Origin of the sequence: Streptomyces sp. x-19, from assembly GCF_046549115.1 — a bacterium.
In the GTDB taxonomy this organism is placed as follows: domain Bacteria; phylum Actinomycetota; class Actinomycetes; order Streptomycetales; family Streptomycetaceae; genus Streptomyces; species Streptomyces albulus_C.
On record NZ_JAJPWK010000009.1, the window covers coordinates 171,444 to 255,354 of the forward strand.

Annotated in this window: 67 protein-coding genes and 2 pseudogenes (1 of these 69 running past the window's edge); 35 read left to right on the forward strand and 34 right to left on the reverse strand. The window is 70.9% G+C overall.

What is annotated here, in order from left to right:
• On the reverse strand, positions 1–220 hold the start of the coding sequence (gene hemE / locus ACLJT4_RS22535) for a uroporphyrinogen decarboxylase (RefSeq protein ID WP_411124526.1). Its footprint begins 848 nt before the window's first position; only the first 220 of its 1,068 coding nucleotides appear in the window; its start codon is at positions 218–220; the stop codon falls past the left edge of the window.
• A gap of 102 nt (positions 221–322) precedes the next feature.
• On the opposite strand from hemE, the gene ACLJT4_RS22540 reads away from it, so the two are divergent.
• The 6 genes from ACLJT4_RS22540 (at position 323) to ACLJT4_RS22565 (ending at position 7,413) form a co-directional block, all read left to right on the forward strand.
• Positions 323–979, forward strand: coding sequence for a DUF3000 domain-containing protein (locus tag ACLJT4_RS22540; RefSeq protein WP_016576823.1), 657 nt, complete (start codon positions 323–325; stop codon positions 977–979).
• A 274-nt stretch (positions 980–1,253) separates the two neighbouring features.
• Positions 1,254–1,916: a response regulator transcription factor gene (locus ACLJT4_RS22545; RefSeq protein ID WP_016573641.1), complete on the forward strand. Its 663-nt coding sequence runs from the start codon at positions 1,254–1,256 to the stop codon at positions 1,914–1,916.
• An 80-nt stretch (positions 1,917–1,996) separates the two neighbouring features.
• On the forward strand, positions 1,997–3,271 hold the full coding sequence (locus ACLJT4_RS22550; protein WP_411124529.1) for an HRDC domain-containing protein: 1,275 nt from the start codon (positions 1,997–1,999) through the stop codon (positions 3,269–3,271).
• A 269-nt stretch (positions 3,272–3,540) separates the two neighbouring features.
• A complete protein-coding gene (locus ACLJT4_RS22555) occupies positions 3,541–4,761 on the forward strand; it encodes a thiolase family protein (RefSeq protein ID WP_411124531.1) in 1,221 nt (406 codons plus the stop codon).
• Positions 4,758–6,887: a 3-hydroxyacyl-CoA dehydrogenase NAD-binding domain-containing protein gene (locus ACLJT4_RS22560; RefSeq protein WP_411124533.1), complete on the forward strand. Its 2,130-nt coding sequence runs from the start codon at positions 4,758–4,760 to the stop codon at positions 6,885–6,887. Before ACLJT4_RS22555 ends, ACLJT4_RS22560 begins: the two co-directional genes overlap by 4 nt.
• 127 nt (positions 6,888–7,014) lie before the next feature.
• A complete protein-coding gene (locus ACLJT4_RS22565) occupies positions 7,015–7,413 on the forward strand; it encodes an NTP pyrophosphohydrolase (protein WP_411124535.1) in 399 nt (132 codons plus the stop codon).
• A gap of 87 nt (positions 7,414–7,500) precedes the next feature.
• Here ACLJT4_RS22565 and ACLJT4_RS22570 read toward each other — a convergent pair whose 3' ends face one another.
• From ACLJT4_RS22570 to ngcE, 9 genes are all read right to left on the reverse strand, one after another.
• Positions 7,501–9,090, reverse strand: coding sequence for an amino acid permease (locus ACLJT4_RS22570; protein WP_411124537.1), 1,590 nt, complete (start codon positions 9,088–9,090; stop codon positions 7,501–7,503).
• Between the two features lie 204 nt (positions 9,091–9,294).
• Entirely contained in the window at positions 9,295–11,262 is a 1,968-nt protein-coding gene (dxs, locus tag ACLJT4_RS22575; RefSeq protein ID WP_411124539.1) for a 1-deoxy-D-xylulose-5-phosphate synthase, read from the reverse strand.
• Between the two features lie 276 nt (positions 11,263–11,538).
• Positions 11,539–12,813, reverse strand: coding sequence for a sugar ABC transporter permease (locus tag ACLJT4_RS22580; RefSeq protein WP_411124541.1), 1,275 nt, complete (start codon positions 12,811–12,813; stop codon positions 11,539–11,541).
• On the reverse strand, positions 12,810–13,610 hold the full coding sequence (locus tag ACLJT4_RS22585; RefSeq protein ID WP_411124544.1) for an ATP-binding cassette domain-containing protein: 801 nt from the start codon (positions 13,608–13,610) through the stop codon (positions 12,810–12,812). Before ACLJT4_RS22585 ends, ACLJT4_RS22580 begins: the two co-directional genes overlap by 4 nt.
• A gap of 129 nt (positions 13,611–13,739) precedes the next feature.
• A complete protein-coding gene (locus ACLJT4_RS22590) occupies positions 13,740–14,783 on the reverse strand; it encodes a substrate-binding domain-containing protein (protein WP_411124663.1) in 1,044 nt (347 codons plus the stop codon).
• Positions 14,784–14,980: 197 nt separating this feature from the next.
• Positions 14,981–16,180 carry an ROK family protein gene (locus ACLJT4_RS22595; RefSeq protein ID WP_411124546.1) on the reverse strand — a complete coding sequence of 400 codons (1,200 nt, stop codon included), beginning with the start codon at positions 16,178–16,180 and terminating at the stop codon, positions 14,981–14,983.
• Between the two features lie 237 nt (positions 16,181–16,417).
• On the reverse strand, positions 16,418–17,293 hold the full coding sequence (locus tag ACLJT4_RS22600; protein ID WP_411124548.1) for a carbohydrate ABC transporter permease: 876 nt from the start codon (positions 17,291–17,293) through the stop codon (positions 16,418–16,420).
• A gap of 11 nt (positions 17,294–17,304) precedes the next feature.
• Positions 17,305–18,228 (reverse strand): carbohydrate ABC transporter permease, encoded by a 924-nt coding sequence (locus ACLJT4_RS22605; RefSeq protein ID WP_016575515.1) that lies wholly within the window; start codon positions 18,226–18,228, stop codon positions 17,305–17,307.
• A 63-nt stretch (positions 18,229–18,291) separates the two neighbouring features.
• A complete protein-coding gene (gene ngcE / locus ACLJT4_RS22610) occupies positions 18,292–19,725 on the reverse strand; it encodes an N-acetylglucosamine/diacetylchitobiose ABC transporter substrate-binding protein (RefSeq protein WP_411124550.1) in 1,434 nt (477 codons plus the stop codon).
• Positions 19,726–20,190: 465 nt separating this feature from the next.
• On the opposite strand from ngcE, the gene ACLJT4_RS22615 reads away from it, so the two are divergent.
• The 3 genes from ACLJT4_RS22615 to ACLJT4_RS22625 all read left to right on the forward strand — a co-directional run bounded on the left by ACLJT4_RS22615 (position 20,191) and on the right by ACLJT4_RS22625 (position 26,005).
• Positions 20,191–23,631 (forward strand): GH92 family glycosyl hydrolase, encoded by a 3,441-nt coding sequence (locus ACLJT4_RS22615; RefSeq protein ID WP_411124552.1) that lies wholly within the window; start codon positions 20,191–20,193, stop codon positions 23,629–23,631.
• 117 nt (positions 23,632–23,748) lie between these two features.
• On the forward strand, positions 23,749–24,708 hold the full coding sequence (locus tag ACLJT4_RS22620; protein WP_411124554.1) for an FG-GAP repeat domain-containing protein: 960 nt from the start codon (positions 23,749–23,751) through the stop codon (positions 24,706–24,708).
• A gap of 343 nt (positions 24,709–25,051) precedes the next feature.
• Entirely contained in the window at positions 25,052–26,005 is a 954-nt protein-coding gene (locus ACLJT4_RS22625; protein ID WP_411124556.1) for an FG-GAP repeat domain-containing protein, read from the forward strand.
• Positions 26,006–26,131: 126 nt separating this feature from the next.
• On the opposite strand, the gene acnA is transcribed toward ACLJT4_RS22625, so the two are convergent.
• Positions 26,132–28,846, reverse strand: coding sequence for an aconitate hydratase AcnA (gene acnA / locus ACLJT4_RS22630; protein ID WP_411124558.1), 2,715 nt, complete (start codon positions 28,844–28,846; stop codon positions 26,132–26,134).
• Between the two features lie 307 nt (positions 28,847–29,153).
• Between acnA and argG the strand changes: the two genes are divergently transcribed.
• Entirely contained in the window at positions 29,154–30,599 is a 1,446-nt protein-coding gene (gene argG, locus ACLJT4_RS22635; RefSeq protein WP_411124560.1) for an argininosuccinate synthase, read from the forward strand.
• A gap of 210 nt (positions 30,600–30,809) precedes the next feature.
• Here argG and ACLJT4_RS22640 read toward each other — a convergent pair whose 3' ends face one another.
• The 3 genes from ACLJT4_RS22640 to ACLJT4_RS22650 all read right to left on the reverse strand — a co-directional run bounded on the left by ACLJT4_RS22640 (position 30,810) and on the right by ACLJT4_RS22650 (position 33,172).
• Positions 30,810–31,634, reverse strand: a complete 825-nt coding sequence (locus ACLJT4_RS22640; protein ID WP_411124562.1) for a nucleotidyltransferase domain-containing protein — start codon at positions 31,632–31,634, stop codon at positions 30,810–30,812.
• Between the two features lie 190 nt (positions 31,635–31,824).
• Complete coding sequence (locus ACLJT4_RS22645) at positions 31,825–32,184, reverse strand: GntR family transcriptional regulator (protein WP_275462519.1); 360 nt, start codon at positions 32,182–32,184, stop codon at positions 31,825–31,827.
• 1 nt (position 32,185) lies between these two features.
• Positions 32,186–33,172 (reverse strand): DUF1648 domain-containing protein, encoded by a 987-nt coding sequence (locus ACLJT4_RS22650; protein WP_411124564.1) that lies wholly within the window; start codon positions 33,170–33,172, stop codon positions 32,186–32,188.
• 91 nt (positions 33,173–33,263) lie between these two features.
• On the opposite strand from ACLJT4_RS22650, the gene ACLJT4_RS22655 reads away from it, so the two are divergent.
• Positions 33,264–34,793, forward strand: coding sequence for a helix-turn-helix domain-containing protein (locus tag ACLJT4_RS22655; protein WP_411124566.1), 1,530 nt, complete (start codon positions 33,264–33,266; stop codon positions 34,791–34,793).
• A 794-nt stretch (positions 34,794–35,587) separates the two neighbouring features.
• On the opposite strand, the pseudogene ACLJT4_RS22660 reads toward ACLJT4_RS22655, so the two are convergent.
• Together ACLJT4_RS22660 and ACLJT4_RS22665 are read right to left on the reverse strand one after the other, a co-directional pair.
• Positions 35,588–36,065, reverse strand: a pseudogene (locus ACLJT4_RS22660) (site-specific integrase); the annotation flags it as partial.
• The gene (locus tag ACLJT4_RS22665) at positions 36,065–36,280 is read right to left on the reverse strand and encodes a DNA-binding protein (RefSeq protein WP_411124568.1); all 216 of its coding nucleotides are present in this window, start codon (positions 36,278–36,280) and stop codon (positions 36,065–36,067) included. The gene ACLJT4_RS22665 and the pseudogene ACLJT4_RS22660, both read right to left, overlap by 1 nt.
• Before the next feature lie 280 nt (positions 36,281–36,560).
• On the opposite strand from ACLJT4_RS22665, the gene ACLJT4_RS22670 reads away from it, so the two are divergent.
• From ACLJT4_RS22670 to ACLJT4_RS22685, 4 genes are all read left to right on the forward strand, one after another.
• A complete protein-coding gene (locus tag ACLJT4_RS22670) occupies positions 36,561–36,764 on the forward strand; it encodes a cold-shock protein (RefSeq protein ID WP_411124570.1) in 204 nt (67 codons plus the stop codon).
• A gap of 312 nt (positions 36,765–37,076) precedes the next feature.
• Complete coding sequence (locus tag ACLJT4_RS22675) at positions 37,077–38,594, forward strand: DEAD/DEAH box helicase (protein ID WP_411124572.1); 1,518 nt, start codon at positions 37,077–37,079, stop codon at positions 38,592–38,594.
• Positions 38,595–38,640: 46 nt separating this feature from the next.
• Complete coding sequence (locus tag ACLJT4_RS22680) at positions 38,641–39,048, forward strand: CBS domain-containing protein (RefSeq protein ID WP_411124574.1); 408 nt, start codon at positions 38,641–38,643, stop codon at positions 39,046–39,048.
• Between the two features lie 55 nt (positions 39,049–39,103).
• Entirely contained in the window at positions 39,104–39,415 is a 312-nt protein-coding gene (locus ACLJT4_RS22685) for an SCO5918 family protein (RefSeq protein WP_411124576.1), read from the forward strand.
• A gap of 115 nt (positions 39,416–39,530) precedes the next feature.
• Here the strand turns inward: ACLJT4_RS22685 and ACLJT4_RS22690 are convergent, their stop codons facing one another.
• Positions 39,531–39,890 (reverse strand): hypothetical protein, encoded by a 360-nt coding sequence (locus ACLJT4_RS22690; RefSeq protein ID WP_411124578.1) that lies wholly within the window; start codon positions 39,888–39,890, stop codon positions 39,531–39,533.
• Positions 39,891–40,916: 1,026 nt separating this feature from the next.
• Here ACLJT4_RS22690 and ACLJT4_RS22695 point away from each other — a divergent pair.
• Positions 40,917–41,255 (forward strand): MerR family transcriptional regulator, encoded by a 339-nt coding sequence (locus ACLJT4_RS22695; protein WP_411124580.1) that lies wholly within the window; start codon positions 40,917–40,919, stop codon positions 41,253–41,255.
• A gap of 186 nt (positions 41,256–41,441) precedes the next feature.
• On the opposite strand, the pseudogene ACLJT4_RS22700 reads toward ACLJT4_RS22695, so the two are convergent.
• Positions 41,442–41,695 (reverse strand): annotated as a pseudogene (locus ACLJT4_RS22700) (DUF5994 family protein); the annotation flags it as partial.
• Between the two features lie 133 nt (positions 41,696–41,828).
• Between ACLJT4_RS22700 and ACLJT4_RS22705 the strand changes: the two are divergent.
• Positions 41,829–42,101, forward strand: coding sequence for a hypothetical protein (locus tag ACLJT4_RS22705; RefSeq protein ID WP_411124582.1), 273 nt, complete (start codon positions 41,829–41,831; stop codon positions 42,099–42,101).
• A 316-nt stretch (positions 42,102–42,417) separates the two neighbouring features.
• Here ACLJT4_RS22705 and ACLJT4_RS22710 read toward each other — a convergent pair whose 3' ends face one another.
• On the reverse strand, positions 42,418–44,931 hold the full coding sequence (locus ACLJT4_RS22710) for an ATP-dependent Clp protease ATP-binding subunit (RefSeq protein WP_411124584.1): 2,514 nt from the start codon (positions 44,929–44,931) through the stop codon (positions 42,418–42,420).
• Between the two features lie 144 nt (positions 44,932–45,075).
• Between ACLJT4_RS22710 and ACLJT4_RS22715 the strand changes: the two genes are divergently transcribed.
• Positions 45,076–45,564: a phosphate-starvation-inducible PsiE family protein gene (locus ACLJT4_RS22715; protein ID WP_411124586.1), complete on the forward strand. Its 489-nt coding sequence runs from the start codon at positions 45,076–45,078 to the stop codon at positions 45,562–45,564.
• A 649-nt stretch (positions 45,565–46,213) separates the two neighbouring features.
• Here ACLJT4_RS22715 and ACLJT4_RS22720 read toward each other — a convergent pair.
• Positions 46,214–46,846, reverse strand: a complete 633-nt coding sequence (locus ACLJT4_RS22720; protein ID WP_411124588.1) for a type III effector protein — start codon at positions 46,844–46,846, stop codon at positions 46,214–46,216.
• Positions 46,847–46,972: 126 nt separating this feature from the next.
• Here ACLJT4_RS22720 and ACLJT4_RS22725 point away from each other — a divergent pair, with 126 nt between their 5' ends.
• The 4 genes from ACLJT4_RS22725 to ACLJT4_RS22740 all read left to right on the forward strand — a co-directional run bounded on the left by ACLJT4_RS22725 (position 46,973) and on the right by ACLJT4_RS22740 (position 48,765).
• Positions 46,973–47,404 carry an Hsp20/alpha crystallin family protein gene (locus tag ACLJT4_RS22725; protein ID WP_411124590.1) on the forward strand — a complete coding sequence of 144 codons (432 nt, stop codon included), beginning with the start codon at positions 46,973–46,975 and terminating at the stop codon, positions 47,402–47,404.
• 100 nt (positions 47,405–47,504) lie between these two features.
• Complete coding sequence (locus ACLJT4_RS22730; RefSeq protein ID WP_411124592.1) at positions 47,505–47,900, forward strand: DUF2267 domain-containing protein; 396 nt, start codon at positions 47,505–47,507, stop codon at positions 47,898–47,900.
• A gap of 69 nt (positions 47,901–47,969) precedes the next feature.
• Positions 47,970–48,404, forward strand: a complete 435-nt coding sequence (locus ACLJT4_RS22735) for a DUF2267 domain-containing protein (protein ID WP_411124593.1) — start codon at positions 47,970–47,972, stop codon at positions 48,402–48,404.
• A gap of 64 nt (positions 48,405–48,468) precedes the next feature.
• On the forward strand, positions 48,469–48,765 hold the full coding sequence (locus ACLJT4_RS22740) for a glycosyltransferase (RefSeq protein ID WP_411124665.1): 297 nt from the start codon (positions 48,469–48,471) through the stop codon (positions 48,763–48,765).
• Between the two features lie 157 nt (positions 48,766–48,922).
• Here the strand turns inward: ACLJT4_RS22740 and ACLJT4_RS22745 are convergent, their stop codons facing one another.
• Positions 48,923–50,116 (reverse strand): PP2C family protein-serine/threonine phosphatase, encoded by a 1,194-nt coding sequence (locus ACLJT4_RS22745; protein WP_411124595.1) that lies wholly within the window; start codon positions 50,114–50,116, stop codon positions 48,923–48,925.
• Between the two features lie 639 nt (positions 50,117–50,755).
• A complete protein-coding gene (locus ACLJT4_RS22750) occupies positions 50,756–51,694 on the reverse strand; it encodes a LysR family transcriptional regulator (RefSeq protein ID WP_411124597.1) in 939 nt (312 codons plus the stop codon).
• Between the two features lie 70 nt (positions 51,695–51,764).
• On the opposite strand from ACLJT4_RS22750, the gene ACLJT4_RS22755 reads away from it, so the two are divergent.
• The 4 genes from ACLJT4_RS22755 to ACLJT4_RS22770 all read left to right on the forward strand — a co-directional run bounded on the left by ACLJT4_RS22755 (position 51,765) and on the right by ACLJT4_RS22770 (position 57,829).
• Positions 51,765–52,652 carry an SDR family NAD(P)-dependent oxidoreductase gene (locus ACLJT4_RS22755; RefSeq protein ID WP_411124599.1) on the forward strand — a complete coding sequence of 296 codons (888 nt, stop codon included), beginning with the start codon at positions 51,765–51,767 and terminating at the stop codon, positions 52,650–52,652.
• A 43-nt stretch (positions 52,653–52,695) separates the two neighbouring features.
• Complete coding sequence (locus tag ACLJT4_RS22760) at positions 52,696–53,625, forward strand: SDR family NAD(P)-dependent oxidoreductase (RefSeq protein ID WP_411124601.1); 930 nt, start codon at positions 52,696–52,698, stop codon at positions 53,623–53,625.
• An 81-nt stretch (positions 53,626–53,706) separates the two neighbouring features.
• Positions 53,707–54,915 carry a DNA-binding protein gene (locus tag ACLJT4_RS22765; protein WP_411124603.1) on the forward strand — a complete coding sequence of 403 codons (1,209 nt, stop codon included), beginning with the start codon at positions 53,707–53,709 and terminating at the stop codon, positions 54,913–54,915.
• Between the two features lie 1,546 nt (positions 54,916–56,461).
• Positions 56,462–57,829: a helix-turn-helix domain-containing protein gene (locus ACLJT4_RS22770; RefSeq protein WP_411124605.1), complete on the forward strand. Its 1,368-nt coding sequence runs from the start codon at positions 56,462–56,464 to the stop codon at positions 57,827–57,829.
• A gap of 102 nt (positions 57,830–57,931) precedes the next feature.
• On the opposite strand, the gene ACLJT4_RS22775 is transcribed toward ACLJT4_RS22770, so the two are convergent.
• Positions 57,932–59,680 carry an acyl-CoA dehydrogenase family protein gene (locus ACLJT4_RS22775; RefSeq protein ID WP_411124607.1) on the reverse strand — a complete coding sequence of 583 codons (1,749 nt, stop codon included), beginning with the start codon at positions 59,678–59,680 and terminating at the stop codon, positions 57,932–57,934.
• Entirely contained in the window at positions 59,677–60,021 is a 345-nt protein-coding gene (locus ACLJT4_RS22780) for an acyl carrier protein (RefSeq protein WP_275462523.1), read from the reverse strand. The genes ACLJT4_RS22775 and ACLJT4_RS22780 overlap by 4 nt, the downstream gene beginning before the upstream one ends.
• A gap of 382 nt (positions 60,022–60,403) precedes the next feature.
• Between ACLJT4_RS22780 and ACLJT4_RS22785 the strand changes: the two genes are divergently transcribed.
• The 6 genes from ACLJT4_RS22785 to ACLJT4_RS22810 all read left to right on the forward strand — a co-directional run bounded on the left by ACLJT4_RS22785 (position 60,404) and on the right by ACLJT4_RS22810 (position 66,982).
• The gene (locus ACLJT4_RS22785) at positions 60,404–60,700 is read left to right on the forward strand and encodes an acyl carrier protein (RefSeq protein ID WP_275462524.1); all 297 of its coding nucleotides are present in this window, start codon (positions 60,404–60,406) and stop codon (positions 60,698–60,700) included.
• Between the two features lie 97 nt (positions 60,701–60,797).
• On the forward strand, positions 60,798–62,333 hold the full coding sequence (locus ACLJT4_RS22790; RefSeq protein WP_411124610.1) for a class I adenylate-forming enzyme family protein: 1,536 nt from the start codon (positions 60,798–60,800) through the stop codon (positions 62,331–62,333).
• Complete coding sequence (locus ACLJT4_RS22795) at positions 62,330–63,595, forward strand: beta-ketoacyl-[acyl-carrier-protein] synthase family protein (protein ID WP_411124612.1); 1,266 nt, start codon at positions 62,330–62,332, stop codon at positions 63,593–63,595. The genes ACLJT4_RS22790 and ACLJT4_RS22795 overlap by 4 nt, the downstream gene beginning before the upstream one ends.
• Positions 63,596–63,649: 54 nt before the next feature.
• Positions 63,650–64,135, forward strand: coding sequence for an SET domain-containing protein-lysine N-methyltransferase (locus tag ACLJT4_RS22800; protein ID WP_411124614.1), 486 nt, complete (start codon positions 63,650–63,652; stop codon positions 64,133–64,135).
• Positions 64,132–65,817, forward strand: coding sequence for a thiamine pyrophosphate-binding protein (locus tag ACLJT4_RS22805; protein ID WP_411124617.1), 1,686 nt, complete (start codon positions 64,132–64,134; stop codon positions 65,815–65,817). Before ACLJT4_RS22800 ends, ACLJT4_RS22805 begins: the two co-directional genes overlap by 4 nt.
• A complete protein-coding gene (locus ACLJT4_RS22810) occupies positions 65,810–66,982 on the forward strand; it encodes a Glu/Leu/Phe/Val dehydrogenase dimerization domain-containing protein (protein ID WP_411124619.1) in 1,173 nt (390 codons plus the stop codon). Before ACLJT4_RS22805 ends, ACLJT4_RS22810 begins: the two co-directional genes overlap by 8 nt.
• A 99-nt stretch (positions 66,983–67,081) precedes the next feature.
• Here the strand turns inward: ACLJT4_RS22810 and ACLJT4_RS22815 are convergent, their stop codons facing one another.
• Together ACLJT4_RS22815 and ACLJT4_RS22820 are read right to left on the reverse strand one after the other, a co-directional pair.
• Positions 67,082–68,110, reverse strand: a complete 1,029-nt coding sequence (locus tag ACLJT4_RS22815; protein WP_411124621.1) for a 3-oxoacyl-ACP synthase III family protein — start codon at positions 68,108–68,110, stop codon at positions 67,082–67,084.
• Positions 68,111–68,207: 97 nt separating this feature from the next.
• Positions 68,208–69,527 (reverse strand): MFS transporter, encoded by a 1,320-nt coding sequence (locus tag ACLJT4_RS22820; RefSeq protein ID WP_411124623.1) that lies wholly within the window; start codon positions 69,525–69,527, stop codon positions 68,208–68,210.
• Between the two features lie 144 nt (positions 69,528–69,671).
• Here ACLJT4_RS22820 and ACLJT4_RS22825 point away from each other — a divergent pair, with 144 nt between their 5' ends.
• The gene (locus tag ACLJT4_RS22825) at positions 69,672–70,382 is read left to right on the forward strand and encodes a 4'-phosphopantetheinyl transferase family protein (RefSeq protein ID WP_411124625.1); all 711 of its coding nucleotides are present in this window, start codon (positions 69,672–69,674) and stop codon (positions 70,380–70,382) included.
• Between the two features lie 69 nt (positions 70,383–70,451).
• Here ACLJT4_RS22825 and ACLJT4_RS22830 read toward each other — a convergent pair whose 3' ends face one another.
• The gene (locus tag ACLJT4_RS22830) at positions 70,452–71,237 is read right to left on the reverse strand and encodes a thioesterase II family protein (protein ID WP_411124627.1); all 786 of its coding nucleotides are present in this window, start codon (positions 71,235–71,237) and stop codon (positions 70,452–70,454) included.
• Between the two features lie 207 nt (positions 71,238–71,444).
• Between ACLJT4_RS22830 and ACLJT4_RS22835 the strand changes: the two genes are divergently transcribed.
• On the forward strand, positions 71,445–72,461 hold the full coding sequence (locus tag ACLJT4_RS22835; protein ID WP_411124629.1) for a diiron oxygenase: 1,017 nt from the start codon (positions 71,445–71,447) through the stop codon (positions 72,459–72,461).
• A 205-nt stretch (positions 72,462–72,666) separates the two neighbouring features.
• On the opposite strand, the gene ACLJT4_RS22840 is transcribed toward ACLJT4_RS22835, so the two are convergent.
• The 3 genes from ACLJT4_RS22840 to ACLJT4_RS22850 all read right to left on the reverse strand — a co-directional run bounded on the left by ACLJT4_RS22840 (position 72,667) and on the right by ACLJT4_RS22850 (position 75,692).
• Positions 72,667–73,617, reverse strand: a complete 951-nt coding sequence (locus tag ACLJT4_RS22840; RefSeq protein ID WP_411124631.1) for an HAAS signaling domain-containing protein — start codon at positions 73,615–73,617, stop codon at positions 72,667–72,669.
• On the reverse strand, positions 73,614–73,952 hold the full coding sequence (locus ACLJT4_RS22845) for a PadR family transcriptional regulator (RefSeq protein WP_232817160.1): 339 nt from the start codon (positions 73,950–73,952) through the stop codon (positions 73,614–73,616). The genes ACLJT4_RS22840 and ACLJT4_RS22845 overlap by 4 nt, the downstream gene beginning before the upstream one ends.
• A 105-nt stretch (positions 73,953–74,057) precedes the next feature.
• Entirely contained in the window at positions 74,058–75,692 is a 1,635-nt protein-coding gene (locus ACLJT4_RS22850) for an AMP-binding protein (protein WP_411124633.1), read from the reverse strand.
• A 394-nt stretch (positions 75,693–76,086) separates the two neighbouring features.
• On the opposite strand from ACLJT4_RS22850, the gene ACLJT4_RS22855 reads away from it, so the two are divergent.
• Complete coding sequence (locus tag ACLJT4_RS22855; protein ID WP_411124635.1) at positions 76,087–76,875, forward strand: thioesterase II family protein; 789 nt, start codon at positions 76,087–76,089, stop codon at positions 76,873–76,875.
• An 83-nt stretch (positions 76,876–76,958) separates the two neighbouring features.
• Here the strand turns inward: ACLJT4_RS22855 and ACLJT4_RS22860 are convergent, their stop codons facing one another.
• The 4 genes from ACLJT4_RS22860 to ACLJT4_RS22875 all read right to left on the reverse strand — a co-directional run.
• On the reverse strand, positions 76,959–78,209 hold the full coding sequence (locus tag ACLJT4_RS22860; RefSeq protein WP_411124667.1) for a cytochrome P450: 1,251 nt from the start codon (positions 78,207–78,209) through the stop codon (positions 76,959–76,961).
• A gap of 55 nt (positions 78,210–78,264) precedes the next feature.
• Positions 78,265–79,035, reverse strand: coding sequence for an SDR family NAD(P)-dependent oxidoreductase (locus ACLJT4_RS22865; protein ID WP_411124637.1), 771 nt, complete (start codon positions 79,033–79,035; stop codon positions 78,265–78,267).
• Positions 79,036–79,084: 49 nt separating this feature from the next.
• On the reverse strand, positions 79,085–80,155 hold the full coding sequence (gene gntD / locus ACLJT4_RS22870; protein ID WP_411124639.1) for a guanitoxin biosynthesis L-enduracididine beta-hydroxylase GntD: 1,071 nt from the start codon (positions 80,153–80,155) through the stop codon (positions 79,085–79,087).
• A gap of 178 nt (positions 80,156–80,333) precedes the next feature.
• Positions 80,334–83,911, reverse strand: a 3,578-nt coding sequence (locus ACLJT4_RS22875; protein ID WP_411124641.1) for an amino acid adenylation domain-containing protein, incomplete at its 5' end; no start/stop codon positions are given.

Genomic DNA, 83,911 nt, shown 5'->3' on the forward strand with positions numbered 1-83,911 from the left:
CCGGCTGCAGCGTGATCTCGGTGACCAGCTCGGGCCGCATGCAGGAGTCGAGCATCGCGATGCCCTCGCGGACCTTGCGGTACTCCGGGAGCGAACGCCCGGCCTGGCGCATGAACCACACCGGCGTGTGCGGCACCGGCTCGCGCCGGCACGCCTTGAGGAAGGCCGAGTCGTACGTCGCGGACTGCTGCTGGCCCGTAAGGGCATCGTTGGCGCTCACGCGGCAAATCTTCGCACGCGGCCTGCGGCACCTCCGAATGGGCGACGCGCTCATTGGGTGTCCTCCACATATGAGCGCCGTCTTCCGCCTACTCTTCCGGGCATGGCTGCGGCTCAAGAACACCTCGCGGACAGCGCGGACGAGACCCCGATCCCCTTCCGTCAGGCGGTCGAGGCGCTCCGCGCGGCACGGCTGCGGCCGGAGATCGAGACCGACCCGACACCCGCTCCGAAACGCCTCGCCCCGTACGCCTACGCGCTGGAGGCCGCGGTGGTCGAGCGCGGGGCGGGGCCGGACGGCGAGGACCGGGACCTGGCGGACGGCCGGTTGGTGGTGCTGCACCAGCCGGCCGGCGACGAGACCTGGCAGGGCACGTTCCGGGTGGTGACGCTGGCCCGCGCGGAGCTGGAGCCGGAGATGGGCGCCGACCCGCTGCTGCCCGAGGTGTCGTGGTCGTGGCTGACGGGCGCTCTGGAGGCGCGCGGGGTCCGTTACGGCGCGCCCAGCGGGACGGTCACCCGGGCCGGGTCCCACTACTTCGGCGGGCTCGCGGCGCGGGAGCCGGCGACCCAGATCGAGATCCGGGCGTCGTGGACGCCGGCAGAGGGGCCCGGCGGGGTGCCGGACCTGGCGGCGCACCTCTCGGCGTGGTGCGACCTGCTGTGCCAGGTGGCGGGGCTGCCGCCGGCCCCGCTCGACCCGGCGCCGCGCGGCGGGGTGGTGGCGCTGCCGCAGCGCCGCGGTCCGCAGGCCCGCTGAGGGGCAGACACCAGACGGCGAGGTGCCGCGTGTCCGGAACGTCCGGGCACGCGGCACCTCGCCGTTTCCGTACGCCTGTGATCACCTCGATGTGCACTCCGTGCTCACCTTGATCGCTCACGCATCCGATTTGCCCGAATTGCCCCTAACTAAATCGTGATCAAACTCTAAAGTCCTGCCGGATTGCTGCCGAAGAGGTCAGTGACCCTTCAAACACGGATCATTCCGGCTTTCCCCAGCCGGCTTCCGTCCCCGCCCTTCCCCAGGAGGCCCGGTGTCAGTTCTCCTTGAGCAGCCTTCGAGCCTGGTCGCCTACCGCCCGAACAAGCCGACCGCCATGGTCGTCGTGGCCGACCCCCGCGTCCGCTCCACCGTCACCCGCCATCTGTGGGCCCTCGGCGTGCGGGACGTGATCGAGGCGTCGTCCATCGCGGAGGCCCGTCCCCGCGTCGGCAACCCACGCGATATCTGCGTGGCCGACGTCCACCTGCCGGACGGTTCCGGCCTCACCCTGCTGTCCGAGACCCGGGCGGCCGGCTGGCCGAACGGCCTCGCCCTCTCCGCCGCCGACGACATCGGCGCCGTCCGCAACGCCCTGGCCGGTGGCGTCAAGGGCTACGTCGTCACCGGCACCCGCACCAACCTGGGCCTGCCGGGCCGGCCGGGCGCCGCGCCGATCGGCGCCAACGCGGCCCGCATGCAGCGCCGCCCGCCGGGCGCCCCGGGCCACCCCGGCGGTTACCGCGAGCTGTCCGGACGCGAGGTGGAGGTCTTGCGGCTGGTGGCGGAGGGCCAGTCCAACAAGGCCATCGGCGTCTCGATGGGGCTGTCGGCACTGACCGTGAAGAGCCACCTCGCCCGGATCGCGCGCAAGCTCGGCACCGGCGACCGAGCCGGGATGGTGGCGGTCGCCCTGCGCACCGGAATCATCCACTGACCTCCACTTTCCGACCCGTCCCGCCCGTCGGGGGAACATTCCCCCGACGGGCGACGCGCATCCACAGATACCCTTTACTGGTGACCGACGCCCAAAAGACCGCAGCAGACACGACACTGCGAGCACCCGGAGAATCGCCTCCGGATTCCCGACCGGCGCCGGTACCCCTACTGGAACCGCGCGAGGGCATCCCCCCGGTGACCGCCACCGGTGAGGCACTCGCCGAGGTCGTCGCCGCCTTCGCGGCGGGCCGCGGCCCGGTCGCGGTGGACGCCGAGCGCGCCTCGGGCTACCGCTACGGCCAGCGCGCCTACCTCGTCCAGCTGCGCCGCGAGGGCGCCGGCAGCGTGTTGATCGACCCGGTCGGCTGCCCCAGCCTCGCCGCACTGGGGGACGTGATCTGCGACACCGAGTGGGTGCTGCACGCCGCGACCCAGGACCTCCCGTGCCTGCGCGACATAGGGATGCTCCCCACCAAGCTGTTCGACACCGAGTTGGCCGGGCGGCTGGCCGGTTTCGCCCGGGTCGGCCTGGGCGCCATGGTCGAGAACGTCCTCGGCTACGCCCTGGAGAAGGGGCACTCGGCCGTCGACTGGTCCACCCGTCCGCTGCCCGACCCGTGGCTGCGCTACGCCGCGCTCGACGTCGAGTTGCTGGTGGACCTGCGCGACGCCCTGGAGGAGGAGCTGGACCGGCAGGGCAAGCTGGAGTGGGCCCGACAGGAGTTCGCGGCCATCGCCGCCGCTCCCCCGGCACCGCCCCGCAAGGACCCCTGGCGCCGGACGTCCGGCATGCACAAGGTGCGCCGGCGCCGGCAGATGGCGGTCGTCCGGGAGCTGTGGACCCTGCGCGACCAGGTCGCCCAGCGGCGCGACGTCTCGCCCGGCAAGGTGCTCGGCGACGCCGCGATCATCGAGGCGGCCCTCCAACTCCCGCCCAACACCCACGCGCTGGCCGGCCTGTCCGGCTTCGGGCACCGGATGGGCCGGCGACAGCTGGAGCAGTGGCAGACCGCCGTCGACCGCGCCCGGGCGCTGCCCGACAGCGAGCTGCCGCAGCCCGGCCAGCCGCTGAACGGCCCGCCGCCGCCCCGTTCGTGGGCCGACAAGGACCCGGCCGCGGCGGCCCGCCTGTCGGCCGCCCGCACGGCAGTGACCACGCTCGCCGAGCAGCTGAACCTCCCGCAGGAGAACCTCATCACCCCGGACACGGTGCGCCGGGTGTGCTGGGAGCCGCCGGCCGGTGCGACCCCGGAGACGGTCGCCGAGGTCCTCGCCGGACACGGCGCCCGTCCCTGGCAGATCGAGCTGGTCTCCCCGCTCCTCGCCGAGGCCCTTCAGGCCGACGACTCCTGACCGAAGACCGATCCGACACCACCGACGGCCCCGGCCGCGCATCCACCGCGCGGCCGGGGCCGTCGGCGTCGGCGGCCGGCGCGGCGCCGCGCTCCGGGGCGTCGGGCGCGCTCGCCTCCCGACGGGTTCCGGCCACCGGGAGGTGTGACGTTCGCCGCTCCGGGCGAGGGGGGTGTGCAGCTTGGTTACCCGTAAGTAGCATGGGCGTGTGACGCGTCCTCCGGGGCGCGCGTGCAGCAGTGCCATCCCGCACCTGGAGGAGAGCCAACGTGCCTCGTACCGCTAGGGACGTCGTCTTCGTCGACGGCGTCCGCACCCCGTTCGGCAAGGCGGGCCCGAAGGGCATTTACCACGAGACCCGCGCCGACGACCTGGTCGTCAAGTGCATCCGGGAGCTGCTGCGCCGCAACCCGGACCTGGACCCGGCCCGGATCGACGAGGTCGCCCTCGCCGCCACCACCCAGATCGGCGACCAGGGCCTGACCCTGGGCCGCACCGCCGCCATCCTGGCGGGGCTGCCGCAGTCGGTCCCCGGCTTCTCCGTCGACCGGATGTGCGCCGGTGCGATGACCGCGGTGACCAGCGTCGCCGGCGGGGTGGCCCTGGGTGCGTACGACATCGCCGTGGCCGGCGGCGTCGAGCACATGGGTCGGCACCCGATGGGCGAGGGCGTCGACCCCAACCCGCGCTTCGTGTCGGAGAAGCTGGTCGACCAGTCCGCGCTCTTCATGGGCATGACGGCGGAGAACCTCCACGACCGGCTGCCGCACCTCACCAAGCAGCGCGCCGACGAGTACGCGGTGCGCAGCCAGGAGAAGGCCGCGAAGGCGTACGCCAACGGCAAGATCCAGCAGGACCTGGTGCCGATCTCGGTGCGCCGGACCTCCCCCGAGGGCGGCGAGCTCGGCTGGGGCCTGGCCACGGCCGACGAGCCGATGCGCCCGGGCACCACGCTGGACAACCTGACGGGTCTCAAGACCCCGTTCCGCCCGCACGGCCGGGTGACCGCGGGCAACGCCGCCGGCCTCAACGACGGCGCCACCGCCTCGCTGATCGCCGCCGAGGACGTGGCCCGCGAGCTGGACCTGCCGGTCAAGATGCGCCTGGTGGACTACGCCTTCGCCGGCGTCGAGCCCGAGGTCATGGGCATCGGCCCGGTCCCGGCGACCCAGAAGGCGCTGGCCAAGGCCGGTCTGACGATCGATGACATCGGCCTGTTCGAGATCAACGAGGCGTTCGCCGTCCAGGTGCTCTCGCTGCTCGACCACTACGGCATCGCCGACGACGACCCGCGGGTCAACCAGTACGGCGGCGCGATCGCCTTCGGCCACCCGCTGGCGTCCTCCGGCGTGCGTCTGATGACGCAGCTGGCGCGGCAGTTCGAGGAGCAGCCGGAGGTCCGCTACGGCATCACCACCATGTGCGTCGGCTTCGGCATGGGCGGCACCGTTATCTGGGAGAACCCGCACCACAAGGGGGCAGGCAAGTGACCACCACCGCTGAGCTGTTGAAGGGTGCGGCCGAGCTGTTCCCGGACGAGGTCGTGACGCAGGCGCACGTGCGCCACCTCGACCTGCCCAAGGGCGCGGGCCGGTTCGCGCTCATCACGCTGGACAACGGCCTGGACCACACCAAGCCGACCACCTTCGGTCCGCAGTCGCTGGCGAACCTCAACGCCGCGATCGACCAGGTCGAGCGGGAGGCCGCGGACGGCTCGGTCGTCGGCGTCGGCATCACCGGCAAGCCGTTCATCTTCGCCGTCGGCGCCGACCTCAAGGGCGTCGAGCTGCTGGGCCGGCACGAGGACGCGCTGGCCATCGGCAAGGGCGGCCACGACGTCTTCAAGCGGCTGTCCGCACTGGCCGTGCCGACCTTCGCGTACTACAACGGCGCCGCGATGGGCGGCGGCGTCGAGGTCGGTCTGCACTGCACCTACCGCACCGTCTCCAAGGCGCTGCCGGCCTTCTCGCTGCCCGAGGTCTTCCTCGGCCTGGTCCCCGGCTGGGGCGGCTGCGCGCTGCTGCCGAACCTCATCGGCGCGGACCGCGCGGTGAGCGTGATCATCGAGAACTCGCTCAACCAGAACAAGCAGCTCAAGGGCGAGCAGGTCTTCGAGCTCGGCATCGCGGACGCGCTCTTCGAGGGCGCGGACTTCCTGGAGCAGTCGCTGATCTGGACCGCTTCGGTGCTGACGGGCGCCACCGAGGTCGTACGGGCCGAGATCGACCGCGGTGAGGCGTGGGACGCCGCCGTGGCGCGCGGCAAGGCCATCGCCGACGGCAAGGTGCACGGTGCGGCCCCGGCCGCCTACCGCGCGCTGGAGATCATCGCGGCCGCCAAGAACGGCGACCTGGGGCAGGGCTTCGACGCCGAGGACCAGGCGCTGGCCGACCTCATCATGGGCGGCGAACTGCGCTCCGGCATCTACGCGTTCAACCTGGTGCAGAAGCGCGCCAAGCGGCCCGCCGGCGCGCCGGACAAGTCGCTGGCCCGTCCGGTCACCAAGGTGGGCGTCGTCGGCGCCGGCCTGATGGCCTCTCAGCTGGCGCTGCTGTTCGCCCGCCGCCTGGAGGTCCCGGTCGTCCTCACCGACATCGACCAGACCCGGATCGACAAGGGCGTGGCGTACGTCCACGGCGAGATCGACAAGCTGCTGCTCAAGGGCCGCGTCAACCAGGACAAGGCGAACCGCCTCAAGGGCCTGGTCTCCGGCCACCTCGACAAGGCCGCCGCGTTCGGCGACGCGGACTTCGTCATCGAGGCCGTCTTCGAGGAGATGGGCGTCAAGCAGCAGGTGTTCGCCGAGGTCGAGGCCGTGGTGCCGGAGCACGCCGTGCTCGCCACCAACACCTCGTCCCTCTCGGTCACCGAGATGGCCTCGAAGCTCAAGCACCCCGAGCGGGTCGTGGGCTTCCACTTCTTCAACCCGGTCGCGATCCTGCCGCTGCTGGAGATCGTCCGGGCCGAGAAGACCGACGACGCGTCGCTGGCCACCGCCTTCGCGGTCGCCAAGTCGCTGAAGAAGACGGCCGTGTTGGTGAAGGACGCCCCGGCGTTCGTCGTCAACCGCATCCTGACCCGCTTCATGGGCGAGATCCAGAACGTCATCGACGAGGGCACCCCGGTCGCCGTCGCCGAGAAGGCGGTCGAGCCGCTCGGCCTGCCGATGTCGCCGCTGGTCCTGCTGGAGCTGGTCGGCCCGGCGATCGGCCTGCACGTCTCCGAGACACTGCACGGCGCCTTCCCGGACCGCTTCACGGTCTCCCCCAACCTCAAGGCGGTCGTCGAGGCCGGCAAGCGCGGCTTCTACGTCTACGACAGCGGCAAGCCGGAGCTGGACCCGGAGGTCGCCGCGCTGCTGAAGCAGGGCGACGCGGTGCTGACCGAGCAGCAGGTCCGCGACCGGGTGCTGGACGCCGTCGCGCAGGAGATCGGCCTGATGCTGGACGAGGACGTGGTGGCCGAGGCGCAGGACATCGACCTGTGCCTGATCACCGGTGCCGGCTGGCCCTTCCACCTGGGCGGCATCACGCCGTACCTGGACCGTGAGGGCGTCTCCGAGCGGGTGACCGGGAAGAAGTTCCTGGCCCCGGGCGTCGCGAGCGTGCCCGCCTAAGCGGCCCTGAGGGACGTCCGTCCCGCGGAAGTCGACGCGCGGACCGGCTCGGTGGAGCCGGTCCGCGCGTCGTGCGTGCGGCGGACGCCGGCGACCGGCGGCGCCCCGGCCGTGGCAGGCTGACCGCATGGAGTGCTTGCTCATCGTCGATGCCGCGAACGTGGTCGGCTCGGTGCCCGACGGCTGGTGGCGGGACCGGCGCGGCGCCGCCGAACGGCTGCGGGACGCGTTGGTCGACACCGCCGCGACGGGCCTGCCCGGCCTGGTCGATCCGCCGCTGGAACTCGTCCTGGTGGTGGAGGGCGCGGCGCGCGGGGTGGCGTCGGTGCCGGGCGTGCGGGTGGTGTCGGCGGACGGCAGCGGCGACGACGCGATGGTGCGGCTGGTGGCCGAGGAGGGCGCGGGGCGGGACTGTCTGGTGGTCACCGCGGACCGCGGACTGCGCGAGCGCGTGCAGACGCTGGGAGCCCGCGTGGCGGGCCCGCGGACGGTCCGGCGCGGCAGAGGGCCCGGCGACGTCCGATAGCCCGTCAGCGCGGCGTCTGTGGCCGCGTGGCACGTGCGGGCCGTCGCGGACGACCGACCGCGGGCCCGCCACGCCTCCGCACGCGCGCTACGGCCGGGCCTCGGCGCCGGTGCGCCGGCGCTCCCGGAGGGCGAGCCGGCTGTGGCTACGCCCGTAGACGAAGTAGACGACGAAGCCGAGCGCCATCCAGATCGCGAACCGGATCCAGGTCTCGGCCGGCAGGTTGAGCATCAGCCAGAGCGAGGCGAGCACCGACAGCAGCGGGACGTACGGGACGAACGGGGTCCGGAAGGCGCGCGGCAGGTCGGGGCGGGAACGGCGGAGCAGGACGACGCCGAGGGCGACCACGACGAAGGCGAAGAGCGTCCCGATGTTGACGAGTTCGGCCAGCACGTCGATGGAGGTGAAGCCGGCGACCACCGCGACCACGGTGCCCAGGACGATGGTGGACCGGTGCGGGGTGCCGAACTTCGGGTGCACCCGGGAGAACACCTGGGGCAGCAGCCCGTCCCGGCTCATCGCGAAGAACACCCGGCTCTGGCCGAGCAGCAGGATCATGCAGACCGAGGTCAGGCCGACCGCCGCGCCGAAGCTGATCAGGCCCGCGTAGAACGGGTGGCCGACGTGTTTGAAGGCGTCGGCGAGCGGGGCGTCCACGGACAGCCGGTCGTACTTCTCCATGCCGGTGACGACGATCGACACCGCCACGTAGAGCAGGGTGCAGATCGCCAGCGAGCCGAGGATGCCGCGCGGGACGTCGCGCTGCGGGACCCGGGTCTCCTCGGCCGCGGTGGCCACGATGTCGAAGCCGATGAAGGCGAAGAAGACCACCGCGGCCGCCGCGAAGATGCCCATCACGCCGAAGTGGGACGGGGCGAAGCCGAACATCAGTTGGGAGAGCGGGGCGGCCAGTCCGCCGCCGGCGGCGCTCGGTTGGCTCGGCGGGACGAACGGCCGGTAGTTGGCCCCGGAGACGAAGAACGAGCCGGCGACGACAACCAGCAGCACGACGGTCACCTTCACGCCGACGACCACCGCCGTCACCCGGGAGGAGAGCTTCATGCCGAGCACCAGGATGGCGGTGATCACCAGGACCAGGACGCAGGCGAGCAGGTCGAAGCCGAACCGCCCGCCGTGGCTGCCGGACAGCTCCGGCGGCAGGTGCAGCCCCCCGGTGTCGAGCAGCGAGCGCACGTAGCCGGACCAGCCGACGGCGACCACCGCACAGCCCAGGGCCAGCTCCAGGATCAGGTCCCAGCCGATGATCCAGGCGGGCAGCTCGCCCAGTGACGCGTACGAGAAGGTGTACGCCGAGCCGGCGACCGGCACGGTGGAGGCGAACTCCGCGTAGCACAGCGCCGCCAGCGCGCAGACCACGCCGGCGACGACGAAGGAGAGCGCCACCGCGGGACCGGCCTGCTCCTTGGCGATCTTCCCGGTGAGGACGAAGATGCCGGTGCCGATGACCACCCCGACGCCGAAGACGGTCAGGTCGAGCGCCGAGAGGGACTTCTTGAGGGCGTGTTCGGGCTCCTCGGTGTCCTGGATCGACTGTTCGACGCTCTTCGTCCGCAGGACTCCGCGGTCGCGGCGCGTCCCGCCCCGCGGCTCCGGGGGCGCTCCCCCCGGCCCGTGTCCCCCTGGCCCGTGTCCCTGTGGTCCGTGCTCTGTGCTCATGGGCGAACCTCCGCCTGGAAGACCCTCGCAACTCTCCTGAACTGACCGAGTCTCCGCAATGTCGGGAAACGGTCGGTGGCGGCGGGCCTTCCGGGGCCGCGGTTTCACCCGATGGGGTGGGAACCCCAGAGCAGCCGAGGGGCCGGCCGGAACATCCCTGGGGACGTCCGGCCGGCCCCTCGGGCGGGCGGTGCGGGCCGCGGGTCAGTCGCGGGCCGCCTCGGCGGGCTCGGCCGCGCCGTCGGTGTCCCGCGCGGCGGACTGGGCGACGGTGCCGGGGGCGGCCTCGTCGCGGTTGTCCATCTTGGCGACCAGACCGGTCACCTGGCGGGCGATGTCCGGTGCGGTGAGTCCGACCTCGGCCATGACCTCCTTGCGGGAGGCGTGGTCCAAGAAGCGCTCGGGGATGCCGAAGTCGCGCAGCGGGACGTCCACCCCGGCGTCGCGCAGCGCCTGCGCGACGGCCGAACCGACGCCGCCGGTGCGGATGTTGTCCTCGACGGTGACGACCACCCGGTGCTCGGCGGCCAGGCCCGGCAGCGCCTCGTCGACGGGCTTGACCCAGCGGGGGTCGACGACGGTGGTGGAGATGCCCTGCTTGTCCAGCAGGTCGGCGACCTCCAGGCACATCGGGGCGAGCGCGCCGACCGACACCAGCAGGACGTCCGGGCGCCCGGTGGCGGCGGGCGCGCGCAGCACGTCCATGCCGCCGACCCGACCGACCGCCTCGACGGCCGGACCGACCGCGCCCTTGGAGTAGCGCACCACGGTCGGGGCGTCGTCGACCTCGACGGCCTCCCGCAGCTGGGCGCGCACCTGGTCGGCGTCGCGCGGCGCGGCCAGCCGCAGGCCGGGGACGACCTGGAGGATCGACATGTCCCACATGCCGTTGTGGGAGGCGCCGTCGGTGCCGGTGACGCCGGCCCGGTCCAGGACGAAGGTGACGCCGCACTTGTGCAGCGCGACGTCCATCAGGACCTGGTCGAAGGCGCGGTTGAGGAAGGTCGCGTAGACCGCGAAGACCGGGTGGAGTCCGGCGGTGGCCATGCCGGCGGCGGAGACCGCGGCGTGCTGCTCGGCGATGCCGACGTCGTAGACCCGGTCCGGGAACTCCTTGGCGAACTTCTCCAGGCCGACCGGCTGGAGCATGGCCGCGGTGATGGCCACGATGTCGTCGCGCTCCTTGCCGAGCGCGACCATCTCGTCGCCGAAGACGCCGGTCCAGTCCTTGCCGCCGGAGGAGAGGGGCAGGCCGGTGTCCGGGTGGATCGGGCCGATGCCGTGGAAGCGGTCGGCCTCGTCCTGCTCGGCGGGCTTGTAGCCGCGGCCCTTCTCGGTGAGGCAGTGCACGATCACCGGGCCGCCGAAGCGCTTGGCGCGGGTCAGCGCGGACTCCAGCGCCTCGACGTCGTGGCCGTCGATCGGGCCGACGTACTTCAGGCCCAGGTCCTCGAACATGCCCTGCGGCGCGATGAAGTCCTTCAGGCCCTTCTTGGCGCCGTGCAGGGTCTCGTAGAGCGGCTTGCCGACGACCGGGGTGCGCTCCAGGATGTCCTTGCCGCGGGCCAGGAAGCGCTCGTAGCCGTCGGTGGTGCGCAGGGTGGCGAGGTGGTTGGCCAGGCCGCCGATGGTCGGTGCGTAGGAGCGCTCGTTGTCGTTGACGACGATGACCAGCGGGCGGTCCTTGGCGGCGGCGATGTTGTTGAGCGCCTCCCAGGCCATACCGCCGGTGAGGGCGCCGTCACCGATGACGGCGACCACCCGGTCGTCCCGGCCGCGGACCTCGTGGGCCTTGGCGATGCCGTCGGCCCAGCCCAGGACCGTCGAGGCGTGGCTGTTCTCGATGACGTCGTGTGCGGACTCGGCCTGCGAGGGGTAGCCGGAGAGGCCGCCCTTGGCCTTGAGCTTGGAGAAGTCCTGGCGGCCGGTCAGCAGCTTGTGGACGTAGGACTGGTGTCCGGTGTCCCACAGGACCTTGTCCTTGGGCGAATGGAAAACACGGTGCAGGGCGATGGTCAGTTCGACCACGCCGAGGTTCGGGCCGAGGTGTCCGCCGGTCTTGGAGACCGCGTCGACGAGGAAGCCACGGATCTCCGCCGCCAGCTGCGTGAGCTGCTCGGACGAAAGCCGGTCCAGGTCGCGCGGCCCCTTGATACGGGTCAGCAATGCCACCCCATGCCTCCTTGCTGCCGTAGGTCGAGCTTGCCGATCAGATGAGTCTAATGTCGCGCCCGCCGCCGGCGCGGCCGGGCCCGGCGATGTATGTCACTCGGGTGACGGTCGTCTCGCACGCCGTTTCGGGTCGTCGCGGCGGATGCCCCGGGCATGGCGCGGCCCCCCTCGGACCGCGTCCGAGGGGGGCCGGATTCCGCCGGGCTCCGGAGACTGTTGCCGTCTTACGACATTGCGCGGCCCGCGGGGCGACGGTGCCGCCCGACCGGCCGGCGGTCAGCTGCGCCCGGCGGTCTTCTGGGTGCGGCGCGACAACGAGTCGATCACCACGGCGGCCAGCAGCACGGCGCCGGTGATCATGTACTGGATCTCGCTGGCCATGCCGAGCAGGTTCAGGCCCTGCTGGATCGACTGGATGACCAGCATGCCGAGCAGCGCGGACCAGATCTTGCCGCGGCCGCCGAAGAGGCTGGTGCCGCCGATGACCGCCGCCGCGATGACGTTCATCAGGGTGTTGCCGGAGCCCAGGTTCTTGGTGGCGCCACCGGAGAGGCTCGCGATGAACAGGCCGCCGAAGGCGGCGAGCATCCCGGAGATCGCGAAGACCGTGATCCGGACCCGGTTGACGTTGATGCCGGCCCGCCGGGCCGCCTCCGCGTTGCCGCCGACCGCGAAGATCTGCCGGCCGAAGGCGGTGCGGCGCACCACGAAGTCGGCGAGGACCAGGACGGCGAGGAAGAGCACCAGGGCCAGCGGCAGGCCGCGGGCGCCGGACGGCTCGTTGAGGACGTAGGCGACCGCGAAGGCGAGCACCGCGACCACGCCGGTGCGCAGCAGGACCTCGCTGAGCGGCCGGGACGGCAGGGTGGCGGCCCGGCGGCGCCGGGTGTCCAGCAGCAGCGAGCCCGCGTAGGCGAGCACCGCGACCAGTGCCAGGCCGTAGGCGGCGGCCTTGTCCTCGAAGTAGTAGCCGGTGAGGTCCTCCACCAGGCTGCCGCTGGGCGTGTTGATGGAGCCTTCCTTGCCCATCAGCCAGATCTGCAGGCCGCTCCAGCCCAGGAAACCGGCCAGGGTGACGACGAACGCGGGCACCCCGATCTTGGCGAAGAAGAACCCGTGGAGGGCGCCGATGACGGCGCCGGCGGCCACCGCGATCAGCACCGACAGCCCGTCGTTGAGTCCGTGGGTGACGCTCAGCACCGCCCAGACCGCCGCGCCCACGCCGGCGACCGAGCCGACCGAGAGGTCGATCTCGCCCAGCAGCAGGACGAAGACGATGCCGACGGCCATGATGCCCATGCCGGAGGTGTAGACCCCGATGTTGGCGAGGCTGTCCGCGGACAGGAAGCTGCTGTTCTTGAGCTGGAAGACGACCGCGATGACGACCAGGCCGATGACGACCGGCAGGGAACCCAACTCGCCGCCGCGCAGCCGGCGCGCGAACTCGTCGAGGTAGCCGGCGAATCCTTTCTCCCGGACCAGCAGCCGGGGGTCGACGGCGGCCGGCTGCGCGGCCTTCGGCTCGGCCTCGGCGGTCTGCTGCTCGCTCATGCCCCGGCCTCCTTCTTCAGCTGGTCGGTGCGCGCCCGGCGACGGGTGACGGCGTTGTCGGAGGCGCCGGTGATGGCGGCGATGATCTCTTCGTGGGAGGTGTCGGCGACGTCGAAGACACCGTTGTTGCGGCCCAGGCGCAGGACCGCGACCCGGTCCGCGACGGCCTGCACGTCGGCCATGTTGTGACTGATCAGGATGACGCCGAGGTCGCGCTCGCGCAGCCGCTCGACCAGGTCGAGGACCTGCGCGGTCTGCTCGACGCCCAGGGCGGCGGTCGGCTCGTCGAGGATGACGACCTTCGGCTCGCCGATCAGCGCGCGGGCGATGGCGACGACCTGCCGCTGACCGCCGGAGAGCGCGGCCACCGGGATGCGGACGCTGGGGATCCGGATGGACAGGGTGTCCAGGAGCTCCTTGGCCCGCTTCTCCATGGCGATCTCGTCGAGGACGCCGGCGGTGTGGAGCTCGTTGCCGAGGTAGAGGTTGGCGACCACGTCGAGGTTGTCGCAGAGCGCGAGGTCCTGGTAGACGGTGGCGACGCCGAGGTCCTGGGCGTCGTGCGGCTTCGCGATGCGGACCGGCGCGCCCTCCCATTCGACGACGCCGTCGTCGACCGGGTGGACGCCCGAGATGGTCTTGACGAGGGTGGACTTCCCGGCGCCGTTGTCGCCGACGAGGGCGACCACCTCACCGGCGTGGATCTCCAGCGTGACGTCGGTGAGCGCCTGGACGGCGCCGAACCGCTTGGAGACCCCGCGCAACGCCAGGACGGGCGGAGCGGACACGTGAATCATCTCCTTCACCGCCGTCGCTGCGGCGGGAATGGTGGTGCGAGTGCGGGGGGTGCGGGCCCCGGCGCGGCGGCCGGGGGGGCCGCCGGCGGGGCGGGTCGGTGGTGGGCCGGACGATGCCCGCCGCCCGCCCTACTTGATGCCCGCCGCCGCGCAGGCCGCCTTGACGTCACTGATGCAGATCCGGCTCGCGGGGTAGACCTTGTCCTTGACGATCGTGTCCTCGATGTTGTCCTTGGTCACGACCTGGGCGTCGTAGAGCTTGGCCGGGATGCCCTTGACCTCGCCGCTGAGGCTGTCGACCTTGGTGGGCGTCAGGGAGTCGATCTTCTCGCCCTTGAGCAGCCGGACCGCGATCTCGGCGGTGGTGTCGGCCTGCGGCTGGATCTGCTTGTAGATCGAGAACGTCTGGTCGCCGGTGAGGATCCGCTGCAGGCCCGCGAGCTCGGAGTCCTGGCCGCCGACCGGGACCTTGATCCCCTGCTGCTTGAGGGCGGTGATGATGCCGCCGGCCATGCCGTCGTTGGCGGAGTAGACGCCCTGGATGGCGTCCTTGCCGAGCGAGTCGATGGCGGCGGCCATCTTCTTGTTGGCCTCGTCCGAGGACCAGTCCGGGATGTCCTGCTCGTAGACGACCTTCTTGACCTGCTTGTCGAGGACGCTGTGGGCGCCCCGCTTGAAGAACGGCGCGTTGGGGTCGGTCGGCGAGCCGTTGATCATGACGACGTTGCTGTCCTTGGCCCGGTCGCCGAGCGCCTTGACCAGCGCCTCGCCCTGGAGGCGGCCGATCTTCTCGTTGTCGTAGGAGACGTAGGCGGAGATCTCGCCCTCGGCCAGGCGGTCGTAGGCGATGACCTTGACGCCCTGCTTGGCGGCCCGGTTCACCCAGGACTTGGTGGCCTTGTAGTCGACCGGGTCCAGGATGATCACCTTGACGCCCTGCGTGATCAGGGCGTCGAACTGCTTCTTCTGGTTCTGGGTGTCCTGGTCGGCGTTGTTGTACTTGACCTTGCAGTCACCGCAGAGCGCCTCGATCTTCTTCGTGATCAGGGGCCGGTCGAAGGTCTCGTAGCGGGTGGTCTTGTTCTCCGGCAGCAACAGGCCGATGGTCTTTCCGTCACCACCACTGGTGCCGCCGTCGCCGGCCTTGCCGCAGGCGGCCACGGAGAGGGCCATCGAGACGGCGGCGGTGCCTATGACGACGCGACGCGTCCACACATTCAGCGCATTCATTGGGGGTGCCTCCCTGACATGGCCGCGTCGTTGCGGCCGAGGTGGCTGGAAGTCAACTCGGCCGCCAGCCGACCGTCAAGGAGTAAATCCTTAACGAGATGACAACGGTGCCATGCGTTAGGGGCCTGAAGTTAAGCCGCTCATGTCAGGGCCGGCGCGTCCGGGTTCCGGGCCCCGTCGAGCAGGGTCGAATCGCCCATCTCGCTCAGCACCAGGGCGAGCGCGCCCAGTACCTCGGCACGGCCGCCGAGGGTGCCCGGCACGACGCCCAACTGCCGTGCGGCGCTGGGGATCGCGTACCGCGACACCGACTCCCGGATCGGTGCGAGGACCAGTTCGCCGGCCTCGGCGAGGTCGCCGCCGAGCACCACCCGGCTGGGGTTGAGCAGGTTGCACAGGTTCGCCACGCCGCTGCCGATGTGCCGGCCCACGTCCGCGATCACCCGCCGGCACCCCGGGTCGCCCTCGCGGGCCAGCTGGACCACCCGCGCCATGGTGAGGTCGGGGCCGTGGCTCGGCTGGAGCAGCGGCAGGACGTACCGGGCCGCGGTGAAGGTCTCCAGGCAGCCGCGGTTGCCGCAGCGGCAGACCGGGCCGGACTCGTCGAGGGTGATGTGCCCGATCTCGCCGGCCGTGCCGCCCGGGCCGCGGTAGATCTGGCCGCTGATCACCAGCCCGGCGCCGACGCCGCTGGCCACCTTGATGTACGCCAGGTCCGCCGCGCCGCGCCCGCCGCCCCACACCAGCTCGCCGAGCGCGCCGAGGTTGGCGTCGTTGTCGACGTAGACCGGGACGCCGAGCCGCCCGGACAGCTCCTCGCCGGGGTTGGTCCCGGACCAGCCCGGCAGGATCGTGGTCGAGCCCAGGGTGCCGGACTCCACGTCGATCGGGCCGGGGACGCCCAGCCCGATGCCGATGACCTTGTCCGCGTCGATCCCGGTGCGCTCGATCAACGTGCTGACCAGCCGCTCGGCCCGGTCGAAGCCCTCGGCGGCGGAGGCGTCCACGTCGATCGGCTCGGCCTCCTCGGCGAGCACCTCGTGGGCGAGGTTGCCGACCGCCACCCGCAGGTGGGAGTGGCCGAAGTCGACGCCCACCACGATGCCGGCGTCGCCGGACAGCGAGACGCTGCGCGCCCGGCGGCCGCCCGCGGAGGTGGGCGTCACCTCGACGGTCCCGCCGTCCTTCAACTCACGAACGATGTTCGAGACGGTGGCCGCGGACAGCCCCGTGCTCCGGGCGATCTCCGCCTGGGTGAGCGAGCCCGCCATGCGCACCGCGCGGACCACCCGCTCCAGATTGGCCCGGTGCAGCGAGGACTGCGACCCCGGAGTCTCCATCGACTCATCCACTCCCGCCTGGGGCGGACAGTGCGACGACTGCCCGCCGGCCGCACCCGCGTCATCGGGGGGCGGCAACCGATTTCAACATGTGAACTCTAAGAAGAACTCCAGCGGGGAAGTCTCGTCAAGGCGTTGAGGCCGGGGGGAACCGGCGGCCCGGGCGTGCGGGGAGGACGGTCCCACTGAGTGGGAAACCGCCCTCCCCCGTGCGGCGGCCCGGGCGGGGCCGGCGGGCTACTTGAGCGCGCCCGCCGTCAGCCCGGCCTGCACCTGCCGTTGGAAGAGGACGTAGACGAGCAGCACCGGCAGCATCGCGATCATCATGCCGGCCATCAGCCCGCCCCAGTCGCCCTGGTAGCCCTGCTGCAGCGCGAGGTTGGCCAGCCCCTGGGTGAGCACGTACTTGTCCTCGTCCTGGTTGAGGACCATCGGCAGCAGGTACTGGTTCCACTGCCCCAGGAAATTGAAGATCCCGACGCTGATCAGGCCCGGCTTGGCCATCGGCAGCATGACCTGGAAGAACGTCCGGACGTGCGAGGCGCCGTCGATCATCGCCGCCTCCGCCACCGACGTGGGCAGGGTGCGGAAGAACGCCGTCATGAAGAAGACGGTGAACGGCAGCGAGTAGGCGATGTAGACGGCGATCAGGCCCGGGTACGTCGCCAGCAGCGGGACGCCGGGGAAGTCCCGCAGCACGAAGAAGAGCGGGATCACCAGCATGAAGACCGGAAAGGACATGCCTGCGACGAAGAGGTAGTAGATGAGGCGGTTGCCCGGGAACTGGAAGCGGGCCAGGACGTAGCCGGCCATGGAGCCCAGCACCATCGTCCCGGTGAGCGAACCGCCCACCACGATGAGGGTGTTGAGGAACATCTTGCCGATGTTGGCCTTCTCCCAGGCGTTGACCCAGTTCTCGAAGTGAAGCTTGCCCGGGAGGGACCACGGGGAGGTGAGGATGTCGCCGCTGCTCTTGAAGGAGCTCCACAGCACCCACAGCAGCGGCATGCCCACCATCAGCGCCCACACGACGAGCATGCCGTGCGAGAAGACGTTGAGCGTGCCGCCCTCGGAGGTCCGGCGCGGCCGTGCCGCGGTGGTTCGTGTCGTCATGCGCCCTGCCCCTAGTACTCGATCCGCTCACGGCGCGCGAAGCGCATCGTGAGGACGGCGAACAGCAGCGTGACGACGAGCATGGCGACGCCCATCGCGGCCGCGTAGCCGAACTGACTGTCGCGGAAGGCGGTCAGGTACAGGCGGAGCGGGACGACGTCGGTCGCGCCGTCCGGACCGCCCATGTTGACCGACATGATCTGCACCAGCGCGAAGGCGTCCATCGCGATGATGCCCATGTAGACCCAGCCCGTCTGCACGGTGTCCCACAGCAGGGGCAGGGTGATCCGGAAGAACGTCTGCGAACGGCCCGCGCCGTCGAGCAGGGCGGCCTCGTAGATGTCCCGGGGAATGGAGGCCATGGCGGCGGAGAACAGCACGACGTAGAAGCCGACGTTGGCCCAGACCATCACCAGCATGATGCAGGCCAGGGCCAGGCTCCCCTCCCCCAGCCAGGCGCTCTGCAGGGAATCCAGGCCGAGCACGCCGAGCAGGGAATTGAGCATGCCGTCGTGCGGATCCGGATTGTAGATGTTGAACCAGATCACCGAGATGATGGTGATCGAGATGACCTGCGGGAAGAAGTAGACGAATTTGTAGAACGTCGCGCCGCGGACGCCGGTGATGACCGCGCCGCGGCGGGAGCGGCCACCGACGTTCAGCATGAACGCGAAGAACAGCCCCAGTGCCAGCGTGGCGATCGGCACCAACACCAGCATGACGACGTTGTGCTTGAGCGCATTCCAGAATTCATCGCTGTGCAGCAGTTTTCCGTAGTTGCCCAGCCCGACGCTCTTGGCGGTGCCGCGCAGGCCGCTCCATTCCGTGGTGGAAATCTGGAACGCCTGGACGAACGGTGAGATCACGAAGATCCCGTAGAGCAGCAGGGGCAGGGCGAGGAACCCCACGATGAATCGGTACTTGCCGTGGCGCATGAGCTCCCCGGCCCTCCCTCGTCAGCGGTGGAACGTGGATGGATCCCCGGTCGGGAAGCTCGGTCAGGTGGCGCGGTGGAACTTGGTGACGGAGCTGTCCTTCGCGACCTCGTCCGCGTACTGCTGGGCCTTCTTGATCCAGTCCGCGGCCTTGAGTTCACCGGTGAGGAGCTGGCTGGTGAGTCCGCCGAGCTTTTCGTCGGTGAGCTTCGGGTACCACTCCTGGAGCTGGATCATCAGGAGGTTCTTGCCGCCCTCCTTGACGGACTTGGCGGCGGACGCCAGGCCCGGCGAGAGCTGCATTCCGTCGGTCGCGCCCTGGACTGACGTGAGCGACTTGACCTTGGTGGCGAAATTCTGCGCGTGCTTCTTGGAGAGCATGATGCGCAGCAGTTCCATGCCGCCGAGGGGATTCTTGCCGCCCTTGGCGACGATGAACGGCTCACTGGGTTCGGCGCGCAGCGTGCCGTGCGGCATCTTGTCGCCGGTGCCGCCGTTGAAGAGCGGGCCGACGGCCATGTCGAAGTCGGCCGGGGTGGTGGGCGCGGCCTCGTTCTCCACCCAGGAGCCGTTGGGGATGAAGGCCGCCTTGCCGCGGGTCCAGGCGGTCTGCGACTGGATGTGCGTCAGGCCCTGGCTGCCTTCGAGGAAGTAGCCCTTGGCGGCCAGCTCCTCGTAGTGCCCGATGACCTGCTTGACCGCGTCGTTGGAGGTCCAGGCGCCCGGCTCCAGGTTGTCGATGGCGATCCACTTGTCCAGGCCGCCGATCTTGGCGATCTGGGCGAAGATGTTGAAGTGGACGTAGTACGGGTACTTCCCCGGATACGTCCAGGGCGCGATGCCCGCCTTCTTGATCTCGGCGCAGAGGCTGATCATCTCGTCGAAGGAGGTGGGATAGGCCCAGCCCTTGTCCTTCAGCAGCTTGTTGGAATACCAGGTGCCGTACACCGTGAAGGCGTAGTAGAAGACGTCGAAGGTGTCCTTGTGCTTGCCCTTTTCGATGGTGCTGGGGTAAAGCGTGTCCCGCACCTTCTTCTTCGGGTCGTCCATCGACGGGGCGTCCAGCAGCGCGGTGAGGTCCTGCAACTGCCCCTGTGCGGACAGTGTGTTCATGTCGAGGTGGTCGGCTCCGGAGTTGTCGATCAGGTCGGGCGGATTGCCGCCGGCGAAGCGCGGCTGGAGTTTCGGGCCGATCTGCTGGGTTCCGGTGTGCTTGACCGTCGTGCCGTAGGTCTTGTTGTAGTCGGCTTCGGCGTCCTTGGCGTACTGGTCGCCGAGGCCCCCCTTGAAGATGAATGCCTCCAGCGACACACCGTTCTTCACGCCGAGCGGATTCTTGGCCGAGGTGGCGCCCTTGTTCTTGGTGCCGTCCTCGGTGCCGCCGCCACCCCCGGTGGCGCAGGACGACAGGGCGCCCATGGCCGGTACCGCGAGAATTCCCAGGGCCGCGGCCCGCTTGACCAGATCGCGACGGCCTACTTCTGAGGTGGATCCCATGCTCAAGTCCTCGCCTTCTTCAGGACTCAGGCGGTGTACCGGAGCCACCCCGGCACCGCGGGTCAGATGAAGCTGAGTTGTACGGGATGTGCACCGGGCGAGCTAGGGATATGCGGGGAATTCCGACGCCCCCCGCTTTCCCCCCGGAATCCGGCCTGGCGGTCGTACGGCCGGTATCGGACGCCGATAGGTATAGTCCACTTCCAGCCGAACGGGCAAGATCGTGCACCGAGTTGGCCGGGAGTCTTTCCCTAGTTGAGACCTCCCCGACATGCGCCTGCGGTGCGCCCGGTTCGGGGCTGCGGCCGCGGGGCGCGATGGCGGCCGCTCCGGAGGGGCCGCGGGCCGCGACACGAGTGTCGGCGGCGCGCCGCCACACCCTTGACACCCGCGCCGCCGCGCACCTTACTTATCTCTGCACTACGCAACTGACAACGATGTCAATCCCGTTGAGAGGGCTCGCGCGTGCGGCACAGACACCGGCACAGTCCACTGCGGAGGATCGCCCGACCCGCCGCCCTCGCGGCGGCCGCACTGCTCGTCCTGGTGGGGCCGGGCACGACCGGCCCGGCCCAGGCGGCACCGCCCCAACCACCAGGCACCGCGGCGCAGTTCCGCTCCTCCTTCGAACCGGGCCAGCCCGCGCCGGACTGGACCGACACCGTCGAGACCGGCCCGGACGGCCACCCCCGGACCTCCGGCGTCGCCGCTGCCTCCGCGCCCGGCGGGCCCGGCATGGACACCGCCCCCGACACCGGCCCCGCCGACTCCCCCACCGCCAGGGCGCACGCCGGGTTCACCGGCGGCCACGCGCTGCGCTACGCCGGCACGCACACCGCCGCCGGCCGGGCCTACTCGTACAACAAGCTGTTCGCCGTGCACGTCCCCGTCACCCCCACCACCACGCTCTCGTACAAGCTGTTCCCGCAGATGTCCGAGACCGACCTCGACTACCCGGCCACCCATGTCGCGGTCGACCTGGCCTTCACCGACGGGACGTACCTGAGCGAGCTGGCCGCGACCGACCAGTACGGGGCCCGGCTGACCCCGCAGGGCCAGGCCGCCGCCAAGACGCTCTACGTCAACCAGTGGAACGCCCGGGAGTCCCGGATCGGCGCGGTCGCCGCCGGGAAGACCGTCGCCCGGATCCTGCTCGCCTACGACGCGCCCCGGGCGCCGCGCACCGCGCCGGCCTTCCGCGGCTGGCTCGACGACGTCGCCCTCGGCCCCAAGGCCCCGGAGAAGCCGCTCGCCCACCTCTCCGACCACGCCGTCACCACCCGCGGCACCCTCTCCAGCGGCAGCTTCTCGCGCGGCAACACCTTCCCCGCCACCGCCGTGCCGAACGGTTTCACCTTCTGGACGCCGGTGACCAACGCCGGCTCCACCGACTGGCTCTACGAGTACGCGCGGAAGAACAACGCCGACAACCTCCCCACCCTCCAGGCGTTCAGCGCCAGTCACGAGCCGAGCCCCTGGATGGGCGACCGGCAGACCTTCCAGGTGATGCCGTCCACCGCGGCGGGCACCCCGGACGCCTCGCGCACCGGGCGCGCGCTGCCCTTCCACCACGAGCGCGAGACCGCGCGGCCGTACCAGTACGCGGTGACCTTCGACAACGGCCTGCGCACCGAGATCGCGCCGACCGACCACGCGGCGGCGATGCGGTTCACCTTCCCCGGCGCCGACGCCAACCTGATCTTCGACAACGTCAACAACAAGGGCGGTCTGACCCTGGACCCCGCGCACGGCGTCATCTCCGGCTACTCCGACGTCCGCAGCGGGCTCTCGGTCGGCGCCGGCCGGCTGTTCGTCTACGGCGTGGTGGACGCGCCCGTCACCGCGAGCGGACCGCTGCCGGGCGGCGGGGGCAAGGACGTCACCGGCTACCTGCGGCTGCGGCCGGGCGCGGACCGCACGGTGACGCTGCGACTGGCCACCTCACTGATCGGCGTCGAGCAGGCGAAGGCGAACCTCGCCCGGGAGATCCCCGACGGCACCTCCTTCACCACCGTCCGGGACCGCGCCCGCGCCCAGTGGGACGCGCTGTTGGGCCGCGTCGAGGTCGAGGGCGCCACCCGCGACCAGCTGACCACCCTCTACTCCAGCCTCTACCGGCTGTACCTCTATCCCAACTCCGGTTCGGAGCAGGTGGGTTCGCGAATCCGGTACGCCAGTCCGTTCTCGCCGCCGGTCGGCCCGGACACCCCCACCCGCACCGGCGCGAAGATCGTCGACGGCGCGGTGTACGTCAACAACGGTTTCTGGGACACCTACCGCACGACCTGGCCGGCCTACTCCCTGCTCACCCCCGGCCGGGCCGGGAAGATGGTGGACGGGTTCGTCCAGCAGTACAAGGACGGCGGCTGGATCTCCCGCTGGTCCTCGCCCGGCTACGCGGACCTGATGACCGGGACCAGTTCGGACGTCGCGTTCGCCGACGCCTACGTCAAGGGCGTGCGGTTCGACGCCGCGGCGGCCTACGACGCGGCGGTCAAGAACGCCACCGTCGCCCCGCCGTCCGCCGGCGTCGGACGGAAGGGCATGACCACCGCGCCGTTCCTCGGCTACACCAGCACCGACACCCGCGAGGGCGCGTCCTGGGCGCTGGAGGGCTACCTCAACGACTTCGGCATCGCCCGGATGGGACAGGCCCTCTACGCCAAGACCCACAACCCCCGGTACAAGGAGGAGTCGCAGTACTTCCTGGGCCGGGCCCGCAACTACGTGCGGCTCTTCGACCCCCGCACCGGCTTCTTCCAGGGGAAGGACGCCCAAGGCGACTGGCGGCTGCCGCCGGACCGCTTCGACCCCCGCGTCTGGGGCTACGACTACACCGAGACCAACGCCTGGACGTTCGCCTTCACCGCCCCGCAGGACACCCGCGGACTGGCCAACCTGTACGGCGGCCGGACCGGCCTGGCGAAGAAGCTGGACGCCTACTTCAGCACTCCGGAGACCGCCGCCAAGCAGTTCGCCGGCTCCTACGGCGACGTCATCCACGAGATGACCGAGGCCCGCGACGTGCGGATGGGCATGTACGGGCACAGCAACCAGCCCTCGCACCACATCGCGTACCTCTACGACGCGGCCGGGCAGCCCTCCAAGACGCAGGCGAAGGTCCGCGAGGTGCTCTCCCGGCTCTACCTCGGCAGCGAGATCGGCCAGGGGTACCCGGGCGACGAGGACAACGGCGAGATGTCCGCCTGGTACGTCTTCAGCGCCCTGGGCTTCTATCCGTTGGTGATGGGCCAGGGCGAGTACGCGGTGGGCTCACCGCTGTTCACCAAGGCCACCGTCCACTTGGAGAACGGCCGGGACCTGGTCGTCAACGCGTCCGGCAACAGCGCCCGCAACGTCTACGTACAGGGCCTGAAGGTGAACGGCCAGCCGTGGAACCGCACCGCCCTGCCGCACGCGCTGCTCGCCCGCGGCGGAACCCTGGACTTCACCATGGGACCACGCCCCTCCACCTGGGCCACCGCGCCGGACGCCGCACCGACCTCCCTCACCAAGGACGACGCGGTGCCGACGCCGCCCACGGACCTGACCGTCCCGGACGGCGGCCCGCTGACCGACGACACGTCCGACACCTCCGCCACGGTCTCCCGCGCGACCTTCACCGTCCCGGCCGGCTCCACGGTCTCCTCGTACACCCTCACCTCCGCCACCGCCTCGAAGGCTCCCGGGGAATGGCTGCTCGAAGGCTCCGACGACGGCACGCACTGGTTCCCCCTGGACCACCGGACCAACCAGCGCTTCGCCTGGGACCGCCAGACCCGCCCCTTCTCCCTCCCCACCCCCAGCACGCACCGCCACTACCGCCTCTCCCTGCCCCACCCGGCCCCCCTCGCCGAGACCGAACTGCTGGGCCAGCACGCGCCAGTTGGGCCTTCCGCGCACTAACGGGCCCGATATCCCCTTTGACGGATAAACTTTCGGTTGCAAAGATTGGGTAAATGCCGCGCCATGCCCCGGTATGGGGCATGGCGCTATCCATTGTCAGAACAACTGGAGATTCACGTGGGCTTCCTTCCCGGCCGTCAGCGTGGCCGCGCGCTCACCCGGCTCGCGACCACAGTGCTCGCAGCGACCCTGCTGGGCACCACCGCGGGAACCGCCGTCGCCGACACCCCGGCCCCCGTCCCGGCGCCCCTGAAGAACGCCGACAAGCTGAAGTCGACCGTCCCCGGCGCCCCGAAGGCCCCCCAGGGCCGCATGGGGTACGCCGCACCGGGCGAAGTGAGCGCCCCCTTCTTCCCCTTCTCCGGCGTGGACCGCGGCGGCGACCTCTACATGCAGGAGTCGAACGGCAGCGGCTTCGACGCGCGCGACTTCAGGTGGTTCGGCTGGGACGTCTTCAAGGCCGCCCAGCGGGTGGACCACAACAAGGACGGTTACGAAGAGGGCCTCTACACCTGGGACTTCAACGGCAACCTCTTCTACTCCGACTTCACCCTGGACGAGCCGGAGACCCGCCTCATCGGCGGCGGCTGGAACACCTACGACAAGGTCCTGTCCCCGGGTGACCTCGGCGGCGCCAAGGAATCCGACATCCTGGCCGTCGACAAGTCCGGCGTGCTGTACGTCTACCTCGCCTACCCCAACGGCAAGGTGACACCGCGCATCAAGATCGGCGCCGGCTGGGGCGCGTACACCCAGATAGCCGGCCAGGGCGACCTCACCGGTGACGGCAAGACCGACATCGTCGCCCGCGACAAGGCGGGCGTCCTGTGGCTCTACCAGGGCACCGGCAACCCCAAGGCCCCGTTCCAGGCCCGGCAGAAGATCGGCGCCGGCTGGAACTCCTACAACTACCTGCTCTCCACCGGCGACGTGGACCGCGACGGCAACGCCGACCTGCTGGCCCGCACCGCCGGCGGCGAGCTGATGCTCTACAAGGGCACCGGCAACGCCCGGGCGCCGTACGCCAAGCCCGTCAAGCTCGGTTGGGGTTACCAGACCTACCGCCTGATGTTCTGAAGCCCCTCGCCGGTCACCCCGCGAGGGGCGCCGGTGTTGGAAGGATCACAGGACGGAACAATCCGGACACTGCCGGACACACGGATCGGTCGGCCCGTCGTCCGGGACCGCCGGACCCGCGTCTTCTCGATCGGTTGGCCCGTTTCGCACCGACAGGTGCCGAATCGTCACCGGCGAAAAGGTTGTACGGGCGGAAAGATGGCTGGTCACGGCCCCGGCAAAGTAGTTGACACGTGAAGGAGCTCTGCGGAAGATCCTGAGCTCCGGAGACCTTCGGCGCGCCCCTGCGGGGGCGCGCCGTCGTCGTCCCGGGTCCCTCTCGATCCCAACCACGGAGAACTACGTGGCAATACCCTTCGGCCGCAAGCGCGGACGTGCCCTGTCCCGTCTCGCCACCGCGGCCATCGCCGTCGCACTGGCCGGCACCACTGCCGGCACCTCCTTCGCGGCGGACAACCCCGGCTCGGCCGCCCGGAACGCCGTCCAGGCGACCCCGCAGGCGCCGACCAAGGCCCCCCGGGCGATCACCGGCGTCACCGCCGGCGGTCCGAGCGCGGCCAACCCGGTCTTCACCCTCTTCGGCGTGGAGTCCTCCGGTGCCACCTACGTCTACGACGTCGACGGCTCGGGCAAGTTCACCGCCCGTCAGAAGGTCGACGACCTCGGCGACGTGCGCGCCAACCAGCAGGCGGTGGACAACGACGCCGACGGTATCGCCGACGGCGTCTGGCTCTGGGACCCCAGCGGCAACCTGTACTTCAGCAACGACGCCACCCCGGACAGCGTCCGGATCGGCGGCGGGTGGAACACCTACGACAAGGTGCTCTCCCCCGGCAACCTCGGCGGCGCCAAGGAGTACGACATCCTCGCCCGCGACCGCAACGGCGTGCTCTACCTCTACCTCGGCTACCCCGACGGCAAGGTAACCGCACGCACCAAGGTCGGCGCCGGCTGGCAGATCTACGACCTGATCACCGGCAAGGGCGACCTCACCGGCGACGGCAAGCCCGACCTCATCGCCCGCGAGAAGGCCACCGGCGACCTCTACCTCTACAAGGGCACCGGCAACCCCAGCGCCCCCTTCAGCGCCCGCACCAAGATCGGCACCGGCTGGGGCGGCTACAACGCCCTCGTCTCCACCGGCGACATCAACCTCGACGGCAAGACCGACTTCGTCGCCCGCGACACCAGCGGCCGCCTCTACGCCTACTACGGCACCGGCAACGCCACCAACCCCTACCAGCCACGCGTCCAGATCGGCACCGGCTGGAACATCTACACCAAGCTGTTCTCCTGACCGACCGGCAGCGTTGGCCGGTCGCCTCGCCCGAGGCGGCCGGCCGGCGCGGCTGACGTGGCACGACGCGAGGGCCGCACCCCCCTTCCGGGGGTGCGGCCCTCGTTCACTGCCGTGCCGTGCCGCTTACTTGCGGATCAGGCTCCGCAGCACGTACTGCATGATGCCGCCGTTGCGGTAGTAGTCCGCCTCGCCGGGGGTGTCGATGCGGACCACCGCGTCGAACTCCACACCGGTGTCGGTGGTGACCTTGACCGTGCGCGGCGTGGTGCCGTTGTTGAGCTCCTCGACGCCGGTGAAGGAGAAGGTCTCCTCACCGGTCAGGCCGAGGGTCTCGGCGGACTGGCCCTCCGGGAACTGGAGCGGCAGGACGCCCATGCCGATGAGGTTCGAGCGGTGGATGCGCTCGTACGACTCGGTGATGACGGCCTTGACGCCGAGGAGCGCGGTGCCCTTGGCGGCCCAGTCGCGGGACGAGCCGGAGCCGTACTCCTTGCCGCCCAGGATGACGAGCGGGGTGCCCTGCTCGATGTAGTTGCGCGAGGCGTCGTAGATGAACGAGACCGGCGCGTCCTGCTGGGTGAAGTCGCGGGTGTAGCCGCCCTCGGTGCCCGGCGCGAGCTGGTTGCGCAGGCGGATGTTGGCGAACGTGCCGCGGATCATGACCTCGTGGTTGCCACGGCGCGAGCCGTAGGAGTTGAAGTCGCGGCGCTCGACGCCGTGCTCCGTGAGGTACTGGCCGGCCGGGGTGTCGGCCTTGATGGCGCCGGCGGGCGAGATGTGGTCCGTCGTCACCGAGTCGCCGAGCTTGGCGAGGACGCGGGCGCCCGTGATGTCGGAGACCGGGACCGGCTCCATCGCCATGCCCTCGAAGTACGGGGGCTTGCGGACGTAGGTGGACTCGGTGTCCCACTCGAAGGTGTTGCCGGTCGGGATCGGCAGCGCCTGCCACTGGGCGTCACCGGCGAAGACGTCGGAGTAGGACTTGTTGAACATGTCCTCGCCGATGGCGTTCGCGACGACGTCGTTGACCTCGGCCTCGGTCGGCCAGATGTCGGCCAGGTGGACGGGCTTGCCGTCCTGGTCGACGCCGAGCGCGTCCTTGGTGATGTCGACCTTCATCGAACCGGCGAGGGCGTACGCGACGACCAGCGGCGGGGACGCCAGGTAGTTCATCTTGACGTCGGGGTTGATCCGGCCCTCGAAGTTCCGGTTGCCGGAGAGCACCGAGGTGACGGCCAGGTCGTGGTCGTTGACCGCCTTGGAAACCTCCTCCGGCAGCGGGCCGGAGTTGCCGATGCAGGTGGTGCAGCCGTAGCCGACGAGGTTGAAGCCGACCTTGTCGAGGTACGGCGTCAGACCGGCCTTGTCGAAGTAGTCGGTGACGACCTTCGAGCCCGGGGCGAGGGTGGTCTTGACCCACGGCTTGCGGGTCAGGCCCTTCTCGACGGCCTTCTTCGCGACGAGCGCGGCGGCGACCATCACGTACGGGTTCGAGGTGTTGGTGCAGGAGGTGATCGCGGCGACGGTGACGGCGCCGTGGTCGAGCTGGTACGTCGTGCCGTCGGGGGCGGTCACGGTGACCGGGTTCGACGGGACGCCGTTGGAGACGGCCGGGGCGTCGGAGGCCGGGAAGGACTCCTTGCCCGCCTCGGAGTCGTCGGAGACGTAGTTGCGCACGTCCTGGGCGAACTGCTGGGCGGCGTTCGCGAGGACGATGCGGTCCTGCGGGCGCTTCGGGCCGGCGATGGAGGGGACGACCGTGGCCAGGTCGAGCTCCAGCTTCTCGGAGAAGTCGGGCTCGGCGGCCGGGTCGAGCCAGAGGCCCTGCTCCTTGGCGTACGCCTCGACGAGCGCGACCTGCTGCTCGGAGCGGCCGGTCAGCTTCAGGTAGTTCAGCGTCTCGCCGTCGATCGGGAAGATCGCGGCGGTGGAGCCGAACTCCGGCGACATGTTGCCGATGGTGGCGCGGTTCGCGAGCGAGGTGGCGGCGACGCCCTCGCCGTAGAACTCGACGAACTTGCCGACGACGCCGTGCTTGCGCAGCATCTCGGTGATCGTGAGCACCAGGTCGGTGGCGGTGGTGCCCGGCTTGAGCTCACCGGTCAGCTTGAAGCCGACGACGCGCGGGATGAGCATGGAGACCGGCTGGCCGAGCATCGCGGCCTCGGCCTCGATGCCGCCGACGCCCCAGCCCAGCACGCCCAGGCCGTTGACCATGGTGGTGTGGGAGTCGGTGCCGACGAGGGTGTCGGGGTATGCCTGGCCGCCTCGGACCATGACCGTGCGCGCCAGGTGCTCGATGTTGACCTGGTGGACGATGCCGGTGCCGGGCGGGACGACCTTGAACTCGTCGAAGGCGGTCTGGCCCCAGCGCAGGAACTGGTAGCGCTCCTTGTTGCGGCCGTACTCCAGCTCCACGTTCTGGCCGAACGCGTCCTTGGTGCCGAACTTGTCGGCGATGACGGAGTGGTCGATGACCAGCTCGGCCGGCGCCAGCGGGTTGATCTTCGCCGGGTCGCCGCCCAGCTCCTTCACGGCCTCGCGCATGGTCGCGAGGTCCACGACGCACGGCACCCCGGTGAAGTCCTGCATGATCACGCGGGCCGGCGTGAACTGGATCTCCTGGCTGGGCTGTGCCTGGGAGTCCCAGTTGCCGAGCGCACGGATGTGGTCGGCGGTGATGTTGGCGCCGTCCTCCGTGCGGAGCAGGTTCTCCAGCAGCACCTTGAGGCTGTAGGGGAGGCGGGCGGCGCCCTCCACCTTGTCCAGCCTGAAGATCTCGTACGACTCGTCGCCCACCTGCAGCGTGCTACGGGCGTCGAAGCTGTTCGCCGACACGACAGTCTCCTTCAATGAATTCGCGCGTACCACCGCAATCCTGCCGTCACAGGTTCGTTGCCGATCAGCTAAGGTAAACCTAAGTTAGGTACGCCTTACTAGCGCGGCAGCGGTACGCCTCTCGGCAGATATCTCGATGTCGAGATAACTCTAATACATCACCGCTTCCGGGTCATGCCCCGACGGCGGCCACACCACCACCTTCCTGCCGACCGATCGACACGGCGACACGCCCGAATCCCCCTCCGCGTCATTCATCCCTCGCACCCCCTTTGCATGACCATGCGCGAGGATGCATACTCTTCCTATGTCTAAGGTCCTCACCTCCCTTCCCGCCGGCGAGCGCGTCGGCATCGCCTTCTCGGGCGGCCTCGACACCTCCGTCGCGGTCGCGTGGATGCGCGACAAGGGCGCCGTCCCGTGCACCTACACCGCCGACATCGGCCAGTACGACGAGCCCGACATCGCCTCGGTGCCCGGTCGCGCGAAGACCTACGGCGCCGAGATCGCCCGCCTCGTCGACTGCCGCGCGGCACTGGTCGAGGAGGGCCTGGCCGCACTCACCTGCGGGGCGTTCCACATCCGCTCGGGCGGGCGGGCGTACTTCAACACCACCCCGCTGGGCCGCGCCGTCACGGGCACGCTCCTGGTCCGGGCGATGATGGAGGACAACGTCCAGATCTGGGGCGACGGCTCCACCTTCAAGGGCAACGACATCGAGCGGTTCTACCGCTACGGCCTGCTCGCCAACCCGAACCTGCGGATCTACAAGCCCTGGCTCGACGCGGACTTCGTGACCGAACTCGGCGGCCGCAAGGAGATGTCGGAGTGGCTGGTCGCCCACGACCTGCCCTACCGCGACAGCACGGAGAAGGCGTACTCCACCGACGCCAACATCTGGGGCGCCACCCACGAGGCGAAGACCCTGGAGCACCTGGACACCGGCGTGGAGACGGTGGAGCCGATCATGGGCGTGCGGTTCTGGGACCCCGAGGTCGAGATCCTCACCGAGGACGTCACCATCGGCTTCGACCAGGGCCGCCCGGTCACCGTCAACGGCAAGGAGTACGCCTCCCCCGTCGACCTGGTGATGGAGGCCAACGCCATCGGCGGTCGGCACGGCATGGGCATGTCCGACCAGATCGAGAACCGGATCATCGAGGCCAAGAGTCGCGGCATCTACGAGGCGCCCGGCATGGCGCTGCTGCACGCCGCCTACGAGCGGCTGGTCAACGCGATCCACAACGAGGACACGCTCGCCCAATACCACAACGAGGGCCGGCGGCTCGGCCGACTGATGTACGAGGGCCGGTGGCTGGACCCGCAGGCGCTGATGGTGCGCGAGTCCCTGCAGCGCTGGGTGGGCGCGGCCATCACCGGCGAGGTCACCCTGCGGCTGCGGCGCGGCGAGGACTACTCGATCCTCGACACCACGGGCCCGGCGTTCAGCTACCACCCGGACAAGCTGTCCATGGAGCGGACCGAGGACTCGGCGTTCGGCCCGGTGGACCGGATCGGCCAGCTCACCATGCGCAACCTCGACATCGCCGACTCGCGCGCCAAGCTGGAGCAGTACGCCGGCCTCGGCCTGATCGGCACCACCAGCCCCGCGGTCGGCGCCGCCCAGGCCGCCGCGACCGGACTGATCGGCAGCATGCCGGAGGGCGGCGCCGAGGCCATCGCCTCCCGCGGCGAGGTCTCCGGTGACGACGAGATGCTGGACCGCGCCGCGATGGAGTTCGGCACGGACTGACCCGCCCACGCCGGGCGGCCGATACGGCCCCCGCCACGCACCACCGGCAGCGGCCGGCCCGGCGCCCCACGGCGCCGCGCCGGCCGCTCGCCGTTCTCCCGGACGGCCCCCCCCGAACCGGCATCCCGCACGGGCGACGCCTGCCGAAGCGTCAGGCGGCAGAAGCGCGCGGCCGTCGCGGGGGCGGGCGGCCGTCACGGGGCGGGCGGCTCAACCGTCCCCGTACGCGGCCAGCGTCCGGTCGATCGCCGGGCCCAGGAAGGCCCGGGTGAGTTCGGCGCGCCGGGCCGGCCAGTGCGCGCGGTCGGCCGGCGACGCCCCGGCCGCGGTCGGACCCGGTGCGGTGGCCGGCGGGCCGTAGCGCCGGTGCCGGAGGTCGGCGAGGAGCGGCGCCGGCGCACCCATTCCGGCCAGGACGGACAGCGCCTCGCCCTTGGTGATCAGGCTGCCGTCCCGCAACGTCACCGTCGCCCGGGCCAGGGTCAGCAACCCGAGGTCCACCCAGACGTCGCGCAGCCAGTACGCGGGGTGCTCCAGTGCGGGCCGCCAGAACCCGCGCAGGTCGGCGAGGACGAAGGCGGCCAGTTGGGCGTCGGTCACCGGGGGCAGCACGGCGGCCGGGCCGTCGCCGTACCGGACCAGACCGAAGACGTGGAGTTCGCGGCGGGTGACCGGGGTGAGCGGCCGGTGGAGCAACTCCTCGTGTGCCCAACCGAGATGGCAGCGCGTCGGATCGTCGAGCGCGGCGACGTCGGGGTAGGCGCAGTGCACCGCCCGGGCCGCCGGACCGCCGGTGGCGGCGAGCCGACGGTGCAGACCGGTCAGTTCCGCCTCCTCCTGCGCCGTGGCGGGACGTGCGAGGACCGCGACCAGGTCGAGGTCGCTGCGGCCCTCCTGGTAGTCACCGCCGGCCAGTGAGCCGTGCGCCCACAACGCCCGCAGCGGCACACGGTCTTGAAGGCCCGTCAGGAACGTGCGGAGCAGCGCCGCGGTGACCGGCGGCACCGGTTCCCGCACGTCGGTCGCCGCCCGCATGGCCGCCCCCTGTCCCGTCCGCCGCGGGCGGACGTCCCGGATCCGATCCCCTGCCACCTGCCCGGACCCCGGCGACCTCAACCGCCCTGCCGCGCCCGGGCGTACGGCACCCGCCGTCCCGCGCGGGACGGGCGACCGCCGGGCCCGACCGGAGGACCGACGACCGCCGCGTCGGCACGGCCGGGCCGCGTCATCCGCCTTCCAGCCCCACCCGGACCACCCGCACGATCTCCTCGTCGGTCAGGCCCAGGTGACGGGCCTCGGAGATGAGACGTTCGGCGGCCTCGCCGAGCCGGGCCCGAGCCGGTGCGGCGGCGCCGGTGACCACCGCACCGCGGCCGCGCCGGAGTTCGATCAGCCCCTCCTCCTTCAGCCGCTGGTAACCGCGCAGCACGGTGTGGACGTTGACGCCGAGGGAGGCGGCGAGCGCCCGGGCGGCGGGCAGGCGTTCGCCGGCCGGGACCGACCCGTCGGCGATGGCGCCGCGGACCGAGGCGGCGATCTGGTCGCCGAGCGGGACGGACGAGCCCGGGTCGACGCGGAAGAGCATCTCAGTCCCCCTCTGTGGAGCGCTGGCGATCGAGATAGGTGGTGAGCAGCGCGGCGGCGGTCGCCGCGTCGTCGACCGTCACCACGAACTCCCGGCCGTTGGTGCGCCGCAGCACCAGGCCCTCACCGGAACGGAGCAGCAGACGGCTGCCGCCGGGCCGGATGCGGTACCCCCAGCCACCGTACTCGGCGAGCGGGGAGATCCGGCGGCTGGTCGCCTCGGCCACGCCCTCCAGCGGTATGCGGCGCAGCGGGACCGGGAACAGTACCGGGGTGAGGGTCAGCCCCCGCTTGTCGACGGTCACCCGCACGGAGCAGTGGACCGCGACCAGCAGCGCGCAGAGGAGCAGCGCGCCGCCGCCGAGCCACCCGGCGGACACCCCGAGGACGACCCCGACGCAGGCCGTCAACGCCGCCAGGGCGGCCATCGGCAGGGAGCTGATGGTGCGCGTCCAGCCGGCCCGGACGCCGGCGGGCAGGTCGAGGCGGCGCACCCGGCCGGGCTCCGGGCGGGGCCCTTCCGGGTCGGGACCGGCGAGCAGCCAGCCCAGTCCGGCGGCGAGCGCGCCCGCCCCCAACGACGCGGTCAGTTGCAACAGGGGCATGCGGACCGCGGCGGCATCGGCCGCGCCGGCGTTCCCCCACAGGATCGCGGCCGCCGGATAGCCCAGGACGACGGCCAAGAAGTAGCCCGTCGCGATGAGCAGGCGCCCGCTGCGCGCGGGCAGCGCTCGCCGCGACAGGGCGGCGGTGCCGGCGCCGGCGGCGAGCAGGACGGCCAGGGACCACCACAGCAGGCCCTGCGCCGACGCGTAGCCGTTGGGCCGGCCGTCGAGGCCGAAGTGGGTGGCGAGCCGCTCGGGCAGCCGGTCGGCGACGACGGCGTAGACGCCGCCGAGGCAGACGGTGACGAGAAGGAACGGTAAGGCGGCTATCCAGCCCCGCGGACGGACGGGCGCGGGCGGGGCCGAGGGTACGGATCGCATCATGGCAACCTCCAGTTGTTCGCATATTAGTAGAACAACTAGATGGACGGTATGGCGCGCCGCGTCAATCTCATATCTGAGATACGGTCACCCCATGGCAGACGACTACCTCGTACGCATCGGCAGGCTCATCCGTGACGCCCGGCAGCATCGTGGCTGGACGCAGACGCAGCTCGCCGAGGCGCTCGGCACCAGCCAGAGTGCGGTCAATCGGATCGAACGCGGCAACCAGAACATCAGCCTTGAGATGATCGCCCGCATCGGCGAAGCCCTGGACAGCGAAATCGTCTCGCTCGGATACGCCGGACCGATGCACCTGCGCGTGGTCGGCGGGCGCCGACTGTCCGGCAGCATCGACGTCAAGACGAGCAAGAACGCCTGCGTCGCGCTGCTGTGCGCGACCCTGCTCAACGCGGGCCGCACAACTCTGCGCCGGGTGGCCCGCATTGAGGAGGTCTACCGCATCCTGGAGGTGCTGGGCAGCATCGGCGTCCGCACCCGGTGGATCAACGACGGCAACGACCTGGAGATCGTGCCGCCGGCCCAACTCGACCTGGAATCGATGGACTTGGAGGCGGCCCGCCGCACCCGCAGCGTCATCATGTTCCTCGGCCCGCTGCTGCACCGGATCGACCGCTTCAAGCTGCCCTACGCGGGCGGCTGCGACCTCGGCACCCGGACCGTCACGCCGCACATGACCGCCCTGCGGCACTTCGGCCTGGAGATCACCGCGACCGACGGCACCTACCTCGCCGAGGTCGACCGGACCGTCGCCCCCAAGCGCGCGATCGTCCTGACCGAACGCGGCGACACCGTCACCGAGAACGCACTGCTGGCCGCCGCCCGGCACGACGGCGTCACGGTCATCCGCAACGCCTCGTCCAACTACATGGTCCAGGACCTGTGCTTCTACCTGGAGGAGTTGGGCGTCCGGGTCGACGGGATCGGCACCACCACCCTCACCGTGCACGGCGTGGCGAAGATCGACCGCGATGTGGACTTCGCACCGTCCGAGGACCCGGTCGAGGCGATGAGCCTGCTGGCCGCAGCCGTCGTCACCGAGTCGGAACTGACGATCCGCCGGGTCCCGGTGGAGTTCCTGGAGATCGAGCTGGCGGTCCTGGAGGAGATGGGCCTGGACCACGAGCGCGGCGCCGAGTACCCGGCCGACAACGGCCGCACCCGGCTCGTCGACCTGACCGTCCGCCCCTCCAAACTCCAGGCCCCCCTGGACAAGATCCACCCGATGCCCTTCCCGGGCCTCAACATCGACAACGTCCCCTTCTTCGCGGCCATCGCGGCCACCGCCCAGGGCCAGACCCTCATCCACGACTGGGTCTACGACAACCGCGCCATCTACCTCACCGACCTCACCCGCCTCGGCGCCCAGGTCAAACTCCTCGACCCGCACCGCGTCCTGGTCGACGGCCCCACCCGCTGGCGCTCCGCGGAAATGATGTGCCCCCCGGCACTCCGCCCCGCCGTCGTCGTCCTCCTCGCCATGATGGCCGCCGAGGGCACCTCGGTCCTCCGCAACGTCTACGTCATCAACCGCGGCTACGAGGACCTCGCCGAACGCCTCAACTCGATCGGGGCCCAGATCGAGATTTTCCGGGACATCTGACATGAGAATGCCGCCGCACTCCGCCTGACCTGCTGTTTGGTAGGTCAGGGACGGGTGCGGCGGCATCTCTGGGACTTCTCTGGGACTTTGGGCCTGCGGCGGGCTACGAGCCACGCTCCACAGGCTCTGGCGACCGGCCGCGGCTAGATGAATGAGTCCGATGTTTGCGCTGGCCGCGACTATGGCGAAGGACGCCCGTTGGCTCGTGTGTGACTACCAGCCTGGACGCCCTTCTGGCGGCACTGTACGTGTTCATCGACGACCATGTGGCCCCGCGTCGCCGGATCGGGCGACCCCCGAAACCGACAGACGCCGAACTCCTGTGCATGGCTGTCGCCCAAGTCCTGCTCGGCTTCCCCTCGACCCGCCACTGGATCCGCTTCGCCCACGCCCGACTGGGCCACCTCTTCCGCTACCTACCCCAACAATCCGCCTACAACAAGCGCCTCAACGCCGCCGGCCCACTGATCTCGACCGTGATCCAGGCATTGGCCAGGCAGGTACCCACCCGGCACGACAACCTGCGGCTGATCGACTCCACCCCGCTACCGTGTGCCGCCTCCCGAGAGACCGTCAAACGTTCCGAGTTGGCCGGACACGCAGGCTACGGCTACTGCCGCAGCCATTCCCGCTTCTTCTGGGGGTTTCGGCCCTACCTGCTGACCACCGCCGAAGGCATGCCCGTCTCCTGGTGCCTGGCCAACCCGAGCCCGTCCGGCACGGCCGCCTCGCCCGTGTCCGCCAGTGGATCGAGGCCGTCTTCGACACCCTCAAGGCCAGCTCAGCCTGGAACAACAGGGGTTGCGGCGGATCAACTCGTCGTCGGCCGCCGTCCCCATGATGGCCTTGAGCAGCCGGTAGGACTTGGCGGTCGTCGTAGCGCCGGTCGTCTTGAGCCGCTCAGCCCGCCAAGTGCGGACGCCAGGCGGCGTGATCTCGTCCAGGTTCCTGGGGCCGAAGTGGGCAGGCTGTGCAGCCGCAGGAGTCTGCGGTACAGCTCATCCGTGGTGGCGGCGAGGCCGCGCTCTTGGACCATGTCAGGGCGTACGCCGCGAAGTTCACGGCGCCCGCATCCGGATCGACCCGGTCCTTGCGCTCGATGTCGGCCTGGGTCAGGGTGAGCCAGGTCTGCGCGTCGGTCTTGGTGTCGAAGGTTTTCGGGGCGGTCCGGCGGCTGCCGTCGGGCGCCCGGTAGCGGGCCTGCCAACGGCCCGAGGGGAGCTGCCGAACTGAGCCGAACTCGCGTCGGCGCTGGGGCCTGCGATCCGCCATCAGGCCGCCTTCCCGTAGTGGGACCGCGTGCGGCACGCAGGCTGGACCGTGTTGGCCTCGATGTACGCGACGAGCACGTTCTCGGCGATGCGGACGTGCCGGCCGACCTTGACGAAGGCGATGTTCTGGACCTGGCCGGCGGCCAGCAGGTCACCTGGGCCATCGACATGACCGGCGGTGAACCCGCCCTGCTGCCGGCCCTGCTCGTCGACCAATATCTATGCCCGCGGTCTAAGAATTTGATGGACCCCGCGAGGAGACTTTTTACCACCGCACATGGGGTGGAAATATTTAGCGCACACAAGCCACCGCAGCATGCTACTGTCGGTCTCGGTTGCAGTTTTGGTTCCCAAAATCTTCAAGCGTCTCCAGCCGGCCTCCGCGCCACTGAGGAGCGCTTTATATTTCCCGGCCATTCTCCGGGCGGGGCATCATTGCGGCGACACGGTGTCCGCACGGCGCGGATTCCGGTGTACTGCCCCAAGGAGATATGACATGGCCACTGGCACCGTGAAGTGGTTCAACGCGGCAAAGGGCTTCGGCTTCATCGAGCAGGACGGTGGCGGCGCCGACGTGTTCGCCCACTTCTCGAACATCGCAGCCGAAGGCTTCCGTGAGCTGTTCGAAGGCCAGAAGGTGACCTTCGACATCGCGCAGGGCCAGAAGGGCCCGACGGCCGAGAACATTGTTCCCACCTGACACTGACACGCATTTTGTAGCTGGGGCCCGCATCCCTCGGGGTGCGGACCCCGGCTACACGCATTTCCCCGCGGTGGTTTCTCCTGCGGGACGCAGGATTTCGGGTCGCGCCCTCCCCGCAGTCGCGCCCCTCGACCGCCGTCCTGGATTTCACATCCACCGGACGTCGCCTATTTCAGCGCCTGGGCCTGTACGGATTTCCCGTAGACCAGATGCGCTTTCGCATTCCATTCGGCCCGGTCTCGTAATTCCCAGCGCTGCTTTTCTGCTGCGGGAGTTCCTTGATGCGTGCCGTATCAAGGAAGGTTCTGAATGAACCCCGCACGTAGGAACGAGCGCTCCTCTCGCACCCGCAGCCGCACCGGCGGCCCCACTTTCGGCACGGGCGGCGCTGGTTCGCCTCGGGGCGGCCGCTTCGGCTCGTCCACGCCGAGCCGTTCCGGAAGCCCGAGCCGCTCGGGCGGCCGCGGCCGCCGGCCCGCCGCGGTCCAGGGCGAGTTCGCCCCACCCAAGACGATCACCCCCGCGCTGCCCGCGGTCGACGCCTTCGCCGACCTGGACATGCCCGGGGAACTGCTGGCCGCCCTCGGCGCGCAGGGCGTGACCGTGCCCTTCCCGATCCAGGGCGCCACCCTGCCCAACACCCTGGCCGGCCGTGACGTCCTCGGCCGCGGCCGCACCGGATCCGGCAAGACCCTCGCCTTCGGCCTCGCCCTGCTGGCACGCACCGCCGGGCAGCGCGCCGAGCCCCGCCAGCCGCTCGCTCTCGTACTCGTCCCCACCCGCGAGCTGGCCCAGCAGGTGACCGACGCCCTCACCCCGTACGCCCGCTCCGTGAAACTGCGTCTGACCACGGTCGTCGGCGGCATGTCGATCGGCAAGCAGGCCGGCGCGCTGCGCGGAGGCTCGGAGGTCGTCGTGGCCACGCCAGGCCGGTTGAAGGACCTCATCGACCGCGGTGACTGCCGGCTGAACCAGGTCGCAATCACCGTCCTCGACGAAGCCGACCAGATGGCCGACATGGGCTTCATGCCCCAGGTCACCGCCCTGCTCGACCAGGTACGCCCGGAAGGCCAGCGAATGCTCTTCTCCGCCACCCTGGACCGCAACGTCGACCTGCTGGTGCGTCGCTACCTGACCGACCCGGTCGTGCACTCCGTCGACCCGTCCGCCGGCGCGGTGACGACGATGGAGCACCACGTGCTGCACGTCCACGGCGCCGACAAGCAGCGGATGACGACGCAGATCGCGGCGCGCGAAGGCCGGGTCATGATGTTCCTGGACACCAAGCACGCCGTCGACCACCTGACCGAACACCTGCTCAGCAGCGGAGTACGAGCCGCCGCGCTGCACGGCGGGAAGTCCCAGCCCCAGCGCACCCGAACGCTCGCCCAGTTCAAGACCGGCCACGTCACCGTGCTGGTCGCGACCAACGTGGCGGCGCGCGGCATCCACGTCGACAACCTCGACCTCGTCGTCAACATCGACCCGCCGACCGACCACAAGGACTACCTCCACCGCGGCGGCCGCACCGCCCGCGCCGGCGAGTCCGGCAGCGTCGTCACCCTGGTCACCCCGAACCAGCGCCGTGACATGACCCGTCTGATGGCCACCGCCGGGATCACCCCGCAGACCACCCAGGTCCGCCCGGGCGAAGAGTCACTACACCGCATCACCGGCGCCCAGGACCCTTCCGGGATCCCGGTCACCATCACCGCACCCGTGACCGAGCGGCCCCGGCGCAGCAGCGCATCCCGCGGCCGACGCAGGCCCCTCCCGGCTACCCGGCGCATGAACGGGCGGCCGTCCTCCTTCGACGCGGCGGCCTGAGAACCACTTGATCAGGAAACTGACCCAGCTCTGCAGGAGGCACGTTGTGACGTTGATCCAGATGCAGGACCGCTCGGCACATGGCACCCCCGTGCACCGGATGGGGGTCGATGCCATGGAGTCGGACGTTCCGCAAGTCTGTGACGACATGACCGTCGAAGTGGCCTGGTCTGTCATGGCCGCCGCCCGCACGGGTCATCTGCTCGTCTGCGACGAGGACGACCTGTGCACCGGGGTGGTCACCCAGGCCCAGCTCGCCGCCGTCCATAAGGGCGACACGTACACGGACCGGCTCCGGCTGCGCGATGTCCTCGGCGAACGCGAGCCGTTCTCCTCCCCCCTGACCACGACGGTCGAGGCCGAGCACGTGATGCGCCATCGCCGGCCGGAGTCGGCCCTGCCCGTTGTCGACGAACAAGGCTGCCCTTCGGTCGTCCTCGCCCTCGCACGCTGAACCGCCTCACGACCGCAGTTCCGACGTGACCGTCCCCTCCCTCCTGTGAGGCATCATGCGCTGTGTCATCGCCCGTTTCCCGTTCGACCTGACCAAGAGCGGTGTCCTGGAATCGATGAAGGGCGTCAAGCCCGAGCAGGTCACCGGCGAGTCCGTGACCATCGGCCGCCGCACCTACCCCGCCAAGCAGGTCGGCCAGATCATCACCCGCCAGGACCGACGCGACTTCAGCGCCGGCGAAGTTCTCCGAGCCATGACGCAGCTCGGCTTCACCTGCCGCGTCCTGCCCAGGGCCACCGTGCCGACGCGCCCCCTCACCCCGCTCCAGCAGGCGTCCGCGATGCTCGGCGTACCGGTGACCGTCTGACCGCCTGAGCGATGGACACGGCACTGGCTGCCACCCGAGCAGCGAGGAGGGCCCGACCGGCACGTGCCGGTCGGGCCCTCCGGCGTTCCGACGGATCCTTCTCCACGTCGCTGGGTCAGTGGTCGGAGTAGCTGAAGTCCCCCATCGTCCAGGCGCTTACGTCGTCGATCGAGACGCGATACATCCCACCCGTCTCCGGGATCCCCACCGGTCCCTGAAGGATCCGGGCTTTGTGAAAGTGCAGATGTGTGGGCGGACCCTCCCGGCGCGTTGTGGTGGTGAAGATGGAGGCGAACTCGCCCAGGCGGGCAGAGTCCGTCAGGACCTCTGACACCCGCTGCCTCCACACGGCTTCGGGAGCCAGCCGGCCGGTGATGACAGCACCGCCGGTGACCACGGTCAGGGACATCTGGTTGCTCTGCCCCGACTCCACCAGGGCGGCGACGTCAGCGAGCAGCTCGTCAGGCTTCGGCATGAGAGCCGATTCTATTCACCGACCGTCCCACCCTCGCCAGCGGTCGCGCCGCTGGCGAGTAGGGCACTCCACGCCTCGCCGCCAGAGGCGCGCCGGGTGACCGCAGTCGCTCGGGCGAGGCGATGGACCGAGCCGGAAGCGGTAGTCGAAGCACTGTGCATCGGCGACACACCGAGCCCCCGCGTTCGGCTGCCGCCACGCCCGTGGGCCTGACCAGCAGTGATGGCCGCCCTGCATACCTGGGACCACCATGTGCAGCTAGCTCAGCCCGAGGCGCACGAAAATCTATGACGGCCGAAGTAGACATTGGGCGGTGGCGTGGTTATGGTTTCTCTCGTAGCCCAGAGAGACCGAAGGGCTCGGCAGAGACGAACTGCCGGGCAGCAGTACATGCAGTTGCAGTTCGCAGGGCGGTGCGGTGGTGGAGTTCCGAAGCCAGGGTTGTTGCAGGACGGCGACGGGACTGACGACCGGACCGGGTGGCCCGCAGTCATCAGGGGCTGCCAGGAGCAGTACCGCAGTTGACGCAGTGGCAGTACCCGCAGTTCGCAGTACCAGCAGTGCAGTCAGTGAGCGGTACCTCGGTAAAGGCGTCGGCTGCGGGCGCGCGTACCGGGAAGTTCGGCAGTGGGGTTCCAAGCCAGAGCAGATGCAGGATGGGCAACGGGGCTGGCTGCCGAAGAGTGGCGCTGTGACAGGCCACCAGCAGTGCTGCAGTAGAGCAGCACCAGCAGTACGCAGTACCCCGCTTCACCAGCAGTTGATCAATGAGGAAGAACGGAGGAGCCAAGCGCCATCAGGATCGCCCGGGCCGAAGGCTGAGCCCGGGTACCGCAGGACATCGATAGTGAGGTGGTCTCCGGTCAAGCAACCGCGATCCCCGCACTCCCGGCAGCAACTCGGCCGGGGCGGCGGAAACAGGAGGTCGGCGCAGTATCAGGGCCGACAGATGGTGTAGTAGTTCCTTCGGGGCCCTGGTGCCGTACGGCACCAGGGCCCCTCCATGCGTTCCATGAGAGAGGTGCAATGACAGCAGACGACTCGTTCGGCCGTCTTGACGACGACGACTACCCCGCCTACACGATGGGCCGGGCCGCCGCCATGCTCGGCACCACCCAGGGCTTCCTGCGCGCCATCGGCGAGGCCCGCCTGATCACCCCGCTGCGCTCCGAGGGCGGACATCGTCGCTACTCCCGCTACCAACTGCGCATCGCAGCACGCGCCCGGGAACTCGTCGACCAGGGCACCCCCATCGAGGCCGCCTGCCGCATCATCATCCTTGAGGACCAGCTCGAAGAAGCCCAGCGCATCAACGCCGAATACCGCCGCGCCGCCGAGTCGTCCCCGCCGCCGGCCTCGGACTGAGGTGAACGCGCCAGCCGTCGGATACGACCCGGAGCCCTGACGAAGGCGTACTCATGCGCGGATGCCCGCGGGAGATCCACGCCCGTGGCAGCGCCGCGCATGGCCAGGTGGGTGCCGTGCGCCGCCCGGCTGGAGCACTGCCCGGTACCTTCCGCGCCCCCGACACCCGGTCGGGAGTCCGGTTCAGGCGTCGGCGTCGGGGCCGACGCGGGTGATGGGGCCCAGGTGTTCTGTCAGGGCCTTGATCAGGGCGGGCAGCTCGGCCGTGATGTCCTTGGACCGCGGCCACCACGCACCGTCGAGGATGCCGGTCCGGGACTGATGCCGGTCCGGGACTGGGTGGTTTCCCTACGGAGCACGGCCGTACCCAGTTTCACCGCCTGGTGGATCGAGTCCGGAAGAAGCAGCGGTGCGGGGCGGGGAGTGTCGGAGTCGGCCATAGCGGTCCGCCCCTCTCGGAGACGCGGGCGCGGCCGTCGGCCAGCAGCACACCGCCCGCCGGTAGCCGCACCAACACCCACGCCGACGAGATCTGACGGCCACGGGCCCCGAACCTGCAGGAGAGGAGTGGTCATGGCGACCCTCCGCGAGCGAAAGAGCTACCGCGAGCAGGTCCTCGGGGCGCTGTACGAAGCCAGCGAAGGCAACCGCCTCCTCGGAATGACCGGAACCCGGCTCGCCCACGACCTCGACATCCCGGAACAGGACCTCGTCGCCGCCTGTACCTACCTGGCGGGTGAGGGCCTGATCACCGTCGGCTGGGAACCCGGCAACATCCCCGCCATGGTCACGCGCACCCGCCAGGGCATCCGGCTGAGGGAGGCCGAGGAGGAGAAGCGCGGCTGAGAGTGCCAACGCTTGCGCCCGCAACGCGGGCTCACGGACGATGCGGGAAGAGTCACGGCGCCCCACACGGAGGGCGCGGTGAACCGTGTCCTCCCGACGTCCGCCGGGGCGTGCCCCAAGCGTGCCCTTCGGAGTGGTGAACAGCGGTCGGCACAGGTGCCAGGAGTACCCGCAGACAACACATAGGCCGGAAAGAAATACCAGGTCAGCAGCCCTATCGACCACCAAGGCGGCAGGGATTCCCAAGCTCAGATCAGAGCGCGGGTTGATTCCCTTCACCCACTCCAGGTTTGAGCCCCGGGCCAGTGACCTTGGGCTAGTCCCCCTCCGCGGCCTCCTCGTCCGCTCCTCTGGCCTCCTCCTCGCGGAGGGCCAGTGTCAGTTCGCCGTCCCTGACGTCCGCCACGACCGTGTCGCCCGGGTTGAGCCGGCCGTCGAGCAGCATGTTCGACAGACGGTTGTCGAGTTCTGTCTGGATGGTGCGGCGCAGGGGCCGGGCTCCGAACTCGGGGTGGTAGCCGCGGTTGGCGAGCCATTCCTTGGCGGACTCGGTGACGTCCAAGCCGATCTGCTGGGCGTGGAGTCTGCGTCGGCTGCGTTCCAGCAGGAGGTCGACGATGTGCACGAGATCGGCTCGGGTGAGGGCGTGGAAGACGATGACCTCGTCGATGCGGTTGAGGAACTCGGGCCGGAAGTGGGCCTGGAGTTCGGCCATCAGGTCGTCCCTGATGTCGTCGACCGCACCGTGGTGGTCCAGGATGCGCTTGGAGGCGATGTTGCTCGTCATGATGACCACGGAGTGGCGGAAGTCGACGGTGCGCCCCTGGGCGTCGGTGAGCCGGCCGTCGTCCAGCACCTGAAGCAGCAGGTTGAAGACGTCGGGGTGGGCCTTTTCGACCTCGTCGAACAGGACGACGCTGTACGGCTTGCGGCGCACGGCTTCTGTGAGCTGTCCGGCCTCCTCGTAGCCGACGTAGCCGGGCGGGGACCCGACGAGCCGGGAGACGGTGTGTTTCTCCTGGAACTCGCTCATGTCGAAGCGGACCATCCGGTCGACGTCGCCGAAGAGCAGGTCCGCGAGGGCCTTGGCCAGTTCGGTCTTGCCGACGCCGGTGGGTCCGAGGAAGAGGAAGCTGCCGGTGGGGCGATCGGGGTCACCCATGCCCGCCCGGCCCCGGCGTACGGCCTGGGCCACTGCCGTGACCGCCTCGTCCTGGCCGACCACCCGCTCGTGGAGGGCCTCTTCCAGCTTGGTGAGCCGTTCCCGCTCGGTCTGGGTGAGCTGGGAGACGGGGATGCCGGTGCGGGCGGAGAGCACGTCGGCGATGTCCTCGGCGGTGACGCTCCCGGTCTGCTCCTGCTCGTGCCCGACGGTGGCGAGTTCCTGTTCCGCCTGCTGGATCTGCTCCTTGAGCCGGCCCGCGCGTTCGTAGTCCTCGGTGCTGACGGCTTCGTCCTTCTCCCGCCGCAGCTTGGTGAGGCGGTCCTCCAACTCCGCGGTCCCGGACGGGCCGTCGAGACTGCGCAGCCCCACCCGGGCCCCTGCCTGGTCCATGAGGTCGATGGCCTTGTCGGGCAGGAAACGGTCGGTGATGAAGCGGTCGGAGAGGGCGGCCGCGGCGTCGAGGGCCTCGTCGGTGAAGCGGACCTGGTGGTGGGCCTCGTAGGAGTCGCGGAGCCCGCGAAGGATCTCCACGGTCTCGTCCACGGTGGGTTCGGGCACCATGACCGGCTGGAAGCGGCGTTCGAGGGCGGAGTCCTTCTCGATGTACTTGCGGTACTCGTCGATGGTGGTGGCACCGACGACGGAGAGGTCTCCGCGGGCGAGCGCCGGTTTGAGGATGTTCCCGGCGTCCATGGCGCCTTCACCGCCACTGCCGGCACCGACGACCGTGTGCAGTTCGTCGATGAACAGGATGATGCCCTTGTCGGCCTCGGTGACCTCGTCGATGACCTTCTTCAGTCGCTCCTCGAACTCGCCCCGGTACTTGGACCCGGCGACCAAGCCGGCCAGATCGAGGCCCACGACGCGACGGTCCCGCAGTGTCTTGGGGACCTCCCCGGCAACGATCCGCTGGGCCAGTCCCTCGACGATGGCGGTCTTGCCGACGCCGGGATCGCCGATGAGTACGGGGTTGTTCTTGGTCCGTCGGGAGAGAACCTCCACGGTCTGCTCGATCTCCTCCGCCCTGCCGACGACGGGATCGAGACGTCCTCTGTGGGCCTCCGCGGTGAGGTCGCGCCCGTATTCGTCGAGGGTCGGGGTGTCGCTGTGTCCGCCGCCGGCCGTGTCCCGGCCGGCGCCCGGGGCGCCTGGTCCGGCGCCGCTCAGCGCACCGGGCGACACACCCTCGGATCTCAGCGTGCCCGCGAGACCGGCACCGGGGTCGTCCGTCAGCGCGGCGAGGATGTGCTCCGGGCCGATGTACGAGGCACCGGCCGCCTGGGACCGCGCGTGGGCGGCGAGCAGGGCGCGCTTCGCCGCCGGGGTGAGCGCGGGGTCCCCGTCACCGGTGCCGGTGGGAAGGGTCTGTTGCAGGCTCGCGGCGAGGTGGTCGGGATCCACTCCGGCCTGTTCGAGGAGTTGCTGGGAGGCCGGCAGTTGTGTGGCGGCCCACAGCAGGTGCACCGTGTCGAGATCGGCCCCGTCCTCGGCCGCGCGGGCGCCGGCCGCTGCCAGCAACTCGTGCGAGGAATCGCTGAGGAGGCGGCCTATGGGCACGCGCTGGACGGCCGGTGGAGAGGCCGAGGGGCTCATACCGAAGAAGCGGTTGAAAAGGTCGGAAAACGGGTCACCGGACCCGAAAGGCGAGGTCGTCACAGGGACCATCCCGTCCGGCGGGCTGCACAACGGCCGCGCACAGCCTGCCGTAGTCGAATTGCCCGTACGCCCCCATTCTTCGCCAGGTCATCGCAGCGTGCGACCGCAGAAACCATCAGGCAGGTCAGGGGCCCCGGGCCTAGCATGCTGTGTGTGCCGACCCTTTCCCGGAGGTTCGATAGTCGTCGCCTGCAGAGCTTCCTGCAGGCGGCCGAGGACGGCATCCATCTGGTCGTCGCGGCATTCCTCATACTGCTCGCCGTGCTGCTGACCATCGGGGTCGTCGGCGATGTCGTGAGCGCCATCAGGGGCCCGTACCACGAGACGGCGATCGTGCTGTCCGCGCTGGACAACGGCCTGGTCCTGTTCATCGTGGCCGAACTCCTGCACACCGTCCGACTCACCATCAGAAACCAGACGCTGGACGCCGAACCGTTCCTCGTCGTCGGACTGATCGCAGGCATCCGCAAAGTGCTCATCGTGACGGCCGAGGCGGGCAAGACCTTCAAGTGGAGCGTTCAAGGAATCGAGTTGCTCATCCTGGCGGGGCTGATTCTCGTGATGGCGGTGGCCGTGTACATCTGGCGGCGCTCGACGCGACCCCGGGACTTCGACATCCTCAAGGCCGCGTCGCGTAGCTGACGTAGGGGCGCGCCGGTGCACAAAGGTCAGTGCGGCCCGACGACTTGGGCCGCGCCCTCCCTGCCCTCCTTCACCGCTGAGGCCGGAGCCGGGACTGGGCCCGTCAGCTCGGCGCGACCGAACAGCAGCGCATACCCCGGCGGGGAGCCGGCGCAGCACGCAGTCGGGCAGCCGGTCACCGGCCAGGTCCGCCGCGAGGCTCAACACGGAACCGACGTCCCGCCGACCAATTGCCGCCGTGGCGCCGTCGATCCTGCGGGCGACACCCTCGACGAACTCGGCCACCGTCTGCGGCCGGACGGCAGGCAGTTGGCCGCTCCCCAACCATCGCCGTCTCGGGCGGCAGTCGACGAGCCAACTCCGCACGCTCGGGCACGGCCGACTGTCCACCGAGTGCCGACAGCACGATACGGGTGATCCGCTCGGCCTCCTGGCGGTGGCGTACGGCCCGCGCTCGCGCACTTCGTCCACGAACTCGCTTCTGGGTCGTACCCGGACCACCGGCCGCGACCGGAGCACGGTCCGCCGGCGACAGTGCCCGGCCGCGGCGACGAGACGCCGAGGGGGGGCAAGCCATCGGCGCTGCACACCGACACACCTACGACGACGCAGCCCAGCTACGGCCCGCAACCATTCCGAGCCTGAAGGTTCAGGGGGGTGTGAGGGTGTCGAGTTCGGTGGCGAGGTCGGGGTGGGTGGTGGTCAGGTGAGGACGGGTGGCGTTGAGGGGGTGGATGAGGTCGGCGGGGTCGTCGTGGCCGAGGGCCGCGTGGAGCTGGCTGAGCGGGCGGCGGGCCGCGGTGGGCAGGTCGGTGAGGGCGGTGATCTGCCCGGCGATGCGGCGCAGGTCGGCTGCGTTGCGGCGGGCCCAGGTGGCGGCGGTGCGGTCGGCGGCGCGGCGTTCGCGGGTGGCCTGGACGCGTTGTTCACCGGTGGTTCCGGCGGGGCCGGGCCGGTTGCGCAGGTAGCGGCGTTCGGCGGCCTGGCGGCTGGCGACGCCGAGGGGGTGCGCGAGATCGGCCCAGCTGGCTCCGGCGTGGCGGGCCGTTTCGATCAGGCCGGTTTCCCATCCGGCGAGCTGCTCGCGCACCTGCCGCAGCAGCAGGAGGGAGGCCAGGGCCTGCTCCGGGCCGACGTCGTGCGCCTCGGGAGTGTCGGGTACCTCGTGTCGGGCGGCACACAGGGCTTCGTCCACGGTTTGAAGGGCTGCCGCGGCGGCGAGGAACGACGCCGGGCTCTTTGCGTCGGCGCCGGGTGAGGCCGACTGGTCCGCCGGGGTCATGGGCACCTCCCTCGGGTTGTCATCCTTTGGGTGACACCATGTTTGTCATCCATTGGATGACATGCTACAACGGTTTCAGTGAGCGCATTGGCAGCAACTGCCTGAATCCGCTGGAGGTGTTTCGAGATGTTGATGCGCACTGACCCCTTCCGTGAGCTCGACCGGCTGACGCAGCAGCTGATGGGCCCGGGCACTTGGTCGCGGCCGTCCCTGATGCCGATGGACGCCTACCGCGAGGGTGACGAGTACGTGGTGGCCTTGGACATCCCCGGCGTCAGCGCGGACGCGATCGACATCGACGTCGAACGGAACATGCTGACCGTCAAGGCCGAGCGTCGGCCGGTGGCGAAGGCCGACGACGTGCAGATGGAACTGTCGGAACGGCCGCTGGGTGTCTTCTCCCGCCAGATCGTGCTGGCCGACACGCTGGACACCGAGCACATCAAGGCCGACTACGACGCAGGCGTGCTCACTTTGCGCATTCCGATCGCCGAGCGCGCCAAGCCCCGCAAGATCGCCATCGGCGGCGAATCCGGCCGCAAGGAGATCTCCGGCTGAGCCGGACGGACGAGGGCTGAACAGCGGCGGAGGACGGGTATCTGATCTCCCCGTCGCCCGTCCTCCGCGCCCGCTGGACCGAGGAAGGGAGGCGGCCGACATGACTCTTCGATGGGAAGCGTTCCTCGACCATGTGAAGGAACGCGGCGAGTACGGCAGCCGGCAGGAAGCCGAACGCGCGGCCCGCGTGGTCCTCGCCCTGCTGGGCGCACACCTGGTCGGCGAGGTACGCGCCCAGCTGGCGGCGCGTCTGCCGGAAGGCTTCGCCCTGATCCTCCTCAACCCGCTGCAGAGCGCCGAGCCGCTGTCGCCCGAGCGGTTCGTGCGGGCTACCGCGGCCTGGATCGAAGGGGCCACCGAACAGACCGCGGCCTGGGACGTCAGCGCCGTCCTCAGCACGGTCGCCGACGCCGTCGAGGACGACCTGCTCGGCCAGATTCTGCTCCAGCTCCCCGCGGGCTACGACCTCCTCTTCGGCCGCCCCCAGCCCGCCTGACCACCGACAGCCCCGGTGACCGCACACCGCACCACCATCCTTGGCGACAGAAAGGCAATCACCGCAGTGATGTCCGACCAGCACGCACCACTCCAGCACCCGTACGGGATGGCGTACGAGCAGATGCTGGAGAAGGTCCGCTACGAAGGCGCCTACCCCACCCGGGAACGCGCCGAGGAAGCCGTTCGCCTGGTCCTCGCAGGACTGGGACGCCAGCTGACGGGCGACGGACGCGTCGAACTGGCCGCCCGCCTCCCCTTCGAAGCCGCACGCATCCTCACCGCCCAGATCCCCGACGCCCAGCCGCTGACCGGCTGGGCCTTCGTCAAGGACCTCGCCGCCCGCACCGGCGCCGGCCTGGCCGCCACCCGCTGGGACACCGGATCCGTCTTCTCCGCCGTCGCGGCCCTCGCCGGCCCCGACCTGATCACCCGCATCCTGCACCAGCTCCCCTCCGGCTACGCGCTGTTGTTCGGCCGCGCCGAACTCACCCCCACCGCGTAGACGGCTCCGTGTTGCAGAAACCCCCCACGGAACTCGTGAGGAAGGATCTGCTGGCCAGGGCCCGCTGCCTGCTGTTTTTTCCCCCCCGCAGGGGGAGGGGCCCTTCGGCACGGTGATGATCGAGGCGATGGCTCGCGGCACCCCGATCGTCGCCCTCCGCCGCGGATCCGTGCCAGAAGTGATCGAGGACGGGGTGACCGGCCTGATCTGCGAGGCGCCCGAAGAGCTGGTTCCAGCCGGATGCCATCGCAGCCGGCTACGAGGCGGTGTATCGCCGGCTGGCCACCACGGGACCGAAGTATCCGGCGGCTCCCGCCAACGAGCAGGGCGCCGCGCGGGCCAAGAGCCTGCAAGCCCGTGACCTGAGGCCCCGCCGTCGCAGGTAGGGTGCCGCAGACGTGCAGCGCCCTGCCTGTCGCTGGCCCGCTGACTTGGCTGCGCTCGCATCCACCGACGCCAGGAACTTAACCCGTTACCAAAACTCTTCGCCTTACCTGTGCATCCCCCGGCACATGCAGTCACGGGCGGGGTGACTGCCACTCGAACATCAAGATCGTGGCGTCGTCGTCCAGTTTGTTGTGCCGGTGCTCCAGGATGGAGTGGATGAGCAGGCGCAGGACTTCCGGGGCGCTCTGCCCCGCCGCGGTCGACCGGATGATGTAGTCGGTGAAGCGCTCCAGGCCGAACTGCTCACCTTTCTCATTGCGTGACTCCACGACGCCGTCCGAGTAGAGCAGGATCCGGTCACCGGATTCGAGGCTGGCGTCATGCACCTGACGGGAGACACCGGCGAGGTTGGCGGGCAGACCCAACGGGGGCTCGGGTGGCCGTTCCAAGGCATCGTGGAGCAGACGGTGACGGCGGATGAGCAATGGGGGCGGGTGGCCGCAGTTGCACCATCGCAGCGCACCGGTGGGCATGTGCAGCTGGGTGAAGATGCCTGTGCAGAACTGGTCGGGAAGCCACTTCGCCAGCGCCTCGTCCACGGTGCCCACGAGTTCGCTCAGGTCTGCCCCGCTGCGCCTGGCGTTACGGCAGCCCGCCATGGCGACAGCGGTGGCAAGCCCGGACGCCAGGTTGTGCCCCATCCCGTCGAGGATCGTGGCGTGCAGAACGTCCTCGGTGAAGGAATGGTCGAAAGCGTCGCCACCCAGTTCGTACGCAGGTTCCAGCACTGCCGTCGAAACGACCCTGCCGGTGCCGATCGACCGTGGAGGGAGAAAAGCCCTCACCATCTCCGTGGGCAGTTGCATCGCCCTGGTGCGCATGCGCTGCGCGATGGTCTCGCTGTAGCTGCGCTTGGAGGTGATGATCAGCGCGAGGAGCAGCGCCATCGTCCGGTAGCGCCGTAGCCTGAGCCCGTCCAAGGCGTCCATGTTCAGTTCCACGACGCCCAGCCGTTCCGCTCCGTCGGCCAGGGGCAGCCATACGCTCAGCCCGCCGGCGTGGTCTTCTTCCACACGAAGAGAGTCGGTGCGGTAGGCCCATCCGGCCAGGGAGGTGTCCAGCCCCAATTCCGGCTCGCCTTCGACAAGCGGTACCAGCACTCTCTGCTGGATATCGACCAGATAGACAACGGCCCGCTCCGCCCCCATGGCCTCGGCATACCGGTTCACGACCACGGGCAGTTCTGCAGGTGACGCCATCTGGGCTGCTCTGACCAGTTCGTCCAGCAGCCGCTCCCCCGGTCCGACGGACATTTCCCTGCCCATGCCTTCGATGATCCCTGCGGGGCCGACCCGCCACAATCTGAACCGTCCGACACCAAGTGCGGACCGATCAGCCCGGCACCCGATCATGGCGACTTGGTGGTGCAGGCGTGAGGGTAGGGCACGTTCCAGCTTGGGATTCCGGTAGTTCTCACCGAAAACAACGTGAAGCCGTGCGGCGGCCGCCGATCTGGGCCGCTCTCGGGGAAACGGCGCCAGAGCAAAGCCGACCCGACCATGGCGAACCTCCGGGATGAGAGACCCACTCGCCCCGGGGCGCCGCAGCGTAGCTCAACCCCCATATCGCCGAGGCCAGTTCGGGGGGCCTGCCCGCATCGGCCAGCCGGCTCGATGAGGGGCGGGCGGGTGCGGCAGGACTGGGAGCCGGAGCACCTGATCGATGTCTGGACACTGCTCGAAGATGACATGAAGCGGGCGCGGAACAAGTCCGGGGCGACTCGGCTCGGGTTCGCGCTGTTGCTGAAGTTTTCGAGGTAGAGGCCCGGTTCCCGGAGTCGGCCAGGGGAGGTCCCGGCCGCTGCGATGGAGTAGGTGGCCTAGCAGGTGAAGGTGTCTGGGGGGCTGTGCCCGGTGTGGCCTCAGCCCCTCGCCGACGGTGCGGTTGGGTATGCGGCGTCGCCGTCAGGAGCGCGGTGGGGGCTCAGTGGGGGTGGTGGCGAGTGCCTGGGCGCGGAGTGCGGCTGCGACGCGGCTGACGGACTGCTCCGGTGGGTGGGGAAGACGGGCCAGCAGCAGGCGTCGCTGTTCCTGGGGGCCGCCGCGGACGGGCAGAACGCGGACCCCGGGCGGCGCGACGGGCACGAGGGTGGCCGGCACGGTGGTCAGTCCGCAGCCGGCGGCGACGAGGTGGAGCTTGGCCAGCCAGTCGCGGGCGGTGAGGACGATCTCGGGACGCTCGTCGAGGCCCGGCCATACGCCCATCAGCCGGTCCTCCCCTGAAGAGGAACCGGCGATCCAGCGCTGTCCGCGCAGGTCGGCCACATCCACGTAGTCGCCGCGGGCCAGCGGGTGGGCGGCCGGTACCGCGAGGCACAGAACGCGTTCGGTCAGCGTCTGCAGGGCGAGCGGGGGCGACTCGGTATCCGGCGCGCGAAACGGCGGCGCGGAGGCGAGCAGGGCCAGGTCGATGCTGCCGGCCCGCAGGGCGCGGGTCAGTGCGGGCGTGCCGCCCTCGCGCCCGACGACAGACAAGTCGGGGTCGGTGCGGCGCAGTTCGGCAAGGGCCCGGGGCACCAGAACGGCGCCCGCGCTGGGCACCCATCCCAGGCGTACCGTCCCGGCCTGCCCCGGCAGGCCGGACAGCTCACGCGCGGTGGCCTCGATCTCGTCGAGCACGGTCGTGGCGCGGCGCATGACGATGCGGCCGGCGTCGGTGAGCCGGACGCCGTCGCGGCGCCGCTCCAGCAGTTCCGCGTCCGCCGCCCGCTCGATCGCGGCGATCTGCCGGGAGACCGCCGACTGGGTGTACCCGAGTGACGCGGCGGCCGCGGTGAAGGTTCCTTGCTCGGCCACGGCGCGAAACACGCGCAGCGCGGTCAGCGACACATCCGTGAAGTCCATGACGTATACGCATACCACCAGTGCCGAACTTTCGTTGGACTCATGGATGCGGCGTTCTTAGCGTGGAGACATGAACGCTTCGCGCATCGCCCTGGTCACAGGCGCCAACCAAGGGCTCGGCCGCGCCCTTGTCGAAGGGCTCGCCGCCCGCATGAACCGGGACGACCTGGTCCTGCTCACCGGACGTAGCCGGCAGCGGGTGACGGACGCGGCACATGAGGCCGCGCAGGCGCCCTCGGCCCGGGCCCGCGTCGAGGGCGAGGTCCTGGACGTCACGGACACCGACGCCGTCGCCCGCCTCGCCGATGACCTACGGGCCCGCCACGGCGGGGTCGACATCGTCGTGTCCAACGCGGTCGCCCGCCTGCTGCCCGGTGAGTCGCAGGCCGAGCGGGCCGACGAGTTCATCGACGTCTCCAACACCGCCACCCACGCGGTCCTGCGCTCCTTCGGCCCCGTCCTGCGTCCCGGCGGCCGGCTCCTCGTCGTGGCCAGCAGCCTGGGCACCCTCGGTCACCTGACCCCGCGGCTACACCACCTCTTCGACGGCGCGAGCCTCGATCAGGTCGAGTACGCCGTCGAGTCCTGGCGCAGCGCCATCCACCACCAGACGACCGCGGAAGAAGGCTGGCCGCTGTGGCTGAACGTGCCCTCGAAAGTGGCCCAGGTAGCCGCCGTGCGCGCGGTCGCCGCCGACCGGCGCGACCGTGACCTGGCCACCGGCACCTTGGTCGCCGCCGTGTGCCCGGGCATGGTCGACACCCCCACCTCGCGCCCGTGGTTCGACGACTACAGCCAGGCCCAGTCACCCACTCAGGCCGCCGAAGCAGTGCTCGACCTGATCCTCGCCGAGCACGTCGACCCCGCCCTCTACGGCGAACTGGTCCGCTTCGGCCAGGCACTGGACTGGTACTCCGGCACACCGCCGACGGAGCAGGACCGCCTGCTCACTCCCTGACCACACCGCAGCCACGCGTTTCAGTACACCCAAGGAGTTCTCCATGAAGGTCCTCACCACCCCGTTCGGGTTCAGCACCACCGCGGCCGAAGCGGCAGACGGGGTCGACCTCACCGGCCGCCGCGCCATCGTCACCGGCGCCTCCTCCGGGCTGGGCGCGGAGACGGCCCGCGCCCTGGCCTCCACCGGCGCGCAGGTCACCCTCGCGGTACGGGATACGGCAGTGGGCGAACGCGTCGCCAAGGGCATCACCGCCTCCACCGGGAACCACGAAGTGCGCGTCGCACGCCTCGACCTGACCGATCTCGCGTCGGTCACCGCGTTCGTCGACGCCTGGCAGGGACCGCTGCACGTCCTGGTGAACAACGCCGGCGTCATGGCCTGCCCCGAGCAGTACACCGAACAGGGCTGGGAGTGGCAGTTCGCCACCAACCACCTCGGCCACTTCGCCCTCGCCACCGGACTGCACCATGCGCTGGCCGCCGACGGCAACGCCCGTGTGGTGGCCGTCAGTTCCACCGGGCACCAGCGGTCGCCGATCGTGTGGGACGACATCAACTTCGCCTTCCGCCCCTACGACCCCTGGCTCGCCTACGGCCAGTCCAAGACGGCCAACGCCCTCTTCGCGGTGGAGGCGAGCCGCCGCTGGGCCGACGACAACATCACCGCCAACGCACTCATGCCCGGCGCCATCTACACCAATCTGCAACGCCACACCGGCGGCCGGGGCAGCGGCCGCGTCCCCGCCGAACTGATCAAGACCGTCGAGCAGGGCGCCGCGACCTCCGTCCTCCTCGCGACCTCACCGCTCCTCGAAGGTGTCGGGGGCCGCTACTTCGTCGACTGCAACGAGACCGAGATCGTCGACCGCCGCTCCGGCACCCTGCACGGCGTCGCCCGCTACGCCGTCGACCCGGAGGGCGCACACCGCCTGTGGGACCTCTCCCACGACCTGCTCGCACAGGCACGCTGACACCGCCCCCTCACCGCGCCTGTCATCGATCGATCGTTCGACGACAGGCGCCGACTCGCCTACGCGCGGCCCGGCGACACCGTGAACATCTCCGAGATGTTCCGCCTCATGCGCTGCACCGGGCACATCCTCGACGTGCTGGACGTCCTGCATACCGGCCGCCTCGCACCCCTGCCGCACCCGGCTCCCTCACCGGTCGCCGCCGACTTCCCCAAGCAGGTCACCCACACCGTGGTCTGGCTGTCGGAGATGAATCTCGACATCGACCTCATCCAGGTGGGTCTCTGGAAGGTCCAGGACCAACTCGTCGCCGGCCTCACCAAGCTCTACCCCACCCCGGAGGTCGAGGAGTTCACCCTCGCTCCGGCCCGGATCGAGACCAAGGCAGCAACGCAGAAGCTGAAAGAGCGTTCACGTGCTCGCAAGGCGGTGCACGTCCTCGTCGAGGCCGGCCTGTTGCCGGACGGGCCCCGGATGCGGCTGGTGCCGAGACACGGCGTGACGGAATCCATCCGCGAAGCCATTCATGCGTGGGTGGGCGAGGACGGCAGTCGCGGGGCCGCCACGTGGAACAACGGCGCCGCCAACCAGCTGACCTGGAAGGCCGATGGCGGGCCGTACTCGCCAACCGGGCTGGCCAACCACATCCTCACCAGCGTGACCGGCCGCAAAGCCGACGGCATACAGGGCACGACCTGGTGGGATGTCGACACGAACCGTATCCCGGACACGGTTGCTCCCGAGGACTGGGCGGCGCTGGCGGGAGTCGGTCTGGCTCGTCTGGCCAAGCAACTCAGCGGTTCCGGCAAGGACTGGACGACTCTCCACAGTCTGCTGGCCGCCCTGCCCTCCGGACGGTGGACGACCTATGGGGACGTGGCGACCGCGGTCGGGAGCCACGCTGTTCCGATCGGCACCCACCTGGCCACCTGGCCACCTGGCCACCTGCGGCCAGTGCCCCAACGCGTGGCGGGTTCTGAACGCTCGGGGACAAGTCAGCGCCGGATTCAAGTGGACCGACCCCACCCGCACGGAATCCCCCGCCGATGTCCTGACGGCCGAGGGCGTCAGCTTCGGCACGGGGCAGCGGATCCGAGTGCCCACGTGTCCGTCGACGCCCTGAGATCCCTCCTGCGAACATGCTCACGCGGTATCGCGGTTGGACGCCCCGCCCGCGAAGGGGAAGGTCCCTTCAGGACACCGTCGAGAGCGCCATTTCAGCGTCGAGATATCGCCCATACCTCACACAGCGCACACAGCGCACATTATGCTCACTCGTCGAGACCATAGGTCGGCGGCGCTTTTCGGGACCGTCAAGGATCGCCGTGCACTCCGCTTGGTGGGTCATCGTGGGGCATCGAGAACACCTGTAGGTCATCGCGAACACGTGGGGCCAATCAGCGAACCGCCCGTCTGCTCTGGACTTCACCGCCCATCCCGGCATTCCGGCCCGTGGGGGCTCCCCCCCTTCCGGTATGCGGTGAGCTCATCCGGCGTCGGTTCCCTTGAAGTTGACATCTCCGAAAGCCGACACAAGAGGCCGAACACACACGAATTCACGTGTCCACCCCGGCCGGCGCCTGGCCGATTCCAGGGCCGGATCGTCCATCGCACTGCCCGGTGCGGCAAGGCGACGCCAGCGCACCCGACGCTCCGTCTTGGTCCGCTCCTCGCTCGCCCTGCGCCGAGCGTCCTCCAGCGCTCGCGCCTCGCTCTCCCCGAGCATCGCGCCCAACGCGTCGTCGAACACCCGGGTCTTCCGATCGCGCCAGCGGCCCGGCCCACCGGATCGGCCATGGTCACGCTCGACGACGAGACGCGCGGAGCGCTCCGGATGGGTGGGCTGCGAAAACGCCTGCCGGCCGCCGGGCCGGTAAACAGACCCTGGGGCGAGAATCGGGGGAATCCTTAATGCCGAGCGCCGCAGTGGTGTTGACTGTCCTCCGCGAGTGTGGCAGGCGTGGCCTGCCACCGGAACGGCCGTATCGGTAATTTTCAAGCGCCAGTTACATCTGGCGGCCTACCGCACGTTGCACTTCAATGCGGGTGCGATGACGTCGAGGTCACCGGAGAGACCGCGATGAAATATCTATGAAAAAGATCGTTCTCATCATCGACATGGTTCGCCATGAGCGGTGGCGATGGAGTCCGTTCAGGAGGGTTCGCATCCCGAAAAGGCCGCCACAAAGCCCTGAGGAATGCAAAGCGTGGCGGGTCGTCATCCCGAAGGTGATCTCCCGGCATGACATCGTGTTCCCGAACGGGAGCACACCGGACGGTCAACGGCTTCACAACGGGTCGCCACTCAAGTGCGGGCCCCGCCCTGCCCGGTCGCGGCGCCCAGGAAGTCCGCGGCGCCGTCGCCGCCGCCCGCCACACCCGCTCCCGCACCGCACCCGGTCGGCGAACTCCCGTCAAAGCCCACCTTGCACCCAAGCAATACGCGTCGGCCGCGTTCACGTCAGCATGTCGTGAGCACGGCATACGTCGCTCGGTGGGGCGCGTCGGATTTAGCTTCGACAATGCCCTGACGGAATCCTTTTTCGTGGGCGTCACAGGTGAACCCCGCCACGTCCGAACGGTAGTTGGGCAATCGAGGCGCGGTCCCATACCGGCGTACTGGAGCGCCGCCCTCACAGGGAACCCGGGGCTATGGACTCGCGCGTTTGATCGAGTAGGATCCCCATCAACGCTCGGCAAACCAGCCCGTTTGAGGCCAGCTTGTCGCCTCCACAGCACCACCCTGTCGACCAGCGGGGCCGGTGCTTGGTGATCCATTCGCATGCCGCGAGGTACGCCGGGCGCTGTACATATAATTCTTGGGGGAGGATTAACTATGCTGGTTCCGAACGGCCACTTTCTGCACGACAGAAAAGACATCCATCGGCTGCGGAACTTCCTGATCAATCAGCGCAAGATCTCCGGATGGACCCAGGAGGAGCTCTCCGAGCGCTCCGGCGTCAGCGTCCGCACGATCCGCAACCTGGAGACCGGCTCCAACACCAACCCGCGCCGCACCTCGGTGGACCTGCTGCTCTCCGCCTTCGGCGCGACCGCAACCGCCGCCGAGACGACCTTCTGGGGCAGCACCGGCTGGCCGGCACTGCCCGAGCAACGTACCGAGTCGCACCTTTCGCATGCCCTGGAGCTGCCGCCCTGGTACGGGCCCTGGCTGCTCAACGATCCGCTGGTGGGCCGGCAGACGGACCTGCGGCACGTCGTGGCCACCGTCCAGCGCAGTCGGCTCGTGGCCCTGACCGGAGCAGGCGGGGTGGGCAAGTCCCGGCTGGCGCACGCGGCCGCGGTCCAGCTGCGCCCGCTGTTCCGGGAGGGGGTGGCCGTCGCCGACCTGCACGACTGCCCGCCGGAGCACCTTGATTCCTCGCGCGCAGGCAGTGAACTGATGCGCATCGTGCGGGAACTGGACGGTGAGGACGGCTTCCTGCGCAGCGGCTCGTGGACCGGGTCCCGGCTCTTGGTGCTCGACAACGCCGAGCACGTCGTCCAGCACACGGCACGGATCGCACGGAACCTGCTCAGTGAGCATCCGGGTCTCCATCTGCTGATCACCTCCCGTCGCACGCCGTCCGTCGGTGCCGCGGAGACCTGGGATGTCGAGCCGCTGCGGGTGGACGGACCAGAGGACGGCGAGACGGCCGTACCGAGTGCGGTGGAACACTTCCTGCGCCGGGTGCAGGCCGGCCTGCCGACCCTCGACCTGAGCGACCATCTGCCGTTGGTCACCCGCCTGTGCCGGCTCCTCGACGGAATACCGCTGGCCCTGGACATTGCGGCCCAGCGGCTCAGGTCGCTTCCGCTGACGTCGCTCGTGCAGAGCGGCAACCTCTTCCCCCTGCTGGACCAGGTCGACGCGGGCCGCCTGTCCCGGCACCGCACGCTCTCGGAGAGCGTGCGGTGGAGTTACGACCTGCTCCCCGCGCCGCACCAGGAACTGTTGCACGAACTCGTCGCGTTACAGAGCCCGTTCTCCCTGGACGACGTGCTCAGGGTCCAGCAGGGCCACCCCGATGCGACGCAGGTCGCTCACCTCCTGGCAGACCTCGCCGATGCCTCGCTGGTCCACATCGAACGGCAACTGCATTACACGTACCGGATCCATGCACTCGTACGGCACTGGCTGCTCGCCCACGCGCGGCGGCCCAGCCCGGCGGGAGGCGCCGCGCCCCTCGGACTCGGCCGCTAGGGTCCCGGTCGGATCCCGGGTGGGGTGTGGGAAGGCCGGCGCCCCGCCCGGACGACAGGAACCACAAGAGCGTCGAACGCCGCGGCGCATCCGCAGCACTGCTCAGGCCCCGGACTGCCCGGCGGCCTCCTTGACCGTACGGAGCGAGAAGTGCTCCGCCGCGTCGAGACTCGACATGATCCGCTCTTCCAGCCAGGGCTGGAAGGTCTCGTCCAGTACGGCCTCCGGCTGCAGCCGCTGCAACAGCCGTTGGAGCACCAGCACCAGCCAACCACTGCCGCCCGTCTCCGCGCGCTCCTGCCCGAAGGTGTGGAGCCAGGTGTAGAGGCAGGACGCCGCCGCGTGGTAGACGCAGTGCTCGGCGGCCCGGTCCTGCCCCTCCGTCGTCGCCGCGTCGAGCGATGCGGCGGCGAGGTGCGTGTAGAACGCCGTCCGGCGCGCGGACAACTCGCCGACGACCTTGGCGAGCGCCGTGCCCGCGGGTTCCGGAAGCTCGTGCTCCGCGATCCGCAGCGCCTCCTCGACGGCCGGGTTCCATCCGCGGGTGATCTCGTCCTCGGCAGCACTGGTCAGCCGCAGTTCCCGCCCCGAGGGGTGCCACACGGGTGCTTCCTCGGACCAGTCGAAGAGCTGCCGCAGCACGTCCTCGCCGCCGCGGGAAGGCCGGTCGGCCACCCGGGCCACGGCCGGGAGCTGCGAGGCGATGCTGTGCAGGTTGACGTGGGTGGTGCCCTCGAAGATGCTCGCGATCGCGTGGTCGCGCTGGAGCTTCTGAAAGACGCCGGAGGCCACGCCCTCGCGCAGGTAGCTGCGTGCGCCCAGGACCCGGGCGCACTCCTGGACGACCTGCTCGCCGAGTGTCGGGACGAGGTACTTGACCACGGAGGACCACAGGCTGAGCCGGGACGGCGCGACGGACAGCGAGCGCGCCACGGGGAGCGCCGTGCACTCGGCGATCAGCAGGTCGAGGTACGAGTCGACCAGGTGCCGCCGGATCACCGGCAGCCGATAGATCTCCTGCCCGTACAGGATCCGCTCCCGCGCGTGGCGCAGCGCGATCCGCAGGACGGAGTCCATGGTGCCGAGCGACAGTCCACCGATCGCCGTGCGGGTGATCTGGAGGACCTGGAGGATCTCGACCAGGCCCGCGCCGGGGCGGCCGAGCAGTGACCCGGCGGGCACCCGGGTGTCCCGGAAGGTGATGCCACTGAGGTCGTGGCCGCGCAGGCCCACGGTCCGCACGAAGGGGTGATTGTCCCAACTGCCGTCGTCCAGCTCCTCCTTGTCGAGCAGCAGCAACGACGAGCCCGCGCCCTCGACGGCGGCGTAGACGGTGACGAAGCGGCCGCGGGTGGCGTTGCCGACGGGCCACTTCTCGCCGGTCAACAGGTATCCACCGTCGTGGGGCACCGCCGCGGTCTCGTTGGTGCCCAGGTCGCTGCCGTGGTCCGGTTCGGACACCGCGAAGCAGGCGAGGTCGCCGCCGAGGATGCCCCGTGCGACCTTCGCGCGCTGCTCCGCGTCGCCCCACAGCCACACCGGGTTGACCCCGAGGACCGCGGAGCCGAACATCACCGCGACGGTCAGGTTGCGGCGCGAGAGCGACCGGGTCAGCAGGAAGAGCTGCTCCAGGTTCCGCAGCCGGCCGCCGAACTCCTCGGGCACCAGGTACTGCGCGAACCCCCAGGACCTGATGAGGTCCACCGCGCCGGGCGGCAGTTCGCCGTTCTCCTCGTGCGCGACCATCGCGGCGTAGCTGAACGGGCCGCTGTCGGCGGTCGGGTCGCCCAGCGCCCGGTCCAGATCGGCGGCCAGTGCGTAGGCCGGGCGGTCGAAGGCGCGGTCCGTCATGCCGCGGGGCCCTCGAAACCGTAGCGGGCGAACATGCCGGCGACGTCGTCGTCGGCGGGGAGGGTCGCCCTGCCTTCGGCCACCTCGGCGCTGACCAGCTCGATCACGTCGCTGACGCGCTCCAGCCGCATGGCCTCCTCGGGGTTGAGCGACCGCAGGCCGTACAACTCCTCCAGGTTGTAGCCGAGTTCCGCGAGGACGAGCGAGTGGAAGCCGAGGTCGCCGACGAGGCGGTGGTCCGCCTCGACCTGGTCGACTTTGCGCGGTGCGATCAGCCGCACGAGTCCGCTCACCACGGGAGCGACGGCTTCGTTGCCGAGGGCGGCAGGGGTCTGGGTCATGGCGTCGACGCTAGGGCGAGGCAGGCCCGGCACCCAGGCAAAGGGCCCGGCAAAATCACGGCAACTCCGCGTTGCGCGTGGGGCGTCGGGCCGGTGCTCGGGGTGCGGGCGCGGTCAGCCGGTTGGCCACCGGCGCCTCCTCAGCCTCCCGAATTGCCGGTGCTCTGGCCCCCCGTATTGCCGGTGCACTGCCTGGTCGCGCGGTGAGGGATCCCCGAGCATCCATGACGGGGGCCACGCCAAGTGGCGTGGCCGGCCGCGCATGCGACGGACGGGGAGTACGTGGCAGCGAGCGCGGTCGCAACCGGAGACGTCGGCGGGTGCCTCACCGCCGACCGCAGCTGCGTGGCCCACCAACCCGCACTCTTCGAGAGGAACGTCCATGCCTGTTGAGCCTCCCGCCGCACCCACCACGACGCCCGCCGTCTCCGAGGACGAGATCGCCCGGTTCGTCGTCGACCACTTCCTCGACGACGACGTGGACGCCCTCGATCCGGAGCGGGATCTGCTCGCCGAGGGGTCGATCGACAGCCTCGGTGTGCTGCACGTGGTGGCCTGGCTGGAGAACCGGTACGGCGTGACGGTCCCCACCGGGGCGCTGTCCCTGCGGAACTTCCGCTCGGTGCGCGCGATCCGGGAGACGGCGGAGCGCGTTGCGGCGGGTGGCGGCGAGGCGTGAGCGAAACACCCGCGGCGGCCGTCCGCGTACGGCATGCCGAAGGCCACCACGACGACCGTCCGTGGTCAGTGACGCGTTGAACAGCTCAGGAGAAACGATGAGTGTGCCGGCTGACGTCGCGGACGGTGTCGAGGTCCCGAACCGGTCCGCCATGGCGACCGCCGCCCTCGCGGTCGCCAAGGAGATGACACGGCGCGGGTTCAGGCCCGGTGACCGGGTGGTGCTCAAGGCGGAGAACTCCGCCGCGTACGTGTACACGCTGCTGGCCCTCGCGCACCTCGACGCCTCCCTGGTCGTCCTGGACCACCGCCAGACCGACGACGAGACCCGTACGGTCATCGAGCAGTGCCGGGTCCGCTGGGTGATCGGTGACGCGCCGGGCGGCCTGCTGTTCCCCGACCCCGGGGCGTCCCGCTTCCTGGCCCTGGACACGCTCGTCGCGGCTGCGGGGCCGCCGACGGGCGCGACCGGCACGGCGGATGCGGCCGACACCGCTCTGGACTTCTCCCGGTGGCGGCGGCGCACCGACGCGCTGGTGGCCTGGTCGACCGGTTCGACGGGCAGGGCCAAGGGGATCGTCAAATCGGGTGACGGGTTCCTCACCAACCTGGAGCGGACCCTGGCGCACATGGGCTACCGCGACAGCGACACGTTCCTTCCGCTGCTGCCGTTCTCCCACCAGTACGGCCTCTCGCTGATCTTCCTCGCCCAGCTCTCCGGCGCCTCCCTGATGGTCTCCCCGTTCCACCGGGTCGACCTGGCGATCCGGGCCGGTGCGTCGCACGGCGCCACCATCGTCGACGCCACCCCGTCGACGTACCGGAGCCTGCTCAACCTGGCCCGGCGGAACCCGGGTCTGCTCGAAGGGCTGGAGGGCGTACGGCTCTGGTGCACCGGGGGCGCCCCGCTGGACCAGGCGTTGACGGAGCGGTTCCGGTCCGTCGTGGGCGCCCCTCTGCTGGACGGCTACGGGAGTACCGAGTTGGGCAACGTCTCCTTCGCCACCCCTGACCGGCCGAAGGGCTGCGGCAGGGTGCTGGCGGGGATCGACGTCCGGTTGGCTCCTGCGCGCGGCGACGGCGCGGCACCCGGCTCCCCGGCCCCGGAGGCCGGCCACGGTGCGGAGTCGGACCGCGGTGCCGAGTTCGGTCACCTCTGGGTGCGCTCCCCCGACGCCCTGGCCGGCTATCTGGAGCCCGACGGTTCGCTCCGCGAGCAGACCGACGAATGGTACGAGACCGGCGACTTCGGCTACCTCTCCGACGAGGGCGACCTGTATGTGATCGGCCGCTCCCAGGCCGTCCACCGGATGGGGCACCTGCTCTACCCGGAGGCCCTCGCCGCGAAGGCGAGCCGGTGCGGACGGCAGGTCGTGGTCGTGCCCGTCGACGACGCGCGGTGGGGAAGCCGGCTGATCTTCGTCGTGGCCGATCCGGAGCAGGGCGACCCCAAGGGGTGGCGGGAGCGGCTCTGTTCGCTGCTTCCCTCGTACGAGCAGCCCAACCACGTCGTGGTCCTGCCCGACCTGCCGCTGAACCGGAACGGGAAGACCGACACCGGGCAGTTGCGGCAGCTGCTGCGCGAGGAGCACCCGGCGCTGTGGGGCGGCGCGCAGAACGGAGCCGGGCGGTGAGGGCCGGAGCGGCGCGCACGACACGGCGGCGGGTGGTGGTGACCGGCTACGGCGCGGTCACGCCGGTCGGACCGGACGTTCCCTCCCTGTGGGAGGCGCTGCTGTCCGGCAGGAGCGGGATCGCGGAGGTGACCGGGTTCGACACCACGGACCTCGCGGTGACGATCGCCGGAGAGGTACGGGACTTTGACCCCTGCGGGTACATGCCCAAGCGGACGGTCCGGCGCCTGGACCCCTTTGCCCAGTACGCGCTCGCCGCGGCGGTGCAGGCAGTGGAGGCGGCCGGCCTGAACGTGCCGGCGGTCCGGCGCGACCGGATGGGGGTGCTCATCGGCTCCGGATACGGGGCGGAGAAGTCGGCCTTCGAGGCCGCGCAGGCACTGGTCACCAAGGGTTCCCGGGCCGTCAGCCCGTACTACGCCGTCAGCGGCGGGATCGACTCCGCGGCCGTCGACGTCGCGCTGCGCTTCGGCGCGCAGGGCCCGTCCGGCTCGACGAGCACCGCCTGCGCCACGGGGGCGACCTGCATCGGTGACGCCGCGCGCATGATCGCGACGGACACGGCCGACGTGATGCTGGCCGGCGCCTCGGACGACTGCCTCACCGCCGTGCAGATGGCCGCCACCATCAGGACGGGGGTGCTGTCCCGGCGGAACGACGACCCGGCGGGCGCGAGCCGCCCGTTCGACCTGGGGCGCGACGGGTTCGTGATGAGCGCGGGCGCCGGTGTCGTGGTGCTGGAAGAGGCCGAGCACGCGCTGCGGCGGGGCGCCGGCATCTTGGCCGAGGTGGCCGGGTACGCCGCGACCACCGACGCCTACCACCTGACCTCTCCCGACCCGGAGGGGAAGGGGTTGCAGCGGGCGATCCGGCTGGCGCTGGCGGACGCGGAGACGGGCGCCGGCGGGATCGACTACATCAACGCGCACGCCACGGGGACCGTCGGCGGGGACCGGGTCGAACTCGTGGCCCTGCGCGAGGTGTTCGCCGAGCGGCTGCCCCGCATCCCCACGACCTCGGTGAAGTCCGTCCTCGGCCACATGATGGGCGCGGCGAGCGCCGTCGACCTGATCGCGACCGTCGAGGCCCTGCGCACCGGCACCGTACCGCCGACCACGAACTGCACGGGCCCCGAGGACGCGGTGCTGAACCTCGGCACGCGGGGCGTCGAGCGACGCGAGATCCGTACTGCCATGAGCAACTCGTTCGGGTTCGGCGGGCACAACGCCGTCCTGGTCGTCAAGGCGTTCGACGGCGACTGAGCCGTACCCCTTCCCCCTCAACCCACGCAAGAACAGACGAAGGGCACCACAGTCATGAGCAACTCGCACGGCACGCAGCTCACGGTGGAGCGGAACTACCGGACCGTCACGGGACTGGCAGTAGGAAGCGGGCTGGTGGCCGGCGCGGTCATCGAGGAGGGGGCCGAGATCATGACCCTGAGCGACTGCGTCCCGGCGGAAGCCACCAAGTACACGATCCAGGTCGAGCGGGACAAGCACGTCATCGGCACGGACATCCGGTTCCTCAACCACTCCTGCGACCCGAGTACCTATGTGGACGCCGCCGCCGGAAGCGTCGTCGCCACCCGCCGGCTCGTGCCCGGGGACGAGCTGACCTTCTTCTATCCCTCCACCGAATGGGAGATGGCCAGCCCGTTCACCTGTGCGTGCGCGGCACCGGGTTGCGTGGGCAAGGTGACCGGTGCGGCCTTCCTGGCCGAGGCGGTCCTCAAGGGCTACCGCATCAACGCCCACATCCAGGAACTGCTGGCGGAGCGGGACGTCGAGCCGCGCTCATGACCTCCGGGCACGCCCCCCAGCCGGCTCCCCGTGCTGCGGCCCTCCGCGGCACGGGGGGCCGGCTGCTGGTCCACGCGCTGGCCGGGCACGGGGTGGACACCGTGTTCGGCATCCCGGGCATCGACAACCTGGAGGTCTTCCGGCATCTCGGCCACAGCGGCATCAGGACCCTCACCCCGCGCCACGAGCAGGGCGCGGGGTACGCGGCCCACGGGTACGCGCGGGTCACCGGGCGTCCCGGTGTCGTCCTGACCACCGCCGGTCCCGGGCTGCTCAACGCCGCGGCGGCGGCCGGACAGGCGTACTCCGACTCCGTACCGGTGCTGTTCCTCTCCGCCGGCCCCCCGGTGGGACAGCGGCCGGGCGACGGCCTGCTGCACGAGGTCAAGGACCAGTCCGCTGCGATGGACGCCATCTGCGCCTGGAGCCTGCGGGCCACCGACGCGGACGTGCTCACGGAGCTCCTGGCGCGGGCGTTCCACGATTTCGCGGCCCGCCGCCCGCGGCCCGTGCACATCGAGATCCCTGCCGACGTCCTCGCGGCGGAGGTGTCGTGGGCCGGCCCTGCGGAGACGGTCCCGGGCATGGCGCGGAAGGCGGCACCCACCGAACGGACCGCCGACCCCGGCGGGATCGCGCACGCCGCTCGTCTGATCGCGGGCGCCCGGCGGCCCGTCATCATCGCGGGCGGCGGCGCCCGCGCCGCGTCCGCCGCCGTGACCCGTCTGTCGCAGGAGACCGGCGCCCCGGTCGTCACCACGGCGAACGGGAAGGGAGTGATCGACGAACACCACCCGCACGCGCTGGGTGCGGCACTCCACCTGCGGTCCGCCCGGGACTTCCTGCGCCGTGCCGACGTGGTGCTCGCCGTCGGCACCGAACTGGCCGACACCGACACCTGGTCCGGTCCCCTGAACCTGCCGGGCGACGTCGTCCGGGTGGACATCGACCCCGGGCAGCGGCACCGCAACGGGGCGGCGGCCCGCGCGCTCACGGGCGACGCGGGCACCGTGGTGCGGCAGCTCCTGGCCGCCCTGGACGCCGTGCGCGACCGTACGCCGGTGAGCGCGGCGTACCGGCGTGAACTCGGCGTGGTCCGGGCCCGGATAGAGGCCGAGCATGCGGGTCAGGGAGCCCGGTGGACAGGGCTGATCGACGCGCTGCGCGCGGCGATGCCGCCCGACGCGGTCCTCACCAGCGACAGCTCGATGGTGTCCCACTACGGCGCGCTCAAGGGCTTCCGCGTGCCGCGCCCCGACGCGTTCCTCCATCCCACCGGGTTCGCCACGCTCGGCTTCGCGCTGCCGGCGGCCATCGGCGCCCTGGTGGGCCGCCCCGATCTGCCGGTGGTGGCGCTCACCGGCGACGGCGGCCTCCAGTTCACCGTCAACGAGCTGGCCACCGCGGTCCTGCTGGGCAGACCGCTGCCCGTCGTCATCGTGGACAACGGCGGTTACGGTTCGGTGCGCACGGAGCAGTCCCGGCTGGGCGTCCCGCCCCTGGGCGCGGACCTGCCGAGCCCCGACTTCACCGCCCTGGCCGCCGCCTACGGAGCGCACGGCGTGGTGGCCGCGAGCCCCGCCTCGGTGACCGCCGAGGTCACCGCGGCCCTGGCACGCCAGGGACCGACCCTGATCACGATCCCCGACCACTCGCCGAACCCGGAAGACGGTAATGACTGACCCCTATCTGCAGGTGATCTGGACGGATCCCGAGACGACGGCACGCGGCTATCTGGTCATCGACCGGCTGCTGGGCGGTGCCTCCAGCGGCGGTCTGCGCATGCGCGGCGGCTGCACCCTCGCGGAGGTCGCGGACCTCGCCCGGACGATGAGCCTCAAGGAGGCGCTGAACTACCGTCCTTCGGACCGCTACGTTCCCTATGGCGGTGCGAAGGGCGGCATCGACTTCGACCCGCGCCGTCCCGAGGCCCGTGGTGTGCTCACCCGCTATCTCGGCGCGATGAAGCCCTACATCGACACCTGTTGGGCGACCGGCGAGGATCTCGGGGTGCAGCAGCGGCTGCTCGACGAGGCCGCGGCCGAGGTCGGCATCGCATCGACCGTGCAGGCGGCGCTGTCCCACGTGCCGGACGGTCCCGAGGCGGGCCTCGCCCGCCTCGACGCGGGGTTCGCGGCGCAGGTCGGCGGGATCTCGCTGGCCGATCTCATCGGCGGCTACGGGGTGGCCAGGGCCACGGTCGCCGCGCTGGAGCACCGGGGCGACCGGGTGCGCGGGGCGACCGCCGCGGTACAGGGTTTCGGGACGATGGGGGGCGCCCTCGCCCGTTACCTCGCGGAGGCCGGGCTGCGTGTGGTGGCGGTCGCCGACCAGCACGGTGTGGTGGCCAACCCCGCGGGGCTGGACGTGGAGCACCTGCTCGCGCACCGCACCGCGGACGGGCTCGTCGACCGCGCACGGTTGCGCCCCGACGACCGGCCGGTGGAGTCCGACTGGCTGTCCGTACCGTGCGACGTCCTGGTGACGGCGGCCATCCCGTACGCCATCGACGAGGACAACCACCACCGGGTGGGCGCGCGTTACGTGGTCGAGGGCGCCAACATCTCGGTGACGCCCGGGGCCGAGCGCGCACTGTCCGCCAGGGGCACGGCCGTGATCCCCGACTTCGTCGCGAACTCGGCGGGCAACGCCTGGTGGTGGTGGACGCTGTTCGGGGACATCGAGCCGACCGCCGCGTCGGCCCACGCGCGCGTTTCCGCCGTGATGGAGGATCTCGTCGTGTCGGCGCTCGACGGCGCGGCCGACGGGTCGACGACCCCGCGCGAGGCGGCCACGGCCCGCGCCGAGTCGTGCCTGGCGCTGCTGAAGGACCGGCCTCGGGGCTGACCTTGGTGCTCGGTCCCGTACGGAGGCCGGTCCGGGGCGGATCACCTGACGTTCCGCCCCGGACGGGCCTGTTCGCGTACGGGAGGAAAGCCGCGCCGCTCAGACTTCGATCAGCGTGCAGAACCAGTGCATGCCCGGTGACGCGACGCCCGCGAGCGCCACGAGGTCACCGCGCGCCAGCTCCCCCGCCTCGACGTGCCGCCACAGGCAGATCAGCTGGTCGGCCGCGCCCATGTGGCCCAGTTCGCGGGCGAGTTCGGCGTTGGTGCGCTCGAAGGGGATGCCGACCGCGTCGGCCACGGCGCGGATGGCCTGCTGCCCTTCGTTGACGTAGACGAGCCGGGCGAGGTCCTCGCGGTCCTTCCCGGCGCGGGCGAGGGCCTGGTCGACCACGTCCGCGACCCGCCCGTGGATCTCCTCGATGAACTCCTTGAAGCGCTGGGGGTCCCGTCCGAAGTGCTCGAAGACCGCGGCCATCGGGTCCGACCGCAGGTGCTCGCGTCCCGGCAGCGGCAGGGGCGCGGCGGCGCCGCCGCGCTCGATGCGGAACAGGTCCGCGAACTCCGGGTTGGTGAAGCGCGCGGAGGCCAGCCGCCTGAACCGCGGGTGCCCCCGGTGCAGTACGGCCGCGACGGCGCCGTCGCTGGCGATGGAGCCGTTGAAGTCCATCCGGTTGCTGTGCGCCTCGCTGACCACGTTGACCAGGACCACCAGCACGGTGTTGGTGTCGGTCGAGAGCGCCATCGCGCCGGCCGCGTGGTCCAACGCCAGCGACCAGGCGGCGCACGCCTGGGTGACGAGCACCGTGGGCGTGCCGTGGGCACCCAGCGCCCTGGCGACCGCCGCCGAACCGTCCCAGCCCAGGTACTCGGGGACGTCGGAGTTGCCGACGACGATCAGGTCGACGTCGGTGACGGCGAGGTCCGCGTTCTCCAGGGCCTCTCGGGCCGCTTCCACCGCGAGGGCGGTCGCGGTGACGCCGTCGGCGATCCGGTGGTAGCTCTCGTACCCGAGGGCGGCGACGTCCTCCGGGTAGGGGACGTAGTCGGCTGCCGTGGCGGCTACGTCCCGCCGCTCGCCGAACGCCATACCGGTCGAGACGATGCCCATCTCCACTGACGGTTCCACGTGTTGTCCTTCCCTTCTCCTGCGATGCGTGGTGCCTGGGGTGGGCCGTGCCGCGGTGGGCCGTGCCCGGTCGGCCCCTGCCTGGCGGCGCCCGGCCCTACGCGACCGGCTCGGGCAGCGGCCGGGCGGCCGGCGGCGGGTCGAGTTCCCGGACCGCGGCGAGCGGGGTGTCCAGGACCGTGAGGCGGCGCCGGGAGGTGTGCAGCGCGACGGCCAGCAGGGCCATGGCCCCGGCCAGGGTGAGAACGGCCCCCTCCACCCCGGCCGCGTCGGCGAGGACCCCCGCCGCCAGCGGGCCGACCCACTGCAGCCCTTGGACGAAGAACCGGCTCAGCGCGGCGACCCTGCCCTGGTACCGGTCCGGGACGAGACGGACCTCGTAGGACTCGATGACGACGTTCATCGGCACCATGGCCGCCATGGCCACCATGATGACCAGGCCGATCTGCCACGGGCTGGGGACCGCCACCGCGGCGGCGAAGGACGTCGTGAAGACCCATGCGGACAGCAGGAGGACGCGTCGCGCGCCCAGCCGCCCCATCAGCCACGGCCCGATGACGGCCCCGAGGACGCCGCCCGCCACCGCGAGGGAGGTCGCGGTGCCGACGGCTGCGGGCCCACCGCCGCGGTGCTGCACGAGCACGACGAAGAGCAGGGTGAAGCCCTCCGCCACCACGTTCAGCAGAGCTCCCCAGACCATCGTGAACACCAGGTAGTCGCTGCGCCTGATCATGCGCAGGCCGTCACGCAGCTCCTCGCCCAGGCCGGCCCGTGGTGCGTCGTCGGCGTGCCGGTCCGGGCCCAGCGGACGGCGGATCAGTGCGGAGCCCAGGGAGACGAAGAGGAAGGAGAGCGCGTCGAAGAGGAACGGGATCCAACGGCCCATCGCGTACAGCAGACCGCCGAGGGGGGCACCGACCAGCTGCGCGACCATGTCACGGCCCATGCTCTGGGCCGTGGCGGCGGCGACCTGCTCCTTGGGGACGATCCGGCGCAGCACCGGCATCGACACGGCGTTCCGCAGTCCGTCCGCGAGCCCGCCGGCCAGGGCCATCGCGCCGATCACGGCGATCGAGGGGTCCCCCCGGTACGCCAGCAGGGCGACGGCGCCCATCGCCAGCGCCTGGACCAGCGGGGCGAGGCACAGGGTGGCGCGGCGGTTCATCCGGTCCGCCAGCACTCCGCCGATCGCGAGGGTGGCGAGCCTGCCGATCATGTGCAGGACGGTGATGAGACCGGCCTGCGTCGCCGACCCTGTGAGGTGGAGGACGAGCAGCGGGATGGCGAGCGTCGACATGCTGGTGCCCAGCGCGGACAGGCCGTTGCCCGTCCACCAGTACAGGTAGTCGCGGTCACGCCACAACGACGGCGGGCGCCTGTGGGCTTCCGCCGACTCCTCGGGACACGACTGCGCCATGGGTACCCGTCTTCCCGCCCGTTGGTGTGTGCTCGTCCGGGCCTGCGCCGTGGACCTCCCCTGCATGCTGGCCGATGCGTCGGGGGCCGGGCCAGGCAGTGCACCGGCAACTCTCAGGGGGCGGGCCGGTGGCATGATCTGCGGGTGATCACTCAGCTGGTCCCCGCGGGCGTCCGCACCCACGAGGCGTTCGGCGACACGGGCCCCGAGGCGACCGTCGTGCTCTTCGCCGCCGAACGGGTCGCCGTGGCAGGGGTGTTCGAGGAACGTCGCAGGGAGTTCACCACGGTGCGGGGCTGCGCCCGCGCGGCGCTGGGCCGGATCGGAGTGCGCCCCGTCCCCCTGGTGCCCGGTGCGCTGGGCGCTCCCGGCTGGCCTGCTGGGGTGGTGGGCAGCATGACCCACTGCCGGGGGTACCGCGCGGCCGCCGTCGCGCGTGCCGCGGACTTCGCCGCCGTGGGCATCGACGCGGAACCGCAGGAGCCCCTGCCCCGCGCGGTCGCGGACCGGATCGTCACGGACACCGAGCGCGGCTGGCTCGACGAGGAGTTTCCGCGGGGTGCCGGTGTGCCGCTGGACCGGGTGCTCTTCTGCGCCAAAGAGGCGTCCTACAAGGCGTTCTCGCCGTGGACCGGGGCCCGGTTCGGCTTCGGGGACTACCGCGTGCGGCTGCGGGCCGACGGCACGTTCCGTACCGTCCCGCCGGATGCCGTCCTGACGGCTGCGGGCCCCTGGGCCGCGGGGTTCACGGGTCGTTGGTCGGCACGGTCCGGGCTGGTGTTCACCGCGGTGGCACTCGTGGCGAACCCCGATGCCCCGGGACAGGGCCGTGAACCTGTTCCGGGGCCGCCGTGAGGACGGCGGAGCGGCGGGCGCGCGCCGAGTGGAACCTGACGGCAGCAGTCCCTCCCGGCCGGTCGCCGGTCAGGGCAGGACCGACACGATCGCGTCGAGCGCCGACGCACCGGTGAAGGGGTAGTCGTGCCCGCCGGGCAGCGACCGGAGCGTGAAGCCGGCCGCGGCGCAGTCGCGCCAGCGCTCCAGGTCGGCACCGCTGACGAGCGGGTCGTCGGCGCCGCCGAAGGCGTGCAGCGGACAGCCGACCCGGGCCGGCCCCGCAGCCAGGTAGCACTCGGTGAGGGCGAGGTCGCGGCGGACCGTGCGCAGCGCGTACCGGAGGTACGCCGGGTAGCGGGCCAGCTCGGGCGGGAAGCCGCCGAACCCGTCCAGCCAGCCGAGCAGTTCGGGGTCGTCCAGGTCGGAGACGCGCCGGCGCACCGGGGTGTGCGGTGCCCGTGCGGCGGACACGAGCAGTGCGCGGGGCGAGGGGAGGCCGCGCCGGGCGATGCGGACGGCGATCTCGTAGCCGAGGAGGGCGCCGAAGCTGTGTCCGAAGAGCGCGTAGGGCTGGTCGAACTCGTCGCGGATGCCGTCGATCACGGCATCGGCGAGCGCTTCGAGGGTGTCGGGCAGGCGCTCGGCGCTCCGCACGCCCCGGCCGGGCAGTTCCACCGTCGCGAGTTCCACCCCGGCCGGCGGCACGAGGCGCCAGGGCGCGAACGAGCCCGCGCTGCCGCCCGCCTGCGGTAGGCAGATCAGTCGCAGGCGCGGGTCGGGCGCGGTGACCCGGCCGACGATCCACGGGCGGGCCCGGTCGTGCACCGGTGCACCCTTCGGGGAGGCGACTGGTGCGGTGGCACGGGTTCCCATCCCGCTCCTCCTTCGGCCGGTGTGCGGGGGAGGGCTGCTGCCCGCCGTGCTCCATCGTGCGGCTGGGGGGAGGGCGGGGCCAGGCAAGGGAACCGGCAACCGGTCTGCCGTCAAATTGCCCCGGCAGTTCCTGGAAAGAGGGGTTCGGCGCACCAAAACTGACCGCGAACAGTCCTGTTCCGCGCCGGAGGGGTGGACCGCAATCCAATGACCACAGTGCCCGACGAGACGTCCGACTCGACGCTCTTCACCCTGGATGCTGTCAAGGCCGACCTCATGGAGGTCGACGCGATGTTCCAGGCGTGCCTGAACTGGAACTACGGGGACCGCGACAGCCGCGTGTGGAACCTCTACGAGAAGAACAAGGTCTCACAGTGGAACGCCACCACCGACATCGACTGGGACCACGACGTCCAGTTCGGCGCCGAGTTGTCGGAGGAGAACGGTGCGCGGCTCGCGTCCTTCGTCGTCGGCGAGGGCAGTCCGGTGCCACGCGAGCTGCTGACCCAGTTCCGCTGGGAGTACCAGGCGTGGATGTGCAGCCAGTTCCTGCACGGCGAACAGGGTGCGCTGGTGACCACGGCCCGTCTCGTGGAGACCGTGCCCGACCTCGACGCCAAGACCTACGCCGCCTCGCAGGTCGCCGACGAGGCGCGGCACGTCGAGGCGTTCGCCCGTTACGTCGACGAGAAGCTGCAGTCCGTCTACCCGATCAATCCCGGGCTGAAGACGCTGCTGCACGATCTGCTGTCGGAGTCCCGGTGGGACATCGTCTACCTCGGCATGCAGGTGGTCGTCGAGGGTCTGGCGATCACCGCGCTGCGCCTGGCGAGCAGCGGCTTCGGCGACCCGGTGATCCGGCAGATCACCAGGATGGTCGCGCAGGACGAGGCCCGGCACATCGCCTTCGGCGTCACCGCGCTCACCGGCATGTACAGCCAGGTCACCTCCGCGGAGCTGCGTGAGCGCGAGGACTTCCTGCTGGAGGCGATCCAGTTGATGTCGCGCCGGTTCATGCTGCGCGAGGTCTGGGAGCGGATGGACCTCGACGTGGCCAAGGGGCTGCACTTCGCGCGGACCAACCCGATGATGGCCACCTACCGGCAGATGCTGTTCCAGCAAGTCATCTTCGTGCTCCGCCAGTTGGACATGCTCTCGGACCGGGTGAAGGATCTGCTGCTCGCGGAGAACCTGGTGCGCCCGGAGACCCTGCGGGTCCGTTGACGTCAGCGGTACGGGCCCGGCCGCGGCCCGCACCGCTCGCGCCAGCCGGCCGGCCTGCCGACGCGTCCCGCGGTGCCCGGGCGGATGCAGGCGAGAGCGCGTCCACCCGGGCACCGGCGCGTCGGGCGCCGGTGCGGTGCCGTACGTCGGCGCGGTCGGCGCGGTCGACGTCATCGGCACGGTCGGTGCCACCGGGGGCCCCGTCTCAGCGCCGGGCCGAGCGGAAGCCCGTCACCACGGCGCTCACGCCGAGGACGAGCACGATGACGGCCAGTCCCGAGTAGACGTCCTGGGTCAGCGCGTCCGTGCCCGCGGTCTTCAGGAACTCCGGGTTGAAGAGCATCCGGCGCTGGAGGATCCAGGCGAACGGCAGGGCGAACACGGCCTGCGCCACGGTGTTCAGGACGGCCAGGCGAACGGTCCACCCCCGTACGGTGATCCGGGCCGCCGAGAGCGCCAGCATGGCGGCGAGGCCGAGGAGGACGGGCCAGATCCAGCCCGACCACAGGGCCGGGTCGAGCACCTCGACGGCCTTGCCGCCGCCGTGGCCGTCGGCCCCGTAGGGCTTCGCGACGTGCTGCCACACGGTCAGGGAGATCAGCAGCGCGTACCACGCCGCTCCGAGGGCATCCATGATGCCGACCCTGTCCTTCTTCCGGGGCTCGGGCAGGTCGGCGAGGGTCCACGCGGTGCCGCGGGCGGGCGCGCCGTCCCGGCTGCGGAGCCGGTCGGCCAGGGCGAAGACGAGGGTGAGCACGGCGATCATCTGGGCGCCCAGCGTCAGCACGGTGGTGACGCCTTCGCCGACCGCCGCGCCGACGTCGCCACTGTCGGCCAGTTCGACCAGTACGGACACGGTGGTTATCACCGGCAGCACGGAGGACAGCAGCAGTACCAGGAGGCGGATGTACGCCGGGTAGAGGTCCGGCCCGATCAGCGCGAGCGGCCGGCCGGTGTAGCGGGCCGCGTACCGGACGGGGTCGCCCATCTCGGTGAGCACCTCGCGCTCGGCCGACTGCGGGTCCGCCGCCTCGCGGGCCTCGACGGTGTCGGCGATCGTGGTGCGCAGCTCCTCGCCGATGTCGTCGCGTTGGGCGGCCGGGAGCCGCCGGACGACCTCGTCCACGTAACGCTCGGTGAGACTGCTGGTGCTCATCCGTTCTCCTTGGTGAGTCGTGCGATCGTGGCCGAGAGGTCCTGCCACTCGCGGACCAGGCCGGCGAGGACCAGGGAGCCGTCGGGGCTCACCCGGTAGAACTTCCGCGGCCGGGATTCGTCGGTGTTCCACTCGCTGGTGAGCAGGCCCTGCTTCTCCAGCCTGCGCAGCAAGGGGTAGAGGGTGTTGCCGTCGACGGAGACCCCGGCACCGTTGAGCGTCTCCAGAAGCGCATAGCCGTAACTCGGCTCCCGGAGCAGCGCCAGGCAGGCCAGGACCACCGTCCCGCGGCGCAGTTCATGGGCCTGGGCGAGAGTCAGTTCTTCCACGGACACGAAGACACCATAGTGTGCGACGCACACCATTGTCTATCGACACACTAATGGGTGACGCGCCACAGGGTCGGCGGCGTCGGCCTGTCGCCCGCTCTCCCGTCCTGGTCACACCCTCGTCAGTGGGGTGGTGACGGCGGTGAACTCCCCCGCGCACAGCGCCTTCCAGATGACCCGGCGGCGGGGCTTGCCGCTGGACGTGACCGCGATGCCGCCGCGGGGCAGCTCCACGGCCAGGAGGTCGGCGTCACCGAGCCACTCCGAAAGAACCTCGTGGGCGGCCTCCCGCCAGCCGTCCTGCACGCCGCCGAAGACGGCCACACCCGTGGGCCGACCGTCCAGGACCCCGAGCAGGACGGCGACCCGGCGCTCGGCAATGCCCCGCTGGTGCAGCAGGGTCTCCAGGCTCTCGGCGAAGACCATCTTTCCGCTGACCTTGAGCCCGTCACCGAGCCGGCCGATCACGAACAACTGCCCGTCGCGCACGAAGCCCGCGTCACCGGATGCGAGCTCCTCCCCGGCGAGGCTGGTACCCGACGCGGAACCCCCGTCGCCGACGTATCCGCTCGCGATCGACACCCCGGTGACGACGATCTCGCCGACCTGCCCGTCCGGCAGTTCCTCGCCGTCCTCCGACACGATCCGCACCTCCCGGCCCTCCAACGGACGGCCGCAGCCGACCACCGCCGTCCCGGTCAGCGCTGCGGCGTCCCCGTCGTCCGGAGCCCGCGTCGACCAGCCTTCGCCCGGCCGCAGACCGGTCACCGCCAGCGTCGCCTCCGCGCCGCCGTACGCCGGCAGCAGCGCGCCGCGGTCGAGGCCGTGCGGCCCCAACAGCGCGTGGAAATCCTCCAGCACCTGCGGGTCGACCCGCTCCGCCCCGATGATCACGGCCCGCATCGAGTCGAAGCGCAGGCCCTGTAGTTGGGCGGGCCTGACCCGGCGCAAGAGGTAGGCGAGACCGAAGTTCGGCATGCCCGTCATGGCGGCGCCCTGCTCGCTGATGCACCGCAGATAGCGCAGCGGCGAGCGGATGAAGTCGTCCGGCTGCATCATCCAGGCGTCGCAGCCGGTGACGACCGCGTTCAGCAGGAAGCCCACGAGGCCCATGTCGTGGTGCACGGGCAACCAGCTGACGCCGGGGCGGTCCGGGGTCCAGTCGATCCAGCGGCGCATGCCGGTGAGGTTGGTCCGCAGGGCGTCGGCGGAGATCCGCACGCCGCGCGAGAAGCCGCTGGAGCCCGAGGTGAACTGCACCAGTGCGGTCTCCGGCAGCGGCAGCGGCCGCTCCAGCGGCGCCACGCCCGCGACGAGTTGGGCGAAGACCTCCGGCTCGGGCACCCCGACCCCTGCGGTGACCTTGCGGATCCGCTCCAGCGACTCGTCGTCGCAGACGGTGTACTTGGGCCGGGCCGTCTCGAACAGGTGGGCCGCGTGCCGCTCGTACTCGTCGGCCCGCTGGAAGGCGAACGGCGGGGCGATGGAGCAGGGCGTCGCACCGGCGGCCAGCGCGCCGAAGAAGCCGGCGACGAAACCGGGGCTGGAACGCAGCACCAGCCCCACCACGTCACCCTCGCCCACGCCCTTCGCGCGCAGTGCGGCGGCGGTCCGCAACACCAGCTCCGCCAGGTCGTGGTAGGACGAGAAGTCCCAGTCGTCACCGCGGTCGGCGTAGTACAGGCCGCGCTCGGTGGACGCCTCGTCCAGCCACGCCAGCAGCCCCCGGTCCGGTATATCCAGCATGGTTGTCCTCTCGGAAGGTCAGGGAGGTGCGGCACGTCCGGTACGCACGGGGCGCGGTGCACATGCCCGCCTGCTGCGCAGCATCGCGGCGCGCCCCCCGCTCCTGCCAGGCAAGCGGCCGGTAACTCGCCCGCGGCCAGGCGGCATTTCGACCAGCATCCCGGTTGCCGGTCGGTTGCCTGGCGACCGGGCGGGCGGACGACGCGCGGTGATCGCCACAAGCCGGCTCCCGGCCCGCCGGATGGACGCGCCGCACGCCGGGCGGGCACGCCGCCGGCCGCAGGCAACGGACCCGGCAGGCGAGCGGCAGCTGCGGGCGCGTGCGGGCGGACCCCGCTCAATTTGCCGCAGCTCTTGCCTGGTTGGCGGCGGCGGCAGTACCGAGGCTGGCCCCATGTGCGCTTCGAACCCCACCCCGGTCACCGTCGACTGGATCGGTGCCCGGCACGCCCCCGGCACGCTCCGGTCCCGGCTCATCTGCCTGCCGCACGCCGGTGGAGGGGCCGGCACCTTCCGCTCCTGGCGACCGCACCTTCCCGACGGGGTCGAGCTGGCGCCGGTCGAACTGCCCGGCCGCGGCTCCCGCATCGACGAACCCCTGCCGCAGTCCTTCGACGCGCTGGTGGACGCCCTGTTCGACGGGCTGCGCGGCGAGTTCACCCTGCCGTACGCGTTCTTCGGGCACAGCTTCGGCGCCCTGCTCGGCTACGAGCTGACGCGACGGATCGAGCGGGAGATCGAGCGGGGGGCGGGTCTGCGGCCGCCGAACGTCCTTCTGGTGTCGGGATCGCGCGCTCCCCACGTGCCGCTCGACGGGGAACCCGTCGCGGGCGGCGACGAGGCCCGGCTGGTCGCCTGGCTGCGCAGCAGCGGCGGACTGCCCGCCGAACTGCTCGACTTTCCGGACTTCCTGCGGGACCTGCTGCGCGCCGTGCGCAGCGACATGGCTTTCGCGGAGGGCTACCTCATCCCGCGGCCGGTCGCCGTGGGCTGCCCGCTGGTCGCCTTCGCCGGCGCCGAGGACGCGGTGTCTCCGGTGGCGCACGTGGCGCCCTGGAACCTGTACACCACGGCCGAGCACCGGATGCACGTCCTGCCCGGCGGCCACTACTTTCCGCAGAGCCATGCGCGGGCCACCGTGACAGCGGTGGCCGAGGAACTGGCGGCGCTGTCAGCGCGGTAGCGAGCGCGGGCCCGGAAGCCCCACGGCCCTGACGGTGACAGGGCCGTGGGCGGGGCAGTGGGTAGTGGGGGGGATCGTGTCCCTCAGGTTGCCTGACGCCCCTCCGGCACCAGCGTGACGGGCAGGGACGAAAAGCCGCTCAGGAAGTTGGAGAACACGCGGCCCGGGGCGCCCGCGGGCTCCGCGACGGCAACCAGGTCGCACAGACTCTCCAGCAGGGCCGCCAGTTCGGCGCGGGCCAGGAACGCACCGAGGCAGAAGTGCGACCCATGAGCGAACGACAGGTGCTTGTTGGGGGTGCGCGCCAGGTCGAACGTGTCGGGCCGGTCGAACACCCGCTCGTCACCGTTGGCCGAGGCCATCCAGGCGGTGACGATGTCGCCCTCCTCGACGAACTGCCCGCCGAGGAAGACGTCCTGCGTGGCGGTACGGCCGCTGTGCAGGGCGGGCGTCGTCCAGCGCAGCACTTCCTCGACCGCCGAGGCCGTGCTCACCTGCCCGGTCTTGAGTGCGCGCCACTGCTCGGGCCGCTCCATCAGCGCCTGCAGCCCGCCGACCATGGCGAACCGGGTGGTCTCGTGGCCGCCCATGATGATGCTGTAGCAGTTGAAGACGATCTCCTCGTGCGACAGGGGCCGGCCGTCGATCTCCTTGGTCACCAGGAGGCTGATCACGTCGTCCAACGGCTTCTTGCGGCGCGCGGCGGCCAGTTCCGAGAAGTAGAACAGCAGGCCGTTGCGGGACGACCAGGTCGCTTCCTCCGTGGGGACGCCGTCCGCGGAGGACAACGCGGAGGAGGTCAGTTCGATGATCTGGCGGCGGTCCGCGAGCGGCACGCCGAGCAGGTCGCAGATCGCGGCGAGCGGGATGTGCGCGGCGACGTCCGCGGCGAAGTCCACCGTGCCCCGGGCCACCGCCTCCTTGACCAGGGCCCGGGTGCCACGCCGCACGCTGTCGACGACGACATCGAGCGCACGCGGCGAGAACGGCTTGAGCAGGGCGCTGCGCAGGGCCTTGTGCGGGCCTCCGTCGGTGACGGCGAGCATCTTGCCGGCGGCCGAGTCACCGCCGGCCAGCAGGGTGTCGAGCACGTTGCCGCGCTCGGAGGTGAAGGTCTGAGAGTCGTTGAGGACCGCGACGACGTCCGCATGGCGGCTGATGACCCAGAACCCGGGCCGGGTGCCGCTCTCCGGCTGCCAGTGGACCGGGGCCTCCGTGCGCAGACGACGCCACAGCGCCCCCAGGTCGTGGCGGGCGTGCAGCAGCGGGTCCGCGAGGTCCACGTCCCCGAGCGCGTCCGGAGCCGGCTCGGGGCGGCTGGTCATGGCGGTCATCATGGAACTCCTGCTGAAGTGGTGACTCGATGGTGTGGGACGGGCGTCGGCGCGGTCACCGCGTCGGCTCGGTGGGGCCGGGGAAGAACGCGGTGGTGGCTCCGGCGGTCTCGGCGCCGTCCACCACGAACTGCTGGCCGGAGACGAACGCGGCCTCGGGTGAGGCCAGGAAGTGGAAGACGTCGGCGATCTCCTCGGGCCGGGCGTGGCGGCGGGCGGGGATGCGCTCGTTGACCTCGTCGAGCATGGCGTCGGTGTATTCGGCGCGCTGCATGGGAGTCAGCACGGCGCCGGGCGCGACGCAGGCGGTGCGGATCAGGGGGGCCAGCTCTATGGCGAAGGTCTGGCACAGCGAGGTCACAGCGGCCTTGGAGGCGTTGTAGTCGGCGTACAGCGGGTAGCCCCGCGTGCCGTTGACCGACGCGGTGGCCAACAGCACTCCCCCGCCCTGGTCCAGCATGTGCGAAACGCTGTGGCGCCACAGGGCGAGGACGCCCATCAGGTTGATGTCCACGGTGCGCCGGGCGTCGGCCTCGGTCAGGTCGAGGATGCCGTGCCGCACGCTGATGCCCGCGTTGGCGATGACCACGTCGAGTCGGCCCCGCTCGGCCCGGACCGCGTCGACGGCCGCCCGCACTCCCTCCCAGTCGGCGACGTCCTGTTCGACCCAGCGCAGGTGACCGCCCCCCTCCCGAGGGCCGGTCGGGGTGTCCGCGGGCGGGGCGTTCACGTCGAGGTTGACGACGAAGTCGCCGGCGCGGGCGAAGCGCTCGGCGGTGGCCTGCCCGATTCCACTGGACGCGCCGGAGACGATGACAGTGCGCACGCTTGGCTGCCCTTTCACAGGGTCGGTGAGGAGAGTGGCGGGGCCCGGCTCAGACGATGACACGAGGGTGGTCAAGGACGTAGCCGTTGAGGTTCTGGCGCAGGTTTCGGCTGACCGTCAGCTTCTTGAGCCAGCGGTCGGTGCCGTCGTAGCGTGCGGTGAAGGGTCTGCGGCCGTGCACCGCACGGTAGTTGTCGACGATCAGCAGCGAGCCGGGGCCCAGGGCGACGTCCTGCTGGACGCGCTGCAGCTCGGCCATCAGTCTGTCGAGCGCGGCCTCGGCCTCGGTGTCACCGGTCCGTACGTGCATGAAGGGCCGGTCGATGCGCAGGTAAGGGTTGAGCCGGTCGCCGAAGAGCACGGCGGTCGGCGTCGGCCGGTCGCGCAGGGCGCGCAGCCTGGGCAGCGCCGGATGATCGGGGGCGTGCGTCTCCAACTGCCGGATGTGTTCGGTGTCCGGCAGGATGTGGAAGCGGTCCTCCGCGAGGACCGTGCGGTCACGGTCGTCGAGCCGGACGTCGCTGACGGACGCCACGATGGTGGGCACCCGGTCGGGATTGCGCAGACCGAACAGCAGCAGGTAGTCGCAGCGGTTGGGGTGGAAGCCGTCCTCGGTGTGGAACTCCAGGAGGGTCTCGCTGCCGTGCCCGCTCTGGCGCGTCTCGTCGCCGCGGATGGGCAGGATGTTCTGGATGATGCGGCCGTCTTGGAGGGTCACCCAGCCGAACGGGTCGCCCAGCGCCAGACCGCACAGCGCCAGCCACATCTCCTGGGACCGGGCGGTGTCGCCGTCGATGGCCTTGCGCCAGTGCTCCGGGGTGGGGCCGAGCCGCGCCTCGTCCACCGGGAAGCCGTGCAGCAGGCAGGCGGCCGACCGCCCGGAACGCCGGTATGCCGTCAGGAAGGAGCGCAGTCGGGCGGGCAGCAGTTCCTCGGCGAGCTGCGCCCGGTCGTAGAAGTCCGGCAGTGCGGGATCGCCGCAGGAGGTGCCGAGTCGGTGCGCGGCGGCCTCCAGCTCGGCCACTTCGTGGGCGTCGAGGTGGAACTCCCAAGGAGCGTCGAGCGGTGTGTCGGCCTCGGCCGGGCGGGACGTGGCAGCGGGCGGAGATATGAGTGTCATGTTCGGTGTCCTCACCGGGTCGGGACCGCAAGGGTCGTCGTCGTTCGGTCCTGTGCGGCCCGCGCCGGTGGCCGGGCCGCCTGTTGGTGCACGCCGAACCGGCCGAGCAGGGTCCCGGCCACGGTGTGGTCCAGCGGTCGTGCGGAAGGGGGCGGTGCGGGTGGTCCCGAAGGGACGCCTACACCGTGTCCCGCCAGTCCTCGCCGAACTCGGCGAGCTCGTCCTGGTCCAGGGTGATCAGCGGCTCCTCGGAGGCTTCGGCCTCCGGCACCGCGACGAGTTCCTTCACCGCGGTGGCGAGCTCGGCCACCGTCTTGTGCGTGAACACGTCCCGGGGCGTCATGTCCAGGCCCTCCGCGCGGGCCAGCGTGACGAGCCTGATGGAGACGATCGAGTCGCCGCCGAGGTCGAAGAAGCTGTCGTCGATGCCGATCCGGCGCGCCCCGAGGGCCTTCTCGAACAGCTCGCACAGCTGCCGCTCGCGGGCGGTGCGCGGGGCACGGCTGTTCGCGGCCGCGGCGAAGTCCGGCGCGGGCAGGGCGTCCCGGTCGAGTTTGCCGCTCGGGGTGACCGGCAGCCGATCCAGGGTGACCACGACGGCGGGCACCATGTACTCGGGCAGTGCGGCGGCGGCCCTGCCGCGCAGCGCCACCGGGTCCGGCTCGGCGCCGGTCACGGGAGCGACGTACGCGACGAGACGGCGCGTGCCGGGGCTGTCCTCACGGACGACCACGGCCACCTGCGCGACCGCGGGGTCCTCGGCCAGTACGGACTCGATCTCACCGGGTTCGATGCGGTAGCCGCGCACCTTGACCTGCCGGTCGCCCCGGCCCCGGTACTCCACAGTGCCGTCCGGCCGGCGCCGGGCCAGATCCCCGGAGCGGTACATCCGCGCCCCCGCGGCGCCGTACGGGTCGGCCACGAAACGCTCGGCGGTCAGCCCGGGCCGGCGCAGATATCCGCGTGCCAGACCGTCACCGGCCAGGTAGAGCTCGCCGGTCACGCCTGTCGGGACGGGCCGCAGGGCGTCATCCAGCAGGTACACCCTGGCGCCCACGACCGGTTCGCCCAGGGGTGGGCTGGTGCGACCCGCCAGGGGCCGGCTCATCGTGGCCATGACGGTCGCCTCGGTGGGGCCGTACGCGTTGACCATGCGCCGCCCGTCCGACCAGCGTTCGACGAGGTCGGGCGGGCAGGCTTCGCCGCCCACCACGAGGGTGACGCCCTCGGGCAGCGCGCCGTCGGGCAGGACGGCGAGCGAGGACGGCGGTACCAGCAGCGTCGTCACCCCGTGCCGGGCCACGGTCGCCGCGAGGGCCGGCCCGGGCAGCAGTTCGTCGGCCGGCGCGGCGACCACGGCCGCACCGGTGAGCAGGGCCGTGGCGAGCTCCCACACCGAGGCGTCGAAGCTCGGGGAGGCGAACAGCAGCACCCGCTCGTCCGGGCGCAGGGTGAGACCCTCGCGCTGCTGGGCGGCCAAGGCGGCGATGCCGGCGTGGGGCACCAGGACGCCCTTGGGTCGGCCGGTGGAGCCGGACGTGTAGATGAGGTAGGCCGTGCTGTCGGGGCGCAGCGGTGCCGTCCGGTCAGCGTCGGACAGGTCGGTCTCGGCCAGCCCGGCGATCAACTCGTGCGGCACGCCGAGGTTTTCGGCAGGCGATGCGCCCGCCAGGCACAGGGTCGCCCCGGCGCCCGCCTCGGTCATCAGGTCCGCGCCCTCGGCAGTGGTCAGCACGAGGTCCGGGCGGGCGTCGGCGACGATGTTGCGCAACCGCTCCGGCGGGTAGCCGAGGTCCAGAGGCACGTACGCGGCGCCGCTCTTGAGGACCGCCAGCACGGCGAGGACCAGCTGGGCGGACTTCGGCACCGCCACCGCCACGATGCTCTCCGGGCCGATGCCGCGGGCCACCAGGGCGCGGGCGAGCTGGTTGGCCCGGGCGTTGAGGTCGCCGTAGGTGACGGCAAGCGGCCCCTCGTGCACCGCGACGGCGGCCGGTCTCGCCCGGACCCTCTCCTCGAAGAGCGCGGGGAAGGTGGAGCGCGCCGGCGGCACGGCGGGGGAGGCCGCGGTGCTCAGTAGTTCGCCGCACTCGCGCGGGGTGAGCAGTTCGATCCGGCCGAGGGGGATCGCCGGGTCCTGGACGAAGGTGTCGAGGACCTTGCGGACCCTGTCGAGCAGGGAACCGGCCACCTCGGCGGTGAACAGGTCGGCCCGGTAGGTCAGTTCGAGGCTGAGGCGCTCGCCCGGCACCACGACCAGACTGAACGGATAGTGGGACGCCCCGGGTGCGGGTGCGTCGTCGACGGAGATCCGCAGGCCGGGCACCTGCTCCTGGACGGCGTCCCGGTCCACGGGGGTGTTCTCGAAGCCCACGACGGTGTCGAAGAGTTCGCCGAGCCCGGCGACGCGCTGCACCTCGGCGAGCCCGAAGTGGTGGTACGGGCGCAGTCCGGCCTGTGCGGCCTGGAGGTCGACCAGCACGTCGCCGAGGGGCCGCGCCGGGTCGAGTCCCACCCGTACGGCGATGGTGTTCATCAGCAGGCCGACCGTCTCCTCGGCGCCCGCGAGCTCCGGCGGGCGCCCGGCCACGGTCGCGCCGAAGACGACGTCGTCGCGGCCCACGAAGTGGCCGAGCGCCGTCGCCCAGGCACCCTGCACCAGGGTGTTGAGGGTCAGGTCCGCGGCGCGTGCAGCGGCGGTGAGCCGCTCGGTGGCCGTCGGGTCGAGGGCCGTCGAGACCAGTTCGGGCAGCGTGCCCGTGGCGGGCTCGGAGCCGGGGGCGACGAGGGTCGGCTCGTCGAGTCCGGCGAGGGCCTCGCGCCACGCCTCGGCGGCCCGCTCGTCGTCCTGGGTGCCGAGCCAGCGCAGGAAGTCGGCGAACGGCGCCGGCGGCCGGCCGCGGTCGTTGCCGGCGTGGGCGTAGAGGGCGAACAGGTCACGGAAGACGAGCGGCAGCGACCAGCCGTCGAGAAGAAGGTGATGGTGGGTCACCAGCAGCAGGTGTTCTTCGGCCGCCAGCCGGATCAGCGCCACCCGCAGCAGCGGTGGCCGCGCCAGGTCGAAGCGCCGTGTCCGGTCCTCGGCCAGCAGTTCGGCGAGCCTGGCCCGCTGTTCCTCCGCGTCCAGGGCCGACAGGTCGGCCTCCTGCCAGGGCACGCGCACGTCCTCGTGCACGGCCTGGACGGTCCGCCCGGAGCCGAACGAGACGAACGAGGCGCGCAGGGCGGGGTGGCGGGCGAGCAGGGAGTCGAACGCGGTGCGCAGTACGGCGGGTGACAGCGTCCCGGCGAGCCGCAACGGCCGCTGGGTGACGTAGACATCGACGGCGTCCGAGGACATCAGGGCGTGGAAGTGCATGCCCTGCTGGAGCGGGGTCAGCGGCAGGACGTCCGCGACCCGGTGGCCGCTCGCGTCGAGTTCGGCCCGCTCGGCGTCGTCGAGGGTGATCAGCGGGCCGGCGGGTACGGCGGGGCCGTTGCGCTTCTCGGAGTCCGCCACGTCCTGGGCGACGGTGGCGAGGCGGGCGATGGTCTTGTGGACGAAAATGTCCTTCGCACTCAGCAGCAGCCCCGCCCGATGCGCCCGCGCCGCCAACCGCATCGACGCGATCGAATCCCCACCCAACTCAAAGAAACCGTCATCCACCCCCACCCGCTCCCGCCCCAACACCTCAGCAAACACCCCATGCAACACCCGCTCCCGCGACGAAGACGGCGCCCGATACACCCGACCCGAACCAAACAACGGCACCGGCA

Coding starts and splice junctions, on each gene's coding strand:
- ACLJT4_RS22750 (WP_411124597.1), bottom strand. CDS start 51,694: ATGGACTTCACGGATGTGTCGCTGACCGCGCTGCGCGTGTTTCGCGCC.
- ACLJT4_RS22785 (WP_275462524.1), top strand. CDS start 60,404: ATGCCTGTTGAGCCTCCCGCCGCACCCACCACGACGCCCGCCGTCTCC.
- ACLJT4_RS22580 (WP_411124541.1), bottom strand. CDS start 12,813: ATGAGCGAGCAGCAGACCGCCGAGGCCGAGCCGAAGGCCGCGCAGCCG.
- ACLJT4_RS22780 (WP_275462523.1), bottom strand. CDS start 60,021: ATGACCCAGACCCCTGCCGCCCTCGGCAACGAAGCCGTCGCTCCCGTG.
- ACLJT4_RS22835 (WP_411124629.1), top strand. CDS start 71,445: ATGACCACAGTGCCCGACGAGACGTCCGACTCGACGCTCTTCACCCTG.
- ACLJT4_RS22650 (WP_411124564.1), bottom strand. CDS start 33,172: ATGATGCGATCCGTACCCTCGGCCCCGCCCGCGCCCGTCCGTCCGCGG.
- gntD (WP_411124639.1), bottom strand. CDS start 80,155: ATGACACTCATATCTCCGCCCGCTGCCACGTCCCGCCCGGCCGAGGCC.
- ACLJT4_RS22685 (WP_411124576.1), top strand. CDS start 39,104: ATGCGCTGTGTCATCGCCCGTTTCCCGTTCGACCTGACCAAGAGCGGT.
- ACLJT4_RS22725 (WP_411124590.1), top strand. CDS start 46,973: ATGTTGATGCGCACTGACCCCTTCCGTGAGCTCGACCGGCTGACGCAG.
- ACLJT4_RS22645 (WP_275462519.1), bottom strand. CDS start 32,184: ATGCTCTTCCGCGTCGACCCGGGCTCGTCCGTCCCGCTCGGCGACCAG.
- ACLJT4_RS22585 (WP_411124544.1), bottom strand. CDS start 13,610: ATGATTCACGTGTCCGCTCCGCCCGTCCTGGCGTTGCGCGGGGTCTCC.
- ACLJT4_RS22805 (WP_411124617.1), top strand. CDS start 64,132: ATGACCTCCGGGCACGCCCCCCAGCCGGCTCCCCGTGCTGCGGCCCTC.
- ACLJT4_RS22760 (WP_411124601.1), top strand. CDS start 52,696: ATGAAGGTCCTCACCACCCCGTTCGGGTTCAGCACCACCGCGGCCGAA.
- ngcE (WP_411124550.1), bottom strand. CDS start 19,725: ATGGGATCCACCTCAGAAGTAGGCCGTCGCGATCTGGTCAAGCGGGCC.
- ACLJT4_RS22690 (WP_411124578.1), bottom strand. CDS start 39,890: ATGCCGAAGCCTGACGAGCTGCTCGCTGACGTCGCCGCCCTGGTGGAG.
- ACLJT4_RS22710 (WP_411124584.1), bottom strand. CDS start 44,931: ATGGTCCCTGTGACGACCTCGCCTTTCGGGTCCGGTGACCCGTTTTCC.
- ACLJT4_RS22800 (WP_411124614.1), top strand. CDS start 63,650: ATGAGCAACTCGCACGGCACGCAGCTCACGGTGGAGCGGAACTACCGG.
- ACLJT4_RS22820 (WP_411124623.1), bottom strand. CDS start 69,527: ATGGCGCAGTCGTGTCCCGAGGAGTCGGCGGAAGCCCACAGGCGCCCG.
- argG (WP_411124560.1), top strand. CDS start 29,154: ATGTCTAAGGTCCTCACCTCCCTTCCCGCCGGCGAGCGCGTCGGCATC.
- ACLJT4_RS22840 (WP_411124631.1), bottom strand. CDS start 73,617: ATGAGCACCAGCAGTCTCACCGAGCGTTACGTGGACGAGGTCGTCCGG.
- ACLJT4_RS22565 (WP_411124535.1), top strand. CDS start 7,015: ATGGAGTGCTTGCTCATCGTCGATGCCGCGAACGTGGTCGGCTCGGTG.
- ACLJT4_RS22595 (WP_411124546.1), bottom strand. CDS start 16,180: ATGGAGACTCCGGGGTCGCAGTCCTCGCTGCACCGGGCCAATCTGGAG.
- ACLJT4_RS22695 (WP_411124580.1), top strand. CDS start 40,917: ATGACAGCAGACGACTCGTTCGGCCGTCTTGACGACGACGACTACCCC.
- ACLJT4_RS22540 (WP_016576823.1), top strand. CDS start 323: ATGGCTGCGGCTCAAGAACACCTCGCGGACAGCGCGGACGAGACCCCG.
- ACLJT4_RS22570 (WP_411124537.1), bottom strand. CDS start 9,090: ATGAGCACAGAGCACGGACCACAGGGACACGGGCCAGGGGGACACGGG.
- ACLJT4_RS22850 (WP_411124633.1), bottom strand. CDS start 75,692: ATGCTGGATATACCGGACCGGGGGCTGCTGGCGTGGCTGGACGAGGCG.
- ACLJT4_RS22675 (WP_411124572.1), top strand. CDS start 37,077: ATGAACCCCGCACGTAGGAACGAGCGCTCCTCTCGCACCCGCAGCCGC.
- ACLJT4_RS22770 (WP_411124605.1), top strand. CDS start 56,462: ATGCTGGTTCCGAACGGCCACTTTCTGCACGACAGAAAAGACATCCAT.
- ACLJT4_RS22655 (WP_411124566.1), top strand. CDS start 33,264: ATGGCAGACGACTACCTCGTACGCATCGGCAGGCTCATCCGTGACGCC.
- ACLJT4_RS22855 (WP_411124635.1), top strand. CDS start 76,087: ATGTGCGCTTCGAACCCCACCCCGGTCACCGTCGACTGGATCGGTGCC.
- ACLJT4_RS22790 (WP_411124610.1), top strand. CDS start 60,798: ATGAGTGTGCCGGCTGACGTCGCGGACGGTGTCGAGGTCCCGAACCGG.
- ACLJT4_RS22810 (WP_411124619.1), top strand. CDS start 65,810: ATGACTGACCCCTATCTGCAGGTGATCTGGACGGATCCCGAGACGACG.
- ACLJT4_RS22775 (WP_411124607.1), bottom strand. CDS start 59,680: ATGACGGACCGCGCCTTCGACCGCCCGGCCTACGCACTGGCCGCCGAT.
- ACLJT4_RS22745 (WP_411124595.1), bottom strand. CDS start 50,116: ATGGGCAGGGAAATGTCCGTCGGACCGGGGGAGCGGCTGCTGGACGAA.
- ACLJT4_RS22735 (WP_411124593.1), top strand. CDS start 47,970: ATGTCCGACCAGCACGCACCACTCCAGCACCCGTACGGGATGGCGTAC.
- ACLJT4_RS22705 (WP_411124582.1), top strand. CDS start 41,829: ATGGCGACCCTCCGCGAGCGAAAGAGCTACCGCGAGCAGGTCCTCGGG.
- ACLJT4_RS22590 (WP_411124663.1), bottom strand. CDS start 14,783: ATGGCCCTCTCCGTGGCCGCCTGCGGCAAGGCCGGCGACGGCGGCACC.
- ACLJT4_RS22755 (WP_411124599.1), top strand. CDS start 51,765: ATGAACGCTTCGCGCATCGCCCTGGTCACAGGCGCCAACCAAGGGCTC.
- ACLJT4_RS22605 (WP_016575515.1), bottom strand. CDS start 18,228: ATGCGCCACGGCAAGTACCGATTCATCGTGGGGTTCCTCGCCCTGCCC.
- ACLJT4_RS22730 (WP_411124592.1), top strand. CDS start 47,505: ATGACTCTTCGATGGGAAGCGTTCCTCGACCATGTGAAGGAACGCGGC.
- ACLJT4_RS22830 (WP_411124627.1), bottom strand. CDS start 71,237: ATGGGAACCCGTGCCACCGCACCAGTCGCCTCCCCGAAGGGTGCACCG.
- ACLJT4_RS22640 (WP_411124562.1), bottom strand. CDS start 31,634: ATGCGGGCGGCGACCGACGTGCGGGAACCGGTGCCGCCGGTCACCGCG.
- ACLJT4_RS22670 (WP_411124570.1), top strand. CDS start 36,561: ATGGCCACTGGCACCGTGAAGTGGTTCAACGCGGCAAAGGGCTTCGGC.
- ACLJT4_RS22720 (WP_411124588.1), bottom strand. CDS start 46,846: ATGACCCCGGCGGACCAGTCGGCCTCACCCGGCGCCGACGCAAAGAGC.
- ACLJT4_RS22600 (WP_411124548.1), bottom strand. CDS start 17,293: ATGACGACACGAACCACCGCGGCACGGCCGCGCCGGACCTCCGAGGGC.
- ACLJT4_RS22860 (WP_411124667.1), bottom strand. CDS start 78,209: ATGACCGCCATGACCAGCCGCCCCGAGCCGGCTCCGGACGCGCTCGGG.